At 61.7% G+C, this 115,343-nt stretch carries 99 protein-coding genes, 3 pseudogenes and 1 riboswitch; of the genes and pseudogenes, 47 read left to right on the top strand and 55 right to left on the bottom strand.

Going from position 1 to position 115,343, the window contains the following annotated elements; all coding sequences use genetic code 11:
* Positions 1 to 54: 54 nt before the first annotated feature.
* From SFY93_RS24495 to SFY93_RS24470, 6 genes are all read left to right on the top strand, one after another.
* A complete protein-coding gene (locus SFY93_RS24495) occupies positions 55 to 297 on the top strand; it encodes a cysteine rich repeat-containing protein (protein WP_068735855.1) in 243 nt (80 codons plus the stop codon).
* A 231-nt stretch (positions 298 to 528) separates the two neighbouring features.
* A complete protein-coding gene (hpnC, locus tag SFY93_RS24490; protein WP_320444937.1) occupies positions 529 to 1,410 on the top strand; it encodes a squalene synthase HpnC in 882 nt (293 codons plus the stop codon).
* Positions 1,407 to 2,261, top strand: a complete 855-nt coding sequence (gene hpnD / locus SFY93_RS24485; protein ID WP_414716967.1) for a presqualene diphosphate synthase HpnD — start codon at positions 1,407 to 1,409, stop codon at positions 2,259 to 2,261. The genes hpnC and hpnD overlap by 4 nt, the downstream gene beginning before the upstream one ends.
* On the top strand, positions 2,261 to 3,511 hold the full coding sequence (gene hpnE / locus SFY93_RS24480) for a hydroxysqualene dehydroxylase HpnE (protein ID WP_184518498.1): 1,251 nt from the start codon (positions 2,261 to 2,263) through the stop codon (positions 3,509 to 3,511). Before hpnD ends, hpnE begins: the two co-directional genes overlap by 1 nt.
* A 54-nt stretch (positions 3,512 to 3,565) precedes the next feature.
* Positions 3,566 to 5,527, top strand: coding sequence for a squalene--hopene cyclase (gene shc / locus SFY93_RS24475; protein WP_320444936.1), 1,962 nt, complete (start codon positions 3,566 to 3,568; stop codon positions 5,525 to 5,527).
* Positions 5,524 to 6,258, top strand: a complete 735-nt coding sequence (locus SFY93_RS24470; protein WP_093756529.1) for a phosphorylase — start codon at positions 5,524 to 5,526, stop codon at positions 6,256 to 6,258. Before shc ends, SFY93_RS24470 begins: the two co-directional genes overlap by 4 nt.
* Positions 6,259 to 6,362: 104 nt before the next feature.
* Here SFY93_RS24470 and hpnH read toward each other — a convergent pair whose 3' ends face one another.
* Together hpnH and ispH are read right to left on the bottom strand one after the other, a co-directional pair.
* On the bottom strand, positions 6,363 to 7,532 hold the full coding sequence (hpnH, locus tag SFY93_RS24465) for an adenosyl-hopene transferase HpnH (protein ID WP_093756528.1): 1,170 nt from the start codon (positions 7,530 to 7,532) through the stop codon (positions 6,363 to 6,365).
* 21 nt (positions 7,533 to 7,553) lie between these two features.
* Positions 7,554 to 8,519, bottom strand: coding sequence for a 4-hydroxy-3-methylbut-2-enyl diphosphate reductase (gene ispH, locus SFY93_RS24460; protein ID WP_320444935.1), 966 nt, complete (start codon positions 8,517 to 8,519; stop codon positions 7,554 to 7,556).
* Positions 8,520 to 8,912: 393 nt separating this feature from the next.
* Here ispH and SFY93_RS24455 point away from each other — a divergent pair, with 393 nt between their 5' ends.
* Positions 8,913 to 11,501: a hopanoid transporter HpnN gene (locus SFY93_RS24455; protein WP_175367946.1), complete on the top strand. Its 2,589-nt coding sequence runs from the start codon at positions 8,913 to 8,915 to the stop codon at positions 11,499 to 11,501.
* On the opposite strand, the gene SFY93_RS24450 is transcribed toward SFY93_RS24455, so the two are convergent.
* Positions 11,491 to 12,198, bottom strand: a complete 708-nt coding sequence (locus SFY93_RS24450) for a DUF2147 domain-containing protein (protein WP_320444934.1) — start codon at positions 12,196 to 12,198, stop codon at positions 11,491 to 11,493. The two genes, SFY93_RS24455 and SFY93_RS24450, sit on opposite strands and share 11 nt — an antisense overlap.
* 99 nt (positions 12,199 to 12,297) lie before the next feature.
* Here SFY93_RS24450 and hpnO point away from each other — a divergent pair, with 99 nt between their 5' ends.
* Positions 12,298 to 13,689, top strand: a complete 1,392-nt coding sequence (gene hpnO / locus SFY93_RS24445; RefSeq protein WP_089265067.1) for an aminobacteriohopanetriol synthase HpnO — start codon at positions 12,298 to 12,300, stop codon at positions 13,687 to 13,689.
* A 3-nt stretch (positions 13,690 to 13,692) separates the two neighbouring features.
* Here hpnO and SFY93_RS24440 read toward each other — a convergent pair whose 3' ends face one another.
* The 5 genes from SFY93_RS24440 to SFY93_RS24420 form a co-directional block, all read right to left on the bottom strand.
* A complete protein-coding gene (locus tag SFY93_RS24440) occupies positions 13,693 to 14,445 on the bottom strand; it encodes an anti-sigma factor family protein (protein ID WP_320444933.1) in 753 nt (250 codons plus the stop codon).
* Positions 14,442 to 15,005 carry a sigma-70 family RNA polymerase sigma factor gene (locus SFY93_RS24435; RefSeq protein WP_320444932.1) on the bottom strand — a complete coding sequence of 188 codons (564 nt, stop codon included), beginning with the start codon at positions 15,003 to 15,005 and terminating at the stop codon, positions 14,442 to 14,444. Before SFY93_RS24435 ends, SFY93_RS24440 begins: the two co-directional genes overlap by 4 nt.
* Positions 15,006 to 15,084: 79 nt before the next feature.
* Positions 15,085 to 15,414, bottom strand: a complete 330-nt coding sequence (locus SFY93_RS24430) for a cupredoxin domain-containing protein (protein ID WP_089265065.1) — start codon at positions 15,412 to 15,414, stop codon at positions 15,085 to 15,087.
* A 12-nt stretch (positions 15,415 to 15,426) separates the two neighbouring features.
* Positions 15,427 to 16,377 carry a metallophosphoesterase family protein gene (locus tag SFY93_RS24425; RefSeq protein ID WP_320444931.1) on the bottom strand — a complete coding sequence of 317 codons (951 nt, stop codon included), beginning with the start codon at positions 16,375 to 16,377 and terminating at the stop codon, positions 15,427 to 15,429.
* A 77-nt stretch (positions 16,378 to 16,454) separates the two neighbouring features.
* Positions 16,455 to 18,074, bottom strand: a complete 1,620-nt coding sequence (locus tag SFY93_RS24420; protein ID WP_320444930.1) for a GMC family oxidoreductase — start codon at positions 18,072 to 18,074, stop codon at positions 16,455 to 16,457.
* A 165-nt stretch (positions 18,075 to 18,239) separates the two neighbouring features.
* On the opposite strand from SFY93_RS24420, the gene SFY93_RS24415 reads away from it, so the two are divergent.
* Together SFY93_RS24415 and SFY93_RS24410 are read left to right on the top strand one after the other, a co-directional pair.
* Positions 18,240 to 19,412, top strand: coding sequence for a M20 aminoacylase family protein (locus tag SFY93_RS24415; RefSeq protein WP_320444929.1), 1,173 nt, complete (start codon positions 18,240 to 18,242; stop codon positions 19,410 to 19,412).
* 113 nt (positions 19,413 to 19,525) lie between these two features.
* Positions 19,526 to 20,023 (top strand): YciE/YciF ferroxidase family protein, encoded by a 498-nt coding sequence (locus SFY93_RS24410; RefSeq protein WP_068735876.1) that lies wholly within the window; start codon positions 19,526 to 19,528, stop codon positions 20,021 to 20,023.
* Between the two features lie 42 nt (positions 20,024 to 20,065).
* Here SFY93_RS24410 and gcvP read toward each other — a convergent pair whose 3' ends face one another.
* From gcvP to gcvT, 3 genes are all read right to left on the bottom strand, one after another.
* Positions 20,066 to 22,930: an aminomethyl-transferring glycine dehydrogenase gene (gcvP, locus tag SFY93_RS24405; protein ID WP_320444928.1), complete on the bottom strand. Its 2,865-nt coding sequence runs from the start codon at positions 22,928 to 22,930 to the stop codon at positions 20,066 to 20,068.
* A 62-nt stretch (positions 22,931 to 22,992) separates the two neighbouring features.
* On the bottom strand, positions 22,993 to 23,358 hold the full coding sequence (gene gcvH / locus SFY93_RS24400; RefSeq protein WP_320444927.1) for a glycine cleavage system protein GcvH: 366 nt from the start codon (positions 23,356 to 23,358) through the stop codon (positions 22,993 to 22,995).
* Between the two features lie 11 nt (positions 23,359 to 23,369).
* Positions 23,370 to 24,533, bottom strand: a complete 1,164-nt coding sequence (gcvT, locus tag SFY93_RS24395) for a glycine cleavage system aminomethyltransferase GcvT (RefSeq protein WP_320444926.1) — start codon at positions 24,531 to 24,533, stop codon at positions 23,370 to 23,372.
* A 140-nt stretch (positions 24,534 to 24,673) separates the two neighbouring features.
* A riboswitch (glycine riboswitch) is annotated at positions 24,674 to 24,768 on the bottom strand.
* A 272-nt stretch (positions 24,769 to 25,040) separates the two neighbouring features.
* Between gcvT and alaS the strand changes: the two genes are divergently transcribed.
* Together alaS and ybaL are read left to right on the top strand one after the other, a co-directional pair.
* Entirely contained in the window at positions 25,041 to 27,719 is a 2,679-nt protein-coding gene (gene alaS / locus SFY93_RS24390) for an alanine--tRNA ligase (protein ID WP_320444925.1), read from the top strand.
* 256 nt (positions 27,720 to 27,975) lie between these two features.
* Positions 27,976 to 29,667 carry a YbaL family putative K(+) efflux transporter gene (gene ybaL, locus SFY93_RS24385; protein ID WP_320444924.1) on the top strand — a complete coding sequence of 564 codons (1,692 nt, stop codon included), beginning with the start codon at positions 27,976 to 27,978 and terminating at the stop codon, positions 29,665 to 29,667.
* Positions 29,668 to 29,689: 22 nt separating this feature from the next.
* On the opposite strand, the gene SFY93_RS24380 is transcribed toward ybaL, so the two are convergent.
* The 5 genes from SFY93_RS24380 to SFY93_RS24360 form a co-directional block, all read right to left on the bottom strand.
* Positions 29,690 to 30,394 carry an SDR family oxidoreductase gene (locus SFY93_RS24380; protein WP_120292835.1) on the bottom strand — a complete coding sequence of 235 codons (705 nt, stop codon included), beginning with the start codon at positions 30,392 to 30,394 and terminating at the stop codon, positions 29,690 to 29,692.
* A gap of 140 nt (positions 30,395 to 30,534) precedes the next feature.
* Positions 30,535 to 31,062: a DUF3455 domain-containing protein gene (locus SFY93_RS24375; RefSeq protein ID WP_320444923.1), complete on the bottom strand. Its 528-nt coding sequence runs from the start codon at positions 31,060 to 31,062 to the stop codon at positions 30,535 to 30,537.
* 45 nt (positions 31,063 to 31,107) lie between these two features.
* Positions 31,108 to 33,174, bottom strand: a complete 2,067-nt coding sequence (locus SFY93_RS24370; RefSeq protein ID WP_320444922.1) for a prolyl oligopeptidase family serine peptidase — start codon at positions 33,172 to 33,174, stop codon at positions 31,108 to 31,110.
* Positions 33,175 to 33,268: 94 nt separating this feature from the next.
* Entirely contained in the window at positions 33,269 to 34,483 is a 1,215-nt protein-coding gene (locus tag SFY93_RS24365) for an NADP-dependent isocitrate dehydrogenase (RefSeq protein ID WP_068735892.1), read from the bottom strand.
* A gap of 206 nt (positions 34,484 to 34,689) precedes the next feature.
* On the bottom strand, positions 34,690 to 36,414 hold the full coding sequence (locus tag SFY93_RS24360; RefSeq protein ID WP_320444921.1) for a carbamoyltransferase C-terminal domain-containing protein: 1,725 nt from the start codon (positions 36,412 to 36,414) through the stop codon (positions 34,690 to 34,692).
* Between the two features lie 311 nt (positions 36,415 to 36,725).
* Between SFY93_RS24360 and SFY93_RS24355 the strand changes: the two genes are divergently transcribed.
* From SFY93_RS24355 to SFY93_RS24345, 3 genes are all read left to right on the top strand, one after another.
* Entirely contained in the window at positions 36,726 to 37,946 is a 1,221-nt protein-coding gene (locus SFY93_RS24355; protein ID WP_320444920.1) for a TrmJ/YjtD family RNA methyltransferase, read from the top strand.
* A 202-nt stretch (positions 37,947 to 38,148) separates the two neighbouring features.
* Positions 38,149 to 38,979 carry an isocitrate lyase/PEP mutase family protein gene (locus tag SFY93_RS24350; protein WP_320444919.1) on the top strand — a complete coding sequence of 277 codons (831 nt, stop codon included), beginning with the start codon at positions 38,149 to 38,151 and terminating at the stop codon, positions 38,977 to 38,979.
* Positions 38,980 to 39,382: 403 nt separating this feature from the next.
* Entirely contained in the window at positions 39,383 to 41,884 is a 2,502-nt protein-coding gene (locus tag SFY93_RS24345; protein ID WP_320444918.1) for a hypothetical protein, read from the top strand.
* 88 nt (positions 41,885 to 41,972) lie between these two features.
* Here SFY93_RS24345 and SFY93_RS24340 read toward each other — a convergent pair whose 3' ends face one another.
* The 5 genes and pseudogenes from SFY93_RS24340 to SFY93_RS24315 form a co-directional block, all read right to left on the bottom strand.
* Entirely contained in the window at positions 41,973 to 42,242 is a 270-nt protein-coding gene (locus SFY93_RS24340) for a hypothetical protein (RefSeq protein ID WP_320444917.1), read from the bottom strand.
* A gap of 4 nt (positions 42,243 to 42,246) precedes the next feature.
* Positions 42,247 to 42,677 (bottom strand): annotated as a pseudogene (locus SFY93_RS24335) (SOS response-associated peptidase family protein); the annotation flags it as partial.
* A 357-nt stretch (positions 42,678 to 43,034) separates the two neighbouring features.
* Positions 43,035 to 44,141 (bottom strand): DUF262 domain-containing protein, encoded by a 1,107-nt coding sequence (locus SFY93_RS24325; RefSeq protein ID WP_320444916.1) that lies wholly within the window; start codon positions 44,139 to 44,141, stop codon positions 43,035 to 43,037.
* Complete coding sequence (locus tag SFY93_RS24320; protein ID WP_320444915.1) at positions 44,138 to 44,875, bottom strand: FRG domain-containing protein; 738 nt, start codon at positions 44,873 to 44,875, stop codon at positions 44,138 to 44,140. Before SFY93_RS24320 ends, SFY93_RS24325 begins: the two co-directional genes overlap by 4 nt.
* Positions 44,876 to 45,139: 264 nt before the next feature.
* The gene (locus SFY93_RS24315; RefSeq protein WP_320444914.1) at positions 45,140 to 45,766 is read right to left on the bottom strand and encodes a hypothetical protein; all 627 of its coding nucleotides are present in this window, start codon (positions 45,764 to 45,766) and stop codon (positions 45,140 to 45,142) included.
* Positions 45,767 to 46,088: 322 nt separating this feature from the next.
* Here SFY93_RS24315 and SFY93_RS24310 point away from each other — a divergent pair, with 322 nt between their 5' ends.
* Complete coding sequence (locus SFY93_RS24310; RefSeq protein ID WP_320444913.1) at positions 46,089 to 47,027, top strand: IS110 family RNA-guided transposase; 939 nt, start codon at positions 46,089 to 46,091, stop codon at positions 47,025 to 47,027.
* A gap of 245 nt (positions 47,028 to 47,272) precedes the next feature.
* Here SFY93_RS24310 and SFY93_RS24305 read toward each other — a convergent pair whose 3' ends face one another.
* Positions 47,273 to 49,174, bottom strand: coding sequence for a sigma 54-interacting transcriptional regulator (locus SFY93_RS24305; RefSeq protein ID WP_320444912.1), 1,902 nt, complete (start codon positions 49,172 to 49,174; stop codon positions 47,273 to 47,275).
* Positions 49,175 to 49,340: 166 nt separating this feature from the next.
* On the opposite strand from SFY93_RS24305, the gene SFY93_RS24300 reads away from it, so the two are divergent.
* The 4 genes from SFY93_RS24300 to cynS all read left to right on the top strand — a co-directional run bounded on the left by SFY93_RS24300 (position 49,341) and on the right by cynS (position 53,187).
* Positions 49,341 to 50,726 carry a CmpA/NrtA family ABC transporter substrate-binding protein gene (locus SFY93_RS24300; RefSeq protein ID WP_320444911.1) on the top strand — a complete coding sequence of 462 codons (1,386 nt, stop codon included), beginning with the start codon at positions 49,341 to 49,343 and terminating at the stop codon, positions 50,724 to 50,726.
* Between the two features lie 196 nt (positions 50,727 to 50,922).
* Entirely contained in the window at positions 50,923 to 51,762 is an 840-nt protein-coding gene (gene ntrB / locus SFY93_RS24295; RefSeq protein ID WP_093756500.1) for a nitrate ABC transporter permease, read from the top strand.
* Between the two features lie 5 nt (positions 51,763 to 51,767).
* Positions 51,768 to 52,658, top strand: a complete 891-nt coding sequence (locus SFY93_RS24290; RefSeq protein ID WP_320444910.1) for an ABC transporter ATP-binding protein — start codon at positions 51,768 to 51,770, stop codon at positions 52,656 to 52,658.
* Positions 52,659 to 52,698: 40 nt separating this feature from the next.
* Positions 52,699 to 53,187, top strand: coding sequence for a cyanase (cynS, locus tag SFY93_RS24285; RefSeq protein ID WP_092146678.1), 489 nt, complete (start codon positions 52,699 to 52,701; stop codon positions 53,185 to 53,187).
* A gap of 143 nt (positions 53,188 to 53,330) precedes the next feature.
* Here the strand turns inward: cynS and SFY93_RS24280 are convergent, their stop codons facing one another.
* Positions 53,331 to 54,146, bottom strand: a complete 816-nt coding sequence (locus SFY93_RS24280) for a hypothetical protein (RefSeq protein WP_320444909.1) — start codon at positions 54,144 to 54,146, stop codon at positions 53,331 to 53,333.
* Between the two features lie 125 nt (positions 54,147 to 54,271).
* Here SFY93_RS24280 and SFY93_RS24275 point away from each other — a divergent pair.
* The 3 genes and pseudogenes from SFY93_RS24275 to SFY93_RS24265 form a co-directional block, all read left to right on the top strand.
* Positions 54,272 to 54,448: pseudogene (locus tag SFY93_RS24275) on the top strand (cyanase); the annotation flags it as partial.
* A 500-nt stretch (positions 54,449 to 54,948) separates the two neighbouring features.
* Entirely contained in the window at positions 54,949 to 56,166 is a 1,218-nt protein-coding gene (locus SFY93_RS24270) for a serine hydrolase domain-containing protein (protein ID WP_320444908.1), read from the top strand.
* Positions 56,167 to 56,196: 30 nt separating this feature from the next.
* Positions 56,197 to 56,295, top strand: a pseudogene (locus SFY93_RS24265) (cyanase); the annotation flags it as partial.
* A 71-nt stretch (positions 56,296 to 56,366) separates the two neighbouring features.
* Here SFY93_RS24265 and SFY93_RS24260 read toward each other — a convergent pair.
* Entirely contained in the window at positions 56,367 to 57,332 is a 966-nt protein-coding gene (locus SFY93_RS24260; protein ID WP_320444907.1) for a hypothetical protein, read from the bottom strand.
* A 55-nt stretch (positions 57,333 to 57,387) separates the two neighbouring features.
* Here SFY93_RS24260 and SFY93_RS24255 point away from each other — a divergent pair, with 55 nt between their 5' ends.
* Positions 57,388 to 57,951 carry an AbiU2 domain-containing protein gene (locus SFY93_RS24255; protein WP_320444906.1) on the top strand — a complete coding sequence of 188 codons (564 nt, stop codon included), beginning with the start codon at positions 57,388 to 57,390 and terminating at the stop codon, positions 57,949 to 57,951.
* Positions 57,952 to 58,580: 629 nt separating this feature from the next.
* Here SFY93_RS24255 and SFY93_RS24250 read toward each other — a convergent pair.
* Positions 58,581 to 59,144: a restriction endonuclease subunit S domain-containing protein gene (locus SFY93_RS24250; protein WP_320444905.1), complete on the bottom strand. Its 564-nt coding sequence runs from the start codon at positions 59,142 to 59,144 to the stop codon at positions 58,581 to 58,583.
* 266 nt (positions 59,145 to 59,410) lie between these two features.
* Between SFY93_RS24250 and SFY93_RS24245 the strand changes: the two genes are divergently transcribed.
* Complete coding sequence (locus tag SFY93_RS24245) at positions 59,411 to 60,289, top strand: helix-turn-helix domain-containing protein (protein ID WP_320444904.1); 879 nt, start codon at positions 59,411 to 59,413, stop codon at positions 60,287 to 60,289.
* Between the two features lie 235 nt (positions 60,290 to 60,524).
* Here SFY93_RS24245 and SFY93_RS24240 read toward each other — a convergent pair whose 3' ends face one another.
* Positions 60,525 to 61,190, bottom strand: coding sequence for a hypothetical protein (locus SFY93_RS24240; protein WP_320444903.1), 666 nt, complete (start codon positions 61,188 to 61,190; stop codon positions 60,525 to 60,527).
* Positions 61,191 to 61,410: 220 nt separating this feature from the next.
* Here SFY93_RS24240 and SFY93_RS24235 point away from each other — a divergent pair, with 220 nt between their 5' ends.
* Entirely contained in the window at positions 61,411 to 62,475 is a 1,065-nt protein-coding gene (locus tag SFY93_RS24235) for an alpha/beta fold hydrolase (RefSeq protein ID WP_320444902.1), read from the top strand.
* A 26-nt stretch (positions 62,476 to 62,501) separates the two neighbouring features.
* On the opposite strand, the gene SFY93_RS24230 is transcribed toward SFY93_RS24235, so the two are convergent.
* A complete protein-coding gene (locus tag SFY93_RS24230) occupies positions 62,502 to 64,502 on the bottom strand; it encodes a phospholipase D-like domain-containing protein (RefSeq protein WP_320444901.1) in 2,001 nt (666 codons plus the stop codon).
* A gap of 272 nt (positions 64,503 to 64,774) precedes the next feature.
* Between SFY93_RS24230 and SFY93_RS24225 the strand changes: the two genes are divergently transcribed.
* Entirely contained in the window at positions 64,775 to 65,797 is a 1,023-nt protein-coding gene (locus tag SFY93_RS24225) for an LLM class flavin-dependent oxidoreductase (RefSeq protein ID WP_093756492.1), read from the top strand.
* 244 nt (positions 65,798 to 66,041) lie between these two features.
* Here the strand turns inward: SFY93_RS24225 and SFY93_RS24220 are convergent, their stop codons facing one another.
* The 3 genes from SFY93_RS24220 to SFY93_RS24210 form a co-directional block, all read right to left on the bottom strand.
* Complete coding sequence (locus SFY93_RS24220; RefSeq protein ID WP_320444900.1) at positions 66,042 to 67,079, bottom strand: extracellular solute-binding protein; 1,038 nt, start codon at positions 67,077 to 67,079, stop codon at positions 66,042 to 66,044.
* 11 nt (positions 67,080 to 67,090) lie between these two features.
* The gene (locus SFY93_RS24215) at positions 67,091 to 69,418 is read right to left on the bottom strand and encodes a TonB-dependent siderophore receptor (protein ID WP_414716965.1); all 2,328 of its coding nucleotides are present in this window, start codon (positions 69,416 to 69,418) and stop codon (positions 67,091 to 67,093) included.
* Positions 69,419 to 69,805: 387 nt separating this feature from the next.
* Complete coding sequence (locus SFY93_RS24210) at positions 69,806 to 70,129, bottom strand: DUF1476 domain-containing protein (RefSeq protein WP_093756490.1); 324 nt, start codon at positions 70,127 to 70,129, stop codon at positions 69,806 to 69,808.
* Between the two features lie 347 nt (positions 70,130 to 70,476).
* On the opposite strand from SFY93_RS24210, the gene purC reads away from it, so the two are divergent.
* From purC to SFY93_RS24180, 6 genes are all read left to right on the top strand, one after another.
* On the top strand, positions 70,477 to 71,244 hold the full coding sequence (gene purC, locus SFY93_RS24205) for a phosphoribosylaminoimidazolesuccinocarboxamide synthase (RefSeq protein ID WP_170849540.1): 768 nt from the start codon (positions 70,477 to 70,479) through the stop codon (positions 71,242 to 71,244).
* Positions 71,245 to 71,254: 10 nt separating this feature from the next.
* Positions 71,255 to 71,494 (top strand): phosphoribosylformylglycinamidine synthase subunit PurS, encoded by a 240-nt coding sequence (purS, locus tag SFY93_RS24200; RefSeq protein ID WP_089265033.1) that lies wholly within the window; start codon positions 71,255 to 71,257, stop codon positions 71,492 to 71,494.
* A gap of 14 nt (positions 71,495 to 71,508) precedes the next feature.
* A complete protein-coding gene (purQ, locus tag SFY93_RS24195) occupies positions 71,509 to 72,210 on the top strand; it encodes a phosphoribosylformylglycinamidine synthase subunit PurQ (RefSeq protein WP_320444899.1) in 702 nt (233 codons plus the stop codon).
* An 8-nt stretch (positions 72,211 to 72,218) separates the two neighbouring features.
* Positions 72,219 to 73,178: a tripartite tricarboxylate transporter substrate-binding protein gene (locus SFY93_RS24190; protein ID WP_414717156.1), complete on the top strand. Its 960-nt coding sequence runs from the start codon at positions 72,219 to 72,221 to the stop codon at positions 73,176 to 73,178.
* A 152-nt stretch (positions 73,179 to 73,330) separates the two neighbouring features.
* The gene (locus SFY93_RS24185; protein WP_320444897.1) at positions 73,331 to 74,938 is read left to right on the top strand and encodes an ABC transporter substrate-binding protein; all 1,608 of its coding nucleotides are present in this window, start codon (positions 73,331 to 73,333) and stop codon (positions 74,936 to 74,938) included.
* A 226-nt stretch (positions 74,939 to 75,164) separates the two neighbouring features.
* Entirely contained in the window at positions 75,165 to 76,709 is a 1,545-nt protein-coding gene (locus tag SFY93_RS24180; RefSeq protein WP_320444896.1) for a L,D-transpeptidase, read from the top strand.
* Positions 76,710 to 76,819: 110 nt separating this feature from the next.
* On the opposite strand, the gene SFY93_RS24175 is transcribed toward SFY93_RS24180, so the two are convergent.
* Positions 76,820 to 77,716 carry a LysR substrate-binding domain-containing protein gene (locus SFY93_RS24175; protein WP_320444895.1) on the bottom strand — a complete coding sequence of 299 codons (897 nt, stop codon included), beginning with the start codon at positions 77,714 to 77,716 and terminating at the stop codon, positions 76,820 to 76,822.
* Positions 77,717 to 77,860: 144 nt separating this feature from the next.
* Between SFY93_RS24175 and SFY93_RS24170 the strand changes: the two genes are divergently transcribed.
* From SFY93_RS24170 to catC, 4 genes are all read left to right on the top strand, one after another.
* Positions 77,861 to 78,859, top strand: coding sequence for a Bug family tripartite tricarboxylate transporter substrate binding protein (locus SFY93_RS24170; RefSeq protein WP_320444894.1), 999 nt, complete (start codon positions 77,861 to 77,863; stop codon positions 78,857 to 78,859).
* Positions 78,860 to 78,950: 91 nt separating this feature from the next.
* Positions 78,951 to 80,156 carry an ABC transporter substrate-binding protein gene (locus SFY93_RS24165; RefSeq protein WP_320444893.1) on the top strand — a complete coding sequence of 402 codons (1,206 nt, stop codon included), beginning with the start codon at positions 78,951 to 78,953 and terminating at the stop codon, positions 80,154 to 80,156.
* 91 nt (positions 80,157 to 80,247) lie between these two features.
* Positions 80,248 to 81,423 (top strand): muconate/chloromuconate family cycloisomerase, encoded by a 1,176-nt coding sequence (locus SFY93_RS24160; RefSeq protein ID WP_320444892.1) that lies wholly within the window; start codon positions 80,248 to 80,250, stop codon positions 81,421 to 81,423.
* 3 nt (positions 81,424 to 81,426) lie between these two features.
* Complete coding sequence (catC, locus tag SFY93_RS24155) at positions 81,427 to 81,717, top strand: muconolactone Delta-isomerase (protein WP_320444891.1); 291 nt, start codon at positions 81,427 to 81,429, stop codon at positions 81,715 to 81,717.
* A 63-nt stretch (positions 81,718 to 81,780) separates the two neighbouring features.
* Here the strand turns inward: catC and SFY93_RS24150 are convergent, their stop codons facing one another.
* From SFY93_RS24150 to SFY93_RS24135, 4 genes are all read right to left on the bottom strand, one after another.
* Entirely contained in the window at positions 81,781 to 82,977 is a 1,197-nt protein-coding gene (locus SFY93_RS24150; RefSeq protein ID WP_320444890.1) for a serine hydrolase domain-containing protein, read from the bottom strand.
* Positions 82,974 to 83,882, bottom strand: coding sequence for a PhzF family protein (locus SFY93_RS24145; protein ID WP_320444889.1), 909 nt, complete (start codon positions 83,880 to 83,882; stop codon positions 82,974 to 82,976). The genes SFY93_RS24150 and SFY93_RS24145 overlap by 4 nt, the downstream gene beginning before the upstream one ends.
* A gap of 115 nt (positions 83,883 to 83,997) precedes the next feature.
* On the bottom strand, positions 83,998 to 84,873 hold the full coding sequence (locus SFY93_RS24140; RefSeq protein WP_320444888.1) for an AraC family transcriptional regulator: 876 nt from the start codon (positions 84,871 to 84,873) through the stop codon (positions 83,998 to 84,000).
* Between the two features lie 67 nt (positions 84,874 to 84,940).
* Complete coding sequence (locus SFY93_RS24135) at positions 84,941 to 85,420, bottom strand: PaaI family thioesterase (RefSeq protein ID WP_371419948.1); 480 nt, start codon at positions 85,418 to 85,420, stop codon at positions 84,941 to 84,943.
* Positions 85,421 to 85,642: 222 nt separating this feature from the next.
* On the opposite strand from SFY93_RS24135, the gene purL reads away from it, so the two are divergent.
* Positions 85,643 to 87,850, top strand: a complete 2,208-nt coding sequence (gene purL / locus SFY93_RS24130; RefSeq protein WP_320444887.1) for a phosphoribosylformylglycinamidine synthase subunit PurL — start codon at positions 85,643 to 85,645, stop codon at positions 87,848 to 87,850.
* A gap of 175 nt (positions 87,851 to 88,025) precedes the next feature.
* Here purL and SFY93_RS24125 read toward each other — a convergent pair whose 3' ends face one another.
* From SFY93_RS24125 to SFY93_RS24115, 3 genes are all read right to left on the bottom strand, one after another.
* Complete coding sequence (locus tag SFY93_RS24125) at positions 88,026 to 88,985, bottom strand: 2-hydroxyacid dehydrogenase (RefSeq protein ID WP_320444886.1); 960 nt, start codon at positions 88,983 to 88,985, stop codon at positions 88,026 to 88,028.
* Positions 88,986 to 89,043: 58 nt separating this feature from the next.
* On the bottom strand, positions 89,044 to 90,216 hold the full coding sequence (locus SFY93_RS24120; protein ID WP_320444885.1) for an acyltransferase family protein: 1,173 nt from the start codon (positions 90,214 to 90,216) through the stop codon (positions 89,044 to 89,046).
* A gap of 109 nt (positions 90,217 to 90,325) precedes the next feature.
* Positions 90,326 to 90,688, bottom strand: coding sequence for a DUF427 domain-containing protein (locus tag SFY93_RS24115; protein WP_093756475.1), 363 nt, complete (start codon positions 90,686 to 90,688; stop codon positions 90,326 to 90,328).
* A 181-nt stretch (positions 90,689 to 90,869) separates the two neighbouring features.
* Between SFY93_RS24115 and SFY93_RS24110 the strand changes: the two genes are divergently transcribed.
* Positions 90,870 to 91,106, top strand: coding sequence for a BolA family protein (locus SFY93_RS24110; RefSeq protein ID WP_068735968.1), 237 nt, complete (start codon positions 90,870 to 90,872; stop codon positions 91,104 to 91,106).
* A 139-nt stretch (positions 91,107 to 91,245) separates the two neighbouring features.
* Here SFY93_RS24110 and egtD read toward each other — a convergent pair whose 3' ends face one another.
* Positions 91,246 to 92,211, bottom strand: a complete 966-nt coding sequence (gene egtD / locus SFY93_RS24105) for an L-histidine N(alpha)-methyltransferase (RefSeq protein WP_320444884.1) — start codon at positions 92,209 to 92,211, stop codon at positions 91,246 to 91,248.
* 45 nt (positions 92,212 to 92,256) lie between these two features.
* Entirely contained in the window at positions 92,257 to 93,492 is a 1,236-nt protein-coding gene (gene egtB / locus SFY93_RS24100; protein WP_320447841.1) for an ergothioneine biosynthesis protein EgtB, read from the bottom strand.
* Positions 93,493 to 93,875: 383 nt separating this feature from the next.
* Here egtB and grxD point away from each other — a divergent pair, with 383 nt between their 5' ends.
* Genes grxD through SFY93_RS24080 form a run of 4 tightly spaced genes read left to right on the top strand, consistent with a single transcriptional unit; the run spans position 93,876 to position 97,359 of the window.
* The gene (gene grxD, locus SFY93_RS24095; RefSeq protein WP_068736311.1) at positions 93,876 to 94,211 is read left to right on the top strand and encodes a Grx4 family monothiol glutaredoxin; all 336 of its coding nucleotides are present in this window, start codon (positions 93,876 to 93,878) and stop codon (positions 94,209 to 94,211) included.
* Complete coding sequence (locus SFY93_RS24090; RefSeq protein WP_320447840.1) at positions 94,211 to 94,753, top strand: O-acetyl-ADP-ribose deacetylase; 543 nt, start codon at positions 94,211 to 94,213, stop codon at positions 94,751 to 94,753. The genes grxD and SFY93_RS24090 overlap by 1 nt, the downstream gene beginning before the upstream one ends.
* A gap of 46 nt (positions 94,754 to 94,799) precedes the next feature.
* Entirely contained in the window at positions 94,800 to 96,098 is a 1,299-nt protein-coding gene (locus tag SFY93_RS24085) for a serine hydrolase domain-containing protein (protein WP_320444883.1), read from the top strand.
* Complete coding sequence (locus SFY93_RS24080; RefSeq protein WP_320444882.1) at positions 96,079 to 97,359, top strand: serine hydrolase domain-containing protein; 1,281 nt, start codon at positions 96,079 to 96,081, stop codon at positions 97,357 to 97,359. Before SFY93_RS24085 ends, SFY93_RS24080 begins: the two co-directional genes overlap by 20 nt.
* Before the next feature lie 156 nt (positions 97,360 to 97,515).
* Here the strand turns inward: SFY93_RS24080 and SFY93_RS24075 are convergent, their stop codons facing one another.
* The 3 genes from SFY93_RS24075 to SFY93_RS24065 all read right to left on the bottom strand — a co-directional run bounded on the left by SFY93_RS24075 (position 97,516) and on the right by SFY93_RS24065 (position 100,341).
* Positions 97,516 to 98,583, bottom strand: coding sequence for a threonine aldolase family protein (locus SFY93_RS24075; RefSeq protein WP_320444881.1), 1,068 nt, complete (start codon positions 98,581 to 98,583; stop codon positions 97,516 to 97,518).
* A 222-nt stretch (positions 98,584 to 98,805) separates the two neighbouring features.
* Positions 98,806 to 99,423 carry a 30S ribosomal protein S4 gene (gene rpsD, locus SFY93_RS24070; RefSeq protein ID WP_089265666.1) on the bottom strand — a complete coding sequence of 206 codons (618 nt, stop codon included), beginning with the start codon at positions 99,421 to 99,423 and terminating at the stop codon, positions 98,806 to 98,808.
* Between the two features lie 351 nt (positions 99,424 to 99,774).
* Positions 99,775 to 100,341, bottom strand: a complete 567-nt coding sequence (locus SFY93_RS24065; protein ID WP_320444880.1) for a TetR/AcrR family transcriptional regulator — start codon at positions 100,339 to 100,341, stop codon at positions 99,775 to 99,777.
* A 129-nt stretch (positions 100,342 to 100,470) separates the two neighbouring features.
* Between SFY93_RS24065 and SFY93_RS24060 the strand changes: the two genes are divergently transcribed.
* Both SFY93_RS24060 and SFY93_RS24055 read left to right on the top strand, forming a co-directional pair.
* Positions 100,471 to 101,166, top strand: a complete 696-nt coding sequence (locus SFY93_RS24060) for a glutathione S-transferase family protein (RefSeq protein WP_320444879.1) — start codon at positions 100,471 to 100,473, stop codon at positions 101,164 to 101,166.
* Positions 101,167 to 101,276: 110 nt separating this feature from the next.
* A complete protein-coding gene (locus SFY93_RS24055; RefSeq protein ID WP_320444878.1) occupies positions 101,277 to 101,654 on the top strand; it encodes a tautomerase family protein in 378 nt (125 codons plus the stop codon).
* A gap of 189 nt (positions 101,655 to 101,843) precedes the next feature.
* Here the strand turns inward: SFY93_RS24055 and SFY93_RS24050 are convergent, their stop codons facing one another.
* From SFY93_RS24050 to rpe, 8 genes are all read right to left on the bottom strand, one after another.
* Positions 101,844 to 102,614 (bottom strand): HpcH/HpaI aldolase family protein, encoded by a 771-nt coding sequence (locus tag SFY93_RS24050; RefSeq protein WP_320444877.1) that lies wholly within the window; start codon positions 102,612 to 102,614, stop codon positions 101,844 to 101,846.
* 15 nt (positions 102,615 to 102,629) lie between these two features.
* Positions 102,630 to 103,013, bottom strand: coding sequence for a cupin domain-containing protein (locus SFY93_RS24045; protein ID WP_320444876.1), 384 nt, complete (start codon positions 103,011 to 103,013; stop codon positions 102,630 to 102,632).
* A 60-nt stretch (positions 103,014 to 103,073) separates the two neighbouring features.
* Positions 103,074 to 103,865 carry a glutamate racemase gene (murI, locus tag SFY93_RS24040; RefSeq protein ID WP_320444875.1) on the bottom strand — a complete coding sequence of 264 codons (792 nt, stop codon included), beginning with the start codon at positions 103,863 to 103,865 and terminating at the stop codon, positions 103,074 to 103,076.
* A 300-nt stretch (positions 103,866 to 104,165) separates the two neighbouring features.
* Positions 104,166 to 104,720: an MOSC domain-containing protein gene (locus SFY93_RS24035; RefSeq protein WP_320444874.1), complete on the bottom strand. Its 555-nt coding sequence runs from the start codon at positions 104,718 to 104,720 to the stop codon at positions 104,166 to 104,168.
* Positions 104,721 to 104,802: 82 nt separating this feature from the next.
* Positions 104,803 to 106,113, bottom strand: a complete 1,311-nt coding sequence (purB, locus tag SFY93_RS24030) for an adenylosuccinate lyase (RefSeq protein ID WP_089265009.1) — start codon at positions 106,111 to 106,113, stop codon at positions 104,803 to 104,805.
* A 197-nt stretch (positions 106,114 to 106,310) separates the two neighbouring features.
* Positions 106,311 to 107,060 carry a response regulator gene (locus SFY93_RS24025; RefSeq protein ID WP_320444873.1) on the bottom strand — a complete coding sequence of 250 codons (750 nt, stop codon included), beginning with the start codon at positions 107,058 to 107,060 and terminating at the stop codon, positions 106,311 to 106,313.
* 229 nt (positions 107,061 to 107,289) lie between these two features.
* Entirely contained in the window at positions 107,290 to 108,078 is a 789-nt protein-coding gene (locus SFY93_RS24020) for a DUF2259 domain-containing protein (RefSeq protein WP_320444872.1), read from the bottom strand.
* Positions 108,079 to 108,652: 574 nt separating this feature from the next.
* Complete coding sequence (rpe, locus tag SFY93_RS24015) at positions 108,653 to 109,354, bottom strand: ribulose-phosphate 3-epimerase (RefSeq protein ID WP_320444871.1); 702 nt, start codon at positions 109,352 to 109,354, stop codon at positions 108,653 to 108,655.
* Between the two features lie 279 nt (positions 109,355 to 109,633).
* Between rpe and SFY93_RS24010 the strand changes: the two genes are divergently transcribed.
* A complete protein-coding gene (locus tag SFY93_RS24010) occupies positions 109,634 to 110,383 on the top strand; it encodes an EF-hand domain-containing protein (protein WP_320444870.1) in 750 nt (249 codons plus the stop codon).
* Here the strand turns inward: SFY93_RS24010 and SFY93_RS24005 are convergent.
* Positions 110,348 to 110,599 carry a KTSC domain-containing protein gene (locus SFY93_RS24005; protein ID WP_184518332.1) on the bottom strand — a complete coding sequence of 84 codons (252 nt, stop codon included), beginning with the start codon at positions 110,597 to 110,599 and terminating at the stop codon, positions 110,348 to 110,350. The two genes, SFY93_RS24010 and SFY93_RS24005, sit on opposite strands and share 36 nt — an antisense overlap.
* 67 nt (positions 110,600 to 110,666) lie before the next feature.
* Entirely contained in the window at positions 110,667 to 111,659 is a 993-nt protein-coding gene (locus tag SFY93_RS24000) for a P1 family peptidase (RefSeq protein WP_320444869.1), read from the bottom strand.
* Positions 111,660 to 111,797: 138 nt separating this feature from the next.
* On the opposite strand from SFY93_RS24000, the gene SFY93_RS23995 reads away from it, so the two are divergent.
* Entirely contained in the window at positions 111,798 to 112,532 is a 735-nt protein-coding gene (locus SFY93_RS23995; protein ID WP_320444868.1) for a cytochrome c biogenesis CcdA family protein, read from the top strand.
* Positions 112,533 to 112,784: 252 nt separating this feature from the next.
* Here SFY93_RS23995 and SFY93_RS23990 read toward each other — a convergent pair whose 3' ends face one another.
* Both SFY93_RS23990 and SFY93_RS23985 read right to left on the bottom strand, forming a co-directional pair.
* A complete protein-coding gene (locus SFY93_RS23990) occupies positions 112,785 to 113,723 on the bottom strand; it encodes an IS110 family RNA-guided transposase (RefSeq protein WP_320444434.1) in 939 nt (312 codons plus the stop codon).
* A 206-nt stretch (positions 113,724 to 113,929) separates the two neighbouring features.
* Positions 113,930 to 115,045, bottom strand: coding sequence for a branched-chain amino acid ABC transporter substrate-binding protein (locus tag SFY93_RS23985; protein WP_093756457.1), 1,116 nt, complete (start codon positions 115,043 to 115,045; stop codon positions 113,930 to 113,932).
* Positions 115,046 to 115,343: the final 298 nt, after the last annotated feature.

The raw sequence follows: 115,343 nt of genomic DNA, 5'->3' as shown, positions 1-115,343 counted from the left end.
TTTATGCTATGCACCACACGGGCTGTGATCTCGTCACCATACTGAAGGAAGACAATGCGTAAATTTCTCCTGGTACTGTCCGTGCTTTCCGCATCTGCCTCGACCGGTGCATTGGCCCAGCAAAACCAGCCCCGCAGCGGCACCGACGCGGAGCAGAAGGCCTGCACCCGCGACGTGCAGAAGCTCTGCCGCGCCGTCATGGATCAGGGCGACCTCGTGGTTCTGTCCTGCCTGAAGGAAAACCGCCCCAAGATCAGCAAGGCCTGCAACGACGTGCTGGTCAGCCACGGCCAATAACCCCGCCCTAATGCGAGATTCCGGGCTCGTAGCGCCGTTTTGGTCTCGCCGCGAGCCCGCCAAGACGTGATCCGGCCCGGCACTGGCTGCGGCCGAAAGTGGCATATTGGCATTGGTCTCACGGGCCAATTTGCCCTATATGGGGGCTCGCGGCCGACCCCGCCTGCCGGTATTACCGGCCCTTGGCGGCCCCCGAGCCACCCTGTTCAAATCCAACGTAGCCAGTTCTGGATGACCCCTGCGAGCGAACTGCGATCCGGCAAGACCGATCGTGACGAGAATTTTCCTGTCGCGTCGTGGATTATCCATCCGCGCCACCGGGCGCTGATTCTTGCCTTCTATAATTTCGTCCGGACCGCAGACGACATTGCCGATCACGCGCTGCTCGATGCACCGGCGAAACTGGCCCTGCTCGACGAGCTGGAGGCCGACCTGCTCGGTCAGGGTGACGGCCAGGCCGAAGCGGTGATCCTGCGCGAGGCGCTCCAGATGCGCGAGATGCCCCCGCGTCATGCGCTCGACGTCCTGACAGCCTTCCGGATGGACGTGACCAAGCTGCGCTACGCCGACTGGGATGAGCTCATTCATTATTGTTCGTTCTCGGCGATGCCGGTCGGACGTTTCATGCTCGACGTGCACGGCGAAAGCAAAGCCACCTGGCCGGCGTCGGATGCGCTGTGCGCGGCCTTGCAGATCAACAATCATCTGCAGGATTGTGGCAACGACTATCGCGATCTCGATCGGGTCTACATTCCGCAGGACACGCTGGACCGGCACGGCGCCTCGGTGGACGATCTCAAGCAGGCAAAGGCGTCGCCGGCGCTGCTGGCCTGTATTCGCGAGCTGGTCGCCAAGACCGAGACCCTGATGCATGAGAGCGAGACACTGACGGTCCATATCGCCGACGTCCGGCTGGGCTGCGATGTGGCCGTCATCGAGACTTTTGCCTGGCAGATCCTGAAGATGCTGAAGTTGCGCGATCCGCTCAGCGAGAAGGTTCACCTCTCTAAGGCCAGCATGGCTGGCTACGCGCTGGCCGGCATTGCCGGCGGGCTGTGGCGCCGCGCCACCACCAGCGCGCCGATGCCTCGTTCGACGACGCCGGGCGCATGAACCAGATGACAAGCCAGGTGAATAATAGCGAATCTCAGAGCGAGGTTCAGGGCGTTGCTGCCGGCAGCTCGTTCTATGCCGCGATGCGCATTCTGCCGCGTGCCCAGCGCGATGCGATGTTCCAGATCTACAGCTTCTGCCGTCAGGTCGACGATATCGCGGATTCCGATGGTCCGCGCGACGTCAGGCTCGCCGACATGCAGCAGTGGCGCGCAGATATCGATGCGCTCTATGCAGGCAATCCGCCAGCGCGTGTGCGCGACTATGCCGGGCCAATCAAGCAATTCGGCATGCGCAAGGAGGATTTCATCGCCGTCATCGACGGCATGGAGATGGATATCCCCGCAGATATTCGCGCGCCCGATGACGCAACGCTCGATCTGTATTGCGATCGTGTTGCCAGTGCCGTCGGCCGCCTGTCGGTGAAGGTGTTCGGCATGCCGGACGAAGATGGCATTCTGCTTGCGCATCATCTCGGCCGTGCGCTGCAGATCACCAATATCCTGCGCGATATCGACGAAGACGCCGGTATCGGTCGTCTCTATCTGCCGCGTGAGCTGCTCTATCACGCCGGCATCACGTCGAGCGATCCCGACGTGGTGCGCGCCAGCCCGGCATTGCCGAAGGTCTGTGCGCCGCTGGTGAAGCGGGCGCAGGCGCATTTCGAAAAGTCCGACGAGATCATGGCGCGCAACAAGCGCCGCGTGGTGCGCGCGCCGCGGATCATGTCGAAATATTATCACGCCATCCTGGAATTGCTGGTGGCGCGCGGCTTTGCTTTGCCGCGCGACCCCGTTCGTCTCGGCAAGGCCTCCAAGATAGCGATCCTGCTGCGATACGCGATCATCTGATGCAAAAGACCGCTCATATCATTGGTGCCGGCGTTTCCGGCCTGTCGGCCGCCGTGCGTCTCGTCAATGCCGGCTTCAAGGTCCACGTCCATGAGGCGACGCAGCAGGCCGGCGGCCGCTGCCGGTCGTATTTCGACGCGCAGACACAGCTCCAGATCGACAACGGCAACCATCTGGTTCTGTCGGGCAATAGCCATGTCGTCGCTTATGCAAAGTCGATCGGCACCGAAGCCGGGCTCGTTGGTCCGCAGCGGGCACAATTCGCATTTGCCGATGCCAAGACTGGCAAGCGCTGGCAGCTCGATCTCGGCGATGGCAAGATCCCGACCTGGCTGTTCGACAAGACGCGCCGCGTCCCGGACACATCAGTCGCCGATTATCTCGCGCTGTCGCCGTTGATCTGGTCATCGAATAGTCGCCTGGTCGGCGATGCCATTCGCTGTGAAGGCGTCCTCTACGATCGTCTGGTGCAGCCACTGTTGCTGGCCGCGCTCAATGTCGATCCGCCGGAAGGGTCGGCTGGTCTGGCCGGCGCCATCGTGCGCGAAACGCTGCTGGCAGGCGGCCAGGCGTGCCGCCCGCTGATCGCGCGCGCTGGTCTTAGCGATGTTCTGGTCGAGCCTGCGATCGAATTGCTGCGTGCCAAGGGCGCCGGCGTTCATTTTGGCCATGAGCTGCGCGGTTACACCATGAGTGGTGATCGCGTCACCGAGCTGAAGTTTGGCGCTGATGACGTCATCACGCTTAGCGCGGACGATGTCGTCGTGATGGCTGTTCCGCCATGGGCCGCGAAGTCGCTATTGCCTGGTGTGAAGACGCCGACCGAATTCCGCGCGATCGTGAATGCGCATTTCAATTATGTTCCGCCAGCAGGCCACGCGCCGCTGATTGGCGTTGTCGGCGGTGTGGTGGAATGGCTGTTTGCTTTCCACAATCGCCTGTCGATCACGATCAGCAATGGCGACCGTTTCGTGAACACACCGCGCGAACAGTTTGCGCAACAGATCTGGGACGAGATCTGCAAGATTTCGAATATCCAGGCGCCGCTGCCCGCCTGGCAGATCGTGCGCGAGCGCCGTGCTACTTTTGCGGCTACGCCTGCCCAAGATGCCCTGCGTCCGGGCACGCGCACCGATTTCAAGAACCTGTTTCTTGCAGGCGATTGGACCGATACCGGTCTGCCGGCGACTATTGAGGGATCGGTGCGGTCGGGTGACCGCGCGGCGGATCTCGTTCTGGCGATGCGCTGACCGTTGCGCAGCCAGACGATCATTCACGACGAGTACGGAGATATGGCGAGCGAGATGCATTCGGTCAGTCCAGAGATCACAATTCAGAACGCGGCGCTCGAGACGAGCATCGCTTCGGCGAAGCAGGGCCTGCTGAAGTTCCGGCAGCCTGACGGCCATTGGGTATTTGAGCTCGAAGCCGACGGCACGATCCCGTCAGAATACGTGTTGTTGCGGCACTACCTCGGCGAGTCCGTCGATGCCGAGCTTGAAGGCAAGATCGCCAACTATCTTCGCCGCACCCAGGGCAAGCATGGCGGCTGGGCGCTGGTGCAGGACGGAGACTTCGATATGAGCGCCAGCGTGAAAGTGTATTTCGCGCTGAAGATGATCGGCGATTCGACCGACGCGCCGCATATGGTCCGCGCCCGCGAAGCGATCCGCTCGCGCGGCGGCGCTGTCAACGTCAACGTCTTCACGCGCTTCCTGCTGGCGATGTTCGGCATTCTCTCCTGGCGCGCGACTCCGGTGCTGCCAGTCGAGATCATGCTGCTGCCGATGTGGTTTCCGTTCCACCTCAACAAGATGTCCTATTGGGCGCGCACCACGATCGTGCCGCTCATGGTGCTCGCAGCGCTGAAGCCGCGCGCGCAGAACAAGAAGGGCGTCGGCATCGACGAGCTGTTCCTGGAAGATCCGTCCAAGGTCGGAGGCATTAAACGCGCGCCGCATCAGAGTCGCGCGATGTTCGCCTTCTTCACCGGCATCGACATTCTGCTCCGCGCCGCCGAACCGTATTTCCCAAAGAAACTCCGCGCCCATTCGATCGCGAAAGCCGTCGAGTTTTGCGAGGAGCGCCTGAACGGCGAAGACGGTCTCGGCGCGATCTATCCGCCGATGGCCAATATGGTCATGATGTATGAAGTGCTCGGCTTCCCCGCCGACTATCCGCCCCGCGCCATCCAGCGGCGCGGTATCGACAAGCTTCTGATTGTCGGTGAGGTCGAAGCCTATTGCCAGCCTTGCGTATCGCCAGTGTGGGACACCGCGCTGACCGCGCATGCGATGCTGGAGACCGGCGGCGATGAAGCGTTCGGTCCGGCGAAAGAAGGGCTCGACTGGCTGGCGACGAAGCAGGTGCTCGACGTGAAGGGCGACTGGGCGGTGAAGCGGCCGGACCTGCGTCCGGGCGGCTGGGCGTTCCAGTACAACAACGCCTATTACCCGGATCTCGACGATACGGCCGTGGTGATGATGGCGATGGACCGCGCGCGCCGTCAGACTGGTGGCAAGGAATACGACGTTGCGCTCGATCGCGGTCGGGAGTGGATCCTGGGCATGCAGAGCAGCGACGGCGGTTTCGCGGCGTTCGAGGTCGATAACCTCGAATACTACCTCAACAACATCCCGTTCTCGGACCATGGCGCACTGCTCGATCCGCCGACCGAGGACGTCACCGCGCGCTGTGTCTCGATGCTGGCGCAGCTTGGCGACACGGTCGAGACCTCGAAGCCGCTGGCAGACGGTGTGGAATATCTGCGCCGTACCCAGCTCGCGGAGGGCTCCTGGTATGGCCGCTGGGGCCTGAACTACATCTACGGCACCTGGTCGGTGCTGTGTGCGCTGAATGCTGTTGGCATCGATCACCAGGATCCAGCGTTCCGCAAGGCGGTGGCCTGGCTGCTGTCGATCCAGAACGAGGACGGCGGCTGGGGCGAGGATGCGGTCAGCTATCGGCTCGACTACAAGGGATTCGAGGCGGCCCCGAGCACGTCGTCGCAAACGGCATGGGCTTTGCTTGCGCTTATGGCGGCAGGCGAGGTCGATAATCCGGCTGTCGCCCGTGGAACGCGGTACCTGATGGACACACAGACGGAAAAAGGACTCTGGGACGAGGCCCGTTACACGGCTACCGGCTTCCCCCGCGTGTTTTATCTGCGTTATCATGGCTACTCGAAATTCTTCCCGCTCTGGGCGTTGGCGCGGTTCCGGAATTTGAAGAGCACCAACAGCAAGACCGTAGGGGTTGGGATGTGATTTTGGGCGATGGGGGCATTTCGACCGCGGGCGATACAACCGACCCGCGGCCGGTATTGATCGTCACGGGGCTGGTCCAGGAAGCGAAGATCGCTGCCGGGCCGGGAATGACTGTTATTTGCAGTTCAAGTGACCCTGTCCAGCTCCGCAGCCTGCTGGCTGACTTCGACCCCGCCACCATCCGCGGCGTCATCAGCTTCGGCGTCGCCGGCGGCCTCGATCCCGATCTCAAATCAGGCGCTGTCGTTGTGGCCACGGAAGTGGTGGCCGGCAACAGCCGTTGGTCAGCGTCTGAGATCCTTAGCGACGAACTGATCGCCGGTGCCGGCGTCGGCCGCCAGAAGGTGTTTCGTGGCGGTCTGGTTGGTGTCGAGAAGGTCGTGACGGGGCAGGCCGGCAAGGCCGCGCTGCGCTCGGAATTCGGCGCCGCTGCCGTCGATATGGAAAGCCACATCGCTGCGGAATTTGCCGCCATGGCCGGACTGCCGTTCGCCGCACTGCGCGTCGTCAGCGATCCCGCCCATCGCGCCCTGCCGGAAATCGCCACCACTGCGATCAAACCCAATGGTGATGTCGATCTGCGCAAGGTGCTGCGCGGCATCGCCCGCAATCCGCTGGTGATTCGGGCGCTGGTTTCGACCGGGCGCGACTTCAATCGCGCGCTACGCAGCCTGCGCGACTGCCGCAGCTATCTGCTGGGTCACACCAACCTCGTTTCCGCGGACGTCTGAGCGCTGCTCTGGCGGTGTTTGCCGGGCGTCTCGCGAATTCAATCCTTCAAAGAAAAAGGGCGCGATCTGCATCGTGCCCTTTTTGATATCCGATCTGAAATCGCTCAGGCGGCGGTCGAAGCTTTCTGGGCCTTTTCCTCTGCCTTGGCGGCAGCGGCGACAGCTTCTTCCTTGCGGATGTCCGACAGGCGCTTCTGCACTTCCGACGAGAACACGTACTGTGCCGGACGCTGCTTGGTGAGGTCGATTTCCGGCGCCATCGGGCCCGAGGTCTTGACGCCGCGCATCGCCACCCACATGGCCTTGAACGGGTTGCTGATGGCTGCGTCCGCGGCGGTCGGCTCGTAGCCGCAATGGGCCATACAGTCGGCGCACTTCTCGTACTTGCCGGTGCCGTAGGTGTCCCAATCGGTGGTGTCCATCAATTCCTTGAAGGTCTTGGTGTAGCCTTCACCGAGCAGGTAGCAGGGCTTCTGCCAGCCGAAGATGTTGCGCGCGGGCATGCCCCACGGCTTGCACTCGTATTCCTGGTTGCCGGCGAGGAAGTCCAGGAACAGGCCGGAATGCATGATGTTCCACTTCTTGCCCTTGCCGAGCGCAAAGACGTCGCGGAACAGTTTCTTGGTCTTAGTGCGGTTCAGGAAGTGCTCCTGATCCGGTGCACGCTCATAAGCGTAGCCCGGCGACATCGAGACGCCGACGCCGAGCTCCACGGTGTAGTCGAGGAACTTGGCAATGTCCTCGGCCGCGTGGCCGTCGAAGATGGTCGCGTTGACGTTGACGGCGAAGCCCTTGGCCTTGGCGGCCTTGATCGCGGAGACGGCGCGGTCGAACACGCCTTCCTGCGACACGGCCTTGTCGTGATGATCCTTGAGGCCGTCGAGATGTACCGAGAAGAACAGGTAGGGCGATGGCGTGAACAGGTCGAGCTTCTTCTCAAGCAGCAGCGCGTTGGTGCAGAGCGAGACGAACTTCTTGCGCTCGACCAGGCCCCGCACGATCTCGCCGATTTCCTTGTGGATCAGCGGCTCGCCGCCCGGGATCGCAACCATCGGCGCGCCGCACTCGTCCGCAGCATCCCAACATTCCTGCGCCGACATGCGGCGGTTGAGGATAGCGTTCGGATAGTCGATCTTGCCACAGCCGACACAGGCCAGGTTGCAGCGGAAAAGTGGCTCCAGCATCAGCACCAGCGGATAGCGCTTCTGGCCAGTCAGCTTCTTCTTCAACAGATAGGAGCCGATCTTCATTTCTTTAAAAAACGGAATGGCCATTTCGAATTTTCTCTCTGCGCATCACATCGTGACGAAGGTGGATCGAACCGCGGTCAGTTCGGCGGGTAGCTTGAATTCGATATTCTCTTCACGTCCGGGCAACACCGACACCGCAACCGGTCCGATCCGCCGTAAGGTCTCGATCACGTCATCTACAAGCACTTCTGGCGCGGATGCGCCAGCCGTGATGCCTACGGCACGCGCATCCTTCAACCAGGCGGGGTTGAGTTCGCTGCCATCGGCAATGAGGTAACTTGCGACACCGACTTCGGTGCCGATTTCGCGCAACCGGTTCGAGTTGGAACTGTTGGTCGCCCCGACGACCAGGATGACGTCTACAAGTTTACTGAGGTCTCTTACCGCAGATTGGCGGTTTTGTGTTGCATAGCAGATATCGCGGGTATCGGGGCCCTCAATGTCACTGAAACGCTGTTCCAGGGCTAAAATGATGTCCTTGGTGTCATCCACGCTGAGGGTCGTCTGGGTGATATAGGCGACCGGTTCCTGCGGTGGCAGTGTCAGTGCCTTGACGTCCTCAACGCTCTGAACAAGGTAAACCGGGCCGGGTACCTGTCCCATGGTACCGTCGACCTCCGGATGGCCTGCGTGGCCGATCAGGATGACCTTACGGCCTTTGGACATGTACCGCTTGCCCTGGTTGTGGACCTTGGTGACAAGCGGGCAAGTTGCATCCAAAACAGGCAGGCCACGGCTGGCCGCTTCTTCCTCGACGCTCCGGGCGACGCCGTGGGCGCTGAAGACGGTCATGGCATTCGGAGGTACTTCGGAGAGTTCCTCGACGAAAATGGCGCCCTTGGCCTTCAGACTCTCGACCACGTATTTGTTATGGACGATCTCATGGCGGACATAGACCGGCGCCCCGTAGCGCTTGAGAGCACGCTCCACGATCTCGATGGCACGCACGACGCCCGCGCAGAAGCCGCGCGGCTGAGCCAGAAAGATTTCAAGGGGACGACGATCAAGCACGTGGTACAAAGTCCATAATCGATTCCGGTATAATCCTTAATTCTGTACCACAATCAGGCACATATCCAGCCCAGCTGGATATTTGAGCCGTTCTGTGTGACAAAAATCACTCAGTATGCAATCACGAACCGAAAACGTGGTTTGCGACAACTGGCCGGCTTGCGGTAATATCTTGCGGTTGCGCCCAAGAACCTGAAAACTCTCACTTGTTCGTCACTTTACGGCGCGACGAGGCGTCGCTAACACGGCCGTTGCTACGGTGATCAGCACGTTTTATGCCATCCCATCACATTGCTGAAAGCAAAGCGCATCCAATGCGAAAGTAATGGTTTGCGGAACCCTCCCTCGTGAACCGCATTCTTTGCGTGCCTCGCCCAAATAGAAAGAAAAAGCGTGCTGACAAGAGTTGTCGTCTCGGTCGTGAACTTCTGCACCCGGTTTGCCCTGCCGGTGGTGCTCGTTTGTGTGCTTCTTTCGATTGGCGCGAGCTATTACACGGCGAAGAATTTCTCGATCAATACAGACATCAACAAGCTGATCTCGCCCAATCTCGATTGGCGTCAGCGCGACATTGCCTTCGATAAGGCCTTCGACCAGGAGCGCCTGATTATCGCGGTGGTTGAGGCGCCCACGCCTGAATTCGCCAATGCCGCAGCCAATGCGATGGAAGCGAAGCTGGTCACCAACAAGACGGATTTCGACTCGGTTCGCCGATTGGATGGCGGAGCGTTCTTCGAGAAAAACGGCTTGCTGTTCCTGCCGACCAAGGAAGTTGCGCAACTGACGGGCCAGTTCCAGCAAGCTGCTCCCCTGATTGAAATCATGGCCGGCGATCCCAGTCTGCGCGGTCTCACCGGCGCGCTGGAGACCGGCCTTACCGGCATTCGCCGTGGGCAGCTTCAGCTTGACGCTGCAGCGCCGACCTTCAACGCCGTCTCGCAGACCATCGAGGACGTGCTGAAAAACGGCAAGGGCACCTTCTCATGGCGCGGGCTGGTCAGCGACAAGCCTCTGACGGATGGCGACAAGCGTGGCTTCATCGAAATCAAGCCTATCCTCGACTTCAACGCGCTTGAGCCCGGCAAGACCGCGACAGATGCGATCCGGCAGGCTGCCATCGACCTGAACATCGCTGGCGAATACGGCGCACGCGTGCGGTTGACCGGCCCGGTCCCCATCGCAAACGAGGAATTCTCCACCGTGCAGGATGGAGCCATCGTCAACGGGATCGGTACGGTTTTGATCGTGCTGGTCATCCTCTGGATGGCGCTGCACTCGGCCAAGATCATCGGTGCCGTGTTCGCAACGCTATTCGTGGGCCTCGCCACAACCACCGCCGTCGGTCTCATGATGGTGGGTTCGCTGAACCTGCTGTCGATTGCATTTGCCGTGTTGTTCGTCGGCTTGGGTGTCGATTTCGGCATCCAGTTCAGCGTGCGTTACCGCTCCGAGCGTTACAAGAACGACAATCTGCCGCTCGCTTTGACGAAGGCGGCCGAATATTGCGCCGTGCCGCTGTCGCTCGCCGCTTTCGCAACGGCTGCCGGCTTTCTGTCGTTCCTGCCGACCGATTACAAAGGCGTGTCCGAACTCGGCAAGATCGCCGGCGCCGGCATGATGATCGCGTTCCTGACCAGCATCACCGTTCTGCCGGCATTGCTCGACCTCTTGAATCCCGCGGGCGAAAAGGAGCCCGTCGGTTATGCGTTCCTGGCACCTGTCGACCGTTTCCTGGAAGAGAAGCGCTTCTGGATTATCGGCATCACACTGGCGCTCACGATCGCCGGTCTGCCATTGCTCTACTTCCTGAAGTTCGACTTCAATCCGATCAACCTGCGCAATCCGAACGTCGAGTCGATCGCGACCTTCCTCGATCTGCGCAAGGATCCGAACACCGGCGCCAATGCGGTCAACATCATGGCGCCGAACGAGGCCGCTGCGAAACAGGTCGAAGAACGTCTCTCCAAGGTCCCGGAAGTTGCTCGTACGATTTCGCTCGGCAGCTTCGTTCCTGAGGATCAGCCCGCCAAGCTGAAGGCGATTCAGGAAGGCGCGAAAATTCTCGAGCCGGCTTTGAATCCCGAGTCGATCGACAAGGCGCCGACCGATGCGGAAAACGTCACTTCTCTGAAGGACTCGGCGGCGAGCCTGCGCAAACTTGCGGGAACGCAGACCAGTCCCGGCGCCGTCGCCGCGAAGCGTCTGGCGGACGCGTTGGCCAAGACCGCCGATGCAAGCCAGCCTGTTCGCGATCAGGTGCAGGCGACCTTTGTGGTGCCGCTCAAGCTCGCGTTGGGGCAGTTGCGTAATCTGATGCAAGCGAGCCCGATCAGTTTGCAGACCTTGCCAGCCGAATTGGTGAATTCGTGGAAGACTAAGGATGGCCAGATCCGCGTGGAGGCGCAGCCCAACGGCGATCCGAATGATAACGACACGTTGCGCAAGTTCGCTGATGCCGTGCTGAAGTCCGAGCCGCTCGCCGTCGGTGGTCCGATCTCGATCCTGAAGTCGGGCGACACCATTGTCACCGCCTTCATTCACGCGGGCATCTGGGCGCTGCTTTCGATCTCATTGTTGCTGTGGCTGGCTTTGCGGCGCATCAGCGATGTGCTGCTGACTATCGTTCCCTTGCTGGTGGCGGGAACGGTTACGCTGGAGATCTGTGTGTTGATCGGCTTGCCGCTGAACTTCGCCAACATCATCGCGCTGCCGCTACTGCTCGGCGTCGGCGTGGCGTTCAAGATCTACTATGTGACGGCCTGGCGGGCAGGCTACAAGAACTTGCTGCAGTCATCGCTGACACGCGCGATTTTCTTCAGCGCGCTGACGACTGCCACGGCGTTCGGCAGCCTGTGGCTGTCGAACCATCCGGGCACCGCGAGCATGGGTAAACTGCTCGCGATGTCCTTTGTCGTGACGCTGGCGGCCGTGCTGCTCTTCCAGCCGGCTCTTATGGGTAAGCCGCGCGAGACTAGTGAGTGACCTTGTTGATTTCGGGCAGCAGGCAGATATCGCCGATATCGGCCGGCTGTCCCGGCACCGGCGCTGCAGCAGTTTTCTGACCGGCAGGAGCGGCGGCCTTGGGGGCGCCGGCAGCGGGAGCCGGTGCAGCCTTGGGTGCAGCAGCAGCTGTCGGAGTAGCCGCTGGGGCCATCTTGCCGCCGGTGGCGGTGCCTGCCTTGGGCAGGGCGCCCTTGGCGGTGAGGTTCGAGGGGCTCGATGGAATCGACGGGCCTACGCGCGTCCAGGTCTGACCGCCGCACAGGAAACCAAGGACGCATCCTTCGATTTCAAGTTCGTCAGCAGTATCACCGAGCTTGATCGTCGATTTATAGAATTTTCCGTCCTTGGCATTGTAGACCTGACCCGCCCATTTGTCGTTTGCGGCATTCTTTTTCATGTCCAGCAATGTCACGATGCCCAGAGTGGGGCGCGCCTTCTTGGTGGCATCGGGATTGTTCTTGTCGATCCCGCCCGGGGTCTTTTCCCAGGCTACGGCCCCCCACATGCTGCCACCGCATTCGGCAACACGAATATGCGCGACACCGTCCTCGACCTTCCAATCGCCGGTCGGATCAGCTGCAAATGCGGGAGCCAGCCCTGCCGAAAACAAGCCTGCCGAAAAAAGGATTCCGCAATATGTAAGAGTACGCGTAGTAATGCGTGGGCGCTGCAACATGTTTAGACCTATGCTTAAGTAGCGGTTCTCGGCGAAGTCAAATCGCCGCATTTACGGTTTTCAGTTGACGAAGCGACCATCAACCGACGTATGTAACTCATGGTATATCCGAATCTAGACGTTTCCGAGATGTTTGTTGAACGGGAGGCGCAGCGTAGCTCGATGCATACGCGCCATCTTAATGAACAGCTCGTTCGAGTCCTCAAGACCATCGGATATGACGTTGGCTTTCAGCGAGGCATCGGCCAGTATTTGTTCGACCGGGACGGCGCCCGTTATCTCGATCTACTGAGCGGATTTGGCGTTTTTGCGATTGGCCGGAACCATCCGGTGATGCGGAATGCGCTCAAAAGCGTGCTCGACGCCGACATGCCCAATTTGGTGCAAATGGATGTTTCCACACTCGCAGGTATCCTCTCAGAGAAGCTGCTGGAAAACGTCCCCTATATGGACAAGGTGTTTTTCGCGAACTCGGGCGCGGAAACCGTCGAGGCGGCGATCAAATTTGCTCGCAATGCGACCGGCCGCGATGGGATCGTATATTGCGATCACGCCTATCACGGACTGACCTATGGCGCGCTGTCGCTGACCGACGACACCAATTTCCGCACCGGCTTCGGCCCGCTGCTCTCGGGCTGCACCACGGTGCCATTCAACGACCTCGAAGCGCTGGAGAAGGCGCTGTCGTCCAAGCAGGTTGCCGGCTTCATCGTCGAACCGATCCAGGGCAAAGGCGTCAACCTGCCCACCGACGAATTCCTGTCGGGCGCCGCTGCGCTGTGCCGCAAATACGGCACGCTGTTCATCGCCGATGAAATCCAGACCGGCCTCGGACGCACCGGAAAATTTCTGGCGATCGAGCACTGGAATGTCGAGCCCGACATGATCCTTCTCGCAAAAGCCTTGTCGGGAGGTCATGTTCCTGTTGGCGCGCTGCTGACGCGAAAAAGCATCTTCGACAAGATCTTCAACCGGATGGATCGCTCGCTGGTCCATGGTTCGACCTTCGGCAAGAACGATCTGGCGATGGCCGCCGGCATTGCCACGCTGGAGATCATGAAGCACGAGAAGCTGGTCGAGAACGCGGCCAAGCGTGGTGCCGAATTGCGGCTCGCTCTGCAGAACATGATTCCCGAATTCGAGCTTCTGAAGGAAGTGCGCGGTAAGGGCCTGATGATCGGTGTCGAATTCGGCCCGCCGAAGTCGCTGCGCCTCAAGGCATCATGGAACATCCTGGAGTCGGCCAGCAAAGGCCTGTTCTGCCAGTTGATCACCGTACCACTGTTCAAGGAGCAGAAGATCCTGACTCAGGTCTCCGGCCACGGCAGTCACACGATCAAGCTACTGCCGCCGCTGGTGGTCACCGAGGACGACGGAAAGTGGATCGAGAACTCGTTCCGTACCGTGATCGCCGATAGCCATAAGGTTCCTGGTGCGATCTGGTCGCTCGGCAAGACGCTGGTCGACAACGCCGTGCGGAAGTCAGCCTAGGTTTCAGCTCGCTCCCGTTGCAAGTTCGACCTTGCTGCCGAAATCAGCAAGTTCATCGGCATTCAAATCGCTGACCGCCCAGTAGGTCAGGCCGCGCTCGCTCCAGTGGCGAATGTTGAAGCCCTGAACGGTCTCGATCTTGGCCATCCGTGATTCTGCATTTGTCGTCTGTGCAACGAACAGATTGATCACATGGGTGCGCCGCCGGTAGACGATGGCACCGATCGCTCGTCCATTGACATAATCAAGCCGCCCGCCGATGAGCGTGAAACCCTGCGCAGTGAGATCGACAACCGGCGGCGCCACGTCAAGCCGACCATTGAACCAGGGCTTCACCGTATGCTGATCGGTGGAAAGTACATCGGTGAGATGTCCGGCCTGCAGCGCGCGCAGATGTGCCGACACCACCTCCGAAAGAATGCGCTGCTCGTCTTCATGGCGAAGCACGACCACGACGAGGCCGGTCGCAGCCACGGCGGACAACACCGATCCCATCGCGAAGCCCTTCAGCACGGCGCGACGATTTGGCGTGTGAGCCTTGGGGGGCGCTGCTTCGATGCGCCGGCGTAGCTGTGGAGGCGCCGTAAAATGCAGATCGCTGGCGGCCATTGCGGATCGCATGTCGCGATAGGCATTCAATTGAGCAGCGCAGCGTTGGCACGTGGCAATGTGCGCCTCGACCTCACGGACATGCCCGGCGTCGAGCTCGTCATCGAGCAATGCGTGAAGAAGGATCTCGGCCTCGTCGCAGGTCATTTGTGCGGCTCCTCTTCAGCCATCCATGCGATCCGGAGCATCGCGCGCGCGCGGGCGAGGCGTGACATCACGGTACCGATGGGTGCGCCGACGATGTCGGAAATCTCGCGGTAGGACAGGTTTTGCATTTCTCGCAGCACGAGGATTTCCCTGAACGGCTCGGCAAGCGTGCTCACAAGACGTTGGATCGTCGTGGCATCGCGACGTCGAAGCAATTCGGCTTCCGGTGAAGCTTGTGCCTCGTGCCAGAGCGGCGGCGCTTCCTGCGACTCTGCCTCGGCGATTTCGGCGATCGCGGTTGGTGAGTTCATGCGACGGGCGAACTCCGCATGGCAGATATTGCGCAGGATGGCGAACAGCCATGGTTTGATTGCAGGGCCACGATAGCTGTCGAAATGTTTCAGCGCGCGCAGATAGCATTCCTGGACGGCGTCTTCGGCGGCGTCGGCATCGCGCAGCAGATAGCGGGCCAGCGTATAGACGTCGTCGAGGCATGGCAGCGCGGCGTCGCGAAAACGGCGCGTCCTTTCGCCATCGTCGTCAGCTCTGTGCGCTGGCATCGACTTGTCCTTGCCGGCCGATGCCCGGCTGCCGGGTTTCCAGAGGACGGGCATCGTTGTGATGCCTTGGTTTTGGCGGTTACTCAACCTTGATCATCCCCGTCATATGCGGATGCAGCGAGCAAAAATACGCGTAGTCACCCGGTGACGTGAACGTGAAGGAATAGCTGTCGTCAGTGTCGAGCGTTTTCGACCTGAATTTTCCGGCTGAGACCACGGCGTGCGGGATGTCGTCTCGGTTCTTCCAGGTGACGGTCGTGCCGACCTTGATGGTGAGCTGCGCCGGCTCGAAGGTGAAGTTGTCGATCATCACCGCGAGGTCTTCGCAGCGCGCCGCTGTCATGCAAGCGGTCATGACGGCAAGAACGGCGACACGGATGCAGATGTTGCGTAAGGCGACGGATGTCATGTTGCGATGCCCTCAGCCTTGCAACTGGGTATCGATGATGGCGAGGCGTTCATCGCCGGGTTTGAAGATGATGCTGGCGATGCCCAGCAGGCCGCGTAATTTGTCGTCGGCCACCTTCATGGGGCCGGGTGAGGGCGCTGTACCCGGTGCCGGTTGTGGAAACGCAGTAGAGCGTGCGGTGTGGAACGTGACGTTGCCTTCCACTTTCTGCATCACCTGATGGATATGGCCGTTCAGCACCGTGACCGAGCCAAAGCCCTTGAGGTAGTCCAGCGCGCGTGCTCCGTCTTCGGTGCCCCATCCCCAGGTCGGATAAACGGTCCAGAGTGGAATATGCGCAAACACCACGATAGGTGTCGATTTTGATCGGCCGCGAAGATCGTCCTCCAGCCACGCGAGTTGTTCGGCGCCGAGGTTTCCAAGTCCGCCCGCTTTGAGATCGACGACGTTCACAAGCCCGATGAAGTGTACGCCGCTTGCGTCGAAGGAATACCAGCCGGAGCCCTTGGTCCCACGTCCGTAGCGCTCGCGGTAGAGCTTGACCTCCTCGTCGATGAAATCATGTTCTCCCGGAACGTAATGCACATCGAGCCGCGCCTGCGAGATGATGCGGTCGGCATCGTCGAATTCGGAGGCCTTGGAGAGGTGGCTGATATCGCCGGTATGGATCATGAACGACGGCTTCACCGGCATGGCTTTGATCCGGCCGATGGCTTCCTTGAGCGTACCGATGGCGTTGGGATTGGCCGGCTTGTCGAAGCCGATATGGCTGTCGCTGATCTGCAGGAAGGTCAGGCCGGTGGGCTCTGCCGCTTGTGCCGAATCAATCAGCCCAAGGGCGTGCGGAACGCCGCCGGCGATGCTCCAGAGCACGCCGGTGCCGGCCCAGGTCATGCACTCCAGTACCTTTCGACGGCTCAGTCTCGGGTCGTCCTGGGAATGATCGTGATCGAATGCACTCATCGCCAATCTCCATCGCCCTGGATTGGGCTATGGGGACTGGATCGGCGAAGGCGGAAATTTATTCCCGCCGAATGAGGTTATCGCGAATCCGTGATGATCATTGATGCGCCTTTTTCCGCGATCATCGCGGTCGGCGTGTTGGTATTGCCCGACGTGATCGTTGGCATGACCGAGGCGTCCACGACGCGCAATCCGGCGATCCCGTAAAAGCGCAGCCGCTCGTCCACCGCTGCCATCGGGTCCGATGACGTGCCCATCTTCGCGGTCCCGACAGGATGGAAGATGGTGGTGCCGATATCGCCGGCGGCCTTGGCCAGGGACGCCGCATCGTCGCCAACCGATGGCCCCGGCAGATATTCTTCGGGATGATAGGCGGCGAGCGCCTGCTGCTTCATCAACCTGCGTGTCACGCGGATCGCATCGGCAGCAACCTGACGGTCGTCGTCCGTCGAGAGATAGTGCGGGGCAATTGTGGGGGCGTCATCGGGCTTCGCTGAGCGCAGCTTGATCTCGCCGCGCGATGTCGGCTGCAGATTGCAGGCAGCAATGGTGATCGCCGGAAAGCGATGTAGCGGTTCGCCGAATTTGTCGAGCGAGAGCGGCTGCACGTGAAACTGGATATTGGCGCGTTCGCGATGGACATCGGAGCGCGTGAAGATGCCAAGCTGCGATGGCGCCATGGTCAACGGTCCGCGGCGGCGAAGCGCGTAGTCGACGCCCATCCAGCCACGGCGGAACAGATTGTAGTAGGTCTCGTTCAGCGTGCGCACGCCGGAGACTTTGTAGATCGCACGCTGCTGCAGGTGATCCTGCAGATTACGGCCGACGCCCTGGCGGTCGAGCGTGACGTCGACGCCAGCGGTGGACAGCCACTCCGCGGGCCCAATGCCGGAGCGCTGCAACAGATGCGGTGAGCCGACCGCCCCAGCACAAAGGATGACTTCGCCCTTGGCACGTGCCTCGATTTCCTGACCATTCTGGCTGAAACGCACACCGACCGCGCGGCCGTTTTCGACGATCAGGCGATCGACCATCACTTTGGTTTCGAGCCGCAGGTTCGGGCGGTTCAGCGCGGGCTTGAGAAAGCCGCGGGCCGATGACCAGCGCCGACCGCGCTTCTGGTTGACGTGAAAATAGCCGATGCCTTCATTGTCGCCGGTGTTGAAATCGGCGGTCTTCCGAATGCCCATTTCGGCCGCTGCATCGCCGACGGCGTCGAGTACTTTCCAGGACAGCCGTGGTTCTTCGATGCGCCAGCCGCCGCCTGCGCCATGGTGTTCGCTGGCGCCAAGGAAATGATCTTCCAATGTCTTGAACGCCGGGAGCACATCGTCATAGCCCCAACCATTGAGGCCGAGCTGGCGCCAGTGGTCGTAGTCGGCCGCCTGACCACGCATCGAGATCATGGCATTGATCGCAGAGGAGCCGCCGATCACCTTGCCACGCGGATAGGCCAGTGCGCGGCCATTGAGGCCGGGCTCGGGCTCGGTGCGAAACATCCAGTCGGAGCGAGGATTGCCGATGGCGAAAAGGTACCCGACCGGGATGTGAAACCAAATCCAGTTGTCGTTGCCGCCGGCCTCCAGGATGAGGACGCGCTTGGCGGGATCTGCCGAGAGGCGATTGGCGACGATGCAGCCGGCGGTACCTGCACCAACCACGATATAGTCAAAATCACCCTCGAGCCGTGTCGTCATCGTTTCCCTGCCGCATCCGTTCCACGGTCTTACTTGCCGTGCCGAAAGGGATTAGCGAGGCCGCGGGCGTCTGTACAGCGTGTGATGGGACCGGTGGGGTGGGCCGTTGGCACGCAACATGCTAGACAAGGATATCGCCGTTCCACCGCATCGAGATCCTGACCCATGCCCATCATCAATCGCGTCGCCGATCTGCAACCGGAAATCATGGCCTGGCGCCGTGACCTGCATGCCCATCCAGAGCTGATGTATGACGTGCACCGGACCGCGGGCTTCGTGGCGGAGCGGTTGAAGGAGTTCGGTTGCGACGAAGTTGTGACGGGCCTGGGACGAACCGGTGTCGTTGGCGTCATCAAGGGCCGCAAGCCGGCCTCCGGCGAGCACAAGGTGATCGGGCTGCGCGCCGACATGGACGCGCTGCCGATCGAGGAAGAGACCAATCTGCCTTACGCCTCGAAGACCCCCGGCAAGATGCATGCCTGCGGTCACGATGGCCACACGTCCATGCTGCTGGGCGCGGCGCAATATCTCGCCGAAACACGCAATTTCGCGGGCGATGCCGTCGTCATATTCCAGCCGGCCGAAGAGGGCGGTGCGGGTGCGGCGGCGATGATCAAGGACGGCCTGATGGACCGTTTCAAGATCGATCAGGTCTATGGCATGCACAACAATCCCGGCATGCCGGTCGGCTCCTTCGCGCTGCGTCCGGGTCCGATCATGGCGGCGATGGACCGCATCTCGATCCAGATCGAGGGCAAGGGCGGCCATGCCGCCTATCCGCACAAGACCATCGATTCCGTGCTGGTCGGCTCGCAGCTCGTGATGGCGCTGCAGACGATCGTTTCCCGTACCGTCAATCCCCTGGAATCCGCGGTGCTGTCGATCTGTGAATTCCATGCCGGGCATGCCAGCAACGTCATCCCGGCTACCGCTGAACTGCGCGGCACCGTGCGGACGTTGAACGCCGAGGTGCGTGATCTCATGGAGAAGCGCATGAACGAGGTGGTCAACGGCGTCGCGCTGCAGACCGGCGCGAAGATCGTGCTCGACTATGACCGCGGCTATCCCGTCGTGGTCAACCACCGCGCCGAGACCGACATGGCGGTGCGCGTCGCCAGCGAAATATCCGGGGCTGAGAAGGTCAATATCGACATGCCGCCGGTGATGGGCGCCGAAGACTTCGCCTATATGCTGGAAGCGCGCCCCGGCGCCTTCATCTTCTGCGGAAATGGCGACAGCGCCGGGCTGCACCACCCCGCCTATAATTTCAACGACGACGCCATCGTCTACGGCACGTCCTATTGGGTGAAGCTGGTGGAGACCACGCTGGCGGCCTGACAGCGGGCGTCCACGCAATGATTTTTAATAGTTGCGTCACAACCTCAGGAACAAGACACAACAGGTGACGTTGAGCCGCGGGAAACAACCCCTGGCTTAACGGAGTGCGCGTCATGGCGACTAAAGACAAAGACCTCAACGACCTCTTTCTCGATACGCTCAAGGATATCTACTTCGCGGAAAAGCAGATCCTGAAAGCCCTGCCGAAGATGGCCAAGGCCGCAACCTCGGACAAATTGCGTGCCGCTTTCGAAAAGCATCACGACGAAACCGAAGGCCAGGTCGAGCGCCTGGAACAGATCTTCGAGCTGCTGGACAAGCCCGCCCGCGGCAAGACCTGCGATGCCATCATGGGTATCCTCGATGAAGGCAAGGAGATCATGGACGAGTACAAGGGCACGAGTTCGCTCGATGCCGGCCTGCTTGCTGCGGCGCAGGCTGTCGAACACTATGAGATCTCGCGCTATGGCACCTTGAAGGCCTGGGCCACGGAACTCGGCATGAAGGACGCAGTGCGGCTGCTCGACGAGACGCTCAATCAGGAAAAGAAGACCGATGAGTCACTGTCGGTGCTGGCGAAATCGGCAGTCAATCTGGCTGCTGCGGCTTGATCGGAAAGGGCCACCCGCACCGTGCGGGTGGCCCTTCTCATTTCACTCCGCGGCCTGCGCGTAGTCTTCCATCGGCGGGCATGAGCACACCAGATTGCGGTCGCCATAGACGTTGTCGACGCGACCCACCGGGCACCAGTATTTGTCGGTGCGCGAGGTGCCGGCCGGGAAACAGCCTTCCGCGCGGGTATAAGCGCGCTTCCAGTCGTCATCCGCGATATCGTGCACGGTATGCGGTGCATGACGCAGCGGTGACGCCTCGACGTTCCAGCGGCCACTCTCGATATCCGTGATCTCCTTGCGGATCGCGATCATCGCCTCGCAGAACCGATCGAGTTCGAGTTTCGATTCCGATTCCGTCGGCTCGATCATCAGCGTCCCCACGACAGGAAAGCTCATGGTCGGTGCGTGGAAACCGTAGTCGATCAGGCGCTTGGCGATATCGTCGACGGTGACGCCGGCAGACGTCTTGAATGCGCGTGGATCGATGATGCATTCATGCGCCACGCGACCCTTTTCGTTGCGATACAGTACCGGGAAGTGCGGATGCAGCCGGGTGGCGATGTAGTTCGCGTTAAGGATCGCGAGTTCGGTGGCCGAGGTGAGGCCTGCACCACCCATCATCAGGATGTAGATGTAGGAGATTGTCAGGATCGACGCCGAACCGTAAGGCGCGGCGGAGACCGGACCCACCGGCACATCGCCGTTGGCCGAGGGATGACCGGGCAAATAGGGCGCCAGATGCGCCTTGACGCCGATCGGGCCCATGCCCGGCCCGCCGCCGCCATGCGGGATGCAGAAGGTCTTGTGCAGGTTGAGATGGCTGACATCAGCGCCGTAATCGCCGGGGCGCGACAGGCCGACCTGCGCATTCATGTTGGCGCCGTCGAGATAGACCTGACCGCCATTGGCGTGGACGATCTCGCAGATCTCGCGGATATGCTCCTCGAACACGCCATGGGTCGACGGATAGGTGATCATGATTGCCGCGAGATTGGCCGCGTGTTTCTCGGCCTTGATGCGCAGGTCGTTGACGTCCACGTCACCGCGCTTGTCGCAGGCGACGACAACCACATCCATATTGACCATGCTGGCCGAGGCAGGATTGGTGCCGTGCGCCGATGACGGGATCAGGCAGATATTGCGATGGCTGTCACCGCGCGCCGCGTGATAGGCGCGGATCGCGAGCAGGCCGGCATATTCGCCCTGCGCGCCGGAATTGGGCTGCAGCGATACAGCGTCGTAGCCGGTGATGTCGCATAGCCACTTTTCCAGTGTCGCGAAAAGCTGGTGATAGCCGGCGGCCTGTTCGCGGGGCACGAATGGATGCAGCGAGCCCCAAGCGGGCCAGGTCAACGGCATCATCTCGGTGGTCGCGTTCAGCTTCATGGTGCAGGAGCCGAGCGGGATCATCGCGCGGTCGAGCGCGAGATCGCGGTCCGAGAGCTTCCGCATGTAACGGAGGAGTTCGGTCTCGGAGCGATGGCTGTGGAAGACGGGATGGGTGAGGAAGGCCGAGCTCCGCTTCAGCGAGGCGGGCAGGGCGTCGCTGACGCCATGCTCGACGTCTGAATAGCCAAGCTTGCCGCCGAAGGCGCGCCAGATGGCTTCCACAGTCTCCGGCGTCGTGGTCTCGTCGAGCGCGATGCCGATCGTGCCGTCACCGATGCGCAGGTTGATCTTCTCGGCCTGGGCTGCGGCAATGATGCCGTCGCGCTTGTCGCCAACGGTCACGGTCAGCGTATCGAAGAACGCTTCGCTCTCCGGCGCGAAACCGAGCTTCTTCAGGCCGGCGGCCAGCACCAGTGTGCGGCGATGCACCGTGCGGGCGATGTGTTTGAGGCCTTCGGGGCCGTGATAGACCGCATACATTGACGCGATGACGGCGAGCAGTACCTGCGCGGTGCAGATATTCGACGTCGCTTTCTCCCGGCGGATATGCTGTTCGCGGGTCTGCAGCGCGAGGCGATAGGCGGGCTCGCCGCGGGAATCGATGGAGAGGCCGACAAGGCGGCCCGGGATCGAGCGCTTGATCGCGTCGCGCACCGACATGTAGCCGGCATGTGGACCGCCGTATCCCATCGGCACGCCGAAGCGCTGCGCCGAGCCGATCGCGATGTCTGCGCCGAGTTCGCCCGGCGAGGCCAAAAGCGTCAGCGCCAGCAGGTCGGCGGCGACTACGGCGAGCGCGCCCTTCGCTTTAAGGGCGGCGATGGCCGGCTTGAAATCGCGCACGGTGCCCGTCGTGCCCGGATATTGCAGGATCGCGCCGAACACGTCGGCCTTGTCGAGATCGGTTAGCGGATTGCCGATCTGAAGCTTCCAGCCGAGCGGCTCGGCGCGGGTGCGCAGCACCGCGAGGGTCTGCGGATGAACTTCATGGTCGACGAAGAAGGTCTTGGTCTGAATGTTTGAGGCGCGCTCGGCCAGCGCCATGGCTTCGGCGGCGGCGGTTGCTTCATCGAGCAGCGACGCATTGGCGACGTCGAGACCGGTGAGGTCACAGATCATGGTCTGGAAGTTGAACAGCGCCTCGAGTCGGCCCTGACTGATCTCCGGCTGATACGGCGTATAGGCCGTGTACCAGGCCGGGTTCTCCAGGATGTTGCGCTGGATCACCGTCGGCAGAACCGTGCCGGAATAGCCCTGGCCGATCAGCGACGTGAACACCGCGTTCTTGGCCGCCATCTCGGTCATATGCGCCAGCGCCTCGGTTTCGCTGAGCGCGCGGCCGAGATCGAGCGGCGCCTTCTGGCGAATCGAGGCAGGGAGCGTCTCGCCCATCAGTGCGGACAGGCTTTTCGCGCCGACCGCTTCAAGCATCACACGAATATCGGCTTGCGAAGGGCCGATATGGCGGCGGACGAAATCGGTGGCGACGTCGCCGGAAGATTTGTTCAGGGTCATCTGTTGTTCCTCGAACGAATTTCAGAAGCTCGTCATGGCCAGGCTTGTCCCGGGCATGACGACTAGGCGGTGTGGGCTTTGTAGGCGTCGGCATCCATCAGGCCTTCGAGCTCGCTCTTGTCGGCGAGTTTGAGCTTGAAGAACCACGCCTTGCCGTCCGCATCGGAATTCACCAGCGCAGGCTCGACGGCGAGCGCGTCGTTGATCTCGACGACCTCGCCGGTGATCGGCGCATAGACGTCGGAGGCGGCCTTGACCGACTCGACCACGGCGGCGGCTTCGGCCTTCTTCAGTGCGCGGCCGACTTTGGGCAGTTCGACGAACACGACATCGCCAAGCTGTGACTGCGCGTAGTCGGTGATACCGACGGTGACGACGTCGCCGTCAATCTGCAGCCATTCGTGGTCTTCGGTGTACAGGGTGGTCATGGGGCAGTTCCTCAACGCTTGTAGCTGTGGGGGACGAAGGGCATGGGTGACACTTTCATCGGCATCCGCTGGCCGCGAAGCTCGGCATAGACGGTGGTGCCGTCGGCTGCCTGCGCGCTGGGCAGATAGCCCATTGCAATTGGCGCGCCGAGACTGGGGCCGAAGCCGCCCGAGGTGACGCTGCCGATCGATTCGGTGGAGGTCGCGTCCGCAAACAGCAGCACACCTTCGCGCACTGGCGCGCGGCCTTCCGGCAGCAGACCGATGCGCTTGCGCGGCGCGCCGCCATCGAGCTGCGCCAGGACCTGGTCGCTGCCGAGAAAACCGCCGGCGCGGGCGCCGCCGGTGCGGCGGCTCTTCTGGATCGACCAGTTCAGCCCGCCTTCGATGGGCGTGGTCGTCGTGTCGATGTCATGGCCGTAGAGGCACAGCCCAGCTTCAAGACGCAGGCTGTCGCGGGCGCCGAGGCCGATCGGCAGCACGTCGGGATGATCGAGCAAGGAGGAGGTAAGGGCCTCGGCCTGATCGTTCGGGATCGAGATCTCGTAGCCGTCTTCGCCGGTGTAGCCGGAGCGCGAGACGAAACAGGCAATGCCGTTCACCTGATGCGGGCCCGCATCCATGAACTTCATTGCCGGCGCTTCCGGGCAGAATTTTGCCAGCACATCCGCGGCCTTTGGCCCTTGCAGGGCGATCAGTGCACGGTCGGGCAGGGTCTCGATAATGCAGCTGTCGGAGAGATGCGCGCGCAGATGCGCCTCGTCCTCGTCCTTGCAGGCAGCGTTCACCACCAGAAACAGGTGATCGCCGAAATTCGCCACCATCAGGTCGTCGAGAATGCCGCCGGCCTCATTGGTGAACTGGGCATAACGCTGACGCCCCGGTGCCAGCGCCAGAATGTCCATCGGCACCAGTCTTTCGAGCGCCAAAGCGGCGTCTTCGAGTTTGCCGGACTTCGCCCGCAAGGTGAGCTGGCCCATATGGGAGACGTCGAATACGCCGGCAGCAGCACGGGTGTGGAGGTGCTCCTTCAGCACGCCGGTGGCGTATTGCACCGGCATGTCATAACCCGCGAAGGGCACCATCTTGCCGCCACGGGCGACGTGGAGGGCGTGCAGCGGCGTTTGTTTCAAAGTTGAGGGTTTATCGGTCGGCAGCGTATCGACAGCAGACATATGACGGGTCCTCGCGGTTCCCCGGGACCATTCCCGGAGTGCCTGTACGAGCCCCATCTGTCGCTGTGCCTGAGAGTATTATCCCGTCGGCGGACGCCATCGGCCCGTTCGGGCTCAAAGGCATCTCTTTCCAGATGCTAACCTGTCACGCGGTCCTTTTGCCTGAGAGTTTCCGGGGCGGTTGCTCCTTCGGCGCCGGCCCAAACAGGGGCCAGTCTCTCCCGACGTGACGTCTTTCAACGCCGGCACAAGAGCATGCGTTCCCTGAATCTGTCAACGCGGTTGCGGCACCTATCAACGGCCCTGTGCTGTTGCGGCAAGCCCCTGATCCGCTTGAATGATCCCTTGTAATCCCCTTGCACAGTTTCTGGACAGGCCTAGTGCCCCCGGTCTAAAAGCAACCGGTTGTGGCATTGGCCGGCGGCAAATCTTCAAACAATTTGGCCGTGGGCGATTTTTAGGCGCCAAGTCTTGAACGTAACAAGTCTTGGGCGCAATGGGACTGATATGAGCGGCGTTAACGAGATCAGGTCGGCATTTCTGAATTACTTCGCGGCGAATGGTCACGACATCGTGTCGTCGTCGCCGCTGGTGCCGCGCAACGACCCCACGCTGATGTTCACCAATGCCGGCATGGTGCAGTTCAAGAACGTTTTTACCGGCGTAGAGAAGCGGCCTTACCAGCGTGCCACGACCTCGCAGAAATGCGTCCGCGCCGGCGGCAAGCATAACGATCTCGACAATGTCGGCTACACCGCGCGCCATCACACATTCTTCGAGATGCTCGGTAACTTCTCGTTTGGCGACTATTTCAAGGAACGCGCGATCGAGCTCGCCTGGAACCTGATCACCAAGGAGTACGGTCTCTCGAAAGACCGCCTGCTGGTCACCGTCTATTCCGAAGACGACGAAGCTTTTGAACTGTGGAAGAAGATCGGCCTGCCGGATTCCAAGATCATCCGCATCCCGACCTCGGACAATTTCTGGCAGATGGGCGATACGGGCCCCTGCGGTCCGTGTTCGGAAATCTTCTTCGACCATGGCGACAAGATTCCCGGCGGTCCTCCCGGATCCCCGGATGAAGATGGCGACCGTTTCATCGAGATCTGGAATCTGGTGTTCATGCAGTTCGACCAGCTTGCGCCGGGCAACCGCATCTCGCTGCCGAAGCCGTCAATCGACACCGGCATGGGCCTCGAGCGCATCGCTGCGGTGCTGCAGGGTAAGCACGATAATTACGACATCGATCTGTTCGTCGCACTGATCCGCGCCATCGCCGATCTCACCGGCGCCGATCCGCAGGGCCCGATGAAGGCCTCGCTCCGCGTGATCGCCGACCATCTGCGCGCATCCTCGTTCCTGATCGCCGATGGCGTGCTGCCGTCGAATGAAGGCCGCGGCTATGTGCTGCGCCGGATCATGCGCCGCGCCATGCGTCACGGCCAGTTGCTCGGCGCCAAGGAGCCATTGATGTGGCGCCTGGTGTGGGCGTTGGTGCGCGAGATGGGCCAGGCCTATCCTGAGCTGGTGCGCGCCGAGAGCCTGATCGAAGAAACGCTGCGCCTCGAAGAGACGCGCTTCCGCAAGACGCTGGACCGCGGCCTCGGCATTCTCGACGACAAGAGCGCGTCGCTGAAGAAGGGCGACATGTTCGACGGCGAGACTGCGTTCACGCTGTACGACACCTACGGTTTCCCGCTCGATCTGACCCAGGATGCGCTGCGCAACCGCGGCATCTCGGTCGATATAGCGTCCTTCACCGATGCGATGGAGAAGCAGAAACAGAAGGCCCGCGCGTCGCGCTTTTCCTCCGGCGAGACCGCGACCGAAGCGATCTGGTTCGAGTTGCGTGAAAAACTCGGTGCGACGGAATTTCTCGGCTATGAGACCGAGTCTGCGGAAGGCGTCGTACAGACGATAGTGCAGGGCGGCCCCGAGGTGACCGAGATAAAGCCCGGTAAGGGCGGCCAAGTGATCTTCAACCAGACGCCGTTCTATGCGGAGTCCGGCGGCCAAGTCGGTGATACCGGGTTACTCATGCGCGCATCAGACGGTGCCATCATTGGTGAAGTTCGTGAGACTCAAAAGAAGGCAGGCGATCTCTTCGTTCATCACGTCCATATAGAAAACTATGGCCTGAAGGTCGGCGACGCAGTTCGTCTGGTTGTGAACTCAACCAGACGGGGTGAAATCCGCCGCAATCATTCTGCGACCCATCTTCTGCATGAAGCGTTGCGTCAAGTGCTCGGCGATCACATCGCTCAGCGCGGCTCGCTGGTGGCGCCTGATCGTCTACGTTTCGACTTTGTGCATCAGAAGCCGATCACGGCGGAAGAGCTCCGCCGTGTCGAAGACATTGCCAATAAAGTCGTGCTCGAAAACGACGAAGTCACCACGCGCCTCATGGCGGTGGATGATGCCCGTGAGGCTGGTGCCCGTGCACTGTTCGGAGAAAAATATGGCGATGAAGTTCGGGTCGTCATAATGGGGCAGGGTGACGGTAACGCGCTCGGCTGGTCGGTCGAACTCTGCGGCGGCACTCATGTGAAGCGGACTGGCGATATCGGCATGATCTCGGTCACCGCCGAAAGCGCGGTGTCATCCGGCGTGCGGCGTATCGAGGCGCTGACCGGTAATCATGCACGTCATCACGCCAACGAGACGATGCAGCTCGCCAAGACCGCTGCGAACGAGCTTCGTACGACGCTCGACGACATGCCGGCCCGCATCGCTGCGCTGATGGACGAGCGCAAGAAGCTGGAGCGTGAGCTCTCCGAGGCGAAGAAGACCATCGCCATGGGCGGCGGTGCTGTGGCTGGCGCACCGACCGCTGGTGGCGCATCCGCAGACGTCAAGACCGTTGGCGACGTCAAGCTGATGGCCAAGAGCGTCACGGGCATCGAGATGAAGGATCTCAAGAGCCTTGCCGATGCCGGCAAGAAGCAGCTTGGTTCGGGTGTTGTCGCGATCATCAATGTCGGTGAAGACGGCAAGGCCGGCGTCGTGGTCGGTGTGACCGAGGATCTGACCAAGCGTTTCAGCGCTGTCGATCTGGTGAAGCTCGCCTCTGAAGCCTTGGGCGGTAAAGGCGGCGGTGGGCGGGCGGACATGGCGCAGGCCGGCGGTCCGGACGGCGCCAAGGCCGATGCGGCGCTGGCGGCGATCGAAGCGGCGATCGGCAACTAATCTCGTCATTCCGGTGTCGCGAACGCCGCCAGGTGGGCGCGAACCCGGAATCCCGTAGTGTTTTACTATGTCGAAATTCCCCGCCATTCCAATTGGAATGGCTGAGGTTCGCTCTCAGCTTCGCTGAGATCGCGCCCCGGAATGGCAGTGTGGGTCACACAACCCCATCTCGCGATGACGTGACCGCTCGCGCCTGCGACCATGAGTAGCCCTCGTTAAGGGTGGCATCCCACGCGCCCATGCGGCAAAAAGCGGCATGGAGCATAACACCCCGCTGATTTCCACCGTCGTCGTCGGCCTCGTACTGGCATTCATCCTCGGCCTGATCGCACAGCGCATTCGCGTGTCGCCGCTGGTCGGCTATCTGCTCGCCGGCGTCTTCATGGGCCCATTTACGCCCGGCTATGTGGCGGACCAGAATATCGCCAATGAACTCGCGGAGATCGGCATCATCCTGCTGATGTTTGGCGTCGGCCTGCATTTCTCGCTGAAGGATCTGCTCTCGGTCAAGAATATCGCGATCCCCGGCGCCATCGTGCAAATCGCCGTGGCAACGCTGCTCGGCATCGGGCTTGGCGAGGCACTCGGCTGGTCGTTCGGTGGCGGCCTTGTGTTCGGCCTCGCGCTGTCGGTGGCTTCGACGGTGGTGCTGCTTCGTGCGCTGCAGGAACGACGGCTGGTGGATAGCGAGCGCGGCCGCATCGCCATCGGCTGGCTGATTGTCGAGGACCTCGCGATGGTGCTGACGCTGGTGCTGCTTCCGGCGATCGCTGGCCTGCTTAAAGGCGAGGGCAATGGTGCCAGTATGTCAGCACTTGCGATGCCGGTGCTGATCACGCTCGGTAAGGTCGCGGGATTCGTCATTTTCATGCTGGTGGTCGGCCGCCGCGTCATCCCGATGCTGCTGCACTATGTGGCGCATACCGGATCGCGCGAGTTGTTTCGTCTTGCGGTGTTCGCGATCTCGCTCGGGGTCGCCTTCGGCGCAGCCCTCGTCTTCGACGTGTCGTTCGCGCTCGGTGCGTTCTTTGCAGGCATGATCCTCAGCGAGTCCGAACTCAGCCAGCGCGCTGCCAATGAGACGCTGCCGCTGCGCGACGCGTTTGCGGTGTTGTTTTTCGTTTCGGTCGGTATGCTGGTCGATCCGGCGATCGTCCTGCGCGAACCGCTGCCGCTGCTCGCCACCGTGTTCATCATCCTGTTCGGCAAATCGGCGGCTGCCTTCGGCATCGTCCGGCTGTTCGGCTATCCGACCTCGACGGCGCTGACGATCTCCGCCTCGCTGGCGCAGATCGGCGAGTTCTCCTTCATTCTCGTCAGCCTCGGCGTGGGCCTCGGTCTGCTGCCGGATCGCGGTCGCGATCTCGTGCTCGCAGGCGCGATTATCTCGATCATGCTCAATCCGCTGTTCTTCGCGTTGCTCGATCGTTTGTTGGCTGACAAGGACGCGAAAGCAGCGGCAGCGAGTGAAGCGGCCGCTGCGGACAGTAAGGAGAAAGCGGTCACGCGCGTCCCGTTGCCGGAGACGCAACTCAAGGATCACGTCGTGCTGGTCGGCCATGGTCGTGTCGGCAGCGTCGTCAGCAGGGCGCTGCGCTTGAACAACACGCCGCTGCTGGTGATCGAGGACACGCCGGGCGTTGTCGAGCGTCTGCAGAAGGAAGGTGTTGAGGTCGTCACCGGCAATGCCGCGGCGCCGGACATGTTGCAGGCTGCAAATGTGATGGGCGCCAGGGGATTGCTCGTCGCCATCCCGGACGCCTTCGAAGGCGGCCAGATCGTCGCCAAGGCGCGCGCCCTCAGCCCCACACTGCCGATCATTGCCCGCGCCCATTCCGAAGAGGAGATCGCGCATCTCAAGCATCACGGCGCCAATGTCGTGATCATGGGCGAACAGGAAATCGCCAAGGCGATGCTGCTGCAGATCGGGGCGACGGCGGCCGTTTAGTCGCGCCGTTGCGATCAGGTCGTTACACTGATCGCGTCATGCCGCCGTCGACGCGGATATTCTGGCCGGTGATGTAGCCGGCGCCGTCCGATGCGAGGAATGCGACCGTGGCTGCGATCTCGTCGCTCTTGCCATAGCGTTGCATCGGGACGCTCTGGCGCCGCTCTTCGGTGGCGGGCAGGCTGTCGATCCAGCCGGGCAGCACATTGTTCATCCGTACATTGTCGGCGGCAAAACTATCCGCGAACAATTTTGTGTAAGAGGCGAGACCGGCGCGGAACACGGCGGAAGTCGGAAACATCGCTGAGGGCTCGAATGCCCATGCGGTGGAGATGTTGATGATCGCCCCGGACTTTTGTTTCTGCATGATCGGTGTCACCAGTCGCGTTGGCCGGATCACGTTCATAAGATAGACATCCATGCCGGTGTGCCACTGCTCGTCGGTGATATCGAGCAGCGGCGCACGCGGGCCATGACCGGCGCTGTTTACCAGCGCGTCGATCCGGCCCCATTTCTCCAGCGTGCCATCCACCAGTCGCTTCAAATCGTCGCTCGACTGGTTGGAGCCGGTGACGCCAATGCCGCCCAGCTCTTGCGCCAACGCTTCACCTTTGCCGGACGACGACAGGATCGCAACCTTGAACCCGTCGGCTGCAAGGCGACGCGCAGATGCGGCGCCCATGCCGCTTCCACCGGCCGTGATGATGGCGACTTTACTAGATGACATGAGGCGGTCTCCCTGAATGTTTTTCTGGTCTTCTTGCTCTAGCGGCAAATCGTTCGGCGTAAAAACGCAAATCCCGGAGCCTGGCTCTGTGCCTGCTTGGCATTCTCCACCGCGCCGGAGTGTCCGCCGGCGAAATGTCCTTAGCCCTTGCGCAGGAACACGTAGTCGGCCGAATAGGGCTCGCTCTGTAAAGTGCCGGCGCCGCTGCAGGTGCCGGCGAGCGCGCCGCCCACTGTGTTGATCCGCTGTACCGTGGTTACGCCGCTCAACATGCCGCTGCCGCGATGCGATGTGGCCTCGAGGCGAAGCCACGGAATGTCCTTGGCCGTGGTGCCCGGTGCGTTGCCGGTCACCTTACCGACCACCGCGCTGCCATCGCTGTATTCCCAGTTCGGTCCGACATAGTGCCGCCCCACGGTCTTGCCATCGGCCATCAGCGTGGCGATCGGCTCGCGGAACGTCCATGTCAGCTTTCCTGAAGCGTCGGCCTTGCACTCATAGACCTGCGCGCCTTCAGCATGCAGCTTGGCGATCTGCGTCTCGCCGGGGGCTGCAATCGCATCCGGCACCTGCGCCAAAGCAGAGAATGCGCCCGCGACACTGAGCGAGAGCGTGACAATCGTGGTCAGGATCGGGCGTTTGAAAACATGTGGCGTATTGCAGGTCATGTGAACCCTCTCTTGCTCTGGTTGGTAGTTGCTCTGTCGTTCGTTTTACGCAGCTCCAATCGTCCGCCGTAGAAACGCAAATCCCAGAGCCTGGCTCTGTGCCTGCTTGGTATTGTCGACGGCGCCGGAGTGTCCGCCTGCCACCGTCTCGTTGAACCAGACGGGATAGCCGAGCTCTTCGAGCTTCGCGGCCATCTTGCGGGCGTGGCCGGGATGGACGCGGTCGTCGGTGCGGTTGGTAGTGATGAAGATCGGCGGATAATTCTGGCCTGCCGCGGCGAGATGATAGGGCGAGTATTTCTGCAGATAGACCCACTCGTCGGGAATTTCCGGATCACCATATTCGGCGATCCAGCTCGCGCCGGCGAGCAGCTTGGTATAGCGCGCCATGTCGAGCAGCGGCACGCTGCACCAGATGGCGCCGAACAGTTCCGGATAGCGCGTCAGCATGTTGCCGACGAGCAGACCGCCATTGCTGCCGCCGTGGCAGGCGAGCTTCTGTGCCGTTGTTATACCTGATGCAGCGAGATCTCGCGCGACAGTCGCGAAGTCGTCATGGGCCACATGCTTGGTGATCTTGCGCGAAGCCAGATGCCACGCCGGGCCGAACTCACCGCCACCGCGGATATTGGCGATGGCGTAGAGATGACCTTGTTCGAGCCATAGCTTGCCGGCGATGCCCATATAGGCGGGCGTCAGCGATATCTCGAAGCCGCCATAGCCATAGAGAATCGTCGGCCGGGGCGGGGCGCCGGCCGAGAGATTCTTGCCGATCAGGAAGTAGGGGATCCTGGTGCCGTCCGCCGCCACCGCATGGCGCTGCTGCACCTCGATGCCCTCGGGATCGAAATTGGGCGGCGAGCTCTTCAGCGGCTCGGGTGCGCCGTGGCCTGTCCACAGTGCCGTCGTTGTCGGCCGGTCGAAGCCCGTGACGGTGAAGAGCATGTCGGTGCCGAGATCGGGATCGTCCTCGCCGCCGAAATTCTGCGCCGAGATCGTGGCGTTATCTGGCAATCCCGGAAGTGCCGTCTCGCGCCACCCGGCCTCGCTTCGCTGCAGCAATGCGAGACGGCCGCGGACGTTATCGAGGATTTCGAGCACGATGCCGTGCCGGGTCTCCGACCATGACTGCAGCGCGCGGGTCGGTGTCGGCATGAAGACGATCTCGAAATCGCGTGCGCCAGACAGGAAGCGATCGAGGTCGATGACGGCGAGTGCGCCGGTCGGGATCGTCTGGTCGCCGACGGTCCAGTCCTGTTTCGGGCTGATCAGGAGATCGTCCGCTTCTGCCGAGACCGAGACTTCTTCCGGCAGTTCGAGGCGCAGGCGCTTTCCGGCATGCGGGCCATGCTTGCGCTCGACGAAGATATGCGAGCGCGTGAAATCCAGCGCGCGCCAGTACATCACGCCTTCATGGCTCGGTCGGCGGTTGACGCCGAACCAGGCGGCCACGTCCTGCTTCTCGACCTCGAAGACGGTTTCAGCCGCAGCCAACGGTGTGCCGCGCGTCCATTTGCGTACGGTGCGGGTATAGCCGGCCTCGGTGCTGTCCTCGGGCGTCTGCGCGCTGCCGAGCAGCAGCGTGTCCTGATCGACCCAGCTCACCTGCGTCTTGGCCTTCGGAATGATAAAGCCGTCAGCGATAAAGCTCTTGCTGGGAATATCGAACTCGCGGACTTCGATCGCGTCGGTGCCGTTGAATGACAGGCTGATCAACGCGCGGGTCTTGTCCGGGGAACGCGCAGCACCTGCAAAGGCCCAGGAGATGCCTTCCGCTTTGTTTAGCGCATCGATGTCGAGCAGCACGTCCCATTCAGGCGTATCGGTCTTGTAGCTCTCCAGCGTCGTGCGGCGCCAAAGCCCGCGCGGGTGAGCGGCGTCTTTCCAGAAATTATAGAGATAGTCGCCAGACTTTCCGACGAAGGGAATGCGATCGTCGGCGTCGAGGATCTTCATGACTGCGTCGAAATCGCGCTTGTAGCTATCGTCGCAGAGAAAGCCATCGGTCCGCGCATTCTGTGCCTCGACCCATGCCACGGCTTTCTCGCCCTCGATTTCTTCGAGCCAGACATATGGATCATTGCTGCCGTCGGCGGGATTTGGCGCAGTCATGGGTCACCTCGAAAACGGAACGTCTCAAAAAGAAAGTCCGGGGTGCCTGAGGCAACCCGGACTTTCGGATGGTGCAGTCAGGAGAGGGCGGAAATCAGGCCGCCAGTTCCTTGGTCAGGTTTTCCGCGACCTTGTCGAGGAAGCCCGTGGTCGAGAGCCAGCGCTGATCGGCGCCGACCAGCAGCGCCAAATCCTTGGTCATGTAGCCGGCTTCGACAGTGTCGACGCAGACCTTTTCGAGGGTCTTGGCGAACTTCGCCAGTTCGGCATTGTTGTCGAGCTTGGCGCGGTGGGCGAGGCCCTGGGTCCAGGCGAAGATCGACGCGATCGAGTTGGTCGATGTTTCCTTGCCCTTCTGGTGCTCGCGGTAGTGACGGGTCACGGTGCCGTGGGCAGCTTCGGCTTCTACCACCGAACCGTCCGGCGTCAGCAGCACCGAGGTCATCAGGCCGAGTGAGCCGTAGCCCTGGGCCACGGTGTCGGACTGCACGTCGCCGTCATAGTTCTTACAGGCCCAGACATAGCCACCGGACCACTTCATGGCGGCAGCCACCATGTCGTCGATCAGGCGATGCTCATAGGTGATCTTCGCGGCTTCGAACTTGGTCTTGAATTCGGCGTCGAAGATTTCCTGGAAGATGTCCTTGAAGCGACCGTCATAGACCTTGAGGATGGTGTTCTTGGTCGAGAGATAGACCGGAACGCCGCGCGACAGGCCGTAGTTCAGCGATGCGCGCGCGAAGTCGCGGATCGAGTCGTCGAGATTGTACATGGCCAGTGCGACGCCGGCGCCGGGGGACTGGAACACTTCGCGCTCGATCACGGCGCCGTCTTCGCCGACGAACTTCATCGTCAGGGTGCCCTTGCCGGGGAACTTGAAGTCGGTGGCGCGGTACTGATCGCCGAAAGCGTGACGGCCGATGATGATCGGCTTGGTCCAGCCGGGGACCAGGCGCGGCACGTTGCTGCAGATAATCGGTTCGCGGAAGATCACGCCGCCGAGGATGTTGCGGATGGTGCCGTTCGGCGACTTCCACATCTGCTTGAGGCCGAATTCCTTCACGCGCGCTTCATCGGGAGTGATGGTGGCGCACTTCACGCCGACGCCGTATTTCTTGATGGCGTGGGCGGCGTCGATGGTGACCTGATCGTCGGTCTTGTCGCGGTATTCCATCCCGAGGTCGAAATACATCAGGTTGACGTCAAGGAAGGGGTTGATCAGCTTGTCCTTGATGTACTGCCAGATGATCCGGGTCATCTCATCGCCGTCGAGTTCGACGACGGGGTTGGCTACCTTGATTTTTGCCATGGTGGTTCGGGCCTTTAGCGCGTTGCGGGAGGGATGATTTGTAGGGGGGCTATAGCACCGCGCAGGACCCGGCGAAAGCCGGGGCGTCATGCAGTTTCGGCGCAATTTTCAGCCCAAAACGCAGGCTGTTTTTGCTCAAAATGCAGCCTGCGCCGCGGTGCCCGCCACCACGTACCAGCTCACCGGCAGGCTGCCGTGCCGCGCTGTTACGCCGCGTCGCGCCGGTACAGGCCGCCCGTGGTCACCAGGAAATCGATCCGCCCGTCGAGCAGCGCGCGCAGCGCTTCGTCCGGGCTGTTGACGATGGGCTCCTCGTGCACGTTGAAGCTGGTATTGACCAGCACCGGCAATCCGCTGGCCCGGGCAAACCCCTCGACAATGTCATAATAGAGCGGATTGTCCGGACGCGCGATCACCTGCGGCCGTGCGGATCCATCGACATGAACCACGGCGGGGATGCGGTCCCGCCACTCCGGCTTCACATCGCAGGCGATGGTCATGTAGCGGCAGGCGCGCGCATTGACCGGATTGACGTCGAACACGTCAGCGGCACGCTCAGTGGTGATGACGGGGGCGAACGGCATGAATTCGGACCGGCTCAGCCGTTCGTTCAAGAGGTCGTGGGTGCCGCGCCGGGCCGGATTGGCGAGGATGGTCCGGGCGCCTAACGCGCGGGGGCCATATTCCATCCGGCCATTGTAGATCGCGCCGATCTCGCCCGCCACCAGCCGCTTCACCGCGCCATCGACCGGCACCTCGTCGACACGGTGAATCCCCGAGGTGGCTGCGATGCCGGCGTCGAGCCCGGCCTGAAAATCGCGGCCGAGATAGACGTCCCCGAGATCGCGGCGGCGGCCCAGCCATGGCGCCAGGCCGTCGCGCTGCATCAGGTAGGACAGCGCGCCGCCGATCGGCAGGCCGTCGTCGCCCATCGCCGGGAAAATGAACAGTTCATCGATCGGCAATTGCTCGGCGAGCAGACGGTTGAGCTTGACGTTGGCGAACACGCCGCCGGACAGGCCGAGATGTCGCGCCGGATGCCGCTGCAACAGGCGCTGCAGCGACAGCAGCATGGTGTCTTCCAGCACCTTCTGGATCGACGCCGCAAAATCCGCACGGCCGGCCTGTTTCGCCAGCCGGCGCATCAACGCGTTCATCTGGTGATAGCTGCGAAAGCTGGACTGGATACGTCCGTCCGGGGCCACCGAAAAATACCCGGCGATCGTATCGGCCGCTGTCGGTTTCCCCATGGCCGCGAGCCCGGTCAGCTTGCCCTCGTGCCGGTTGGGGCGAAATCCGAGCGACTTGGTCGCCGCGCTATAGGCGCGGCCCAGGCTGTCAACGGGATTTGGCAGGAACAGACAGGCGTCGTCGCCATAGAGCGTCGTCAGGCGGCGCTCGGCGAAGTACCGGTAGCTGTAATTCACATTGTCGCCGCCGCCATCGGCCGTCACCAGCAGGGCATCCGGCCACGGGCTGTAGAACAAAGTGGGCAGCGCGTGCGCCTCGTGGTGGTTGTAAAAATGGACCGCGGCGTCGTCGCGGAAACCGCCGTCGCGCCGCCACGCCGCGGCATCGAAGACGTCCTCTGCCCGCTGCGCGCGGTAGCGATGCTGCTCGGCGCCGAGCAGCAGGCGGTCCTTGCCGACCCGGCTGCGATACTGCTCGTGCAGCCAGCGGAGGCCGCCGAGGCGCGGGAAGTAGGCCTTGGGAAACATCGCGCGGCTAGTGGCGACGACGTCGACATCGCGCCGGGTGGCGCCGGCGATCGACAGCACTTCGTCGATGGCCGCATCGGGGTGAGTGCTGCCATCGCTCTTGCGCCGGGTCAGTCGCTCCAGCGCGATGGCAGCCTTCAGATCGTAATCTTCGAAAACGGCGGCGGCGGCGTCATGGACGCCGGAGTGAACGCTGAGGATAAGCTGAGGCATGAAGGCTGCAAGGTCGTTCCCGGGGGGCGCACATTACCCGCCCCCTGTTACGACCCGCAATTCACGAACGCTTGGCCGGGAACCCGCCTTCATCCGGATTGTCAGGCCGCGTCTGGCATCCGCCGGCAATTCGTCGTAGGGCTGCATCGCAGATAGCCCCGGAGAGCGGGTTATTCGCATCCAGATGCCCGGCTAAGCCCCTTGTATCGCTCAACAATGTGCGATCGCCGAGGGGCCCGGATGAGGTGTTGAATCAAAACCTTCACGGGTTGATTCAAGACCTTCAGAGATTGAATCAGAAAGTGAAGTGCATGTCCGGTTCAGGCACCGACTCGACCAAGGCGCATACCGACCTCGTCGGCCCCGTTGTCATCCTCGTCGAACCGCAGCTCGGCGAGAACATCGGCATGTGTGCGCGGGCCATGGGCAATTTCGGCCTGACCCGGCTGCGCATCGTCAATCCGCGTGATGGCTGGCCCAACGTCCATGCCCGCCGGGCAGCCTCCGGCGCCGATCACATCCTCGACAAGGTCGAGCTGTTCGACACCGTCGAGGCGGCGGTCGCCGACTGCACGCTGCTGTTTGCCACCACGGCCCGGGCGCATGACCAGGCCAAGCCGGTGGTCGCCCCCGAGGCCGCCGCCGCCGAGACCATCGCCCATGTCGCCGGAGGTGCCACCGCTGGCATCCTGTTCGGCCGCGAGCGCTACGGGCTCCAGAACGAGGAGGTTGCGCTCGCCAACCGGATCATCACCTTCCCGGTCAACCCGGCTTTCGCCTCGCTCAACCTCGCCCAGGCGGTTCTCCTCTGCGGCTATGAATGGTTCAAGCAGGCAACCGCGAACGCGCTGCCCTATGCCATGCCGGAGCGGTCGGAGCCGGCCTCCCAGCACCAGATGACCGCCTTCTTCGACAACCTCGTCGGCGAGCTCGACAAGGTCGAATTCCTGCGCCCGCCCGAGAAGCGCGACACCATGCTGGTCAACCTGCGCAATATCTTCACCCGGATGGAGCCGACCAAGCAGGACATGCACACCTTGCACGGCGTGGTGATGGCCATCGCCGAAGGCCGCAAGGGCCCGGCCAAGGGCGGTGTGCTCGACGGCGAACAGGCGACCCGGCTGCGCGCGCTGCTGGCCGAACACGGGCAGGGTGCCCAGGCGCATGAGAGCGGCACGGTCCGCGGCCTCGCGCGCATGCTCCGCCGCAACCCGACCGATGCCGAGCGGCTGCTGTGGGACCAGCTCCGCGCCGACCGCCGCTTCGCCGGCCAGTTCAAGCGCCAGACCCCGGTCGGCCGCCACATCCCGGATTTCGTCTCGTTCCCGGAGCGGATCGCCATCGAGCTGGTCAATGCCGGCGAGACCGAGGTGATTGTCAGCGACCGCGCCGCCCGTCAGACTTGGCTGCAGGAGCGCGGTTATCGGGTGCTCGCGATGCGGGCGGACGATGTTATCAGCGACATCGCGGCGGAGCTGGACCGGCTGGAGGCGTTGCTCACCAGCGGGATGCCGGGGCAGGGCAATAATTAGAACTGTCATTCCGGGGCGCTCGCCACTTGGCGAGCGAACCCGGAATCTCTGAGTGGCTTGGCTCACCGGTGACTCCCATGCCGGGATTCCGGGTTCGCGCCAAGAGGCGCGCCCCGGAATGACGGCGTGATCAATGGCGCATCCCGAGCTACGATGGCAGTGACCGGCCGCGATCAACGCGGCACTAAGACCGGGAGGCCCCATGACCATCTCCACCGCCGAGAAGCGCGCGAACTTCCGCAAGCTCCATGAGTCCGGCTGCTTCGTGCTGCCCAATCCCTGGGATGTCGGCAGCGCCCGCTATCTCGCGCATCTCGGCTTCAAGGCGCTGGCCTCGACGTCAGCCGGCTATGCCTGGTCCACCGGCCGCCCCGATAACAAGGTCACTGCGGATGACGTCATCGAGCATCTCGCGCTGCTCTCCGCCGCCACTGATCTCCCGGTGAATGCCGATTTCGAGGCCGGCTTCGCCGATGACCCCGCAGGCGTCGCCGCCAATGTCGCCCGCGCGGTGAAGAGCGGCATCGCTGGCCTCTCCATCGAGAACTCCACCGGCAAACCGGACAAGCCGCTCTATGACGACACCCTCGCCGTGGAGCGCATCAAGGCCGCCCGCGCCGCCATCGACAGCGTCGATCCCACTGTCATGCTGGTCGCGCGCTGCGAAGGTTTTCTGCATGGCGAGCGCGACCTCAAGAAGACCACCGCGCGGCTCGTCGCCTTTGCGGAGGCCGGCGCCGATTGCCTCTATGCGCCGGGCGTCGCCACAGACGAGGAGATCACCACGCTGGTGAAGGCGATCGGCGGCAAGCCGCTCAATGTGCTCACAGTGCAGCCGACCATGACCGTGGCGCATCTCGCCAGCCTCGGCGTCCGCCGCATCAGCGTCGGCGGCGCGCTGGCGCGCGTGGCCTGGGCAGGGTTCATGCAGGCGGCGCAGGAGATCGCCGGACAGGGGACGTTTACGGCGTTTGCGCAGGGGGCGAAGGGCGGGGAGTTGAACAAGTTGTTTGCGGAGAAGGCGGGAAAGTAGGCCTTTGGGACAAGGTGAATGCCGCCGAGCGCTTTATTGAGAGACCCGTCAATATTGTGCGCGCGAAAAGCAGAGAGTTTCTTGCCAGGATAGGCATTGCCCGCCGGCATGCGCGAGGTGCAAAGGTCTGTTGCTGCGCCTCTACGCTAAGGCCGGAACGCTCTTATCGGGACGTCGATACTTGCTCGATGCAAGGTTATCATGCGTTTCCATGCTTGTGGGCCATACGACCATTTATGATTTATACAAAATGCGTTTTGACAACGCAGTGCTTCTTTTTTGCATGACTGGAGCCCCAAAAAACTAAACTTGCTTCCAATGAGTCGAAGACGCGCTTCGCGTGAGCAAACTTCCGTTAGGTGGGGAAATGAAAGAACTGTCGGGTTGGACGCGGTCAAGGCCAATGAAGGTAGCGTTCCTTGTCGAAGACGGCGAGCATGCGTCGGTTATCTTGGATGGCATTTTTGCCGATTGCTACAGCCGCTGGGGCGGTCGTTTTAGCTTGGTCGTGCCCTGTGCCGACAACGCAATTTCAGAAGTGTATTGGCCGTGGCTAGAACGATTTGGCCCCGACATCGTCTATTCCTATGTTGAACTAAGCAATGCGCGTGTCTTGGAGCTCCATGAGCGTTTAGCTCCCAGTGCTTATTTGCTTCACAGTCTCGAAAATCTACTGAGGACTGATTTGTTCGGCTTTAAGCCGGTTTACCGTTTCAGCCCGTTGTCGTCTCTATCGCTCGTATTTAAGCTTGCTCGTTACGCTCCTGCCGCTCAGTCGGGAGCGCCCATCAAGGTGATTGATAGTTGGTTTACCGAGCAGCCTTCTCAGCTTTTGACGGATAATTTCGGTACGTATCACAATAGCACAGGCGGAGGAATGTTTCCGACTGATGCGGCTGTTGCTGCAAGCTTGATTAGCGTTGTGAGCCCCGGCAATAGCCGAAATGGCATTCCTCCCGACTTGATCACGTTGCCGAACGAAATTGCAATGTATGAGGAGTTTGCCGCTCGGAGGGCGAGCGCGCTTTCAGTTATGTCCGCTCAATTCGTGCCGCGCCTTGAATTCTACATGCCCAAATGGAATGCCTCCCTAAATGTGGTGTTGGGAGAAACGTTCGGTGATCGGCTTTTGTTTTGGAACGCGCGGCTACTGTCGCAAGCTTGGCTTGACAACGACATAGGCTCCCTGCGGGTAACTTCCGAGGCCTTGAAAGACGCCGATTTCTTAAACGCGTTTGGTACAATTCTTCGTCAGCGAAACCGATTTGGGGGGAATGGCCATAGCAACGTTACGGTTCGATCAATCTCCGCTAGTCAGTCGCAATTAGAGGAGGCTGTCGAGGCAATTCGCTCGACCAAGCCATGGGGCCATGTCGGTCACGAAGCGATTGCAAGTGTGGATGAAATTGTTCCAACAGCTAATGTCATTAAGCAAGCATCGGAACGTTCTCACACTGATACTCCTTTCTTTCAGAGGACAACTTGGACGGAGTTTAGTTGGAGTCCTCCGGTTGCGAAGCCGCCGACAGTTATCCCTGAGCATCTAAGAGATGTTCCTCCGCAGCAAAGCTTTGCCGAGGGTTATTGGTGTGCTGATTACAGCATAGAGTACGACGGTGTCGAAGGCCGCTACGGGGCAAATGTATGGTCTTTGCCAACTCGATGGCGAATGTCCGAGGCGTTCAAGCATGCTCATATTGGCTCAACGGGGCCAACAGGGTGGGCGCCACGCGGTTGGCGGAGCCAAGGCGGCTTCTATTCGACTTACGTGAGTGAAAATCGTAAAGTTAGCACAATTGAACCGCCCAGCGCGTTATCCGCGATGCAGTGGGCATTGATGCTGGATGGTGATCTAGCACGCACTTTGATCCACCCGCCAAGCAAAGTGGGACGAATTGAGCAATCCAATGAAGCACGATATCTAATTGGCGTACTTGGCTTGGTGGGAGGGCTCAATGGGGCTAAGAGGCTTCTGTTGCATCCATTTCTGATCGAGTTATTTGCGAGTTTTGGTGGAACGACAAATCTCCCCGCAGCAAAGGGGGTGTCCACCGCTAACCGACTTCGGAAGCGACTACAGCTTCAGCAGAACTTCGATTTGCGCGAGGACAGGGACCGTGAAGTTCTTGCATCACTTATAGTGAAGGCGTCTGTAGAGCTGAAGAAGCCAATTGACTATCTGGGTTACGAAGAGCTTCACGCTCGGTGGGAAGGTCATCGAGCGGCGTACTGGCGCGCACATCCTCAGGCCGGCGAACCGGATGATGCGGCAGAGTGGGATCGCGCTGAGCGAGCGGCGCTTGATGAGGCTTTAATCGAGTTGCGAAGCCGTCAATTGATTTTCCAAGGTCACCAGTGGACCTGTAAACGTTGTCATCATAAGAATTGGTTAGACATGTCAGAATTAGCTCCAGCACTGGAGTGTAAGATTTGCAAGGAAGAGGAAGCCTCTCCGCTTGATCTGAAATGGTTGTTTCGACCGAGCCAATTTCTAATCGAAAGCCTCCGCGATCACAGCGTTTTATCGCTCCTCTGGACACTGTCCGTATTGCAAGGGCGCTCTATGCAATCCTTTCTGTTCGTAGAGCCGATGTGGTTCTACTTCGATCGGGACGCGCGCGAGCCAGACGCGGAAGCAGATTTGTTGGTCGTCTCAGACGGTAAGGCGGTGCTATGTGAAGTTAAGGCGTCTTGGTCCATCTTAAGGCGAAACGATATCTCTAAGCTCGTGGAGTTGGCCAAGCGTTTACGGCCAGACATTGCCCTTCTGGCTGTCATGGACAAGGGGCGGGAACTGGAGGCCGAAATCAGCACAGCAATTGATGAACTCAAGGGCGTTGGGATCGCCTTCGACCTAATCACGCTCGACGGATGTCCTTTAGGCGATAATCCGTACTTGCACTGAAGCGATGAAATGCGAGTAGTCTGCGTTTGAGTCGCGGCGACCGAAAGTTACAGCGAGTTGCGTGGCGCATTGTGGCCGGTGCATATCTTCAGCGGCGCTCGGATAAATCTTTTGATTTTCCATCTCGAACGGCCAGCATCATCTGCGCAACTGCTTGCTGGGGATGACCACGGGGCGCGGAAGCCATCGTCGCAACGAGCTTCCAGTCCACATACACAATCCCGTTTATGCCGACTTCGTATAGCTCTGGGTTTCCAGCGGGGCGGACGATCCTCTCAGTGGTGACGGGCCGTTGAACAATCGGCGGGTTGTCCTGCGCGAACACAGGGGCTGTCATCATCACAGCAGCACCAACCATGAGCCTAGTTCGCATTGACGCCGTCCTCCTTCGCCGATCCCCGGGAAACCACTAGGATATCAGGATCGGGCAGTGGTCGCTGCAAGGAGACTTGGCCTCGTCCCATGGTGCCCGCATCCACACGTCGCATTCCTCCGGCGTTGTGAGGCACACAGGCATGGCCTTGGGATGTATTGGCCCGACCACTCCATTAGGCTCGCACGTGAGAAATCCATAGATCAGGTGATTTCCCGTGACCGGGTCCTTCTTGGTGCCCCGAGTGCCGCTCCAAGGTGTCCATATGCCCGCAAAAGCGAACAGCGGGCGGTCAGAGTCGAGAGCAAACCATACGATGTCCTTGCGCCCGGTAGCCGGGTTTGGTTCCGGCGCATATTCGGAGAAGCTTGTTACCGGCACGAGACACCGGCTCTCGGGCTTGAGCCAACGTCGCCAATGGCCTGGGCCGGCTTCATGGCGGCGGCGCAGGAGATTGCCGGGCAGGGCACGTTCACGGCCTTTGCCCAGGGTGCGAAGGGCGGGGAGTTGAATAAACTGTTTGGCACCTAAAGCACGCGCGTCACTCCTGGGCGCGCGCAACGTGCGTGAACCTCAGCCACTCCAATAGGAGTGGCGCGGAATCCCCGCGTGTTTGAATGAACAAGGACTCAGAACGCGGGCGAGCTGTTTGGCCTCTCGAAATCCAAGATCGCGATGCTCAACGAGATCTTGACGCGCGCGGGACCATACAGACGCCGCCGCGAGATGCTGCGACGCATGTAACGTCCAGAGTCCACGAGTCTCGGTACGAAGGTTTCACCCTTCATCTTCGGCGAAGCCTTCCAGAGGTATTGCCGTCACGCGCAGCGCCGAAGCTAGGATGCGATATCTTTCCTTTATGCTCGATGCGTCGTTGGTCCCTTGCTGATTGAGACGGTCAAATTCGAGTAGCTCGAAGGACGCGGATGGAAGGTCTTTCGACGCTGCCACTCGGTTCTCGTTGAGTCTTTGCCTAAAGTTCAAAAGCTTTTTGCGAGTTATTCTATCAGTTTGGTTGGCTTCCATCGCGCCTTTAAAAAGTAGATAATAGACAACCATAATGCCTTGAGCTTGTAGCAATTCATCCTTGGTTGTAAATTCTTCGAACATGACATCAAGGATGGTCTCTACCGTCTGCTTCAGCTCCAACGCCTTTTTTTTCTCTTTTGTGTGGAAGCGGTGCGCTAGCGCGTCGAGATAGACCTTCTTCGTGTCGACGAGGTTTGCGTGCTCGCTAATGCTGTTTTCAATGAGCAAAAATCGCGCGGCTACCTCCTTGTGTTGATATCTGCGATTTCCGAATTTTACTCGATCGGTAAAAAATTTATGGCGAGAAACCTCAGTGATGATCGTGACCATTCGCCCGCCGAGAGCGTTTCGCTTTTCAGCAGCATTTAGTGGTGCAGCCTCATTGAGGCGAGAAAACATATCTTCAATCAAGTCCAAGTCGTCATCCTGAAGAGCTACGGTTACGACAGGCAGTACAAATGAGTCGAACTTGACTCTAATTTTCGGGTGCTGCTTGGCGATGTCAGCGTAACTCAACTTTGCGAGGTCGAGGCTTGGCTCACGCTGGTACTCGAAGTCCGGCCCTAGCGTAAAGTCTCCGTCCATGAAGCCCCAAATGGCTTCTAGGCGCTGTCTCCCATCGATAACGGCGTATCGTTTTCCAGTCTTCGAAACGACTGCCGCACTCAGGGCATGGAAATAAATTTTTGGGATGTCGTAATCGTTCAAGATAGAATCAATAAGCAATCGGCGCTTTTCTAGCGTCCAAATGCCTCCCATGCGTTGGTAGTCGGGTGATAGGTTGATCTCATCTCGCTCGGAATAGAGGAACATGATGGTGCTATTCTTCATCGAAGCTGTTTCGACGTAGCTCATGCCATCATCTCCCGGAGAATTGCTCCTACGCTGGTTAGCTCTGGGAACATACTGAATTGATTTAAACCCAACAGCTTTAGTTCCTTTTTTATTGTTTCACGGCTCGCGCTAGGTATGACGTACTTAGTTGCATGCGATTTGTCTCCGACCGCCTCTATGGCGACCTTCTTCGTATGGTGAATTGTAAAGGTGCCTAACTGCGCTTGGATGCGCGGGTTGTTTCTTGTTGCGATTGTCGCCACCGGTAGAAGTTCGACATTCGGGACGTTAAGCTTCTCCGTTGCGTACGGTTTTAACTCATCGGCTTCGAAAGAAGGGATGTAGTTAAGCTCCATGGCATTTGAGATACTAGCATTCTTGTTTAGGAGTGTCGGGTTGAGGCACCACACGGCCGCGTCCGCATTGCGATGCTTATCAAAGTTATCTACAGCGAAGAACATCGCGACCAGTGGGCTTTCCGTCCAATCCAAGAGACGTGTCGGCACACCATAGTGCTGCATCAAGAATGTCCAGTCGAATGCAGAACTAGGCGTCCGCTCCGTCAGCATAGCTGCGCTCTGTTTGAAGCGCGCAAGTGCCGAAGCCTCAGATAGGCCTGGCCTAGACCTCATTATTCCAGGCAGAAGCGGCCATTTAGCGTTTCCATGCCCCCTGAACCATCTCGCGCTGCCGTCCTGATCTGCTCTTAGAGCGTCGATATACGCGGCAATATTACGAACTTTTCGTACAGGCACGATTATCCTCGCTCTGGTGGCGCTTTCAGACTCAACTACTGGGCGCAGTAGTAGGCGTGTGCGCGGCCGAGTAAAAGTATGCGGTCCTGTTGTCCAAAGATTTCGCGTAGAAGCCGGTGGTGCGACCGAATGGGCACTGTCCTCTCTCACGTTGAGGTTGGATTCGGTCTGGTCATCCAACTTCACGAGCGCTCGGTGCTAAATTGATGCCTAGGTCAGGCCTCGGGCATAATGGAGTTGGTTGCTCTTAGACTGCGGAGAGCCCTACACCCTCCGCCGAGGCCCCCGCGGCCGGAACGCCGGATTGTCCCGCTCGCGTGGCGTATGCGCGTCCTCCAGCAGGGCCATGGCTTCATCGGGGATGCGGTCGATATTGACGCCGCCGCAGCGCATCTGCCACAGCGCCTTGCGGATCGCGGTGTCGCGGTCGATCCAGTCCTGGCCGGTCCGCGCCGGTGAATCGGCGCGGCGGCGCGGGCGGCGGTTGCCCATGGCTTCCAGCCGCGCCATCTTCACCACCTGCAGGGCCTGGATCAGCCGGTCGAGATCGACCGTCGGGCTGTTCCACAGCTCGGTGACGCAGCGCTCGGCCAGCGCCTGCAGCTTTCCTTCCAGCATGCGCAGCTTCAGCCGGCGCGAGGCGCGGGCGGTCGGCACCGTGTCGCTGGCACGGGGCGCAAACGGGTGACGCTGCCAGCCGCCGTCGCGCGCCCAGCGCATCACGCTGTGCTTGCTGACGCCGGTCCGCGCCGCGATCTGCGCGTGGGTCAGCGTGGTCTCCTCGATCAGGCGGCGCACCGCCGCCACCGTGGCATTGGTGTGCAGCCGCTTGCAGCCCTTGGGGCGGCCGCCGAGCATGGGCGGCGGTCCGTTGTCCACATCATCGGTCACCCGAAGGCGCACCACCGGGTCCGCGGAGGAGTCGTTGATGCGGATCCTGGTATCGAAGAGGGGGACAAGGGGATATGGCATGACGGGGAATATAAACCCATTTGCAGGAGATGCAAGGGGGCGGGGCGGTTGTCTCAACTAACCTTGTAACTTGCCTCCCGCCGTTTCTGCTAAGCTATGCGGAGCGGTGGCAGGCGGGAGACCGAGTAACCTGAGGGACACCAAGCCCGTGGGAGAGCGCGGGTCCTTGCTTGCCGTTCCATCGAACCCGAACAGTCGCTTGGGCCGCTCAGCAAGCCCGGTTGCGCAAGGATGGGATCAGATGGACGCGATTTATGTTGGCATCGATGTGTCGAAGGATCGGTTGGACGTGGCGATGCGTCCGGGCGGTGAGAGTTTTGCGGTTGCCCGCAATGGTGCGGGGATCGATGATCTGATCGCGCGGCTGAAAGCGCGACCGCCACGGGTGGTGGCGATCGAGGCGACCGGCGGCTTCGAGACGGTGGTCGCCGCAGGATTGGCCGGCGCCGATCTGCCTGTGGTGGTGGTCAATCCGGCACAGGTGCGCGCCTTTGCCAACGCCCTCGGCAAGCGCGCCAAGACCGATCCGATCGATGCCATGGTGATCGCGCATTTTACCGAGGCGACCAAACCGCAACTGCGGCCGCTTCCCGATGCCACGACGCGGCTGCTAGCCGATCTGGTGGCGCGTCGGCGCCAGATCGTTGAGATGATGGCCGCGGAAGGCCAGCGTGCGCGGCGCGTCAGCAATCCGCGCCTGAAGAAGAGCATCGCCCGGCTCCACAAGGCACTGGAGAAGGAGTTGTCCGAACTGGACGACGACATCGGCGATCACGTGCGGGGATCGCCGGCCTGGGCCGAGAAAGAAGACTTGCTGGCGTCGGTGCCCGGCATCGGTCCGACCATCGCGCGCAGCCTGATTGCCGAACTGCCGGAGCTCGGCACACTCGATCGTCGTCAGATTGCGGCTCTCGCCGGTTTGGCGCCATGGACCCGGCAATCCGGCCAGTGGCGTGGCAAGAGCTTCATCGGCGGCGGCCGGGCCAATGTACGCCGCGTGTTGTTCATGGGAGCGATGGTGGCCGCCCGCTTCAATCCGCAGCTCAAACTGTTCCGCGACAAGCTCGTCGCCGCCGGCAAGCCCAAGCTCGTCGCTATCATCGCCGTCGCCCGCAAGCTGCTCACCATCCTCAACGCCATCCTGCGAGACAAGACCCCATGGCAGCATCAAAACGCTTGACCAAAAAGACAGTCGCTCTCCCCGTCCTTTTGCGGGGAGAGGTCGCCGCGTCTTCGCGGCGGGTGAGGGGCGGTCACTGCCCGTGCCACATACGCGGACTCTCGGGTCGGAAAGCACTGAGGGAATGGTGCGATCCGAGAGTGCGAGATTGCTTCATCGCTCTTGCCATGCCCCTCATCCCACCCTTCTCCCCGCGCAGGGCGGGGAGAAGGAGCGCGCCGCCGGTGCGCCGTCTCGGCTGAGTGTTAGCCAGTCCGTCCGCGCCCCGCTGCAATCCCCAACACCTTCATCCGTGACGCCAGCGTGGTGGGCTTGATGTCCAGCAGCTCCGCCGCGCCGCCGGGGCCGAACACCTTGCCTGATGTCGCCTGCAGTGCCGCAAGGATGTTGCTGCGTTCGTGATCGCGCAGTTCGGCTGAGGTCATCACCGCCGGCCGGGCGTCGGACTTCACGCGATGCGCGCCGGCGGCATGGTGCGGGCCGGGCGCATCGGGCAGGTCGATCCGCAGCCGTCCGTTCTGCGCCAGGATCACCGCGCGCTCGATGACGTTCTGCAGCTCGCGCACATTGCCCGGCCAGTCATAGCGCGACAGTTTTCGCGCATCGCCCTCGGATAGTCGCAGGTCGGATTTCAGTTTTTCGCTGAGCAGGAAGTGCTGCGCCAGCAGCGGAATATCCTCGCGGCGGTCGCGCAGCGGCACCGACTCCACAGGAAACACGTTGAGCCGGAAATACAGGTCCTCGCGAAACCGTCCGCGCGCCACTTCCTGTTTCAGGTTGCGGTTGGTGGCGGCGATGACGCGGACATCGACGGAGCGGGTGCGCTCCTCGCCGACGCGTTCGAAATTGCCTTCCTGCAACACGCGCAAGAGCTTGCCCTGCAGCTCCAGCGGGATTTCGCCGACCTCGTCGAGAAATAGCGTGCCGCCATCGGCGAGCTGGAAGCGGCCGATGCGGTCGCGCACCGCGCCGGTGAAGGCGCCGCGCACATGGCCGAAGAATTCGCTCTCGAACAATTCGCGCGGGATCGCCGCGCAATTGACGCGGATCAGCGGCCGGTCGCGGCGGCTGGAGGCTTCGTGGATCGCGCGGGCGATCAGTTCCTTGCCGGTACCGGACTCGCCGGTGATCATCACCGCCGCGGTGGTCGGCGCCACCAGCTTGACCTGCCGCAGCGTCTTCTGGATCGCCTCAGACTGGCCGATGATGCCGCGCGGATTGGTCTCGATGCGGATTTCCTCCTGCAGATAGGCGTTTTCCAGTTCGAGGCGCTCGCGCAGGCGGTCGACTTCGGCCAATGCGGCATGCAGCTTTTCATCGGCCTCGCGGCGCTGGCTGACATCGCGAAACACGATCACGGCGCCGACCACCATGCTGCGGTCGCGGATCGGCGTGGAGGTGTATTCGACCCAGACCGGGGAGCCGTCCTTGCGCCAGAACACCTCGTTGTCGACATTGTGCACGGCGCCATCGCGAAACGCGGCATAGATCGGGCAGTCGTGATCGGGATAGTGGCTGCCATCGTGATGGCTGTGATGCACGATGGGGTGGATCTCCTTGCCGACCAGTTCATCGGCGGTCCAGCCCAGCATGCGCTCGGCTGCGGGATTGACGAAGGTGGTCTTGCCGTCGGCATTGACGCCGTAGATGCCTTCGCCCGCGGCGCGCAGGATCAGCTGGTTCTCGCGCTCGATATCCTGAAACACGCGCTCGACCCGCTGCCAGGCGGCAATGCCGCCGCGCATGTGATCCTCGGCGGCGGCGTCGACATGGCGGCGGCGGCGCTGTTCGAGATCGCTCATGGTGAGCAGCAGCAGACTGCGCTCACCCTGCGGCACCAGCGATCCCGCATATTCGAGCTGCAACGCTTCGCCGGTGGCGTGACGCGGCGTGAGTGAATTGGTCCAGTAGGAGCCCTTGGCCAGCACCGCCTGGGTGAACACGATCAGCGCCGGCAACTGGCCCGCATGCAGCGCACTGATCTTGGTCTGGCGCAGCAGCGCGCGGTCATAGCCGAGCAGGGTGCAGGCGGCCGGATTGGCGTCGATGATCTGGTCGGCATGGGGATCGAGCAGCAGCGTCGGCTCGACCGAATAATCGAAGGCGATGGTCCGCAAATCGCTCGGCTGGGCGGTTGCCACATCCATCGGCAAAACTCCGAAAAATCGTAATTAAGCTACGAATTTTCGTGTAGCACGAATTCTCGTAATCGCCAACGATTGCTCGAAATGCCTGCGGCGATTGGACATTCCGGCCAGAGCGAGGCTGGCACACTCCTTGCGTAAATGACCCCAGCGTCACCGAGGAGGTCACATGTCCACATTCGACAATCCGTTCGATCCCGCCCGCCGCTTGCGCACTGGCGCCTGCAGCTGCGGTCAGCACGCCAGCCAGTCCGAGCATGAGGCCACGCTGCAGCTTCGCTGCGACATTCCCGAGACCGAGGCCAAGCGCTACGAGGGCGTCGTCGCCTCGGCGGTGATGCGCGCCGTGTTTCCGAAAGAGGTCGCGCGCCGCGCCTTCCTGAAGTCGGTCGGTGCGTCCAGCGCGCTGGCGGCGCTGTCGCAGTTCTTCCCGATCAAGACCGCCACCGAAGTGTTCGCGCAGGGCGCGGGCAAACTGGAGAAGACCGATCTCAAGGTCGGCTTCATTCCGATCACCTGCGCGACGCCGATCATCATGGCCGATCCGCTCGGCTTCTACAAAAAGCAGGGGCTCAATGTCGAGGTGGTGAAGACCGCCGGCTGGGCCGTCATTCGCGACAAGACCATCAACAAGGAATACGACGCCGCGCATATGCTGGCGCCGATGCCGATCGCGATTTCGCTCGGCCTCGGCTCGCAGCCGATCCCCTATACGGTGCCGGCGATCGAGAACATCAACGGCCAGGGCATCACGCTGGCCATGAAGCACAAGGACAAGCGCGATCCGAAGGACTGGAAAGGCTTCAAGCTCGCGGTGCCGTTCGACTATTCGATGCACAACTATCTGCTGCGCTACTACCTCGCCGAACACGGCATCGATCCCGATACCGATATCCAGATCCGCTCGGTGCCGCCGCCGGAAATGGTCGCCAATCTGCGCGCCGACAATATCGACGGCTTCCTGGCGCCCGACAATATCTGCCAGCGCGCGATCTATGACGGCGTCGGCTTCATGCATATCCTGTCGAAGGAAATCTGGGACGGCCATCCCTGCTGTTCGTTTGCGGCGAGCCGCGAATTCATCACCACGTCGCCGAACTCCTTCGCCGCGCTGACGCGCGCGATCGTCGACGCCACCGCCTATGCCTCCAAGGCGGAGAACCGCAAGTCGATCGCCGAGGCCATCGCGCCCGCCGCCTATCTCAATGCGCCGCCGGTGGTGCTGGAGCAGGTGCTGACCGGCACCTATGCGGACGGGCTCGGCGGCATCAAGACCGATGCGAAGCGCGTCGATTTCGATCCGTTCCCGTGGCAGTCCTTCGCGGTGTGGATGATGACCCAGATGCAGCGCTGGGGCCAGATCAAGGGCGATGTCGACTACAAGGGCGTCGCCGAACAGATCTATCTCGCCACCGACACCGCCAAGGTGATGAAGGAGATGGGCCTGACCCCGCCGACGACGAGCTACAAGTCGTTCGCCGTGATGGGCAAGACCTTCGATCCGGAAAAGCCGAAGGAATATCTGGCGAGTTTTAAGATCAGGAAGGCGACGTGACGATGAACGCCGCGAGCGCCGCTTCCTTACCTCGCCCCGCTTGCGGGGAGAGGTCGACTGGAGCGCGCGTAGCGCGTGGAAGTCGGGTGAGGGGGACTCTCCGCACGCTCCGCAGCGCGCGGAGAGTCCCCCTCATCCGACCCGGCGTCGCTGCGCTATGCCGGGCCACCTTCTCCCCGCAAGCGGGGAGAAGGCAGTGATCCAATCCCTCCGCTTCCGCGCCGCCGTCGTCTCCATTGCGATCTTCCTCGCTTTCATCGGCGTGTGGCACCTCGCCACGCGGCAAACAGCAACGGTCGGCACCATGTCGCCGGAATACGCCAAGCTGATGGGGCTCACGGCGACCTCAGGCAAATCAGCAATGCCCGGGCCGCTCGATGTCGGTGCCAAACTCTGGGAGCACCTGAAGCGGCCGTTCTATGACAACGGGCCGAACGACAAGGGTCTCGGCATCCAGCTCGCTTATTCGATCGGCCGCGTCGGGCTCGGCTATCTCATCGCCGTCATCGTCGCGATTCCGCTCGGCTTCCTGATCGGCATGTCGCCGCTGATGAACAAGGCGCTCGATCCGTTCATCCAGGTGCTGAAGCCGATCTCGCCGCTGGCCTGGATGCCGCTCGCGCTCTACACCATCAAGGACTCCAGCCTCTCGGCGATCTTCGTGATCTTCATCTGCTCGGTGTGGCCGATGCTGCTCAACACCGCCTTCGGCGTCGCCGCCGTGCGCAAGGAATGGATCAATGTCGCGCGCACGCTGGAAGTCGGCACCTTCCGCCGCGCCTTCACCGTCATTCTTCCTGCGGCCGCGCCAACGATCCTCACCGGCATGCGCATTTCCATCGGCATTGCGTGGCTGGTGATCGTCGCCGCCGAGATGCTCGTGGGCGGGACGGGGATCGGTTACTTCGTCTGGAACGAATGGAATAATTTATCGATCACAAATGTGATTATCGCGATCCTGCTGATCGGGATCGTCGGCATGTTGCTGGATCAGATATTGGCACGCTTCACCCGCATGGTCACGTTTCCGGAGTGATGCTGATGTCATCGAACAAATTCATCTCCATCGAGGGCATCGCCAAGCGCTATCCGGCGGCGTCCGGCGGCAGCACGACGATCTTCGAGGATCTCTGGCTGTCGATGCCATCTGGCGAATTCGGCTGCATCATCGGCCATTCCGGCTGCGGCAAGACCACGGTGCTGAACATCCTCGCCGGGCTGGATGAGCCCAGTGAGGGCACCGTGATCGTCGATGGCCAGGCGATATCAGGCACCAGTCTCGACCGCGCGGTGATCTTCCAGAGCCACGCGCTGCTGCCGTGGCTGACGGTCATGGGCAACATCGCCTATGCGGTGTCGTCGAAATGGCGCAAGTGGGACAAGGCGAAAATCCGCGCGCATGCGCAGATCTATATCGACAAGGTCGGCCTCACGGGCAGTGAGCACAAGCGGCCGTCGGAACTGTCCGGCGGCATGAAGCAGCGCGTCGGCATCGCGCGCGCGCTGTCGATCACGCCGAAGATCATGCTGATGGACGAGCCGTTCTCGGCGCTCGACGCGCTCACCCGCGGCACGCTGCAGGACGAGGTGCGGCGCGTCACGCTGGAGACCGGCCAGACCACTTTCATGATCACCCATGACGTCGACGAGGCGATGTATCTCGCCGACAAGATCTTTCTCATGACCAACGGCCCCGGCGCCGTGCTGGCGGAGATCGTCGAGAACCCGTTGCCGCGGGATCGCTCGCGCATCGATCTGCACAAGCACCCGCATTATTACGCGCTGCGCAACCACATCATCGATTTCCTGGTGACGCGCAGCAAGACCTTCACCGCCACCACGCCGCACCACGACCCGCGCCATGTGCCGGTGGTCCGGCCCGCATTCCCCGAGGCGCCAACGATGCCGTCTCTTCACAGCGCGACGCGCTAGCCGCGTCACCCGAAGCCTCAAGACCCAAGGAGAAACGACCATGCTGCGATCCGACCTCACCGAAAAGCTGCTCGACATCAAGCGCGAGAAGGAATGGACCTGGAAATATATCTGCGAGCAGATCGGCGGCTATTCCGAAGTGCTGATCGTCGGCGCCATTCTCGGCAACATGAAGCTGACCAAGCCGCAGGCGGCCAATGCCGGCGAGCTGTTCGGCCTCTCGAAGAGCGAGACCGCGATGCTCAACGAGATCCCGATGCGCGCCGAAAACGTGCAGATGCCGCCGCAGGATCCGCTGATCTATCGCTTCTACGAGATGGTGATGGTGAACGGCCCGGCCTGGAAGGCGCTGATCGAGGAGGAATTCGGCGACGGCATCATGTCGGCGATCGATTTCGACATGGTGATGCAGCGCATCGCCAATCCCAAGGGCGACCGCGTGCAGATCACGATGTCCGGCAAATTCCTGCCGTACAAGTATTACGGCGCGACGGGCAATGTGCCGGAATATGGGTTCAAGGAGGGGTAGGGGAACAGCGACGTCACCGCTTCCCCACAAGAGTAGCTCGCATGAGCGCAGTGCCATGCGGGTGATCTGGCAAAGGCGCCGGATGTTGCTTTGCTCATCCGGGCGACTTCGCGCCGACCGCGCGAGGGAGCGTCATTACGCGATCAGGACACATTCTCGACCGGTACCGACACCGATCCGGGACCGTTTTCGATCGTAGCATTCGTATAAGGATGCTGCGCCGGCGACTCCTCATAGCGAAATGTCCTGGTGACGAGAGCCTGGCTGTGGACGGGACCGACCGGCAGATATATCTCGAACCTCAGAAGCTTGATGAGCGGATTGATGCCCTGCGGTACGGCTGAGATCAGCGTGACCGTCCAGTCGACCTCGACGACGGCGTCCACCGTCACGATCAGTTTGGATCCGTTGTCGACGCCTGGCTGCCGGTCGATCCACGCCTTGAGCGAACCGGGCACGACTTGCAGTGTGGGGCTCACATGGGTCGTGTGGGCGGCGACATAGGCCTGCGCTGCGGAATAGCTGTCGGGTCCGAACACCTTGATGTAAATGTCGATAACGGGGGCGCCGGCCCTGGCGATCAGGTAACGGTCGGTGCCGATCTGCCGATAGACCACGAATTGCGTCGCGGCGGCGTCAGCGAGCAGCAGCACCGGGGCGGTTTCAGGCCGATCGACGATGTCGATCGCGTGAGTGCCGTTCCTGTCCACGATCTGAACCGTTCTGGCCGATGCGGGATAATGTGCGAATGCAGTCTCGATCTCGAACGGAAGAACGACGGGATTAACGATACCGTTCGTCTCGAAAAACAGCCCGAGCTGCGGCGGGTAAATGAGGAATGGCAATTCCTCGATAGTGACGATCGTCTGCAACGTCGGCTTCAGGCCGCTGGCCCTGACATGCAAAATGCCATTCTGGCGATAAGCGCTGTAAACTGCTTCTCCAAAGGTTTTCGACATCATCATCCCCCAGTAGCCGCATCATTTCCGCTGTCTAATAATCTACCTAAAGTTGTTTTTTTGCAATAGGACGCCGTTGCGAAATTGCTGGATGACCTGGGCGTATTCATTCGCAAAGTCGTTCGCTTGCAGAGGAATTCGGCGACGGCATCATGTCGGCGATCGATTTCGACATGGTGATGCAGCGCATTGCCAACCCCAAGGGCGACCGCGTGCAGATCACGATGTCCGGCAAGTTCCTGCCGTACAAGTATTACGGCGCGACGGGCAACGTACCGGAATATGGGTTCAAGGAGGGGTAGCTCCGGATCCCTCATGGAGAGGAGCGTGCTTCCACGCGGAACACTTGCTCCGCCCCGCGCGCGTCTCGAATCTTGATGCGACACACGCCTCATCTTTCGAGGCGCGGCGAAGACGTCGCTCCTCAAGCCTGAATGCAATTGCGTTCAGGCGAGGATGAGACACTGTCGTTTGCGTTTCCCCGTCACCTGCATAACCGCCCGCGCCATCGCTCACTGCGGCCGGCCGCTTCGCGTTCACGCAGGCCCTTCCTTCGCGAGTGTCTGTGCAACGGAGGGCGCCGCCTTCATATGCGGGTCATGCAACGGGTGTTGGATGGGCGCGTCCGCCCCGTCCAAGCTTGGCCGCTTGATGTGCCTCAACCTTGGGCAGTAGAATTGTTCGACACTACTTGACATAAAGCCGGTCGCGGGATTGGCTTGTTGAGCCCCTCCATGGGCGATGATCTGCACGAATTGGACTCCGCTTTCCGATACTGCATCTTCACCCAGGAGAGGACGAGATGAGCGATCCAGCCGTCGACACGACGCCGAGCCCGCAGCAAATCGTTCAGGCCGAGGCGCAGATCTATCTGGATTTCAGCCACGCGCCGGGCTGCTGCATCGCGGTCTATGACCAGAAGGCGTTCGGCTCCAAGGGCTATGTCTATCCGCTCGGCATGTCGGCGCTTCCCGGCTCCACGCCGCCGCCGTTCAGCGTCACCACGGATACCGTGTTCGAGATCGGCTCGGTGACCAAGGTGTTCACCAGCACCTTGCTTGCGACAGCGGTGACGGCCGGCGGCCCGAGCATCACCGACACGCTCGGCACATGGCTGAACTATCAGAACAATTTCAGCCCGAACCCGGTGGGATCGGCCGCGCTCGACGCGCTCACGCTGCAGGATCTCGCCACGCACAGTTCCGGCATGACGGAGCAGCCGACGGGCATTGGCCTCGGCTACAGCAAACAACTCTTCGCCGATGAAAAGCCGGATTCGAAGCTGATCAATTGGTGGAACAATTATCCGCCGCCACCGCCGCCGCCGACATATCCGCCGGGCTGCTGGCAATATTCAAATATCGGATTCGTGACCCTCGGCTTCGCGACCACGCAGTTCTTTCCGGCGGACACCGGGTACAACTACAACATCATGCTGGCCCAATATGTCACCGAACCGCTCGGCATGACGCAGACGGGCGCCACCATCCAGCCGTCGTGGAAGGTCGCGCAGGGCTGTATCGGGAGCTGGATCCAGTTGCCCAACCCGCCCGGTCTGACCGTGTTCGAGGGCAATACGCCGACAGGCGGCACGGCCTTCGACCTGAAGACCACCGGCGACGACATATTGCGTTTCATCGCGGCGCAGATCGAGCCGCCGAATGGTTTGCTCGGGAAGGCGATCCAGCTCACCCAGCAGAAGCAGGGCACTTATCCGCTGTGCGGCGAGAGCACGGGCAGCGTGACCATGGGGCTCGCCTGGCAGATTTACTATACCAAGCAACGCCAACCCATCTTCATGAAGAACGGCGCGACGAGCCGCGGCGGTTTCGAGGCGATTGTGATGGTGGTGCCGGATCTGCAATGCGGTGTGGCGGTGCTCAGCAATCAGTATCTCGACGCCTCGGCTCCGCATCCGTCGCAGGCCAATCTCGGCGGCGTCGCGCGCAACATCATCGCGGCGCTGCATTCGAACTTCGAGCTGGACGGGCCGCTGCCGGAGCGCGATGTCTCCGAGTAATGCGCGCGGAGTGTGCGGGACATGCGTCTGGGCGACCGCGTCCAGATCACGATGTCCGGAAAATTCCTGCCGTACAAGTATTACGGCGCGACGGGCAATGTGCCGGAATATGGGTTCAAGGAGGGGTAGGGCCGGAGCGTCAGCTGCTGTCGAGCGTCATGGCCGGGCTTGTCCCGGCCATTTTTCATGCTCACTGCGACTTAAGTTGCGGCGCTTGGAAGAGCTCTGATCAATGTAACCTGCTCGGCCTTCCCCGTTGTCAGTAGCCAAGTTATGACGCCGGGGTCTGGGGGCATGATTGTGGAAACAAGCTCATCAACGGCACGCTCGTTGTGCAATCGAGCAAACTCATCGTCGTCGACTTCATCACCAGCATAGCTTTCCGAGTCGAAAACTAAAGCGGCACCATTCGGAAGAAAATCTATAGCGTATCGGTAACCAACTAGCGGGCACTGAGGAAGATAGAAGTTCCGAACGAAAGGATCCGATTCAGCTTCGCGCTTCAAGAAGCAAGCACCTTTGGTGCCCCTGATGAACCAACGTTGGGAGCCAAACGAACTGAACTGCCCTTCGATTATTTGCTTGATCAGCAATGCTGAAGAGAGCGCGTCCTGGCGCGTTTTAGAAGCGGTTTCTGGGCTAAAATGTAATGATCTGTTTCGAATTCGTTCTAGTTCGGCAAACTTTGCGGCAATCCCGGGCTCGAATACAGCCCAGTCATCTAGTGCTGTAATCGCTGCCTTCCAATTGTCGAAGGAGCGCTTGCGGTGCACGAGTTTATAGTTTGGTTTCGAGGTGTGAGAATTTCGAAGGTCCAAAATCAGATGGTTCAGGATTCGCTCGCCAAGCGCACATGCTCCAGTTAATGCTGGATAATAGGACTCAACAATGAACGCTCGCCTGACCTGATGGAAGAACAGGTTATGGTACGAGACGATTGACATCGGCACGTACCCAAAATCTTTGAAATTCTCAAGCTTGTGTTCGAATCTGTCGCTTCCGTATTCCTGGCGTATTGATGCAAAAATGCTCGCTTGATTGTCTCTGTGCTGCTTCTTTATGTTCTCTTCCCAGTGATCTTGTACTTCATCAAGACTACGAGGGCGTGTGTCCCAAAAGCCAAAAAACGGAGGGACAAAATAGCGTTTCCTGTTTGCATTCGTCACGATGGACTATCCGGCTTAGTGGTCCGTTGGGCCAAAACTAAACAACTTGGGTGTCATGCAGCCACTTACCCTCGATCAACGCCTTGGCCGTGTCGGTCAGCACATAATTCGAGCCAGACTCTTCTTGGATCTTTGGTCTTACTTTGAAGAGGATGTGTCGCGAGGCAAGATCATCGATACGATGCGGGAATATAACGAGTTTTTTCGATTTACACCGCATGCCTATTTAGTTTCTTACGTGATTTACATGGCAGGTGTGTTTGACAAGGCGAAGGGTACGATCAGTCTCGATGCCTTGAATCGTGAGGTAAAGAAGGCAGGAAATGTCAAGGCGCAAACTGCTACCTCCGTTGATGCGCTGCTCCTAAAGGCGAGGCCCATCGCTGATAAAGTTGTAATGCTACGTCACGAGGCCTTTGCACATAAGAGTGCGTACATCTCCTACGATGATGTGTTCAAGCTGGTCGCCATCTGCCCTCGCCAGCTGCGCGAGCTTGCAGACTTGGCACTGGATGTCGCGAACCAATTGTTTTCTGCCCGTGGTCTCCAGAGCCAATATTTTAGCGAACTGCCCCGAGAGGCGGCAGAGGCCATGATGGAGGCTTTAGGGAAGAAGTGACAAAGTAGTATGTCGTCAGCAAAGTGCTTGGCTTTAGATGGCTCTAAAAAGCTTTTCAGAACCCTAAACTCTAAACGGGACTGTCGATGCGAACGTCGTCCTGCGATGCGAAGTCCTCCTAAGTGAAGAACGGAAAACTATTCACTATTGAATTCGTAAGTGCGTGGAGGGAGAAGAAATCATATTTGCGAGCCACGCGTGCGTCCCAGTATCTACCATGCGCAATCCAATGGCGTAGTTTAAAAGCGCCCTTTAGGTCGCCTATAAGTGCTATGCTTACGTTGGTTTGTGTCTTCCAAGAATCCAGGATGTCGGGATCTAAATTTACCCGTTTGGGCATTCTCTTTTTTAGTTTTCGGAATGCGGTAGATAAATTGTCAATCGGGCCGGTGTGGCACCTTAGCCGAAAGTCAACTTGAAATGCGGCTTCTACGCTGGAAAGTAAGATTAATGTAGACGAGAGTTCCAGCTCAGCTAGGCGCGAATCAAGCTCTGCGCCGATCTCCGAAATTGAGTATCCAATAAAGCGGGGATTCGAAGTTGCGGATGCGTAGTAGAGCCGAAGAGAATCTTCGACATCCTGTCGATAGACAGCGACATCATCAATTTTGATCGATTGCCTTGGGTAATTAGACATTACTTACATCGAGCAGCGCGCTGAAGAAGGTGTCTTTGTTGAGTTCGGTGAAGGAGGCGGATGGTGGTTGACCGACAATCCTCCATGCCCACTCAATTTGGTCTCGACGAGCAACATTCGTTTGGCGGGGTTTGCTAGGATCTACGACCTGAACTTGGACTAGCTGTCGAGGATTTGTCACTTTTGCATTGATCAAAACTAAGCGTGCTCGACCAGCTTCTCCGATAATATCAACCCTACCTCGAGATCCGATAAGCATCGTTCCAATAGGTACTATTCGAATTTGCTTGAGGCCTATTTGCACGATCATCGTCTTGGCAAGGTACGGACCTGAAAAGTCTTCCTCTAGTTTGACGTCTTGCAGTCGATGAGAAACGGTGCCCTGTTTTACGTAGTCGGCGAGATATCCCGAAAGTTCAGCATAAAGGCTGTTCAGTCGATCTAGCCAAACCTTTAGCTCGCGCGCAGCGTCAAACGGTGGCTCTTCTTTTGCTGCCTCAGCCGCTTCTTGTTGTCGCCGAACGAACTCGTCAAAATCTCTCTTCTTATCAACCATAGGCTTTCCTTTGGGGTGGTTGCATCTTAGCTTGAATGAGTGGGTTTTAACAGTCTCATTAGTGTTGTTATTGAGTAGGGGCGTGCCGACGAACTTGGGTTCGTGTGTCGTGTCCGAATGCTGCGCCAATCAACCTGGACTTATTGCGAAGAGTGTCGATATGTCAGGTCGGCGGAGATTGTCAGACACTATTTTGTAAATCTGGCTCATGCCCCAACAGCAAGACCGATCAAGACACCCCCATCCGCCCATGCGATACCCGCCGCATGAACCAGCCCGTCCCGCATCGCACCCCTGATCTCGTCGCTGTCCTCGCCTGGATCGAGCAGCATCTCGACGATCCCCTGAGCGTCGAGATGATCGCCGCGCGCGCCAGTCTCTCGCCGTATCATTTCTCGCGGCTGTTCTCGGCTGCGATGGGTCGGGGCGTGATGGCGCATGTGCGCGGGCGCAGGCTGGTCCGTGCGGCGCAGCGGCTGACGGCCGATCCCGATCTGCGCCTTGTCGATCTCGCTGCTGATTGCGGCTTCGACTCGCAGGAGGCGTTCACGCGCGCCTTTGCGCGCCTGTTCGGCGTCGCGCCCGGGCGGTTTCGGCGCGGTTTCAGTGTCACTCCCATCGAAGGACAATATCCGATGACCATGCCCGATGACGTCGCCGTCGCTGTCACCCGCTTGCCGGACCTGGTGGCGCTGGACGGTTTCACCGTCGCAGGTCCTGCAGCGCGGTTCGATGAGGCGAACAAGGCTCAGATTCCGCAACTGTGGTCGAAGCTGATGGGCGCATTGCCGTTCAAAGGGCAGGCGCCAAGCTGGACCACCTATGGCGTGGTGTGGAATGTCGACCGCGCCGAAGGTAGTTTCGATTACATGGCCGGCGTCGGCGCGGACGAAGGCGCGGCGCTGCCTGCGGGCTTTGCGGCGAAGCGCATCGTGGCTTCGACCTATGCGGTGTTTCGCATCGTGCTGAATGGCGGGGCGGTGCATCCGCAGATCAAGCGCGCGATGGCGACCATCTGGGGTGAGCTGGTGCCGGCCTCCGGGCTCACGGTCGCCGACCGGCCGGATTTCGAACGCTATGACAGCGAGTTTGCGCCGACCAAGAAGGGCGCGGTGATCGATTTCTATTTGCCAGTGGAGGTGTGAGGCTCCGTCTTCTCCGCGTCATGGCCGGGCGGCACCGCGTGTTGCACGTTGTTCTCTCCCCACGTCATGGCCGGGCTTGACCCGGCCATCCACGTCTTGGCCGCAAGATGAGAAAGGCGTGGATCCCCGGGTCATCTAGCGAAGCCGCGCTTCGCGCTTTGCCCGGGGATGACGGAGTGGGTGGGGCTAACGGCGAGCTTCACGCAGGCCGGGTGTGTGCGTGTCGCGGAGCATTCTATCTCCGCCTGCTTCCCCTTGGGCGCAGCGCCGGATGATCCCGCTCCGGCGGCGTATGCGCGGCTTCCAGCAGCGCCATCGCATCGTCCGGAATCTGTGTCACATCGACGCCGCCGCGGCGCATCTCCTTCAGCGCGGTGCGGATCGCATCGTCGCGCTCGATCATCTCGCGGCCGGTGCGCGCGGGCATGTCGATGTGGCGGCGCGGGCGCCGGCGGCCCATCGCCTCCAGCCGCGCCATCTTCAGCACGTGCAGCGCCTGCATCAGGCGGTCGATGTCGACATCGGGCTGCGCTTCCAGCGCGCGCACGGCGCGCTCCGCCAGCGCGTGAAGCCGCTCGGCGAGTTTGCGCAGCTTGAGCTTCTGCGAGGCGCGGGCGGAGGGCACCGTGTCGGTGGCGCGCGGCGCGAATAGCGGGCGCTGCCAGCCGCCGTCACGGGTCCAGCGGCAGATCGAGGCGCGGCCGACGCCGGTCTGCTTCGATATCTCGCCATAGGTCAGCACCGTCGTCTCGATCAGGCGGCGCACCTGCGCGCATTTGGCATCCCCATGGGGCCGCTTGGAGCCGCGCACCCGCGGGCCGCCCACAAAGGCATCCGGCGCCTCGGGCTCATCGGGCGTGACGCGGAGGCGGAGGATGGGGCCGAAGAAGGGATGGGTCATGTAGAAGAATATATGCCTATATGTGGGATTGCGCAAGCCGGCTGTCTGTCCGCGCCCATGCATCGCCGGCCGTCGTCGCCGATATCGTGGGAGGCGCGCATCCGGTCACTTGGCTGCACCTGTGACTGCGCGATAGGCTGGCACACGTCGATCGTGCCTGGCTCACAAAGAGGGGCGGCGCGATGCGGAGGAAACCCGGCGGAAACGGCAGGGGGATTTCATGGCAGGTGTCGATTATCTGATCACCGCGCGCGGCGTCTCGGGCGCGGCCTTCAACGAGAATGTCGGCACCATCCGCTATCTGCGGGTACCGACCAATGTGGCGATCCCGACGCCGGCGATGGCGACATCGAGCAAGACCGATCTCGCCAAATGGGTGAAGGAGGTGCGCGATATCGCCGACGGCGATCCCAACCAGAATTCGATCAGCGTGGCCGGCGACATCCTCGTCTTCATCCACGGCTACAACAACGATCTCGACATCATCATGAAGCGCCAGCGCCAGCTGGCGAAGGATCTCAAGGCCGAGGGCTGGAAGGGCCTCGTCATCGGCTTCGACTGGCCGAGCGACAACGAGACGCTGGCCTATTGGCAGGATCGCTCCAAGGGCGCCGAAGTGGCGGTGAAGCTGGTGAGCGATTGCATCACCGTGCTGGCGCAGGGGCAGGAGAAGGACTGCGTCACCAATGTCCATCTGCTCGGCCATTCCACCGGCGCCTATGTGGCCATGGAAGCCTTCGTGCAGGCGGAGAAGGACGGCGCGCTGTTCAAGAGCAACTGGCGCGTCAGCCAGGTCGCCTTCATCGCCGGCGACGTGGCGTCGTCGAGCCTCTCGGTGAACGATTCCTGGTCGGGGCCGATGTTCAAGCGCATCCTGCGCCTGACCAACTATTCAAACCCCTATGACAGCGTGCTGGCGGCCTCCAATGCCAAGCGGCTTGGCGTGGCGCCGCGCGCGGGCCGCGTCGGCCTGCCGGCGGACGCGCATTCGAAAGCGACCAATGTCAATTGCGGGGACTATTTCACCACGCTCGATCCGAAGAAGAGCACCTTCTTCGGCGACTTCACCCATTCCTGGCACATCGGCAACCGCGTCTTCGCGCGCGACCTCGCGATGACCCTCGAAGGCGCCATCGACCGCGATGCAATCCCGACACGCGCGGTGGTCGGCGGCGCGCTGATGCTGCAGGACAGACCGCGGCCGAAATTCATGGCCGACTGGGGCATCAAGGCCGCCGCTACCCGCGGCGGCGCGCCCCGCGACGGCACGGGCGTGCTGAGCTAGCGCCGGGCTCCGGCGTGGTGCCCCGCTCAACGTTTCGACTTGGCTTTTGACTTCTTGGTCTTGGCCTTCTTGGTCTTCGCTTTCGCTTTTTTGACCTTCGCCTTCGCGACCTTCTTGGTTTTGGTTGTCTTGGCTTTTGCCTTTTTGGCTGACGCAGCCTTTGCCGTCTTCTTCGTTGTTTTCTTCTTGGCTGTCTTCGTCTTCGCCTTCTTCGCTACAGCCTTCGCCGCCTTTTTCTTCTTCGGCGGACGCACCGGTTCGTCATCGCTGCGGGTTGCGGCATTGACGGTCCAGTTGGACGCCGGGATCGTGAAGAACATCTCGCGCCGCCGCGACTTGAATCCGCCGGGCTTGAAATAGCTCTCCGTCCATCGGTCGTCCGGATCGAGGAATACCTTTTCCGGCTTCTCGCCTTTCTTGCGCTTGCTGGCGACGTCATTGGCGACATCGCGGAAATAGAAATGCCGGAACAGCCGGTCGAACTCGGTCATGTAGATGTCGGCCACGCGGGTTGAGCCGCGGATCAGGATCATGTTTTCGTCGTTGGTGGTCAGCGACCCCTCCGAGAAATTCGCCGAGCCGGTGCAGATCAGGGGATCGTCGCTCAAGGGATCGATCAGCAGATATTTGGTGTGAACGAAGAAGATATTGCCTTCGTCGCGGGTGAGCTCCTCCTTGAGAAACCAGCGGTCGAGCGGAAATTCCTTCACCTTGCGCTTGGCGACCAGCTTTCCGTCCACTACCTTGAACTCGGCGCCCAGCACGGCGCCGAACGAGATCTGCAGGTCGCGGTCGCCCTTGAGCGCCTTGCGCTCGTCGGCGGTGGGCGGCTTTTCCTTGAGCACGAAGCGCAGGAAGTCGCGGTCGCGCGCCAGCGGTTCGATGAAATCGGCGGCGACGTTGAAGGCCGCGGTGAACATGATCGACGAGGTGGCGTCGCTCATGCGGTCGGCATACCAGTTCAGCATCGACGCCGTCTGGCGCGGCGAGAAGATGCAGGTCTGCGATCCCTCCTTCACGAGGGCGGGCGGGTAGGGCGAAATCTCCGCGACGCCTTCCTTCGCCGGCTTGCCGGTTGGGTTGTCGCTCAGGATCGTCCAGTATTTCAGGTATTGTTCGGCGACGTCGCTGTCATGGACGAGGTGGCCGACATTCGACTGGCCGAGGAAACCGGACGGCGTGATGTTGGTCGAGCCGGTCCACACCTCTTGCGGCGCGTCGCCGTCGAGCTTGATGATGAACTTGTTGTGCGGGATCGGCGGCCGGGTGCGCCAGATCACGACCGGCTCGCCGTTATGCTTCGCCTTGACGTCGAGGCCGGCGGCCTTCATCGCCTTGCGGTTCTTGCCCTTCTTGTCGTCATGCACGATTAGCCGGACGTCGAAGCCGTCATCGATCTTGGCCTTCAACGCTTCGATGATGGGCGCATAGGTGAATTCGTAAATACAGGCGCGCAGCGCCTCGCTCTTCTTCGTCGTGTCGATATAGTCCAGGCAGGCCTCCAGCAGGCCGCGCGAGAGCCAGACCGTGTGCTTGTCCTTCGGATTGTCCATCTCCGCGTCGGTCGGCTTGTGGTTCTTGAACTTGCGCGCATAGGCCTGGCTGGCGATGGCGCCGCGGTTGAACCAGATGCCATGTTGACCATCGTCCTCCTTCTCCGTCGTGACGGTGAAGGCGAGCTTCTCGGCGTCGCGCAGTTCGGGCGCGGTCGGATCGCCAAATACGGGGATGACCTCGAAGTGATAGGTCGTGCCGGGCTCCGCGGTATAGTCGCTCCAGAGGAAACTCTGGATCGGAAATTTGTCGGTGAAATACTCTCCGTGCTCGGTATCGGGGTTCGGCTCGACCGCTTCGAACACTTTCAGCGAGCGCAGGAATTCCGGTCTGCCGGCGCCCTTGGCGCGCTGGAACGCAAATCCCAGCAGCCCCTTGCAAGCTGCCTCGTCGCAATTGAGGGCGATCATGATGGCGCGCGTGCCCGCGATCGCGCTCGCTTCGAAAGCTCCGGCAGACGTCGTGACGCGCATGGCCCTGTCCCCCCGTTTTCGATGTGACGCTGATGCTCGCCCAACGCCGTATTTTGGTCAACCTATAGAAGATTTGTGACAGGATGCACGCTTAAGGGGTGCGGGCGAGTGGCTGTGTGACGTCATGCCGTGGTGCGCGAAAGTGGATACGGATTTGCAGTCCACGAACATGATCGCCTCATCGGAAACGATGCGTTTCCATCGTTTCCCTTTTCTTGCTCCCATTCACGCCTAAATAGGTGGTCAGCAAACCCACCCCGAGTATCCGTCCCATGAAGAACATCGGCTTTCTCTCCTTCGGCCACTGGACCCCGTCGGCCTCATCACAGACGCGCTCGGCGGGCGATGCGCTGCTGCAATCCATCGATCTCGCCGTTGCTGCCGAGGAGTTAGGGGCCGACGGCGCCTATTTCCGGGTGCATCATTTCGCGCGCCAGCTCGCCGCACCGTTTCCGCTGCTCGCCGCTGTCGGCGCGCGCACCAAGAAGATCGAGATCGGCACGGCCGTTATCGACATGCGCTACGAGAACCCGCTCTATATGGCGGAGGACGCCGGCAGCGCTGACTTGATCGCGGGGGGACGGCTGCAGCTCGGCATCTCCAGAGGTTCGCCGGAGCAGGTGATCGACGGCTATCGCTATTTCGGCTACGCGCCCCCTGAGGGCCAAACCGATGCCGACATGGCGCGGCGGCATACCGAGGTGTTTCTCGACGTGTTGCAAGGCAAGGGCTTTGCACAGCCGAATCCCAATCCGATGTTTCCGAACCCGCCCGGCCTGCTGCGGCTCGAGCCGCATAGCGAAGGCCTGCGCGAGCGCATCTGGTGGGGCGCCTCCACCAATGCGACGGCGGAATGGGCAGCCAAGCAGGGCATGAACCTGCAGTCATCGACGCTGAAGATCGACGAAAGTGGCAAGCCGTTTCATGTGCAGCAGGCCGAGCAGATCCGGCTCTATCGGGATGCCTGGAAGGCGGCGGGACATACGCGTGACCCGCGCGTGTCAGTGAGCCGCAGCATCTTCGCGCTGGTGGACGACCGCGACCGCGCTTATTTCGGCCGGGGCAACGAGGGCGAGGACAAGGTCGGCTACCTGCACGGCACCGAGCGCGCCATCTTCGGCCGCAGCTTTGCAGCGGAGCCGGACGCACTGATCAAGCAGCTGAAGGGCGACGAGGCGATTGCCGAGGCCGATACGCTGCTGCTGACGGTGCCCAATCAGCTCGGCGTCGACTACAATGCGCATGTGATCGAGGCGATATTGAAGCACGTCGCGCCCGGCATGGGCTGGCGGTAGCTAACCACACGTCGTCATTCCGGGGCGTGCGTTGCCGGCGAAGCCGGCCAAGCACGAACCTCAGCCACTCCAATTGGAGTGGCGGGGAATCCCCGCGTGTTCATCATCTCGACATTCCGGGCGGCGGAGAGGTGACCGCCATGCCGGGATTCCCCGCTACTCCAAGTGGAGTGGCTGAGGTTCGCGTGCGAAGACGCACGCGCCCCGGAATGACGCGTGGGCGGAGGTGGCGCATCATGCGCGCCTACTTCTCAAACCCAACCTTCCTGATCAGTGCAATCGCCGCCTTCTGGTTCGCAGCGATCGCATCGATATCAAGCGTATCGCTCGGAAACGTCCCCATCGCCGCCACCAGCGGTGCGCTCTCGGCACCTGCAGTGACCGGATATTCCAGTTCGGCAGCCGCGTAGATTTTCTGCACCGCCGGTGTCACCAGGAACTCCAGAAACGTCAGCGCGGCTGCGCGATGCGGCGCATGTTTCGCGAGCGCCGCGCCGGTGAGGTTCACATGCGTGCCTGATGTGTCGAATGTCGTCGGCACCGTCTTCACTTTATTCGCCCAGGCGGTCCAGTCCGCGCCCTCGCGGCCGTCGCGCAATTGTGCCAGCGCCACGGTATTGGCGATGCCGATGCTGCAGCGGCCTTCCGCAAGCTGGCGAATGACGTCGTTGTCCTTGCCTTCCGGTGCATGCGCCAGATTGGCCTTGATGCCGCGCAGCCAGGCCTCGGTGGCGTCCGCACCGTGATGCACGAGATAGGCCGCAATCAGCGCGACATTGTTCTGATGCAAGGGCGAGCGGATGCAGAGCTGGCCGCGAAAACGGGGATCGGCGAGATCCTCGTAGCGGATCGCGCTTAGTGGTGAGTCATTGCGTACGACGACCACGCGCGGGCGCACCGACAGGCCGATCCACTCCCTGCCGCGCAGCTGCGGCGGGATTGCCTTGTCGAGCAGCGGAGAGGTGGTCGGTTGCGACAGATCATTCGCGGCGAATTGCGAGGTCTTGTCGAGACCGATGGTCATCAGCACGTCGGCAGGGGAGGCGGCGCCCTCGGCCTTCATGCGCTTGACGAGATTGTCCTCGATATAAGTGAGCTTGACCGTGATCCCGGTCGTCGCCGTGAAGGATGCGATGACCGGCTCGATCAGCTGCGGTTCGCGGGTCGAATAGAGATTGATTTCTTCGGCGTGGCTTATGGCCGTGCCGAAGAGGAGGAGCGACGACGCAAGCGTCAGAGCCAGCGGCAGTGCTCGAACGTTGCGTCGTCGCGATGGTCGCATTCTGTGTTGCCTTAGAACTTTACCGTCGCTGCCAGCGAGAAGCGCCGCGCATCGCCAAGGGCAACGTTGGGAAGGCTCACTGCCGACGGATAGTAGACCTTGTCGAAGATGTTCTTGATGTTGAACTGATAGATCACGGGCAGAGTCTGGTATTTCGTCTCGTAGGTCGCAAAGGCGTCGGCCACCGTGTAAGACGGCAACACGAAGCTGTTTGCAGCATCGCCGGGACGATCGCCGACATAATGTGCACCGGCGCCGACGCGCAGACGACCCGGCAGCATCGTGCCGAAATCATAAACGAGATAGAGCGACCCGGTGTTCAGGGCGACATTCTGCAGGTGGTTTCCGGTGTATTGCGAGTCCTGCGTCAAGATCGCATCGGTATAGGCATAGCTGGCGATCATGCTCCAGCTGTCAGTCAGCTTGCCGGTAACGTCGACTTCGACACCGCGTGAGCGCGCTGCAGCCGCGGTGCGTGCCTCGTTGGTCGTGGTGACCGTATTGTATTGCGACAGCATCACGTTCTTTTTGTCGATGTCGTACAGCGCGACCGTGCCTGACAGGCGCTTGTTGATATCGAACTTGATGCCGGTCTCCCACGACACGCCTTCCTCGGGCTTCGTCTGCGAGTCGAAGACCGCGCCGTTGGGAGCGATGGTCGAATTCGGCTTCAGCGATTCCGTGTAGCTGGCATAGAGCGAGACTTCGTCGGTGACCTTCAGGATCACGCCGCCGAGCGGCAATGCCTTGTTGCCGGACAGGTCCGTATTGGCGATGAACGGATTGCGCCCGCGCCCCGCCAGCTGGTCGAACGTCATATAACGCACGCCGCCGACCACGGCGACCCGATTGGTCAGATGCAGCGTGTCCTGGAAGAACAAGGACTGCGTGCTGAGCTTGTCGGTCTGGTCGCTGTCGGTAGCGACAACGGTGGTGCCGGGCAATTGCCGATCATAAACCGGATTGAAGATGTTGAAATTCGCAGCCCCCTGCCGGACCAGATCCTTGCGATAGATCACACGATACTGGGCATCGCCGCCGAACAGCACTTCGTTGCGCATGCCGCCGATCCAGAATCCGCCTTGGATATAACCGGTGCCGAAGCTGGAGGACGTCAGTGCGCCGTAGGTGCCGTCATTGCTGCGTGTCGCGATGCCAGTGGTCGGGTTGACCACCGTATTGCGGAGCTGCGCGGCATTATAGGTTTCTACGTTATAGCTGTAGCCGGCATAGACCTTCCAGTCCTCATTGATCTTTTGATCTACCGAGGCCTGGATGAGATCTGACGTGCCCCACATGCTGTTATATGGTTCGTCGATGCGGCGTGTCGCCGGAATGGCGAACGGGGCCTTGGTCACGCTGTTGAAGGCCGTGCCGCGATCGAATGGCGAATAAAAGTCGCGATGCTCGTAGTTGATCTGAACCGTGGTCGTGTCGCCATACCAGGCCAGCGACGGCGCGTAGAGTGTCTCCTTGCGGGTGCCGAAGTTCCGCCAGTAATCCTCGTTGATGCCATAGCCGACGAAACGATAGGCGAGGCCATCCTTGCCGAGCGGTCCGGTGATATCGATGGTCGCATTGGCCCCGCTGCGCGAACCGTAGGTCGCGCCTTCCAGCGTCACCTCGCCGTGCTGATACAATTCCGGCCGCTTGCTGATGGTGTTGACGATGCCGCCGGGATCCATGATGCCGTAGAGCAGCGACGCCGGTCCCTTCAGCACTTCGATGCTTTCAACAGCAGGATTGAACGAGCGGCCCTGCACGATCGGCATGCCGTTGCGCATGATCGATCCGTCGCGGTTGTCGCCGAAACCGCGACGGATCACGGCGTCCTGAGTGCCGGCCAGCGTATTGGTCTGGGTGATGCCGGAGATGTTGATCAGCGCGTCATCGAGATTGCGCGGACGCTGATCGCTGATCACCTGCTGCGGCACGACGTTGACGACCTGCGACGTGTTGAGCGGCGACGTCGCGCCGCGCAGGGTTGTCGCATCGGGCATCGCGCGATAGCCGAGGATCTGTTCGTATTTCGCGGCGGCGGCAGCGATCGCGCGCTCGGTCGGTGTCGGCGGGGCGGGGGGCGGCGTGGCATTGCGGCGTGTGGCGATAGCTCGCGCCCGGCTCGGCGTGGCGCTCGCAGCACGTGCGGGCCGGCGCGCCTGTGTTGGCGATTCGACGGTGACCGGCGGCAGCGTCGTATTCGTCTGTGCATTGGCGATCGAGGCCCCGGTCACATAATCGCCGAGCAGGAACGTCGTGCCGATCAACCAATACGCGCGGCGCAACTTGAAGATGCTGCGTGCGTTGCTGTTGAGATTGCAATGGTTGTCCGTCGTCACTTTGTGTCGCCTTCGCGTTTGAGAACATGCGCAGGCGATCTAGCAGTAGCTTTGAATGAAAACTTCGAATGGGAGGTTGAATCGCTCTAAAGCGACGGGATTGGCGAGCCTGTGTGTCTTCGGTGATGCAGTCGCAAGGTGAGCCGCGACACGATTGAACAATCAACGTGCACTTTGAGCAATTTGTAGCACGCGTATGCGAGCCGTCATCGGCACGCTGTGACTCCGTTTCAGAATTTGCACATCGCAATTCGGAATCTTGAGTCAGGCTCTGCGAGTCTGGAACGTTTCAAAAGACAAGAGCCGCGCCATCATACGATGCGCGGCTCTCTATGAAGCGTCGTGAGTTGCGGCGAGACGTTTCGTTGCAACTCGAAGCTGTGGAGATCAGGTTCCCGCCTTCACCTGCGCGACGGCCTCAGCGGTCAGCTGATCCATCTTCACGCGGAGCTGCGGCTCGGTGATCGCGATGCCCTTGGCGGTTAGATCGGCGAGCACCTTGCGCACCACGTCGCCGTCGCCGGCTTCCTCGAAATCGGCTGCGACGACTTCCTTGGCATAGGCGGCGGCCTCGTCGCCGGACTTGCCGAGCTGTTCGGCGACCCACAGGCCCAGCAGCTTGTTGCGGCGGGCCTCGGCCTTGAACTTCTGGCTTTCGTCGAGCGCATACTTGTTCTCGAAGGCTTCGCCGCGCTTGTCGAATGATGACATGGTTAAAGTTCCCGTCGGGGTTGTTGGGCGGTCAGGACGACGTTGTAAACGCCGGTTCGGAGCTTAAATAAGGTCGAGATACCGTTGGAACAATCGGCCGCAAGGTCGCAGGCAAGACGGTATCGGGCGAGGCTTATCGGACCAGGCTTGCGCGAGGTTGGGGTAAACCCCCGCTGGGCGGGCCGGGTCGATTGTACTGGCAGGGCCGATCGGGTAGGTTGCCACCAGGCCCGGTTCTCGTTCTGTTTCTTCCCGTTCCTGGCCTTCACGGCAGCTCCGTCGTGGGTCGATCCCGTTATTCGGAGCACACCACATCCATGGATTTCAACAACACCCGGTACATCCCCATGAGCCGTCGACGTCGCATTTATGAAGGCAAGGGCAAGGTCCTGTATGAAGGCCCGGAGCCCGGTACCCTGATTCAGCACTTCAAGGACGACGCGACCGCGTTCAATGCCAAGAAACACCAGGTGATCGAGGGCAAGGGCGTCCTCAATAACCGGATTTCGGAATACCTGTTCCAGCATCTGAACGACATCGGCGTGCCGACCCATTTCATCCGCCGGCTCAACATGCGCGAACAGCTGATTCGCGAAGTCGAGATCGTGCCGCTGGAAGTGGTGGTGCGTAATGTGGCGGCGGGCTCGCTGTCGCAGCGCCTCGGCATCGAGGAGGGCACCCAGCTGCCGCGCTCGATCATCGAGTTCTATTACAAGAACGACCAGCTCAACGACCCGATGGTCTCGGAAGAGCACATCACGGCGTTCGGCTGGGCCACCCCGCAGGAAATCGATGACATCATGGCGCTCGCCATCCGCGTCAACGACTTCCTCACGGGTCTCTTCCTGGGCATCGGCATCCGCCTCGTCGATTTCAAGATGGAATGCGGTCGCCTGTTCGAAAACGACATGATGCGCATCATCGTCGCCGACGAGATCTCGCCCGACTCATGCCGGCTGTGGGATATCAAGTCGAACGAGAAGCTGGACAAGGATCGTTTCCGCAGGGATCTCGGCGGCGTGCTGGAGGCCTATACCGAGGTCGCCAAGCGTCTCGGCATTCTCTCCGAAAACGAACGCCCGATGGGCACCGGCCCGGTACTGGTCAAGAGCTGAGGATCAAGACGTGAAAGCCCGCGTAACTGTTACCCTGAAGAACGGCATCCTTGACCCGCAGGGCAAGGCCATCGAAGGCGCGCTGAAATCGCTCGGCGTCGATGGCATTGCCTCTGTGCGGCAGGGCAAGGTGTTCGACATCGAACTGAATGGCGCCGACAAGGCGAAAGCCGAGGAAGCGCTGAAAGCCGCAGCCGACAAGCTGCTGGCGAATACGGTGATCGAAAACTATCGCGTCGAAGTGCTCTGAGCCAGGTTATCGCTATGAAATCCGCCGTTCTTGTCTTCCCCGGAATCAACCGCGAGCGCGACATGGCGCGGGCGCTCAAACTGGCGTCGGGCAATGACTCGACGATGGTCTGGCACGCCGAGACCTCGCTGCCCAAGGGCACCGATCTCGTCGTTGTCCCCGGCGGCTTCTCCTATGGTGACTACCTGCGCTGCGGCGCCATCGCGGCACGCTCGCCGGTGATGGATGCAGTGCGGGCGTTCGCGGCTGACGGCGGCCTCGTGATGGGCGTCTGCAATGGCTTCCAGATCCTCTGCGAGTCCGGCCTGCTGCCGGGCATCCTGATGCGCAATGCCAAGCTGAAATTCCTCTGCCACGACGTGCATCTGCGCGTCGAACGGTCCGACACGGCGTTTACCCGTGGCTACAATGCCGGTCAGGTGATCCGCGTGCCGATCGCCCACGGCGAGGGCAACTACACAGCTGATGCCGAAACGCTGAAGCGCCTCGAAGGCGATGGGCGCGTGCTCTATCGTTATTGCTCGCCGACAGGTGAAGTTGGCGACATGCACAATATCAATGGCGCCGCCGCATCGATTGCCGGCATCGTCAGCGAGAAGGGCAACGTGCTCGGCATGATGCCGCATCCGGAAAATCACGTCGAAGACATCATGGGCTGCACCGACGGCCGCGGGTTGTTTGCTGGTCTTGTCGAGCATCTGGAGCGCGCTGCGTGATCGCCGCTGTGGCGCGGCTGTCGAAGCTCGCCGCAACGCTTGCGCTCGTGCTGGCTACGAGCGTGTCGGCATCTGCCGATGATTATCCCAAACGCCCCATCACCATGATCGTGCCTTTCGCGGCCGGCGGTACGTCGGACGTGATCGCGCGTGCGGTGGCCGAGCAGATGGCGGCGCCGCTGGGCCAGACCATCATCATCGAGAATGTCGTCGGCGCCGGTGGCTCCACGGCGCTGGCCCGGGCCGCGCGGTCTGCGCCCGATGGCTACACCATCGCCATCGGCAATGCCGGCACCAGTGCGGCGACCTACACGATCTACCCAAAACTGTCCTTCACGCCGGACTCCTTTGCCTCCATCGGCATGGTGGCCAAGACCTTCGGCGTCGTGGCGCTGCGCAAGGATTTCCCGGCGAGTGATCTCAAGGGCTTCATCGCCTATGCCAAAGCCAATCCGGGCAAGGTCAATCTCGGCCATGCCGGGATCGGCTCCTCGAATTACCTGATCTGCAAGAGCTTCGTGCAGGCCGCCGGCATCGACGTCACGCTGGTCGGCTATCGCGGCGCGGCGCCCGCGCTCACCGATGCCATCGGCGGTCAGATCGACGGCGTCTGCGATTCTGCAGCCTCCGTCTCGCAGGCCATCGACGACAAGCTGGTGAAGGGCATCGTGGTCGGCTCGACCGTGCGGCTGGCGACGCTGCCCGATTTGCCGACCTCGGCAGAAGCAGGGCTGCCCGACTTCGAGGCGCAGGGCTGGAATGGCCTGTTCGCGCCGAAGGGCACGCCGCCTGAGATCATCGCCAAGCTGAACGCTGCTGCTCGCTCGTCGGTTGAAAGCGATCTGGTGAAAAAGCGTTTCCAGGATCTGTCGACCGTGGCGCCCGACGCCAACGAGCATGCACCGGAGGTGCTGCAGCAGCTGGTGACGCGCGATGTGGCGAAATACAACAAGCTCCTGACGCCGTAATCATTCTTTCCCCGAAGCTGTGCCATCGGTGCGGCTCAAATTTTCAGCACTGCCGTTGGCCTCATTTTGCAAGGTACTGGCCTGATATTTGCTGAGTTCTCTTCCGCAGTCCGCCGCGCGTGATTGTCCAATCGCCGGCTGCCGGAGATGACATGTTCAAGTATCGTGGTTGCGCCAAACTCGCTTTCGCCGCTGCTCTCGCTCTCTCGACCCAGCCCGCACTCGCCCAATCGACCTTGCGGATTGCCATGACGGCGGCGGATATTCCCACCGCCACGGGCCTTCCGAACAATGGGTTCGAGGGCATGCGGTTCATGGGCTACCCGATCTTCGAAGGTCTGGTGCTGTGGGATCTCAGCAAGCCCGATCAGCTCGCCGGCCTGCGACCGGGCCTAGCGGAGAAGTGGGAACAGGCGCCGGACGACAACAAGACCTGGATCTTTCATCTGCGCAAAGGCGTGAAGTTTCACGACGGCTCCGACTTCAATGCCGACGCGGTGATCTGGAATCTCGATCGCTTCTTCAAGAACGACAGCCCGCAATTCGAGCCGCCGGCCTCCGGCATGTCGCGCGCCCGCGTGCCGCTGATGGGGACTTACAAGAAGATCGACGATTCCACAGTGGCGATCTCGACCACGACGGCTGCGTCGTATTTCCCCTACATGGCGGTGTATCTGCTGTTCACTTCGCCAACCTCGTTCGAGAAGGCCGGCAAGGATTGGGGCAAGGTCGCGACGCTGCCGGCAGCCGGCACCGGACCGTTCAGGATCACAAAGCTGGTGCCGCGCGAGCGCGTCGAACTGGCGCGCAATGACGGCTATTGGGATGGTCAGAAGAAAGCCAAGGTCGATACCATTGTGCTGATGCCGATCCCCGAGGCGAATGCGCGGCTGGCCGCGCTACGCTCCGGCCAGGTCGACTGGATCGAGGTGCCGCCGGCCGATGGGCTGGCATCGCTGAAGGCTGCAGGCTTCACCATCACCACCGGGTCCTATCCGCATGTCTGGCCGTGGTTCTACAATATCGGCGCCACCAACTCGCCGTTCAAGGATGTGAAAGTCCGCCAGGCGCTGAACTACTGCGTCGATCGGGCAGGGCTGGTGTCGCTGCTTTCAGGCACCGCGGAACCGTCGGCGGGTTGGCTCAAGACCAGCGACCCCAATTTCGGCAGTCCCGTGAATCGCTACACATTCGATCCGGCCAAGGGCAAGGCGATGCTGGCGGAAGCCGGCTATACTCCTGCGAAGCCGCTGTCGTTCAAGGTTCAGATCTCCAGCTCCGGCTCCGGCCAGATGTTGCCGCTGCCGATGAACGAGTTCCTGCAGCAGAGTCTGAAGGAAGCCTGCGGCGTCAATATCGAGTTCGATGTGATCGAATGGCAGGTGCTGCTCACCGCCGCGCGTGCCACGCCGGACAATCCAAGCCTGAAGGGTGCGATGGCGCTCAACATCTCGTCGCCGTCCTCGGACACTGGCATCATGGCGCGCTACTTTGCGGCGGCGAACTTCTCGCCGAACGGGTTCAATTTCGAGCAGTGGAAGGACGACGCGTTCGAGAACGCGCTGAAGACCCTGGCGGAATCGACCGATCCCAAGGTGATCACCGACGCCACCCGCAAGGCGCATGAGCGCCTCGTCGATAATCCACCATGGCTCTACATTGTCCATGACCTCAACCCGCGGGCCATGAGCACCAAGGTCAAGGGCTTCGTCTCGCCGCAGTCGTGGTTCCTTGATATGACCACGATCAGCATGCAGTGACAGCGTTGGGCCGGGCGCATGCGTCCGGCCCAAATTGCGTCGACCATGCGCCAGGTGTGGCAGTGAGCCACCTTTGTCCAAGGCGGTTTGTCAGTTACGAATGAATATCACTGCGCGCACCGCTCTGACCGCTTCGGTGGGTATCGGGCGGCAGTGGTGAATTGATACAATCGCAATCAAACGCCTGTACGATTCGCGATCGGAAGGCATTTGACCGGGGCACTGAATGGCAAATCGATTGGCGACGGCGCAACCCAACGTCGGGATGCGGCACTGGATATCTCCCGTCGTGGTGTTGGCAGCAATGATTGCGGTGGCCGCTCCGGCGGCCGGAGCCGCCGCAAAGCAGCCGCGTCCCGCCCGCGTCGTCGAGGCGACTGCGCCGCGCGAAGCAGGCGAGCCGATGATGGCGATCGTGTCGATCAAGAGCCAGCAGGTCACGTTCTACGACGCCGATGGCTGGATCACGCGCGCGCCGGTCTCGACCGGGGTGTCCGGCCGCGAGACGCCGGCAGGCGTCTTTGCCGTTCTCGAGAAGAACAAGGACCATCGTTCCAACATGTATGACGATGCCGCGATGCCGAACATGCAGCGGATCACCTGGAACGGTGTCGCACTGCATGGCGGGCCGTTGCCCGGCTATGCCGCGTCGCATGGCTGTGTGCGGATGCCCTACGGCTTCGCGGACAGGTTGTTCGACAAGACGCGGATCGGGATGCGGGTGATTATCTCGCCGAATGATGCGGCACCCGTTGAGTTCTCCCATCCGGCGCTTTTGATGCCGAAAGCGGAAGCCATCGCCGCTGCTCCCGGCCGTGTCGAGGTGGTCGCCCGCGAGGCTGCGGAGGCCGCTGCGGCCGCTGACGCGACGAAGAAGCTCGCAGCGACTTCTGCGCGCGAGGCGAAGCCGCTGCCGGGGGCCCTGCGCAAGCTGCAATCGCTGAAGGCGCGCGCCGATGTCGAGCTCGTATCTGCCGACAAGGCCGTCGTTGTGGCAAAGACCGATGAGGCCAAGGCGCGGGCTGAGGACGCAAAGCAGAAGGCTGCCGCCAGGGCCGCGGAACTCGGCGCGCAATTCGAAACCGCAAAGGCCGATACGGCGTCGAAGATTGATGCCGCGGCCGCTGCGAAGGATGCCGCCAAGGCCGCGGAGACCAAAAAGGTCGCCACCGCCAAGGCAGCGAGCGATGCGAAACTCGCGCTTGAGCCGGTCTCGATCTATATCAGCCGCGAGACGCAGATGCTTTACGTTCGGCGCAATACGCACAAGCCGGCACCGGACGGCGGCGGCGAGGTGTTCGATTCAAGCATCGAAGTTCCCATCACCATCCGCGACCCCGGCAAGCCGATCGGCACGCATGTGTTTACGGCAATGGCGCGGAACGACGCAGGCCTGCGCTGGAGCGCCGTCACGATCGACGAAGGCGATAGCGCGAAGGTCGCCCTCGACCGCATCACCATTCCACAGGAAGTGCTCGACCGGATCGGAGCGACCGCATTGCCACGCTCGTCGATTGTGATCTCCGACGAGCCGCTCAGCACCGAGACCAACTATCGCACCGAATTCGTCGCAGTGCTGAGTAATCAGCCTCAGGGTGGTTTCATTACGCGCAAGCCGACGCCACCTGCCGATCTCATGGCGAGCAGCGACGATGCGGATGGCGATGGCTTTGGCTCGTTCTTCCAGCGCTGGAATGCGGACCCCGCGCCCGTGCAGGCTCGCCGCAGGGTCGCGCCGTATCAGCGCCAGCCGCAAACCGGCTGGTGGTAGGTCGCGCCAGGCCATTGCTCGCCTGGGACGCTGAGCAGCCTGATCGCATCGACGCGCGCGGTGCCGTCAGCCAGCGCTCCTCTGGTAATGCCGATGTCCACGATTGTGCGCTATGACGCGCGCGTGGTCTGTGCGCTTTTGGTCGTCTTGCGGGCAATCGCCATGAAAGCGCGCGCGGCCGCTGTCTGGTAGCGATGGGCATCCCACAGCAAGGCTCCGGAGCGGCGTATCCACGGAGGCCCGATCGGAATGATCGCGAGGTCCTTTCGGGCGTTCAAGCTTCGGTCGGCAAGAACCGTCGGCAGACCTCCCGATTTGGCGAGTTCGATCAGGGCCTCGACCGAGTTCATCTCCACGCGAACATCGAGCTGTATATCGGGCGCTAGTGACTGGTCGAGAATGCGGCGGGTCGCAAAGGCGGGGGTCAAAAGTGCCAACGGACGTTGGGCGAGCGCCTGCAGCGTGATCGACTGTTGTCGTGATTGATTTTGCGACTTCGCAAGCACCAGGACGAGCCGCTCCTCGAACAACAGGTCGACGCCCAACTCCGCGTGCTGGGGCGGCGCGAAAGCAATCGCGAGATCGAGATCTCCGGACAGGATGCGTTGCTCGACATCGTTTGCGGAGCCGACCTCCACGCTGAGCCGAACCTCAGGATATTTCTCGCCGAAGCTGCCGATGATCTTCGGCAGGAATGTCGTGCTGTAGGTGTAGATGACGCCGACACGCAGCGTGCCGGCCATGCCGCCCTCCAGCTCGGCGATTGCCGTGCGCGCCGCTTCGGTCTGAACCATCAGACGCTGCGCGTGTTCGCGCAGTGCATGTCCTGTCTCGGTCAGTTGCATGCCTTGGGGCGTCCGGTTGAACAGAACGGTGCCGAGATCCTGCTCGAGGGCGCGTATCTGCTGCGACAGCGTTGGCTGGGCGACGCCGAGGGCTTCTGCAGCCTTCGCCATGCGCTTGTGTGTGGCGATTGCCAGAAAATAGCCGAGCCGTCTTGGGTCCATAGCGATTACAATCTTCTATCGCATCTATAGTTTTGACTGTGTTGGCCTATCACGCGTCCCGTGCCAGTGTTTGTCAATATCGGACCTGGCCGGCACGCTTGTGTGCGGCCGTCGAAACATAAGAACCGACTGGGAGGCTCTTTCATGCTGTCACGACGCACCTTACTTGCCCGGGCGACCCACGCCGCGGTGGCGGCTTGCTGTATCGCCCTGGGCGCAAACCGTGCGACGGCGCAGGACTATCCGACCAAGCCGGTCCAGTTGATCGTTCCCTTCGCCGCCGGCGGGGCCGCCGACATCATCGGCCGCACGATCGCGGAAAAGCTGAGCCAGACCTGGGGCCAACAGGTCGTCGTCGAAAACAGGGGCGGGGCCGGATCGAATATCGGCATCAACGCTGCCGCCAAGAGCGCCCCCGATGGCTACACGCTGGTGCTCGCGTCGATCGCCGTGGCCGTCAATCCGTGGCTTTTCAAGTCGATGCCTTACGATCCCGTGAAGGATCTGACACCGCTGACGCTGGCGCTCGAGACGCCGAACGTGGTGCTTGTGCCGCCCTCGTCGCCGATCAAGAACATCAAGGATCTGATCGCCTTCGCGAAAGAAAAAGCGGCATCGGGTGGCGCCACCTATGGCTCCGCCGGCGTTGGTTCTTCTCTGCATCTGGCGGCGGAAGTGTTCCGGCAAAAGGCCAATGTCGAGATGACCCACGTTCCCTATCGCGGTTCATCGCCGGCGCTGACAGATCTGATGGCCGGCCGGATCGACCTGATGTTCGACAACGCCTCGACGGCGCTTCCGCAGGTGCAGGGCGGCAGCCTCCGCGCCATTGCCGTCACCACCAAGGAGCGCATCGCCGCACTGCCTGACGTGCCGACGATCAGCGAATCCGGGCTGCCGGGCTTCGAACTCGCCAACTGGTGGGCCATTTTTGGTCCGGGCCAGATGCCGCCGGCGCTGGCGGAGCGCATCAGCGGCGATATCCGCAAGGTGCTGGCGGATCCGGACGTGCAGAAGCGTTTCGCCGATGTCAGTGGGCGCGTCATCGCGTCGTCGCCCCAGGAACTTGCTGCGCATCTGGCGCAGGAAAGTGCCAAATGGAAGCAGATCGTCGAGACGGCGGGCATTCGCGGCAGCCAGTGACGACAGACGCTTGACACATACGGCGATCAATCACTGACGAATATCAAGCAAGAGACGCGCGCTCAGGATGAGAGCGCTGATGGAGAATGATGTGAAGAAGCTACTTTCAGGCCTGACGGCATCCGTCATGCTCGTCGCCACCTCGGTTGCCATGGCGCAGAACACCGGGCCGCTGAAACTGGGGGCCGTCCTCGATATGTCCGGCCTGTTTGCCGACATTACCGGGCCGGGCAGCGAGACTGCAGCCAAGATGGCCGTTGAGGATTTCGGCGGCGAGGTTCTCGGGCGCAAGGTCCAGATCGTGGTTGCCGACCATCTCAACAAGTCCGACCTGGCCGCGAATTTCACCCGTGAAATGTTCGACAACCAGGGTGTCGAGGCTATCGTCGATGTGGCTGGCTCGGCTACGGCGCTGGCTGCTGCGGAAATGGCCAGGACGCGCGGTAAGATCATCATGTTCAATGGTCCCGGCGCGGTCAGGCTGACCAACGAGGCGTGCGGTCCCTACATCGTCCACTACACCTACGACACCTACGCGCTGGCCAGCGTCACTGGCCTGGCCACGGTGAAGCGCGGCCTCAATAGCTGGTTCTTCCTCACGGCCGACTACGCGTTCGGCCAGGAACTGGAGCGCGACACCTCGAACGTCGTCACCAAGGCAGGCGGCAAGGTTGTCGGCAATGTGAAGCACCCGATCAACACCTCGGATTTTTCGTCGTTCTTGCTCCAGGCGCAGAGCACCAAGGCCAGCGTGATCGGTCTCGCCAATGCGGGCGGCGATACCATCAATGCGATCAAACAGGCCGCCGAGTTCGGCCTGACCCAGTCCGGACAGAAGCTGTCGCCCTTGCTGGCCTTCATTTCCGACATCGACAGCGTCGGGCTTGAGACCGCGCAGGGCCTGTTGCTGGCCGAGGCGTTCTATTGGGATCTCAACGACGAAACGCGCGCCTTCGCGAAGCGCTTCATGGAACGGACCAAGCGCGCGCCGACGTCGGCGCAGGCGGGCGTCTATTCGTCGGTCACGACCTACCTGAACGCGGTGAAGAAGGCAGGTACCACCGATTCAGCGGCCGTGATGAAGGTCATGAAGGACACGCCGATCAACGACATGTTCGCGAAGAACGGCCGGATCCGCGAAGACGGCCGCATGGTGCACGACATGTACCTGTTCGAAGTGAAGAAGCCGTCGGAATCGAAGGCGCGCTGGGACGACTACAAGCTGCTTGCGACCGTCTCCGGCGACGACGCGTTCCAGCCGCTATCGGCGTCACGCTGCCCGCTCATCAAGAAGTAGCGCAGCGGCAGACGGCAAAGCGACGGGTCGCCGGGAAGCTAGCGGCGATCCGTTCGAGGCCTCATCCATGGACAACAGGAAAACGCCCTTCATGAGCACCAGCGTGGCAGTCCGCGTCGACGGGGTCGAGACCATCCTGGTCGATGTGCCGACCATCCGGCCCCATCGGTTGTCGATGCATACGATGAACAGCCAGACCCTGGTTCTGGTCCTCATCCGCTGCTCCGACGGAACGGTCGGAATCGGCGAGGGCACGACCATCGGCGGCCTTAGCTACGGCGAGGAGAGTCCCGAGGGCATCAAGCTGACTGTCGACACCTATATCGCCCCGGCCATCATCGGCATGGATGCGTCGCGCGTCGCCGCGCTCATGGCCGACGTGAAGCGACGGGTGAAGGGCAACCGCTTCGCCAAATGCGCGGTGGAGACGGCGCTGCTGGACGCGCTTGGCAAGCGCCTGGACCTGCCGGTGTCGGAGCTGCTTGGCGGGCGTCAGCACGACACCTTGCCGGTCGCCTGGACATTGGCCAGCGGCGATACCACGCGCGACATCGAGGAAGCCGAGCGGATGCTCGATGCGCGCCGCCACAATATTTTCAAGCTGAAGATCGGCCTGCGGTCCGTGGACGATGACGTGGCGCATGTGGCGGCCATCAAGCGTGCCCTCGGAGATCGCGCCAGCGTGCGGGTCGACGTCAACCAGGCCTGGAGCGAGCCCGAGGCACGGCGCGGCATTCCCGCCCTAGAGGCGGCCGGCGTGGACCTGATCGAGCAGCCTTTGTCGCGCGACAATCGCGGCGCACAGGCCCGGCTCAGCGGTCGCTATGCCGTCCCCATCATGGCGGATGAGGCACTGCACGGCACGACCGATGCTTTCGATGTTGCTTCGCGGGGCGCTGCTGACGTGTTTGCTCTGAAGATCAACCAGGCAGGTGGTCTGTACGATGCGGCGAAGATGGCTGCGATCGGCGATGCCGCGGGTATCGGCCTGTATGGCGGCACCATGCTGGAAGGCGGTGTCGGCACCGCGGCGTCGGCCCAGGTTTTCTCCGTGCTGCCGAAACTCGCATGGGGCACCGAACTGTTCGGCCCGCTGCTCCTGACCGAGGAGATCCTAGCGACGCCGCTCCGCTATGGCGACTTCGTGTTGCAGGTGCCGACGGCGCCCGGCATCGGCGTTGAACTGGACATGGACCGCGTCGCATTCTTCCGCCGCGATGGTTACGCGCCGCGCGTTCAACCGGCTGGCACAACCACAGGAGTTTGATCGATGCTTTTTCAGGTGGAAATGGACGTGCAGATCCCGCCCGGGATCGCTCCCGATGTGGTCGAGCAACTGAAAAAGACCGAGCGTGAACGTGCGCAGGAGCTGCAGAAGAGCGGCGAGTGGCGCCATCTCTGGCGGGTCGCCGGACGTTACGCCAATGTCAGCATCTTCGATGTGGCGAGCAATGAAGCGCTGCACGACATTCTGTCGACATTGCCGCTCTTCCCCTTCATGCGTGTCAGCGTGACGCCTTTGTGTCGGCATCCTTCATCCGTTCGCTCGGACGACGGCTAGGCGCGGGGCCGACCTCCGCCAGCGCAGTATTCCGGCGAGATGGTGGCTCACGCAGCAGCTTCATCAGTACAATCTCGCAAGCCTATCGAACAGCGCGAGGTTGAGGCGCTTCAGATTGTTGTCCACCGGCTCCGGCTGGGATGAGAATTTTGCGACGACCATTTCGGCGCGTGGATTCACATAGAGATATTGCCCGTGAATGCCGAGTGCGAAGAAAGCGCCGCTTGCGTTGCCGGTCTGGTACCATTTGTTGCGATAGCGGCCTTCAGGCAGCCATTCGACGAATTTGCCCGCACGCCAGGCCTCGGCGGAGCCGTTCGTGATCGTATCCGACACCCAATCCTGTGCGACGATCCGGCGGCCGTTGGCGATGCCGCCCTGCCGCATCATCTCGCCGATGCGGGCGAAGTCGCGCGGGGTCATGCAGAAGCCGCCGCCGGTCCGGGCGCTGCCGATCGCATCGACCGTAATATAGGCATCCTGCCGCGCCCCGAGTGGCTGCCACAAACGCGCGGCGGCAAAGTCCGCGAAACGCTGGCCCGAGGCGTGTTCGATCACCAGACCCAGCACGTCGGAATTCGGCGAGCAGTAGTGAAAGGGACCCCCATGATCGCCGGGGCCCTTTTGCAGCGTAGCGAGGAAAGCGATCAGTGAGTCCGGAGTATCTCCCGGCACCGAAGGCTCGAGCAGGCCGGCGCGGCGGTACCGCGCGAAATCACCGTGGGGATCCTGATAGGTCTCGTCGAAATCGAGGCTGACCCGCATGTCGAGGACATCGCGTATCCGCGCATCTGCAAAAGCGGAGGATTTGAGTTCGGGAACGTAGTGCGCGACGGGCTCGTCGAAATCGATCAGGTCGTCGCTGTATAAAATTCCCGCGACTATCGATGTCACCGACTTGCTCGCGGAGAACAGAATGTGCCGCGATTGCGCCGTGAAATTCGGCGCATGGTAATCCGCAACAACGTGTCCGGATTTCATCACGACGAGCGCGTCGGTCGACGTTCTGCGTAGAACATCCAAGACACCAGCCGTTTCTCCACCGACAGCGAATGTCTGCCTGAGCAAGTCTCCGGGATCGACGGGTGGATCCTCGATCAGTCCCGGCGTCGCTGCGATGCGTGCCGTTGGAATGAGTTCGGACACGTGACGAAACGCCCAGACGTTCCAGGGCGCCTGACGCCAGTTATCGAGTCGAACGTCGCTTCGCGTGAAGCCGTAGTCGGCTTCGAAAGCCGAGGGCTGTCCCTTGCTCGTCATGACGCAATCTTCTCGCATTCGGTGGGCTGAACGGCGCCGCCGAGCCAGCAGCCGTTGAGATCGCCGTCGTCGAAGCTGAAGCGCACCTTGATCGCGGAGGGGCGATTCATGGCGCGTCCCTGGCGAATGGTGATTTGGCGTTCCGACGTGTCCACCATCCGGTTCGCGAGGAGACCGAATGACAAAGCGGAGGCCGCGATGCCCGTCGCGGCATCTTCCGGATATCCCGACGAGCTCGGAAATTGGCGGGCATCGACGATCTGATCGTCCCGGTCGGACACGGCGTAAGGATAGAGGCCGGTGGAGTTGATGCTGTTGCACAGGCGCTCCATCCTCGAGAAGTCAGGCTTCAGGCCGTCGAGGATGGACACGCTCTTCAACGGAATGAGGGTCTTGACCCGGCTGGTGCGTGCATTCTGGATCGGGAACGGCGCGAGGCAGTCGGAGCCGATACCGAGGACGTCGAGAATGTCGTTGGTGCTTTGGCCTGCATCGGGAAGCGGCTCGACGATCCCTGCAGGCTGCGAGACCTCGACCGAGATATCCTGTTCGTCTGATTGGCTGATCCGCGCATGGACGCGGCCGCTCTTTGTCAGGATGATGATCCGATCGCGCTGCAGCCGGCCGAGCCGTTGAAGCAGCCATGTCGCGCCGACGGTGGCGTGTCCGCACATTGACATCTCATGATTGGGCACCCAGAAGCGAAACTCGAAATCGCAGTCGGAGTCCGGTGGAGGCGGCAATACAAATCCGCTTTCGTGCCCGTAGGCGCGCGCGACCTGCTGCATCTCCGCATCATTCATGCCGGCAGCGTCGATCACGATCGGGGCGGGATTGCCGCCCTGCGGGCCTGCCGCAAAGACACTGACAAATCGAACCTGGGGTTCGGCAGACGTCGTGGCCATGTGATGCACTTTCCAACCGGTTTGCGCGTTCGCAATACGCGTCAGCCAATGCTGCGCGGAATTCACCGGCATCAAGCTACGGGGGATGTTGCTGCGGCGCGCGTTCCGGCGGGCCCTAGATTTTGATCGGCCGGGCCATGCGCTTGCGCATCTGGGTCGGCGACTGGCCATCGGCCCGGCGCATCGCATGGGCGAGCGCCGCACCGCTGTCGAAGCCGACGCGGAGCGCGATCTCACCGATCGGGAGATCGGTTGCCTTCAACAGCTCGTTTGCATTGTCGAGGCGGAGACGTTGCTGGAATTCGCCGATCGACGCCCCGGTCCCCGCGCGGAACAGTCGGGTGATGTGACGCCGCGAAACGCCGAACCGTTCTTCCAGGGCGTCGAGCGGAACATCCCGGTCGGCATGAAGGGTGAGATAGTCCCTCAGCTCCGCGACCAACGTCATGCCGTGTTCGCGATGCGAGGCACTGGACACGGCATCGCCGGTAAGAGCCTCGGCGATGCACTGGACGAGCAGGGCAGAGGACAGTCCGTGCCGGACATGGGCATTGCCATAGGCGTGCCTGCCATCCCCGACCAGCAGCGCCTGCAGGGCGCGCAGTCTGTCTGACCGGCGAAACAGCCGGGTCGTTGATGTCCTGCGGCGGAATTCGCTCAGCGAGCCGTTCTCTCTTTCGAGGCGCTTCAGGACCGAGCCTGTTGCGTAGATCGCGACATGGCTATGCGCGCCGATCCCTGCGCGCGTCTCATGCGCGTGGTTCGGCGGAACGATCGCGAACCGGTCCTGCGACAGCCAGCTGCCTTCGCGTCCAGCCTCATGCTTGAGTTCGATCGTCCCGCGGCTCGGCAGGATGAACATCAGGCAATCATGCCAGTGCCACGGCATGGCGTAATCGCCGCGACCGGCGACAGCCGCGTGCTCGTCGTCCGCGGCGATCAGGAGATCTGCGTTTGCCGGATGACGTAGCCGTTCGAATGAACTCAGCATGCTCGGGCCCACATGTGTTGTCGACGAACCTAGCAGGATGCACCCATGCCCGCGAACCCGCGCCCGGTTACTCCGCCGCGATCGCCGCCGGCTTCGGGCGTTTCTTCACGCGCTTGATGGTGCCCGAGAAGGTCAGGAGCGAACGTTCGCCGGCTTTCAGGATTCCGCGCAGGAAGATCAATGAGCCGCCGATCCGGGTCATTTCGCCGTGGCATTCGACCAGCTCGCCTTCGCGGGCGGCATCGAGGAATTCGCAGCCGAACGAGACGGTGATGCCGGGGCCCTGCAACTCGCGGGAGGCCAGCGCAAACAGGCAGTAATCGGCAAAGGTCATGAAGCAGCCGCCATGAACGTTTTTCATGCCGTTGAGGTGCTTTTTCTCGACCCGGAAGGCGCAGCGGACGGAGCCGTCGGCCTCGACCTTGTGCCAGAACGGGCCGGAGACCGATTCGAAGGAATCCCGCTTCCAGGTCGTCCAGCCCGCAAATTCCCCCTCCGTCGCGGTATAGGCGTCGGCGTGGAACGGGATGGTGGCATCGGCGGGCACATTCACGGTCTGAACTCCTTGGATTGGCTGCGAAAAGTGTTAAATCCGATCCATCCGGCGGGCGCAATCCGGCGCCGGCGCAGGGCCTTATGCAGGCTGTTTTTCGAGCAGCACGGGCATTGCCCGGGCAAAGCTTGGGACATGCGGGGAACGGGCCGGAATAGGCCTTTTCCGCATGCTCCGATCTCCCTATGAAGAAGCCTTACAGAGCCAAGAGACCCCATGACCGAGCCAAAGATCACTCCCGAACTCGTCGCCAGCCACGGCCTCAAGCCCGACGAGTATGAGCGCATTCTCAAGCTGATCGGGCGGGAGCCGACTTTCACCGAGCTCGGCATCTTCTCGGCCATGTGGAACGAGCACTGCTCGTACAAATCCTCGCGCATCCATCTGAAGGGGCTGCCGACCAAGGCGCCATGGGTGCTGCAGGGGCCGGGCGAGAATGCCGGCGTCATCGATATCGGTGACAATCAGGCCATTGTGTTCAAGATGGAGAGCCATAACCATCCGTCCTATATCGAGCCCTATCAGGGCGCGACCACGGGTGTCGGCGGTATCCTGCGCGACGTCTTCACCATGGGCGCACGTCCGATCGCCTGCCTGAACGCGCTGTCGTTCGGTGCGCCGGAACATCCGAAGACCCGCCATCTCGTGTCGGGCGTCGTCGCCGGTGTCGGCGGCTACGGCAATTCGTTCGGCGTGCCCACCGTCGGCGGCCAGACGCGTTTCCACACCCGCTATGACGGCAACAACCTCGTCAACGCGATGGCCGTCGGTCTCGCCGACGCGGACAAGATCTTCCTTGCGGCGGCTTCCGGCGTGAACATGCCGATTGTCTATCTCGGTTCGAAGACCGGCCGCGACGGCATTCATGGCGCATCGATGGCCTCGGCCGAATTCGACGAGGATTCCGAGGAGAAGCGTCCGACCGTGCAGGTCGGCGATCCCTTCGCCGAAAAACTGCTGCTGGAAGCCTGCCTCGAAATCATGGCTGCGGATTGCGTGATCGCGATCCAGGATATGGGTGCTGCGGGTCTGACCTGTTCGGCGGTCGAGATGGGCGCCAAGGGCGACCTCGGCGTTGAGCTCAATCTCGACGCGGTGCCGACGCGCGAAGAGGGTATGACCGCTTACGAGATGATGCTGTCGGAGAGCCAGGAGCGCATGCTCATGGTGCTGAAGCCCGAGAAGGAAAAGCAGGCCGAGGATATCTTCCGGAAGTGGGGACTCGACTTCGCCATTGTCGGCTACACCACGCCGACGCTGCGCTTCGTCGTGAAGCATGGCGGCAAGGTGATGGCCGATCTGCCGATCAAGGAACTCGGCGACGAAGCGCCGTTGTATGACCGTCCGCATATGCCGTCGCCGATACTGCCTGTCGTGCATGCGCGCGATATCGCCGCGCCGTCGTCGATCCCGGATGCGCTGGAGAAGCTGATCGGCACGCCCGAGCTGTGCTCGAAGCGCTGGGTGTGGGAGCAGTATGACCACGTCATTCTCGGCAACACCGTGCAGCGCCCCGGTGGCGACGCCGCGGTGGTGCGCATCGAGGATGGCCCCAAGGGTCTTGCGATGTCGGTCGATGTCACGCCGCGCTATTGCGAGGCCGATCCGGTCGAGGGCGGCAAGCAGGCGGTCGCCGAAGCCTGGCGCAATATCACCGCGGTCGGCGGCAGGCCGCTGGCGGTCACCGACAATCTCAACTTCGGCAATCCGGAGCGGCCCGAGATCATGGGCCAGCTCGTCGGCTGCCTGAAGGGCATCGCCGAAGCCTGCATCACGCTGGATTTCCCGATCGTGTCTGGCAACGTCTCGCTCTACAACGAGACCAACGGCCGCGGCATCCTGCCGACCCCGTCGATCGGCGGCGTCGGCGTGCTCGACGATTTCACCAGGTCCGCGACGCTGGCGTTCAAGGCGCCGGGCGAAGCGATCCTGCTGATCGGCGAAACCAAGGGCTGGCTTGGCCAGTCGGTCTATCTGCGCGACATCTGCGGCAAGGAAGAGGGCGCTCCGCCGCCGGTCGATCTTGCCACCGAAAAGCGCAACGGCGACGTGGTCCGCGGCATGATCCATGCCGGCACCGCGACCGCCGTGCATGACATCGCCGATGGCGGCTTGCTGGTGGCGCTCACCGAAATGGCGATGGCCTCCGGCATCGGCGCCAAGCTCGATGCCGCGCCGTCATCGACGGTGCCGCATGCCTGGTGGTTCGGCGAGGATCAGGCGCGTTACATCGTGACTGTCGCGGAAGATCAGTTGCTGACGGTGCTGTCGAAGCTGAAGAATGTTGGCGTGCCCTGCGTGCAGATCGGCAAGACCGGCGGCCACGCGGTGGCCATTGCCGGTGAACGCGCTGTCGATATCAAGGCGCTTTTGCATGCGCATGAAAGCTGGCTGCCGAACTATATGAGCGGCAAGGCGTCGTAAGGCGCTGATCTTTTCCCTCCCCCTTGCGGGGAGGGTGGCCGGCCGAAGGCCGGACGGGTGGGAGTGCCACAAGCGACGGCGTTTGCGGAGACACCCCAACCCCGGCCTATCGGCCGACCCTCCCCACTGCGCTTCGCTTGGGGGGAGGGAGGCCATGAGCGTTCGTGCAACCGCCTCAATAGCTCAGCGTCCGATCGACCAAATTCATCAGCGGCGTGCCGCTTTCCGCGCGTGCGATATTCTCGGCGATGTTTTCGGCGGCCGATGCAACACGCGTTGCGGCTGCGACGTGCGGCGAGATCGTGACACCCGGATGCGACCAAAACGGATGGCCTGATGGCACTGGCTCGGTGCGGAAGACATCGAGCGTCGCCTGTGCCACGCGTCCGCTGTCGAGTGCCGCGATCAGCGCATCGTCGTCGATCAGCGTGCCGCGTCCGGCATTGATGATGAAGCTGCCCTTCGGCAGCAGCGCCAGTCTCTCCGCATTCAGGAGATCGATCGTCTCCGGCGTCTGGGGCAGGAGGCCGATGAGGATTTCCGCCGAAGCCAGCGCTTGCGGCAGGCTCTCCGTTCCTGCGAGACAGCGGACGCCCGGCACCTCGCGCAGGCTTCGACTCCATCCGGTCACGCGAAAACCGAGTTGCACAAGCGCTGTTGCTGCAGCCGATCCCAATTCGCCGAGACCCAGCACTGTCACCGATCGGTCCGTGGCAAGCGGCGGAACATGCTGCGACCATGTCAGAGGTTTTTCACAGACGTAGCGGTCCATCCCGAGATGCAAGCGCAGGGTATGACCGACGACCCATTCGACCATGCCCTGCCGGAGGCCGTCATCGACCATGCGGCACAGCGGCTGCGTCAGCGTCGCGTTGCCGACGATCTTCTCGACACCGGCCCAAAGGCTCAATACGGCGCGCGCATTGCTGAAAGGGGCGAAATCACTGATGGGACCACCGGTCGCGTGGATGATGTAGTCCACGTCCTGATGCGCAATGTCACCCAGGAGACTGGCTCGCGCGTCGATGCTCCGGCGCCGAAGCGCATCCAGAATGGGTTCGCGATAGTCCTCGAACAGCGCCGGCGTGACGTTGAACAGAAGATTGATCGCCTTGTCGCCGTTGCGCGCGCGCATGCTGGTCTCCTGCAGATCGTCGTTCATGTTGGAAGGCGGAAAGGACGGTGTGACGAAGCTACAGCACCCGCTTCACGCCTGGGATCGCCCGCAGCGCCCTTGTCGCTGCCCAGCTTGCCGCCAGCGTGCCCGCGAAGGCGATGAAGGCTTTCGAGCCCGCACCGAGCGGCGCATTAAGCAGCGCATATTGCAGCCACAGCATCGGGATGTAGTGCAGCACGAAGATGCCATAGGCATCGCCGCGCAGCGGGTCGAAGATGCTCTTCTCGCGCTGGCCAAAACGCAGGAACAGCGCCAGCACCGCGAGGCAGATCAGCGTGCAGGCGACCGCGTAGATCACGCCATAGCTCGACTGCCACCAGAACGGCGGCGCGCCGGTGAGATTGGCGAGCTTCATGCGGCGGAAATTGACGAGAAAAGCGAGCGAGCCAAAGGAGGCAGCGGCGGCGATGGTCCACCACAGCCATTGCCGGGCCAGTGCGCCGGTGCGGGCCAGCAGGCCCTGGTCGATATTGGCGGCGCCGATGCCCATGCCGGCGAAGAAGAACACGCCATAGATCGCCATGCGGCTGAACTGCACCTGCAGCGGGCCCCAGCTGAACCAGCGGACAGCGCCGACCGTAAACAGGAACGGTACATAGGAGATCACAGCGATGACGGCGAGCACGGCGGCGAACAACCACGGTCGTTCGAAGGCACGGATCGACAGCCGGTTGATGCCGTCCACCAGTCGCGGCGCGAGCAGGAAGACCGGGATCGCGACGAGATCGAGAAACAGCAGATACCAGATGAACCAGCCGGGGCCGGCGAACCATTGGCCTTGTTTGAAATTGTTGACGTAGAATTCGACAAAGCCGGTCTTGTGCGTCGACAGGCTGAACGACGCGTAATAGGCGATCGGCATCAGCACGAAGATCATTGCCAGGAACGGCAGGCCGAGGCGCAGCGCGCGGTCGCGCAGGAAGTCGGCGATGCCCTTGCGCTTCAGGCTCGGCCACACGAACAGGCCCGACAGCATGAACATCAGACACATGAAGAAAGTGTCGTTGAACAGCGTCAGGATGTTGAAGCCGATCCAGCGCTGGCTGTCGACGATCGGCGCGGTCGACCACAAATAGTGGTTCGGGTAATAGCGCCCGAAGGCGGTGTAAGCGACTGCGGCGTGGTTCGCCAGCACGAGCAGCGTGACAAAGGTGCGGGCGCGATCGAGCGCAGCGTTACGGTCTGACATGTGAACGGCGAGCCCCCTCGCTTCCGCGCGCAACAGGCGTCGCCGGGCGCATCAGTGATGCGCGCCGTCATGATAAATGTCGAAAGCCGCTTCGGCAATCAGCCGAGGATCACGCAGGCACTTCCTCGATTTTCACCTTGTCTGGATAAAATGCCAGATAATCCTTGATCTCGGCCATCGCCGGAAATGGCGTCTCGTAGGTCCAGATCGCGTTGTCGAGAACCTTCTCGCCGGTCTTGATGCTGTAATAATTCGCGTCGCCCTTGTACGGGCAATGCGTCACACGGTCGGTGCGCGCTACCGCGTCCATATTGGCGTCCGCGCGGGGGATATACAGCACTGCGGGGTAGCTGGCCTCCTTGAGGCTCAGGGCATTGGTCGTGTCGGCGATCACGACGCCCCCGGCAGAAACACGGATGTGTTTGCCGGCGGGCGCAATGGTGATCGGGTGGTCCGGGCCGGGAAGCTTCATGGTTAAACCCTTGTGATGGTCATATTTCACTTCTTCAGATGTGCGATCCCTCCGGCCTTTAAAAGGGGCATACGAGGGATTATCGTTAGAAAGCCGTGACGTCATGCGGCAGCCGCGATAGGCTCGCAATCCGAGGCGGCACCGACTGGCCGCGATTCGAACCTTTCTGGAGACCCGATTAATGCCGATGGACGCCCGCGATATCGAGACCATGATCAAGGCCGCGATTCCCGACGCGCAGGTGACGATCCGTGATCTGGCCGGTGACGGCGACCATTACGCGGCAACCGTGATTTCGGAATCCTTCCGCGGCAAATCCCGCGTCGCCCAGCACCAGATTGTCTATCAGTCGCTGAAAGGCCAGATGGGCGGTGTCCTGCACGCGCTGGCGCTGCAGACGGGTGTGCCAGAGGCGTAAAGCTCAGTCCTCATGGTGAGGAGGCGCCATTTGGCGCCGTCTCGAACCATGAGTTGTGGGCACCCAAGCGTGCCGCCATCCTTCGAGACGCGCGCAAGAGGGCGCTCCTCAGGATGAGGGCTGAGTGTGGAGCAGCCTTTTACCCCACCGCCATCAGCGCATGCACCGAGAAATGCTTGTCCGCGTCGGTCCATGACGCCTTCGGCTCCCAGCCCGAACCGCGGGCCAGCGTCGCAAAACGTTCGATGCTGTATTTGTAGCTGCTCTCGGTGTGGATGCTCTCGCCGGCACGGAACGCGAAGCTGCGACCGAGCACATGCACGGTCTGCGGCTTCCTGGCGATCAGGTGCATCTCGATGCGGTGACGTTCCTTGTTGTAGATCGCGCGATGGGTGAAGGCGGAGAGATCGAAATCGCCGCCCAGTTCGCGGTTGATGCGCACCAGCACATTCATGTTGAACTTGCCGGTGACCCCTGCCGCGTCGTTATAGGCGGCGTGCAGCAGCTTCTCGTCCTTCTCCAGATCGATGCCGATCAGCATCAAGGCGTCCTTGCCGAGAATGGCGCGGGCGGAGCGCAGGAAGGCGCAGGCCTCGTGCGGCTCGAAATTGCCGAGGGTCGAGCCCGGGAAGAAGCCGACCTTCGGCATCATCCGGATATCGGCGGGAAGGTCGAAAGGTGCGGTGAAGTCGGCATTCACCGGCAGCACCTTCAGGCCGGGGAAATCCTTGCGCAGCTCGGCTGCCTGCGCCTGCAGGAAGTCGCCTGAGATATCGACCGGCGCATAGGCGCCGACGTCGCATTCATCCAGCAGCAGTCGCACCTTGGTGGTGGCGCCGGCGCCGAATTCGATCAGCGCGGCATTCTTCGGAATGATCGCGTTGATGTCCTTGCCACGCGACTTCAGAATGCCGAGCTCGGTGCGGGTCGGGTAATATTCCGGCAGTTTGGTGATCTGTTCGAACAGCTCCGAGCCGGCTTCGTCATAGAAGTATTTCGGCGACAGCTTTTTCGGATGCTGCGACAGCGCTTCGGCGACATCCGCGGCAAATGCGGACGCGGAGGCATTCAGCAGCGACAGTGCCAACGGGGCATGAACGTTCATGTCAGTCTCCTCAACGCTTTCGAGGCGCCGTGATGATGTTGGAAGTCAGTTGCTGTAATCGGCCAGCCGCAGGCCCGTGAATTGCCAGCGATGGTGGGGATAGAAGAAATTGCGGTAGGTGACGCGGCTGTGATCGTCCGGTGTTGCCAGCGACGAGCCGCGTAGCACCAGCTGATTGATCATGAACTTGCCGTTGTATTCGCCGAGCGCGCCTTCGATGGCGCGGTAGCCTGGATAGGCCGAGTAGGATGAGCGCGTCCATTGCCAGACGATGCCGAAGGCGTCGTTGAGCTGGCCGGCGCGGGCGGCAACTTCCCATTCCATTTCGGTGGGCAGATGCTTGCCGCTCCAGCGCGCAAAGGCGTCACATTCGTAATAGCTGACGTGGCACACCGGCGCGTCGAGATCGATCGGCTGCAGGCCGGCGAGGGTCATGATCTGCCATTCGCCATTGACCTTGCGCCAGTGGCCGGGTGCTTGCCATTCCTCGCGGGCGGCGGCGGCGAAGCCATCCATCAGCCACAGCGTCGCTTCGTCGTAACCGCCGGCCTCCATGAAGGCGAGCCATTCGCGGTTGGTGACGAGATTGCGTGCGAGCTTCACGGGACCGACAAGCGCGCGATGCGCGGGCTTCTCGTTGTCGAAGTGGAAGCTGTCGCTCTGGTGGCCGATGGTATGGATGCCTTCGGTCAACGTCGTCCATGCTTCGCCCGATGTGGTCGATGGCGGGAGGCGCCAGTCGGCATCATAGGCCGGCGGGATCGGGTTCTGCGCGAAGGCATGCAGGATGTCGGTCAGCATCAGTTCCTGATGCTGCTGCTCGTGATTGAAGCCGACTTCGAGCAACGGGATCAGCGAAGTCAGTTTCTCGTCTGAGGTCTCGTTGAAGAATTTGATGACGGCCGCATCGACATGCTTGCGATAGGCAGTGACCTCGTCGGCGCCGGGCCGGGTGAGGTGCCCGCGCTGGGCGCGGGCATGGCGCGGGCCGGCGGAGACGTAATAGGAATTGAACAGATAGGCGTAGTCGGGGTGGTAGACCTTGTAGCCGGGGGCGTGATCGCCGAGCAGGAATTGCTCCCAGAACCAGGTCACATGGGCGCGGTGCCACTTCGCCGGGCTGGCGTCGGGCATCGACTGCACCAACTGGTCTTCCGGGGAGAGCGGGGCGGCGCGGCGTTCGGTTTCGTTGCGGACCGTCAGGAAGGCGTCGCCCAGTCTTTGGGCTAGTGCGCCTGCGGGGGCGGATTCGGAGGCAGGGGACGCGGTGCCTGAACTCATGCCTGAACTCATGCCTGAACTCATGCCTGAACTCTTGGCGAAAGCTGGATTCGTCACGAAAGTCTCCGATTTTGGAGAGAACGTTGCTCTTGGTGATGGGTTCCCGAGCAGCCTGTCCTAAATAGGTCATCCGATTGGTTATAAAAGGCCTGTCGTCATATGATCTTTGGCCGGACCGGACTTGGCAAAAACTGCGGAAAAGTGACCGTGGCGGGCCGGCAATAAGCCCCAATGCCTGTGATTTCAGGCTCTTGATCACGTCCATAAGACTTGGGGTGCGGAACGGATTCGGCTACATATATGACAAGTCTGACCGGGCGAGCGCCCGATGGCTGGGCCGCCAACTCCAGACCTTGAATCTGGACCTTGAACAGGGACGTGACATGAGCATTGAGCAATTCATCGAGAACGAAGTGAAGACCAACGACGTGGTGCTGTTCATGAAGGGCACGCCGCAATTTCCGCAGTGCGGTTTCTCGGGCCAGGTGGTCCAGATCCTCGATCACGTGGGCGTCGGCTACAAGGGCCTCAACGTTCTCGAATCCGCCGATCTGCGCGACGGCATCAAGACCTATTCGAACTGGCCGACCATTCCGCAGCTCTATGTGAAGGGCGAATTCGTCGGCGGCTGCGACATCATCCGTGAGATGTTCCAGGCCGGCGAGTTGCAGAGCCTGCTGGCCGAGAAGGGCGTGATTGCCGCCCCGGCTTCAGCCTGATTTCAAGTCGACAAATAGGCACGGCGACGTTCGACGTCGTCGTGGCCGACATCACGACTCTCCGCGTTGACGCCATCGTCAACGCGGCCAATGCGTCGCTTCTCGGAGGCGGCGGCGTGGACGGTGCCATCCATCGGGCTGCCGGGCCCGACTTGCTCGCCGAATGCCGCACCCTCAGGGGTTGCGAGACCGGCGACGCCAAAATCACCAAAGGTTATGAATTACCGGCCACGCATGTGATCCATGCGGTCGGTCCGGTCTGGCATGGTGGCCGGAGCGGCGAGGATGAGGCGCTGGCGTCCTGCTACCGGCGGGCGCTGATGTTGTGTCAGGCACATGGCCTGGCCTCCGTTGCGTTTCCGGCCATCTCCACCGGTGTCTATGGTTTTCCCGCGGCGCGTGCGGCTCCCATCGCCGTCGGCTCAGTCATCCAGACGCTGAAAGACGCACCGGTGGTCTCTATCGTCACCTTCTGCTGCTTTTCCGAGCCATCGGCGGACCTGCATCGCCTCGCGCTCACACGCGCACTTCCCCTTGTTTGAGAACGCCCCGCCGTTACACTCCTCTGATCAGGCAAAAGGAGCGGCGATGAATTTGCGGCACAGACTACGCGCGCTGCTCTGCGGAGCGCTGTTGCTCGCCGGATCGCCCGTCCTCGCCCAGGATCGCTTTGCTGCCGAAGGCACCTTCGACATTCCCGCCGGTGCCAAATTCTCGCAGGAGAAGCTGGCCAAGATCGGCGAATTCTTCCGCAAGCAGATCGCCGACGGCAAGATTCCCGGCGCCATCGTGCTGATCCAGCAGCATGGCAAGCCGGTCTACAAGGAATTCTTCGGCGTCCGCGATCCCGACACCAAGCAGCCGATGACCGATGATACGATCTTCCGGCTGCATTCCATGTCGAAGCCGATCACGTCCTTTGCGGCGATGATGCTGATCGATCAGGGCAAGCTGAAACTCGACGATCCCGTCTCGCAATACATTCCGTCTTTCGCCAAGGCCAAGGTCGGCGTCGAGAAGAAGCTGGAGAATGGCGAGAAGGCGCTGGACATCGTGGCGCCCAACCGCCCGGTGACGATCCGCGACCTGCTGCTGCACACGTCCGGCATCACTTACGGTTTCTATGGCGAGAGCCTGGTCCGCCGCGCCTATGGCAATGCCGATATCTACAGCGGCGATTTCGACAACAAGGAATTCGCCGACCGCATCGCGCAACTGCCGCTGGAGCACCAGCCCGGCACCATGTGGGACTACGGCCATTCCACCGACATTCTCGGCCGCGTGATCGAAGTCGTCACCGGCAAGTCGCTGCTCGGTTACGAGGAGCAGGCGTTCCTCGGGCCGCTCGGCATGAAGGACACCGGCTTCTTCGTGAAGGAGAAGTCGAAGGAGGTCATGCTCGCCAAGCCGATGGCCTGGGACCGCGATTTCCGCACCGGACGACAGGGCCGACCCGATACCTATCAGAAATGGGAGTCCGGCAGCGGCGGCATGGTCTCGACACTGGCTGATTACACGAAGTTCGCGCAGATGCTGCTGAACGGCGGCGAATATGACGGCAAACGCTTCATGAGCGCGGCCACGTTCAAGGATATGACCACCGATCACATCGGCAAGGACTCCGGCGTCGCGCGCGATTATCTGTATTTCCCTGGCGACGGTTTCGGCTTCGGCTATGGCTTCGCCGTGCGTACCGATGCCGGCAATGCCAAGCCGCCGCCGCCGGGATCGCTCGGCGAGCTGAAATGGGACGGCGCCAGCGGTTGCTATTTCATCATCGATCCCAAACAGGATTTTTTCTTCATCCTGCTCGAGCAGACGCCGTCGGAGCGACAGCGCATTCAAAGGTCTTTGAAGCTGTTGGTCTATGAAGCGCTGGAGAAATAGGCGCGCCGTACTCCTGCTGCTGACGCTCTGCTGCGTCGGCACCGTTATCGCGCCTTCACCGCCGGCCCGGGCCGAAAAACCGCAATCCATCGCGCGCGATTTTTCTGCCGAAAAATTGCTGGCGCTCGATCGCTACTTTCTCGACATGGTCGCGGAGCGGAAGATTCCCGGCGCGGTGGTGCTGGTGCAACAGCACGGCAAGCCGGTCTATTTCGATACGTTCGGCAATCTCGACAGCGGGCACCCGATGACGCGGGATGCGATCTTCCGGCTGTATTCGATGTCGAAGCCGATCACCTCGGTAGCCGCGATGATGCTGGTCGAGGATGGCAAGTTGCGCCTCGACGATCCCGTTGCGAAATACATCCCAGCCTTCGCGAAGACGAAGGTGGGCGTCGACACCAACGGGGGCGACGAACACGCCACATTCGGCCTCGTGCCGTTGCAGCGGCCGATCACCATCGCTGATCTGCTCACGCACACATCGGGCATCACTTACGGTTTCTATGGCGACGATCCCGCGCGGAAACGTTATGCGCAGCTCGATATCTTCGGCCGCGACTGGGACAATGCCTCATGGGCCGACCGCATCGCGCAGCTTCCGCTCGCCGAGCAGCCCGGCACGCTGTGGGACTACGGCCATTCCACTGACATCCTCGGCCGCGTCATCGAAGTGGTGTCCGGACAGTCGCTGTCCCATGTCCTCAAGAGCCGGCTGTTCGATCCGCTGGGAATGACAGATACGTCGTTCTACATCACCGACCTGCGGCATCGGGTGCGTGTCGCCGAACCTTTCGCTTCCGATCGCATGGTCGGGCCGGTGATCGGCATGCACGATCCCGCCGAGGTCATGCAATGGGAGGCGGGAGGCTCCGGTCTGGTCGGCACGGCGGCGGATTACGCGCGCTTCCTGCAGATGCTGCTCAATGGCGGCACGCTGGACGGTAAGCGCTATCTCAAACCGGAAACAGTGGCAGAGATGACGCGCGATCACGTCGGGCCTGATAGCGGCGTGAAGCGCGATTACTATTATTTCCCGGGCGCCGGCAGCGGCTTCGGCCTCGGCTTCGCGGTGCGCACGAAGGAGCTCGCGAGCGAGCCCGGCCCGGTCGGCGAATATCGCTGGGACGGTGTTGGCGGCACGTTCTTCTGGGTCGATCCAAAGAACGACATGTTCGTGCTGGTGATGGCGCAGGCACCGTCGCAGCGGGTGCGGATGGAGATCGACGTGCGGAAGATCATCGCCGAGGCGCTGGAGTAAGCGGCAGGGCAGGTCATCGTGGTGCCTGTTCCACATACTCAGTCCTCATCCTGAGGAGCGCGCTCTTGCGCGCGTCTCGAAGGATGGGCCAAATATCTCATGGTTCGAGACGGCGCCAAGCGGCGCCTCCTCATCATGAGGGCCGTCGGGATAAGGCTAAACCGCTCGCACCACGTCCCTGATCAATCCCAGCGTCTCCTCGATCATGTCTGCCGTCACATCCAGATGCGTGCAGGCACGGATGCGGCCGTCCATGGTGGCGAGCAGCACGCCTTTCGTGCGCAAGGCTTTCACCATAGCAGCACCGCTGATGCCTGTGCCCGCGGGATCGAAGAAGACGAGATTGGTCTCCGGCTGCTGAACGGCGATCCCGTCGATCTGGGCCAGTCCGCGCGCCAGCGCGTGCGCATTGGCGTGATCGTCGGCGAGGCGCTCGACGTGATGGTCCAGCGCGTGGATGCAGGCGGCGGCAACGATGCCGGCCTGGCGCATCGAGCCGCCCAATCCCTGCTTCCAGCGCCACACCGCATCAATGTAGTCGCGCGTGCCGGCGAGCACGGCTCCTATCGGCGCGCCGAGCCCCTTACTGAAATCGATCCACACCGAGTCCCAGCCATCGGACATCCTGCTCGCACCGATACCGGTGGCGACACAGGCATTCATCAGTCGCGCGCCATCCATATGCGTGGCAAGGCCGCGGTCACGCGCGATGGTGACGATCGCTTCGAGATCGGATTTCGACCAGATGGTGCCGCCGCCGATATTGGCAGTCTGTTCGACGCTGACCACGGTCTGCGCTGCCTCGTAGCGCGTGCGCGGATGCAATGCGGCGCGCAGCGTATCTGGTATGAACTTGCCATCGGCGCCGTCGAGCCCGGTAATCTGGAAGCCGCCAAGCGCGGCATGGGTGCCGCCCTCGCGCGAGAGGATATGCGCGGTGCGATGCGCGAGGATCTCGTCGCCGGGCCGGCAATGCGCCAGCAGGCCGGCGACATTGCACATGGTACCCGATGGCATGAACACTGCGGCTTCCTTGCCGAGCAGTTCGACGACGCGGTCGCAGAGCGCGTTGACGGTGGGATCGTCGCCGACTTGCTCATCGCCGACATCTGCCGCAGCCATCGCCGCGCGCATCGCGGGCGTGGGCTTCGTCTGTGTGTCCGACAGCAGATTGATGCGAACCGGCGGCTGTGATGGGTCGAGGCGAGCAGGGGTGAAGGGCATGCGAAATCTCTCAGTCGTCATACCCGGGCAAACGCGCGAAGCGCGGCTTCGCTAGACGTCCCGGGCATCCACGTCGTATTTTTTGGCGGAGCTTAAAGGCGTGGATGGCCGGGACAAGCCCGGCCATGACGGCATTCTTGTTTCGGCGATGCTCATTCAGGCGCGCCAACAAAAAAGGCCCCGGAAAATCCGGGGCCTTGATCGCGTCAGCGCTGTCAGAAATTAGCGCGAATAGAATTCGACGATCAGATGCGGTTCCATCTGCACGGCGAAGGGAACGTCCGACAGCTGCGGAATGCGGATGAATTTGGCGGTCATCTTGCTGTGGTCGGTTTCGACGTAATCCGGGGTGTCGCGTTCGCCGAGCTGGCTGGCTTCCAGAACGAAAGCGAGCTGCTTGGAGGATTCCTTGATCTCGATGACGTCGCCGACCTTCACGAGGTAGCTCGCGATGTTGACGCGCTTGCCGTTCACCTTGATGTGGCCGTGGTTGATGAACTGACGGGCCGCAAACATGGTGGCGACGAACTTGGCGCGATACACGACGGTGTCGAGGCGGCGCTCGAGCAGGCCGATCAGGTTTTCACCGGTGTCGCCCTTGAGACGGCCGGCTTCCACATAGATGGAGTGGAACTGGCGCTCGGAGATGTTGGCGTAATAGCCCTTCAGCTTCTGCTTGGCGCGCAGCTGCGTGCCGAAGTCGGAGAGCTTGCCCTTGCGGCGCTGGCCGTGCTGGCCGGGGCCGTATTCACGCTTGTTGACGGGAGACTTGGGACGACCCCAAATGTTCTGGCCCATGCGGCGGTCGATTTTATACTTGGCTTCACTGCGCTTTGTCATCGCGTCCTCGATTGAGATAGGGAGATGTGAGGAGACGCGCCCTCCTGTGCACCTGGATAATCCATTTCAGGATAATCTTGGGCTGACAGGTTCATTCCCAAAGCTGGGAGGAGAACCACGGGTCGCGAAACGCTTCGCGGGCCGAAAACGGCCCGCAAGCAGGCGGTTTCTAGGGGGAGGGAGCCGTTATGTCAATTGAAAGCCGATTTCCCGAAAATCGCAGCACAGGCCGCCAATTTGACGTGAAATTACAGCAAAACAACTTGCCGTGCGGATCGTTCTTCGTCTGTTCGAGGTCCGCGTACGTTGACAAGGTGTGAGCGACACGTGCGGCGGCCGGAGATGGCAGGCTCAGGGAATCAGTCCGCTGACTCGATAGGCCGCAATGATCTCATCGAAAACGGAGACGTCGCCACGACTATGGGCGATCAATTGAGCACCTGAAACCGCTGCAAAAATGGCGCGCCCCCGGTGCGCGGTCTCGTCGGGTTTTGCACGTGCGTCCAGCATCAGCACCCGCGCGATCCAGCGCTCATTCATCTCGCCCCACTTGACGACTTCCGATCGAACGTCGTCCGGGAGCTCATTGCGCTCGGCTGACAATATGCCTGCCAGACACATGCGATTGCCGTTTCGCAGCGTGTTGGCGAAAACGTCGGTGTAGCGCGCCATGCATGTCTTGAGATCCAGCCCCTGCGTGAGAAGCTCCTCGAAATATTGAGCAAAGTGCGAGGTGTAGCGACTGGTAATCGCGCTACCCAGCTCGCCCTTCGTCGCGAAATAGTAATGGATGCTGGCGCTCTTGATACCGACGTCCTTCGCCAGTTCGCGAAAGCTGAGGCCGCTATAGCCGAGATCCTGCACGGTCAACCGCGCCGCCTCCATGATCCGTTCTTTCGTATCGGCCGACATCATCATCTCCATTTTCTACCTGACGACAGATAGATGTTGACAGTGTGAAAGGGAAGGCTTATTCACCCTCTCGTGCCTACCTGACGTCAGGTAGAAATTATGGTCTCACCCGTTCATCCTCAGGAAAATCATCTCATGTCAGCCAAGCTTAACCTCTTCACCTCGCCTTCGGCCTTTCCTAACCCGCAGCGTTTGCGCCTCTTCATGCACGAGAAGGGCGTCGCCGATCAGTTCGACGAGCGCATCTACGACATGAGCCCGGTCGGCGAGCAGCGGCAGTGGCCCCATCTGAAGATGAACCCGTGGGGCGAGACGCCGACCCTCAAACTCCCGGATGGCAGCTTCATCGCCGAGACCGACGCGATTGCCCGCTATCTCGACCAGTCGATGCCGGGGCGGAAGATCATGGGGGCAAACGCGCTGGAGCAGGGCCTCGACACCATGTGGGGGAACCGCATCTGGGTGCATATCCTCTACCGGATCGTCACGGCCTTTCATGTGCTGCATCAGGGTCTCGGGCCGAAGCTCGAACTGACCACCAACCATGCCTGGGGCGAACATTGTCGCAAGGAAGCGCTGGCGCATACGGCGCTCGTCAATCAGCATCTGTCCGACGGACGCGATTGGTTACTCGGCGGCGATGCGCCCACTTTCGCGGACATGACGATGGCAGTTGCGATCGCGTTTTCCAAGTTTCCCGTGAACGCAACTCCGCTGGATGAGCGCTTCGAGCACATCGATGCCTTCTGGAAGCGTTGGCAAACCCGACCTGCGTTCCAGGCCGCTTATGCCGATCGCAACAGCGGCGTGCCAGAGATCGACAAGCGCTGACCTCCCAAGGGAGCGGCTTGTTCTCCGGAAAAGCCGCTCCGCCCTGACGCTGTTATCGAAGGCCGTTGCAAAGGCCGAATTGACATCAACTCTCACAAAAGGAAATTACCATGCCCTTCGCACGCATCGACCTGATCCAGGGAAAGACTCCAGAGTACCGCGCCGCCGTGGCCGACATCGTCTACAAGGGCATTGTCGATGTCCTGAAGGCACCGGACGGCGACCGCTTCATCGTTATCAGCGAGCATACTCCTGATAACCTGATCTACGATCCCAACTTTCTCGGGTGGAGCCGGTCGGCCGACTTTCTCCTCATTCAGGTGACCAGCACTGTCGGAAATAACAAGGAGTCGAAGCTTGCCTTCTTTCGCTACATTGCCGACCAGTTGAAAGAGAAGCTGTCCGTTCGCCCCGACGACATCATGATCAACATGGTCTACGTCGATCGCTCGGACTGGTCGTTCGGCAATGGCGAACCCTGGAATTAAAGATTTCAGAGCATCGACGGCAGCTTCGATGCTAGACATCCGAGGCTCGCTGATCGTGCGGGCCTCCGCACGCGGCCTCTAGCCTGCTTGCGACCATGGGGGCTGCCGCCATCTTCGGCGGCGGCGTCAGCTTCTCGCAGGCCGCGATCTGCAACATTGCCGCGCTTGTCGAAGTCCGGAACGTGGCGATCACCGCCTGATCCCCTCGAAACCAGCCATGATTCCGCGCTGGAACAGCGACCAGTCGAATCCCAGCGCCAGCAGCACATAGCCGCGGTCGATCATGGCGTTGCCCATCTCCGCATTGAGCGCTGCACCGCCCAGCGGAACGCCTGATTTGAGGATGCCGGCCTCGGCCCGGGCGACCAGCGCCTGCACCTCGGGATCACCCGGCTGGCCGCGTTTGCCGATGGATGTCGCGAGGTCGCCGACGCCGATCACGGCGATGTCGATGCCCGGCGTGGCCATGATCTCGCCGATCCGGTTCACCGCATCGACATGCTCGATCGTGATCATGCAGATCATGCTGTCGTCGGCGCGCGCCATGTAGTCGGGCATGCCGGTGTTCCAGCGGAATGGCGCGTGGAATGGCCCCCACAGCCGCTCGCCCTGGGTCGGATAGCGCAGACTGCGCGCGGCCTTATACGCATCGTCGGCGCTGTTGATCATCGGGAAGTTGATGCCCATCGCGCCGAAATCCATCGGTGCTTTCGCCAGCCACGGCTCGTTGGCGGCGATCCGCACCAGCGGCGTGCAGGGCGTGCCCGCGGTGGCCATGATCATCCCGTGGGCGGTGTTGAGATCGATCGGGCCGTGTTCGAGATCGACGATGATCCAGTCCAGCGTCTGCGCCATGATGCGTACCGTCTGGATCGACGGGATGGTCGCGATGGCCCCGAAAGTGGGGCGGCCGTCGCGCCATTTCTGCTTGAGATCGTGAAATGGCGCGGGGGTCGTCATGTCTGTCGTCGATCCTTACTTGGCGGCTTCCGCGAGCGGCTTGCCCTTGGTGACGACATAGACGCCGAGGACCTTCATGGGCTTGTCGCCGACGGCCTTGGCATCGTGCACGGCGCCGACGGGGATCTGATAGCTGTCGCCGGCCTTGAGTTTCAGCGGCGGCTTGCCGTCGATCACCAGTTCGAGCTCTCCCTCGAGTACGTAGCCGGTCTCGGCGCCCGGATGGGTGTGGCGACCCGAGGCGCCGCCGGACGGAATCTCGGCAATTGCGGTGACGGTCTCGTAGCCGTCCGGGAATTCGACCTTCTGTAGCGGTGTACGCTTGATGCCTTGTGCGGAGACCGTGCCGATGCCGGCGATGGCCGCAATGGTCAGACCGAGTATCAATTTCTTGAGCATTGTTCTTCCTCCCTAAGAGTCGGGAGACTACCAGTGCGGAAGCGACTGTCGAGGGGCGCCTTACGCCGCGACCTGTCCGCCGAAGAACGGCGCCAGTGCTTCCGGCCAGGCATGGCGCTTGCCGGAGGTGTAGAGCAGCACGGCATCGCCGGGCGGCACGCCGGGCTGATGATCTCCGATCAGGCCGACCACGCGGCGTGCGATTGCCGGGGCCGGATCGATCCATGCCACCGGCCAGGGCGCGATGCGATTGAGGTGGTCGAGCAACAGCGGATAATGCGTACAGGCGAGCACGATGGTGTCGGTGCGGGCACCGGCGGCGTCCTGCACGAAGCAGGGCGCGATCTCGCGAAACAGATCGGCGTCGTCGATGCCTTGGCCGCCGAGTGCGCCTTCCGCCAGTGCGGCGAGTTCGGCGGAGCCGACCAGCGTGACGATGCAGCCGCCGCCGAATTCGCGGATCAGCGTCTGGGTATATTCGCGCTTCACGGTGCCTGACGTGCCGAGTACGGAGACGCGCTTGCTGACCGAGCGCGCGCAGGCCGGCTTGATCGCCGGCACGGTGCCGACAAAGGGCACGGCATAGGCGGCGCGCAGATGGCTGAGCACCAGCGTCGAGGCCGTGTTGCAGGCGATCACCACGAGATCCGGTCGGTGCGCGTTGATCAGCTCGCCCATCAGCGGCACGACGCGGCCGATCAGCGCCTCCTCGGTGTGCTGGCCGTAGGGAAAGAACGCGTCATCGGCCACGTAGACATAGCGGGCATCCGGGCGCGCCTTCGCGATCTCGCGCTGGACGGTGAGGCCGCCGAGACCGGAGTCGAACACAAGGATGGTGGGACGCGTCGGCATCATGAGAGCCTAGGGGAGGATGGTTACTGCGGAGTTGCTGCGGGTCTGGCAATCAAGACAGGGGCATTCGGGCTTTTTCGGGAAGGGCCAAGCCTGTGAACGCCTCAAGCTCGTCATTCCGGGGCGACCGCGCATCTTGCGCGGGCGAACCTCAGCCACTCCAATTGGAGTGGCGGGGAATCCCGGAGTGTTCATCATTTCTATGGTGCGGGCGGCGGCGAGGTGGCTTCCATTCCGGGATTCCGGGTTCGCGCGCCGCCTGACGGCTCACGCGCCCCGGAATGACGAGTGTGGGTCAGACTACACCGGCTCCAACGGCCGTCGCTGACCTTCCGGCAGCTCAACGCCTATCGTGTCGTCCGGCGCAACCTCACCATCGGCAACGACGATCGCCATCACGCCGGCCTTGCAGATGACATTGTCATCAGCATCGCGATCCAGCGTCGCTGCCTTCAATCCCTCGTGAAAGCGATCCATCAGCACGCACGGCTCGCGCAGGCCGGTGAGTTCGATCACGGCGGACTTGCCCAGATGCAGCCGCGTGCCGGTCGGCAGTGCTGCGAGGTCGATCCCCGATGTGGTGACATTCTCGCCGAGATCGCCGGGCTGGATCGTGAAGCCCTTGGCGCGCAATTCGTCGAACAGCTCGGACGGGATCAGATGCACCTGGCGCAGGTTCGGCCTGGCATGATCGCGGCGGCGGTCGTAGCGATGCTGCACCAATGCGCCCATATGGCCGTCGCCTTCGACGCCGAGACCCGCGAGCAGGCGGATGCTCAGGCTTGGCGTCTTGCTGAAGTGATGACCGCGCCGCAGACATACGGCGACAATGTAGCCAGTGGACTCCGTCCTCATGGTGAGGAGGCGCCGCTTCGGCGCCGTCTCGAACCATGGCGTGTGGCGCTCATCCTTCGAGACGCGACGAAGACGTCGCTCCTCAGGATGAGGTACCGAACACGCGCTTGAAGATCGTGTCCACATGCTTGAGGTGATAGCCGAGGTCGAACTTCTCGGAGATCTCGTCGTCGGTGAGATATTTCTTCACCTCGGGGTCGTTCTTCAGAAGTGTCTGGAAGTCGCCTTCGCCGCGCCAGACCGGCATGGCGTTGCGCTGCACCAGCTTGTAGCTGTCTTCGCGCGACGCGCCCTTCTGCGTCAGCGCGATCAGTACGCGCTGCGAATGCACGAGGCCGCCGAGGCGATCGAGATTCTTCTGCATGTTGGCGGGATACACCAGCAACTTCTCGATCACGCCGGCCATGCGGTTCAGCGCGAAGTCGAGCGTCACCGTGGCGTCCGGGCCGAACATGCGCTCGGCGGAGGAGTGCGAGATATCGCGCTCGTGCCACAGCACAACGTTTTCCAGCGCCGGCGTCACATAAGCGCGCACCATGCGGGCGAGACCGGTGATGTTCTCGGTCAGCACCGGATTGCGCTTGTGCGGCATCGCCGACGAGCCCTTCTGGCCTTCGGAGAAGAATTCCTCGGCTTCCAGCACCTCGGTGCGCTGCATGTGGCGGATTTCGACGGCGAGGCGCTCCATCGACGAGGCGATGACGCCCAGCGTGGCGAAGAACATCGCGTGGCGATCGCGCGGGATCACCTGGGTCGAGATCGGCTCCGGCACGAGGCCCATTGCTTTCGCGACATGTTCTTCGACGCGCGGATCGATCTGCGCGAAGGTGCCGACGGCGCCGGAGATGGCGCAGGTGGCGACTTCCTTGCGCGCGGCGACGAGGCGCTCGCGGTTGCGGGTGAATTCGGCATAGGCATAAGCGAGCTTGAGACCGAAGGTGACCGGCTCGGCATGGATGCCATGCGAGCGGCCGATGGTCGGCGTCATCTTGTGCTCGAAGGCGCGGGTCTTCAGCGCGGCGAGCAGACGGTCGATATCGGCGATCAGGATATCGGCGCAGCGCGTGAGCTGGACGTTGAGGCAGGTGTCGAGCACATCCGATGACGTCATGCCCTGATGCACGAAGCGCGCCTCGGGGCCGACGATTTCGGCGAGATGGGTCAGGAAGGCGATGACGTCATGCTTGGTCTCGCGCTCGATCTCGTCGATGCGCTCCACATTGAAGGTCGCGTCCTTGGCCTTGGCCCAGATCGTCTTCGCCGCATCCTTCGGAATGGTGCCCAGTTCCGCCAGCGCATCGGCGGCATGCGCCTCGATCTCGAACCAGATCTTGAAGCGGGTCTGCGGCTCCCAGATGGAGGCCATTTCCGGACGGGTATAGCGAGGGATCATCGACGTCTCTGACTGTTGGGGGTTACGCCGCGCTTTAGCAGATCGGGGCGGGGGAGGCCAGAGTTGTCGTTATTCCGCTGCAACGGGACCTCCGCTGTCATCCCGTGATGCCGCCTGATGTGCGAACCCGAAATCCAGAAGATTTTGCCATATCGAGATTCCAGATTTACCGTAGGGCACCGATTGGCGTCCTTGCGCTACGATCTGTTTCGGTGCGCTTTCAAATTGCGGATCGCTTGGGCATGTCGGCTCCAAGAGCGCTGCGGATTTTCGCGCATCGCTGAGATTGCCATCCGGACAAGCTCCGATGGAGCTGTTGTTGAACCGTACGCTCCCTGAGAAATGATTGACCGCCGTTCTTCCGAAGTATTTGAGCTACTATACAGGATGAATGGCATCGTCGGCCTCAGCTCCCGTACGGTTGACAACAGAGAATAACCGGCACGCGTATCCTCTTGCCTTGCCATGTCCGATATGACGGCGTCGAAGTTCTTGCTCTTCAACAATCGTATCGCGTCTTCGGTGTTCAAAGCAAAGTCGATTTCAATGCCAAGCGCTCGAAAGGCGTCGGTTTCGTGGATGTTGTTTTCCGGCCTGTCGTCCACCCAAAGAATCCGCTTGCCGGCAACATCGCCTAAAGAAATATGAGCCAACCACTGACCGAGCTCGTGTGATTTGCCGATTGAGTCAAGCGCTAAGTTTATGCTTGTGGTCGGAGGGTCGAGGCGTCGCTTTTCAACTTCGGCAGTAGCCGTAGCCTCGATAGCTTTTCGCTTAGCCACTCCTTCAAAGCCGAATAATTTGAACGAGCCCTCTGACATATTGGCAATGAATTCGCGCAGGGCATCTTTGAACCACCAAACGCAAACAATGAAAACCATCGGCCAAGCAAGCGCTCCCGCGAGCTTTGACAAGACATCAACTACTTTGACAAAGCTATCGATCATGGCGCCCCACAAACAAAAAGGCCCTGCATGTCGGGGCAGCTCAATTTTAGGTGGCGTTACGAACGATATCAAGGCTCCTTGCGCAACGGCTATCCACTCGTGAATCCGCCATCGGATAGCTCTGAGAATAATAGGCTCATGGGCGAATTAGCGCAGCGCAATCCGCCAAGGTTTTGCAGCCTCCCACGGACTACGCCTGGGGCCAATCCGCGATCTGTGTTTGCTATAATTACAGCTTCGCCAGCCGCGCCGTGACTGCCGTGAACCTTCTGTTCGGTCCAGCGTGAAAGCCATCAGCGTCCACGGTCTCCACCAGCACCGCCAGCGTCTGCGTGCCGTCCTTGGCCTGGTGATGATAGGCCTCGGCGATCCCGTAGGCGGTGACGCAGCGGCGTCGCTTCGGCAATTGCTTGTCCTGCTGCAGGGTGACCGGTGCGGCGCCGTCGATGCTCAGTTGTAGTGTCATGCCGGTGACGATGACGCTGCCAAAGGTGCCGCGGCCGCCGGCGCCGTAGCATGATGCCTTGCCGAGTGCTTGATCGGAGATCGTCAGAAGCAACTTGCGGCCGTCGGGCAAAGTGATGGCCTGCGTGGTGGCGAGCGGCTTCGGGTCCATCTGATAGATGCCGATTTCGTCCAGATCCATCGATGGTTGGCCGGCGAAGCGCGTGCCGGGCTCGGTGATAGCAAGCTTGCCCAGCAGCGGTTTGGCCTTGGCCATCAGCTCGGCGCGCACGGCGTCCACTTCGCGCTCGTCATCGTCTTTGGTGCGAAGGGAGAAGGGCGTACCCTTCGCAAAGTCGTCGGTGCGCGTGTCGATCACCTGGATCTCGGCGACGATCTCGGTTGCATCATAGAGCTGCGTATACTGCTCGAAGGCGAAATGCGCGCCGTCCGGCGAGAAGCCGATCACTTTGCGCGCGGTAGCGTCGCCGGCCTGCGCTGTGCCGAGCAAGGCGAGCGACAGCAGGGGAACGAGCAGGAGGCGGCGAAAGCCGGCGATTGAATGCTGTGTCATCCCGGTTGGTCGCGCGACGCGGAGCAAAGTTCATGCGCCTATTGGTCTTCGCAGGTGTTGACAATATTCCTTGAGGGATTATTATCCGAATTGTCCGGTTCGCGAGGGGCGCTTCTAGAGGCGTCTTGAGGTGGAACAGGGATGTGGCGCCTGCGGGCGGGAGGGAGACGTTCCCTCACGCACTCGGGAGGCCTTGGGTCACCGTCCGGCCCCACTACGGGGGTCTGCCACTCATGCTGGCTGGACGTGGCATTGGTGAACGGCGGGAAACCGTCGGGATCAGCGGAGTGCGGAGCTCTGCGCCTTTGCCCGGAAGAACGGTCCCGGGGACAGAAATCGCCCGTAGCAGTCGCAGACTGCGTAAACTTGTCTGCGGTGTGGCGCGCCGTGAGGCGTTGCGCGGTTGCAGCTTGCCGGCGTTCCGGTGGAGCGGATCGCGACAGAAACCACCCCTTGCGCCTCACGGCGCGCTGCCACCCCTCATCGTTTGAGGGGGACTGCTCACACCTCGGACGCGCAAGCGCCGCGAGAATGCGAGAGCGTGGCTGTTTGATATGTGAATCGGGAGAAGCGACTACACCATCTCCCCGCGGGCATTCGCTGCCGCCGCGCGGATGCCGTCGATATTGGCCTTGTAGCTTTCCACCGTGCCGCCCTTGAATACGGCCGAGCCGGCGACGAAGGCATTGGCACCTGCTGCGGCGAGTTGCCCGGCGACTGCAGCGGACACACCACCATCGACTTCGATATCGATCGGGCGGCCCGCGGTCATCGCGCGCAGGTCCGAGATCTTGCCGAGCGCCGACGGAATGAAGGCCTGACCGCCGAAGCCGGGATTGACCGACATCACCAGCACGAGATCGACGAGATCGATCACATATTCGATGGCGGAGATGGGCGTGCCGGGATTGAGCGAAACGCCGGCCTTCTTGCCGAAATTGCGGATCGCCTGCAGCGTGCGATGCAGATGCGGGCCCGCCTCGGCGTGGACGGTGATGTGATCGCAGCCGGCCTTGGCGAAGGCTTCGAGATAGGGATCGCATGGTGCGATCATCAGATGCGCGTCGAAGATCTTTGTCGTGTGCGGGCGCATCGCCTTGATGACGTCGGGGCCGTAGGAAATGTTCGGCACGAAATGGCCGTCCATGACGTCGAGATGCATCCAGTCGGCGCCGGCGGTATCCACGGCGCGGACCTCTTCGCCAAGCCTCGCGAAATCAGCCGCCAGGATGGACGGGGCGATCACCAGCGGGCGGGGCGTGAAGCTCTGGGACATCGGGGTTTCCTGAACGTTTTTGGGCGGCAGCGAATGGACTGCCTCGCGTAACATGAGGCCGGGGGACGGGCAACGCGGCAGCCACGGCCGCGCCATCGACGCGCTGCAGCAGGATAGTCCCGGCACATTCTGCCGCAAGGGCACGATTTGCCGGGAAACGCGCGCGGCCCGTGCGACCAAGGCCGTTGTTTTATCGAACTTTTTTCGCTGGCATGGGGCTTGCTCCATGTTCCCCAGGGAATTCACGCCGCACGCTGCGGCATGATCAGGAATTTGACGATGCTGCCAGCCCTTGCTGCTGCCACCACCGCGATCGATGCGCTGCAGGCACTCACCAAGTCGAAGTCGAAGGCCGCGACCACCGCGACCGGTGTCACCCAGAAGACCGCCAGCCCGTTCGATGTCGCCAGCACGTCGACGGCGGCGAGCGCCACGTCATCGACGGCAACCTCCGCCACCAGCAGCACGAACAGCTCCTACAAGCTGGCCCCGGGCACCATGAGCACGCTGCTCGATGCCCAGAGCCAGCCCGCGACGGCAGCCTCTGAGGCGAAACGAGCCGACTCGCTGAAAAGACTGATGGGGATGCTCGACAGCGACGGCAGCGGCGGCATCAGCAAGGCGGAGTTCGAGAAGAAGCTCGGCGCCGGCGGCACCAACACTGCCAATGCCGACAAGGTATTCGCCGAACTCGACAAGAACGGTGACGGCTCGGTCAATATCGATGAACTGAGCCCAGCGCTGAATGGCGGTAAGGCACATCACGCCGGCGGCGGCGGTATGGGCGGTGGATCTGGTGGTGGCTCTGACACTGCTGGTTCGACCACAACGACCACGGTGAATGCTGATGGCAGCACCACGACGTCTATCGCCTATGCGGACGGATCGACGGTGAGTTCGACCACGGCCGTCCCGGCGTCGTCCACGTCATCAACCGCAAGCTCGTCCTATAACGCGATCGAAAAGATGATCGCGCGTCAGGCGCAGCAGATCTCAAACGCGAAGTCGACGCTGGCGATCAGCGCCTGATCTGCGCTCTGATCCCGAACGCGGCAGTTCGCGATAGGCGAAGCGATCACGAATACGGTGATTGAAGAACGCGCCGCGTGACGCCGCGCTGCTGAAGGCCGCGTGAACTTCCGGCGGCACCTGCGCATAAGCATACCGGCGGCCGCTCGTGAAGGTGATGCGTAGTTCGCGGCTCACCGGATCATAAGTGACATGTCGAATCGCAGTCGACGGCATCGCAGGTTCTCCGAAATGTCTCTTGGGTAGAAACGATTACCGGAGCGATTGGTTGCGGAACGATGACCTAGTTCTGGTCGCGAAACGCCGGAAGCGCGCCCGGAAACGGCAGTGCTGTCGCTTCATACACGCCGCGCGCGATGGCGCGGGCGATCACATTACCCGCGATCATGCCGAGCTCCGTCAAACCCACCAGCGGATCGATCGGCTTCTCGCCCGTCGCGGCCGCAAACACGATGTCGCCATCGAGCGGCGCATGCACCGGATAGATCGCGCGCGCGAATCCGGTCTGCGCCATCATGGCGAGACGCCGTGCCTGCGCCTTGGTCAGGATCGCATCAGTGACGACGACGGCGAGTGTCGTGTTCTCGATCGAGGTTGCCGCCGGTCCGCCCTTGATACGCATCGCCAGCATCTCGGGCTTCAACTTGTTCGGCATGCCGTGTCCACCGAACTCATTGCCGACTTCGAATGGCGCCGCCCAGAAGTGTGGACCATCCCCGATCGTGACGCTGCCGACCGCATTGACTGCAGCGAGCGCGGCGACGCGCACGCCCAATGGCGTGACGGCGGAAGCCGAGCCGATGCCGCCCTTGAAGTTGACCGTCGTGGCGCCGAGTCCTGCGCCGACGCTGCCGAGCTTGAAGTCATCGCTGGCTGCCGCTGCGGCGGCATAGCCGAGATCGCGATAGGGCGGGAAGCGGCCCCAGTTCTTGTCGCCGCCATTGAGCAGGTCGAACAGGATCGCGCCTGGCACGATGGGGATGACGGCATTGCCGATCTGGTAGCCGCGGCCCTGTTCGGCGAGCCAGGCCTGTACGCCGCCGCCGGCTTCGAGGCCGAAGGCGGAGCCGCCGGCCAGCGCGAGGCCGTGGATGGCGTCCACGGTGTTGACAGGATCGAGCAGGGCGCTTTCGCGCGTGCCCGGCCCGCCGCCGCGGATGTCCACCGAGGCCACGGCCGGCCTGTCGAACAGGATGGCGGTGACGCCGGAGGCCAGTTGGGCGTCGTCCGCGTGGCCGACGCGAACGCCGGCGATATCGGTGAGCAGGTTCTTCATGGTGGTTCCCTCTTGGCCCGACCAGACCGCAGCAAGGCTGCCCGGTCAACCGATCACGCGCGATCACAACAGCCGGAAGTGGCGGGCATTTGATCCATCCCGCTTGCATCCCGTCATGTCAGCAGTGCATCTAACCGCATGATCTCCGATGTCACGATCCCCGCCGCATTGATTGCCGGCATTGTCTCATTTCTGTCGCCCTGCGTGCTGCCGCTGGTGCCGCCCTATCTCATCTACCTCACGGGCGCGACCATCGAGCACGTCGCCAATGACGAGCAGGAAGCGGCCTCCAGGCGCGCGGTGATGATCTCGGCAGCCGTGTTCGTGCTGGGCTTCTCCACGGTGTTCGTGGCGCTTGGCGCCAGCGCCAGCCTGGTCGGCAGCGTGATCCGCTCCTATGCGGCGGAACTGTCAATCGTTGCCGGCATCCTGATCATCCTGATGGGCCTGCATTTCCTCGGCCTCACACGCATCGGGCTCCTGATGCGCGAGGGACGTCTGAGCATGCCCAGGCCGGTCGGCCTGTGGGGCGCCTATGTGATGGGTCTGGCTTTCGCGTTTGGCTGGACGCCGTGCATCGGTCCGATCCTTGCGGCGATCCTGTCGGTGGCGGCGGCAGAGGCAACGGTGACCAAGGGCGCGGGATTGCTCGCGGTCTATTCCCTCGGCCTCGGCATTCCGTTCCTGCTGGCGGCCTTCATGGTTGAGCAGTTCTCCAGCGTGTTTGCGCGCATGAAGAAGCATCTCGTCTACGTCGAGCGCGCGATGGGCGTGTTGATGGTGATCACCGGCATCGCGTTTCTCACCGGCGCCGTGTCGAATGCCAGCATCTGGCTGCTGGAGACGTTTCCCGCGCTGCAGAATTTCGGGTGAGGGGCTCCCTCTTAACCTCGCCCCGCACTTGCGGGGGGAGGTCGGCGCGCAGCGCCGGGTGAGGGGCCTCACGCTGGAGATGACATAACCGATATCTATCGGGTCGGCAGATCAACAAAGTTAGCAACCCGCCCGGACAATATTCGATCCGATAGTCCGAGATGGGGCAGGTGCATACCATGCCCCTCACCCGGTCAGCTTCGCCGCCCGACCTCTCCCCGCAAAGAGCGGGGAGAGCGACTGTCTTTTTGGTCAAGCGTTTTGATGCTGCCATGGGGTCTTGTCTCGCAGGATAGCGTTGAGGATGGTGAGCAGCTTGCGGGCGACGGCGATGATAGCGACGAGCTTGGGCTTGCCGGCGGCGACGAGCTTGTCGCGGAACAGTTTGAGCTGCGGATTGAAGCGGGCGGCCACCATCGCTCCCATGAACAACACGCGGCGTACATTGGCCCGGCCGCCGCCGATGAAGCTCTTGCCGCGCCACTGGCCGGATTGCCGGGTCCATGGCGCCAAACCGGCGAGAGCCGCAATCTGACGACGATCGAGTGTGCCGAGCTCCGGCAGTTCGGCAATCAGGCTGCGCGCGATGGTCGGACCGATGCCGGGCACCGACGCCAGCAAGTCTTCTTTCTCGGCCCAGGCCGGCGATCCCCGCACGTGATCGCCGATGTCGTCGTCCAGTTCGGACAACTCCTTCTCCAGTGCCTTGTGGAGCCGGGCGATGCTCTTCTTCAGGCGCGGATTGCTGACGCGCCGCGCACGCTGGCCTTCCGCGGCCATCATCTCAACGATCTGGCGCCGACGCGCCACCAGATCGGCTAGCAGCCGCGTCGTGGCATCGGGAAGCGGCCGCAGTTGCGGTTTGGTCGCCTCGGTAAAATGCGCGATCACCATGGCATCGATCGGATCGGTCTTGGCGCGCTTGCCGAGGGCGTTGGCAAAGGCGCGCACCTGTGCCGGATTGACCACCACCACAGGCAGATCGGCGCCGGCCAATCCTGCGGCGACCACCGTCTCGAAGCCGCCGGTCGCCTCGATCGCCACCACCAGTGGCGGTCGCGCTTTCAGCCGCGCGATCAGATCATCGATCCCCGCACCATTGCGGGCAACCGCAAAACTCTCACCGCCCGGACGCATCGCCACGTCCAACCGATCCTTCGACACATCGATGCCAACATAAATCGCGTCCATCTGATCCCATCCTTGCGCAACCGGGCTTGCTGAGCGGCCCAAGCGACTGTTCGGGTTCGATGGAACGGCAAGCAAGGACCCGCGCTCTCCCACGGGCTTGGTGTCCCTCAGGTTACTCGGTCTCCCGCCTGCCACCGCTCCGCATAGCTTAGCAGAAACGGCGGGAGGCAAGTTACAAGGTTAAGGGAAGCGCTCGCGGCGTCGCCTCAGGTCCCCTTCGCGTCGATCTGGGTGTAGTTGCCCTTGGCGTCCCACTTGTAGACGACGTAGTCGATCGCCTTGATGTCGCCCTTGGCGTCGAAGGCCATCTTGCCGAGCACGGTGTCCCATTCGCCGGCCTTGATCACATCCATCACCTTCTTGGTGTCGGTGGAGCCGGCCTTGGCAACGGCCTGCGACCAGACCTGGAACGCTGCATAGGTGTAGAGCGTGTAGCCTTCGGGATCGATGTTCTTAGCCTTGAACTTCTCGACGATCGCCTTCGCGGTCGGCTTGTTGCGCGGATCGGGGCCGAAGGTGAACAGCGTGCCTTCTGCCGCGGGGCCGGTGATGGAGGCGAATTCCTTGTCGTTCATGGCGTCGCCGGCCATCAATATGGTCTTGAGGCCTTGGTCGCGCATCTGACGCAGGATAAGACCGGCTTCCTGATGATAGCCGCCGACATAAACCAGATCGATATTGTCGCGCTTCAGACGCGACACGATCGAGTTGAAGTCCTTGTCGCCCTTGTTGTAGCTCTCGAACATCTTTTCGGTGAAGCCGGCCTTGTTGAGCGCCTTCTTGGTCTCGTCGGCGAGACCCTTGCCGTAAGTGGTCTTGTCGTTGAGGATCGCGACGTTCTTGCCCTTGAAGTTCTTGGCAATGTAGTCGGCGGCGACAAGGCCCTGCTGGTCGTCACGGCCGCAGACGCGCAGCACATTGGCGAGCTTGCGTTCGGTGAACAGTGGGTTGGTCGAGGCAGGGGTGATCTGCAGCACGTTGCCGTCGGCATAGGCTTCGGATGCCGGGATCGACGATGACGAGCAGAAGTGGCCGGCGACGAACGGCACCTTGGAGCTTGCGAACTTCTCGGCGATCGAGCGGGCCTGTTTGGGATCGCAGGAATCGTCACCGACCTGCAGCGCCAGCTTCTTGCCGAGCACGCCGCCAGCGGCATTGAGGTCGGCCACAGCCTGGTCGGCGCCGTTCTTCATCTGGCGGCCGAAGGCCGATTCGCCGCCTGTCATCGGGCCGGCGACCGCGACGTTGATGTCCTGTGCAAAAGCTGCGGTTGAGAGCAGCGACGCGGCAAAGGCCAGGCCGATTACATTCAATGGTTTCATGGGGATGATCCTCGCAAAGAGTTTTCGGCCACAAACGCAATCCGGCCGCCCGAACGATAGGATCATTCTCAACTTATTTTGATGCCGAGTCATCGGCAATTTTCGGCCGCAAACAGCCTGCCTGCGAGTCCGGCTGCGGCAGGTCGTCGCAAGAGCTTTCGCTGTGCGAGCCCGCTCTGGCGGATCAAAAAAGATGCGAAACCGCCCTGGTGTGGGCAGTCGCGTCACGTCGGCACAGGCATCGACATCATGACGTGAGGCGAGCCGCACCTCTCGCTATGCGGGAGAGATGCGGCCG

This window comes from Tardiphaga sp. 42S5 (genome assembly GCF_034044155.1).
Classification (GTDB): Bacteria; Pseudomonadota; Alphaproteobacteria; order Rhizobiales; family Xanthobacteraceae; genus Tardiphaga; species Tardiphaga robiniae.
This window is presented reverse-complemented; position numbering and strand designations above follow the sequence as displayed.

Bases quoted from the DNA above. Each gene is read 5' to 3' on its own strand.
- SFY93_RS24210 (WP_093756490.1), bottom strand. From the start codon at position 70,129: ATGTCATCATTCGACAAGCGCGGCGAAGCCTTCGAGAACAAGTATGCG.
- SFY93_RS24150 (WP_320444890.1), bottom strand. From the start codon at position 82,977: ATGACGAGCAAGGGACAGCCCTCGGCTTTCGAAGCCGACTACGGCTTC.
- purB (WP_089265009.1), bottom strand. From the start codon at position 106,113: ATGATCCCTCGCTATACCCGTCCGGAAATGGCCTCCATCTGGGAGCCG.
- SFY93_RS24435 (WP_320444932.1), bottom strand. From the start codon at position 15,005: ATGCCAGCGCACAGAGCTGACGACGATGGCGAAAGGACGCGCCGTTTT.
- SFY93_RS24325 (WP_320444916.1), bottom strand. From the start codon at position 44,141: ATGAGCTACGTCGAAACAGCTTCGATGAAGAATAGCACCATCATGTTC.
- SFY93_RS24020 (WP_320444872.1), bottom strand. From the start codon at position 108,078: ATGACACAGCATTCAATCGCCGGCTTTCGCCGCCTCCTGCTCGTTCCC.
- SFY93_RS24060 (WP_320444879.1), top strand. From the start codon at position 100,471: ATGTCAGCCAAGCTTAACCTCTTCACCTCGCCTTCGGCCTTTCCTAAC.
- SFY93_RS24230 (WP_320444901.1), bottom strand. From the start codon at position 64,502: ATGCGCGTCACGACGTCTGCCGGAGCTTTCGAAGCGAGCGCGATCGCG.
- SFY93_RS24000 (WP_320444869.1), bottom strand. From the start codon at position 111,659: ATGAAGAACCTGCTCACCGATATCGCCGGCGTTCGCGTCGGCCACGCG.
- gcvT (WP_320444926.1), bottom strand. From the start codon at position 24,533: ATGTCTGCTGTCGATACGCTGCCGACCGATAAACCCTCAACTTTGAAA.
- SFY93_RS24080 (WP_320444882.1), top strand. From the start codon at position 96,079: ATGAAGCGCTGGAGAAATAGGCGCGCCGTACTCCTGCTGCTGACGCTC.
- SFY93_RS24345 (WP_320444918.1), top strand. From the start codon at position 39,383: ATGAAGGTAGCGTTCCTTGTCGAAGACGGCGAGCATGCGTCGGTTATC.
- purQ (WP_320444899.1), top strand. From the start codon at position 71,509: ATGAAATCCGCCGTTCTTGTCTTCCCCGGAATCAACCGCGAGCGCGAC.
- rpe (WP_320444871.1), bottom strand. From the start codon at position 109,354: ATGTCCCAGAGCTTCACGCCCCGCCCGCTGGTGATCGCCCCGTCCATC.
- SFY93_RS24125 (WP_320444886.1), bottom strand. From the start codon at position 88,985: ATGCGCGCGCGCAACGGCGACAAGGCGATCAATCTTCTGTTCAACGTC.
- alaS (WP_320444925.1), top strand. From the start codon at position 25,041: ATGAGCGGCGTTAACGAGATCAGGTCGGCATTTCTGAATTACTTCGCG.
- SFY93_RS24350 (WP_320444919.1), top strand. From the start codon at position 38,149: ATGACCATCTCCACCGCCGAGAAGCGCGCGAACTTCCGCAAGCTCCAT.
- cynS (WP_092146678.1), top strand. From the start codon at position 52,699: ATGCTGCGATCCGACCTCACCGAAAAGCTGCTCGACATCAAGCGCGAG.
- SFY93_RS24010 (WP_320444870.1), top strand. From the start codon at position 109,634: ATGCTGCCAGCCCTTGCTGCTGCCACCACCGCGATCGATGCGCTGCAG.
- SFY93_RS24145 (WP_320444889.1), bottom strand. From the start codon at position 83,882: ATGGCCACGACGTCTGCCGAACCCCAGGTTCGATTTGTCAGTGTCTTT.
- SFY93_RS24310 (WP_320444913.1), top strand. From the start codon at position 46,089: ATGGACGCGATTTATGTTGGCATCGATGTGTCGAAGGATCGGTTGGAC.
- SFY93_RS24120 (WP_320444885.1), bottom strand. From the start codon at position 90,216: ATGTCAGACCGTAACGCTGCGCTCGATCGCGCCCGCACCTTTGTCACG.
- SFY93_RS24495 (WP_068735855.1), top strand. From the start codon at position 55: ATGCGTAAATTTCTCCTGGTACTGTCCGTGCTTTCCGCATCTGCCTCG.
- SFY93_RS24360 (WP_320444921.1), bottom strand. From the start codon at position 36,414: ATGCCTCAGCTTATCCTCAGCGTTCACTCCGGCGTCCATGACGCCGCC.
- murI (WP_320444875.1), bottom strand. From the start codon at position 103,865: ATGCCGACGCGTCCCACCATCCTTGTGTTCGACTCCGGTCTCGGCGGC.
- SFY93_RS24280 (WP_320444909.1), bottom strand. From the start codon at position 54,146: ATGTCGAAAACCTTTGGAGAAGCAGTTTACAGCGCTTATCGCCAGAAT.
- ybaL (WP_320444924.1), top strand. From the start codon at position 27,976: ATGGAGCATAACACCCCGCTGATTTCCACCGTCGTCGTCGGCCTCGTA.
- hpnE (WP_184518498.1), top strand. From the start codon at position 2,261: ATGCAAAAGACCGCTCATATCATTGGTGCCGGCGTTTCCGGCCTGTCG.
- rpsD (WP_089265666.1), bottom strand. From the start codon at position 99,423: ATGACAAAGCGCAGTGAAGCCAAGTATAAAATCGACCGCCGCATGGGC.
- SFY93_RS24355 (WP_320444920.1), top strand. From the start codon at position 36,726: ATGTCCGGTTCAGGCACCGACTCGACCAAGGCGCATACCGACCTCGTC.
- hpnO (WP_089265067.1), top strand. From the start codon at position 12,298: ATGGTATATCCGAATCTAGACGTTTCCGAGATGTTTGTTGAACGGGAG.
- SFY93_RS24340 (WP_320444917.1), bottom strand. From the start codon at position 42,242: ATGGTTGGTGCTGCTGTGATGATGACAGCCCCTGTGTTCGCGCAGGAC.
- purC (WP_170849540.1), top strand. From the start codon at position 70,477: ATGAGCCGTCGACGTCGCATTTATGAAGGCAAGGGCAAGGTCCTGTAT.
- SFY93_RS23990 (WP_320444434.1), bottom strand. From the start codon at position 113,723: ATGGACGCGATTTATGTTGGCATCGATGTGTCGAAGGATCGGTTGGAC.
- SFY93_RS24140 (WP_320444888.1), bottom strand. From the start codon at position 84,873: ATGCTGAGTTCATTCGAACGGCTACGTCATCCGGCAAACGCAGATCTC.
- SFY93_RS24440 (WP_320444933.1), bottom strand. From the start codon at position 14,445: ATGACCTGCGACGAGGCCGAGATCCTTCTTCACGCATTGCTCGATGAC.
- SFY93_RS23995 (WP_320444868.1), top strand. From the start codon at position 111,798: ATGATCTCCGATGTCACGATCCCCGCCGCATTGATTGCCGGCATTGTC.
- SFY93_RS24025 (WP_320444873.1), bottom strand. From the start codon at position 107,060: ATGATCGATAGCTTTGTCAAAGTAGTTGATGTCTTGTCAAAGCTCGCG.
- egtD (WP_320444884.1), bottom strand. From the start codon at position 92,211: ATGAACGTTCATGCCCCGTTGGCACTGTCGCTGCTGAATGCCTCCGCG.
- SFY93_RS24365 (WP_068735892.1), bottom strand. From the start codon at position 34,483: ATGGCAAAAATCAAGGTAGCCAACCCCGTCGTCGAACTCGACGGCGAT.
- gcvH (WP_320444927.1), bottom strand. From the start codon at position 23,358: ATGACCACCCTGTACACCGAAGACCACGAATGGCTGCAGATTGACGGC.
- SFY93_RS24255 (WP_320444906.1), top strand. From the start codon at position 57,388: ATGCAGCCACTTACCCTCGATCAACGCCTTGGCCGTGTCGGTCAGCAC.
- SFY93_RS24115 (WP_093756475.1), bottom strand. From the start codon at position 90,688: ATGAAGCTTCCCGGCCCGGACCACCCGATCACCATTGCGCCCGCCGGC.
- SFY93_RS24075 (WP_320444881.1), bottom strand. From the start codon at position 98,583: ATGCCCTTCACCCCTGCTCGCCTCGACCCATCACAGCCGCCGGTTCGC.
- SFY93_RS24305 (WP_320444912.1), bottom strand. From the start codon at position 49,174: ATGGATGTGGCAACCGCCCAGCCGAGCGATTTGCGGACCATCGCCTTC.
- SFY93_RS24415 (WP_320444929.1), top strand. From the start codon at position 18,240: ATGCCCATCATCAATCGCGTCGCCGATCTGCAACCGGAAATCATGGCC.
- SFY93_RS24005 (WP_184518332.1), bottom strand. From the start codon at position 110,599: ATGCCGTCGACTGCGATTCGACATGTCACTTATGATCCGGTGAGCCGC.
- SFY93_RS24085 (WP_320444883.1), top strand. From the start codon at position 94,800: ATGAATTTGCGGCACAGACTACGCGCGCTGCTCTGCGGAGCGCTGTTG.
- hpnH (WP_093756528.1), bottom strand. From the start codon at position 7,532: ATGGCCATTCCGTTTTTTAAAGAAATGAAGATCGGCTCCTATCTGTTG.
- SFY93_RS23985 (WP_093756457.1), bottom strand. From the start codon at position 115,045: ATGAAACCATTGAATGTAATCGGCCTGGCCTTTGCCGCGTCGCTGCTC.
- SFY93_RS24185 (WP_320444897.1), top strand. From the start codon at position 73,331: ATGTTCAAGTATCGTGGTTGCGCCAAACTCGCTTTCGCCGCTGCTCTC.
- SFY93_RS24375 (WP_320444923.1), bottom strand. From the start codon at position 31,062: ATGACCTGCAATACGCCACATGTTTTCAAACGCCCGATCCTGACCACG.
- SFY93_RS24270 (WP_320444908.1), top strand. From the start codon at position 54,949: ATGAGCGATCCAGCCGTCGACACGACGCCGAGCCCGCAGCAAATCGTT.
- SFY93_RS24235 (WP_320444902.1), top strand. From the start codon at position 61,411: ATGGCAGGTGTCGATTATCTGATCACCGCGCGCGGCGTCTCGGGCGCG.
- SFY93_RS24450 (WP_320444934.1), bottom strand. From the start codon at position 12,198: ATGTTGCAGCGCCCACGCATTACTACGCGTACTCTTACATATTGCGGA.
- gcvP (WP_320444928.1), bottom strand. From the start codon at position 22,930: ATGACCCTGAACAAATCTTCCGGCGACGTCGCCACCGATTTCGTCCGC.
- SFY93_RS24050 (WP_320444877.1), bottom strand. From the start codon at position 102,614: ATGACGACCCCCGCGCCATTTCACGATCTCAAGCAGAAATGGCGCGAC.
- SFY93_RS24290 (WP_320444910.1), top strand. From the start codon at position 51,768: ATGTCATCGAACAAATTCATCTCCATCGAGGGCATCGCCAAGCGCTAT.
- grxD (WP_068736311.1), top strand. From the start codon at position 93,876: ATGAGCATTGAGCAATTCATCGAGAACGAAGTGAAGACCAACGACGTG.
- SFY93_RS24110 (WP_068735968.1), top strand. From the start codon at position 90,870: ATGCCGATGGACGCCCGCGATATCGAGACCATGATCAAGGCCGCGATT.
- shc (WP_320444936.1), top strand. From the start codon at position 3,566: ATGCATTCGGTCAGTCCAGAGATCACAATTCAGAACGCGGCGCTCGAG.
- SFY93_RS24370 (WP_320444922.1), bottom strand. From the start codon at position 33,174: ATGACTGCGCCAAATCCCGCCGACGGCAGCAATGATCCATATGTCTGG.
- SFY93_RS24180 (WP_320444896.1), top strand. From the start codon at position 75,165: ATGGCAAATCGATTGGCGACGGCGCAACCCAACGTCGGGATGCGGCAC.
- SFY93_RS24410 (WP_068735876.1), top strand. From the start codon at position 19,526: ATGGCGACTAAAGACAAAGACCTCAACGACCTCTTTCTCGATACGCTC.
- purL (WP_320444887.1), top strand. From the start codon at position 85,643: ATGACCGAGCCAAAGATCACTCCCGAACTCGTCGCCAGCCACGGCCTC.
- hpnC (WP_320444937.1), top strand. From the start codon at position 529: ATGACCCCTGCGAGCGAACTGCGATCCGGCAAGACCGATCGTGACGAG.
- SFY93_RS24420 (WP_320444930.1), bottom strand. From the start codon at position 18,074: ATGACGACACGGCTCGAGGGTGATTTTGACTATATCGTGGTTGGTGCA.
- SFY93_RS24430 (WP_089265065.1), bottom strand. From the start codon at position 15,414: ATGACATCCGTCGCCTTACGCAACATCTGCATCCGTGTCGCCGTTCTT.
- SFY93_RS24380 (WP_120292835.1), bottom strand. From the start codon at position 30,394: ATGTCATCTAGTAAAGTCGCCATCATCACGGCCGGTGGAAGCGGCATG.
- SFY93_RS24055 (WP_320444878.1), top strand. From the start codon at position 101,277: ATGCCCTTCGCACGCATCGACCTGATCCAGGGAAAGACTCCAGAGTAC.
- SFY93_RS24170 (WP_320444894.1), top strand. From the start codon at position 77,861: ATGCTGTCACGACGCACCTTACTTGCCCGGGCGACCCACGCCGCGGTG.
- SFY93_RS24300 (WP_320444911.1), top strand. From the start codon at position 49,341: ATGTCCACATTCGACAATCCGTTCGATCCCGCCCGCCGCTTGCGCACT.
- SFY93_RS24240 (WP_320444903.1), bottom strand. From the start codon at position 61,190: ATGACCCATCCCTTCTTCGGCCCCATCCTCCGCCTCCGCGTCACGCCC.
- SFY93_RS24225 (WP_093756492.1), top strand. From the start codon at position 64,775: ATGAAGAACATCGGCTTTCTCTCCTTCGGCCACTGGACCCCGTCGGCC.
- SFY93_RS24175 (WP_320444895.1), bottom strand. From the start codon at position 77,716: ATGGACCCAAGACGGCTCGGCTATTTTCTGGCAATCGCCACACACAAG.
- SFY93_RS24220 (WP_320444900.1), bottom strand. From the start codon at position 67,079: ATGCGACCATCGCGACGACGCAACGTTCGAGCACTGCCGCTGGCTCTG.
- SFY93_RS24045 (WP_320444876.1), bottom strand. From the start codon at position 103,013: ATGCTCAAGAAATTGATACTCGGTCTGACCATTGCGGCCATCGCCGGC.
- SFY93_RS24425 (WP_320444931.1), bottom strand. From the start codon at position 16,377: ATGAGTGCATTCGATCACGATCATTCCCAGGACGACCCGAGACTGAGC.
- catC (WP_320444891.1), top strand. From the start codon at position 81,427: ATGCTTTTTCAGGTGGAAATGGACGTGCAGATCCCGCCCGGGATCGCT.
- hpnD (WP_414716967.1), top strand. From the start codon at position 1,407: ATGAACCAGATGACAAGCCAGGTGAATAATAGCGAATCTCAGAGCGAG.
- SFY93_RS24065 (WP_320444880.1), bottom strand. From the start codon at position 100,341: ATGATGATGTCGGCCGATACGAAAGAACGGATCATGGAGGCGGCGCGG.
- SFY93_RS24035 (WP_320444874.1), bottom strand. From the start codon at position 104,720: ATGAGGACGGAGTCCACTGGCTACATTGTCGCCGTATGTCTGCGGCGC.
- egtB (WP_320447841.1), bottom strand. From the start codon at position 93,492: ATGAGTTCAGGCACCGCGTCCCCTGCCTCCGAATCCGCCCCCGCAGGC.
- SFY93_RS24160 (WP_320444892.1), top strand. From the start codon at position 80,248: ATGAGCACCAGCGTGGCAGTCCGCGTCGACGGGGTCGAGACCATCCTG.
- SFY93_RS24245 (WP_320444904.1), top strand. From the start codon at position 59,411: ATGAACCAGCCCGTCCCGCATCGCACCCCTGATCTCGTCGCTGTCCTC.
- SFY93_RS24250 (WP_320444905.1), bottom strand. From the start codon at position 59,144: ATGGTTGATAAGAAGAGAGATTTTGACGAGTTCGTTCGGCGACAACAA.